Genomic DNA, 115,343 nt, shown 5'->3' with positions numbered 1-115,343 from the left:
GCCTATCCCGCCGCCGCTCGCTGCTTCAGGAGAACAATGACCGATAGAAAGCCCGGAAGTACCGCCAGAAAATCTGCCATCGGTAATCAAGGCGCAGTGTTTACCCAATCCTTTAGACTTAAGATAGGAGGTTGGATAAAGCATCTCTTGCATACCCGGCCCACCTTTAGGTCCTTCATACCGAATAATAACCACGTCACCGGCTTTCACTTGGTCTGCAAGGATACCCGCCACAGCGTCATCCTGACTTTCAAAGATCTTCGCGGTACCGGTAAATTGCCATATTGACTCGTCAACACCCGCCGTTTTCACGATGCAGCCATCGGTAGCCAGGTTACCAAACAACACTGCAAGACCGCCCTCCTGACTGTACGCATGTTCAATAGAGCGAATGCAGCCTGCTTGACGGTCAGTATCGGCGCTCGGATAGCGACAGGCTTGGCTGAACGCCTGGGTAGTGCGGATACCCGCTGGACCAGCCTTATAAAACTCGACAACTTCAGCCTTGGGTTGATTGATGATGGAGTACTCGTCAATAACCTCACCCATTGGCTTACCGAGCACGTGACTAACATCGGTGTGCAACAAACCTGCTAGCTTAAGCTGCTCTAAGATCCCCATAACACCGCCAGCGCGATGCACATCCTCCATATGGTACTGCGGTGTGGCTGGTGCAACCTTGCATAGATGCGGCACTTTACGCGACAAACGATCGATATCATTCATACCAAAGGGGATCTCTCCTTCAATGGCTGCTGCCAATAAATGTAGAATGGTATTGGTCGACCCGCCCATGGCAATATCTAAACTCATGGCATTTTCAAAGGCAGAGAAATTGGCAATATTCCGTGGTAAGGCAGTTACATCTTCTTCTTGATACCAACGCTGGCATAACTCCACAACCAGACTACCGGCGCGTTTAAATAATTGCTCTCTATCCGCATGAGTTGCCAATGTTGACCCATTGCCCGGTAGCGACAAACCCAAAGCTTCGGTCAAACAGTTCATTGAATTCGCCGTGAACATTCCCGAACAAGAGCCACAGGTGGGACAGGCCGAACGCTCAATTTCATCACTATCAGCATCACTGACGTTGTCATCAGCGGCGGCAACCATTGCATCCACTAAGTCAAGCTTGATCAACTGATCTGATAATTTGGTTTTCCCCGCCTCCATAGGCCCGCCAGAGACAAAAACCACAGGAATGTTTAGTCGCATCGCGGCCATCAACATCCCAGGGGTGATTTTGTCACAGTTAGAGATACACACCAACGCATCTGCACAATGCGCATTGACCATGTATTCAACCGCATCTGCAATAATCTCACGCGACGGCAGGCTGTAAAGCATACCGCTATGGCCCATTGCAATCCCATCATCTACGGCAATAGTATTAAATTCCTTGGCAACACCGCCTGCCGCTTCAACACTGCGCGCAACCAATTGCCCCATATCTTTCAAGTGCACGTGGCCAGGCACAAATTGGGTAAACGAATTGGCGATAGCTATAATCGGTTTGCCAAAATCGGTATCCTTCATACCGGTCGCTCGCCATAGTGCTCGAGCCCCGGCCATATTACGCCCTTGTGTGGTTGTTGCAGATCTAAGCTTAGGCATGTTGCCCTCCTAAATTACTCGTATACGGGTGTCAACCAACCCCATTTATCCTCAGTTTGGCCATTGAATAGGCCGAAGAAAGCATCTTGCACTTTTTCAGTAATAGGTCCACGCCCGCCATTGCCTACTTTGATGCCATCGACACTCCGTACCGGCGTGACTTCTGCCGCTGTTCCGCACATTAGAATTTCATCGGCTAGATACATGGCTTCACGGGCAATGTTTTCTTCACGCACCGTGTAACCCATTTCTCGCAACAAAGTCATAACCGTATCACGCGTGATCCCCGGCAAAATGGCCGCAGTTTTTGGCGTCGTTGAGACCACCCCATTGCGAATAACAAAAATATTCTCGCCTGCACCTTCACTAATGAAGCCGTTTACATCCAAAGCAATACCCTCACCATATCCATGGCGCCTAGCTTCCATAGAGATCAACTGTGACGATAGATAGTTACCACCGGCTTTAGCTCCGGTAGGCATAGTATTGGCAGCCAGACGATTCCAGCTTGAAATGCCAGCGTCGACGCCATTTTTGAGTGCCTCTTCACCCAAATAAGCCCCCCATTCAAACGCCGCAATAGTGAGCTCAGTTTCTTGACCGAACGGTACCTGCAAACCCATACCAATATCACCATAGTAGGCAATTGGGCGAATGTAGGCTGATTGCAAATTATTTTTTTGGATAATATCTAACGTTGCTTGATTCACTTGATCAAGTGTGTAGGGAATGGTCATGCGATAAATTTTCGCAGAGTCAAATAATCGACGATTGTGCTCATTCAATCGAAAAACACAGGTGCCTCTATCGGGTGTATTGTAAGCACGAATGCCTTCGAAAACCGATGAGCCATAATGGATTGCGTGGGTCATGACATGCACAGTGGCTTCTTGCCACGGGATAATATTGCCATTAAACCAAATATATTCTGCAGGTTGCTTCGCCATAGTAATTCCTTAACAAACAGTATTTCGTAGGGTAGTTATTTTCACAGGCATGATGATACATGCATCTGCGCAACTGCCCAACGAGAACAGCAGAAATCAGACCTGAACAAAAGCTTGGAAGTGTAAACTTACACCACCAATGGATCTTGAATGTGAGAATAGCAGCTTCTCATTTGAGGATAAGGGCGCCATGGCAAGCGCAAGGTATATGTATCACGAATTTAAAGATAATAGCAAGGTCGAATGCACCTGCGGTTGAATTGTTTTTAACCTTAAGTAATTTTGTTATATTGTGAACTAAATACCGCTTAACGAAGCTAATGCAGTTGATCCAGTTAGCAGCAAAAACGATCTCAACGAAGTACGCGCAGGCTCTCTCCCTCTGCAAAAGTGCTGTGCTGACTCTGCTGCTTGCGCTCTTAATGCTGCTACCATTGTGCCAAGCCACACAAGCCAAAAATGCCGAGATTCCAGAGGCAAAGTTAAAAACGCCGCGCTTTTTTGCACTCAGTACGCAAACCGGTCTGAGCCAGGACTCTGTGGTAGACATGCTGTTAGACAGTGATGGTTTTTTATATTTGGGTACTGAAGGCGGGTTAGACCGGTGGGACGGATACAACCTTAAACGCATCAATGGCCCCAATGACGAATTAGTTGATATGCCGGTTTACCGAATTGTTGAAGATAGTCGTAAGAACATCTGGCTGGCGACTGCAGGAGACGGCATATACCGACTAACCCCTGCAACCGGTGATCTGGCCCGAGTGGTTACGACTCCTTATCTCGACTATTCAGACTACATACAGATCGGGGTGAATATTTTTGAAGACGCCGATCAGCGCATCGTTATTGTGCTGGAACAAACCATCCTGCGCTATGATTACGCCACCGATGCCACCGAAGTCATCTATGAAATCAACGATGGGTTAATTCAAAGCGAAAACTTTATTCGTTGGGCAATCAATTTAGAGAATTGGCTACTGATTGCCACCAGTAATAGTCTCTACGCAAAGCAAGAAAACCAACCAGCGATCAAATTAAACTTTCTAGGCAAGCAACCAGACGCTAAGGTCAATTTTGATAAATTAAACGTTAAACACTTATTTATCGACTCTCAGGATAACCTTTGGATCTCCACCGTAAGAGGCTTGTATCGAACTTCAACCTTGAGCTTACTCAGTTCCTTGGAAGAAAGCGGCAATATGCAACCTGCCGAGCTCATTATACCAGAGCGCAATGTCTGGCGAGTCATAGAAAAGGCACCTGAGCAATTCTGGGTCGGTACCGACATTGGCTTATTCTCACTGGATATGCATGAACAATCCCCGACGTTTGAGTACTTGTTCGAGCCACTGAAGGGTGTCGATGTGTTATCACGCAAAGACATCAAAGACATTGAAATCGATCGCGACGGTAACTTATGGTTGGCAACCCATTATGGCGGTGCATTGTATTGGTCACCACTTAGCTTAACCTTCGATACGCTCAGTATTACCTTAGAAAACAAGAATAATGCTCCGCTTACGGACAATACTATATGGGCAGTCCATGAAGACCCGGATAACGACTTGTGGATTGGCACTGACAATGGGTTAACGGTCTATTCGCCAGAAACCGGTGAGTCGAAATTGTTATTTCAAAAATCTGAGTATATTCCCTACAGCGATGCCTATGTAGATAGGATTTTCACAGTTGAAAATAACCGCATCATTGTGCAAACCGGTTTTGGTTTATGGGAAGTCGATAAAACTTCTGGCGAACGCAAAATTGTCGAAACCTTATCGGAAGAAGATAAACGTGTTGTATCTTCATATATCTGGGGCAGTGGGCAGGATGCGGATAAGCGTATTTGGTTTGTCCTAGATACGGGTGATCGAACCGGTTACTTCATTTACAACCCATTTAACAAAACCCTAACTGAACTTCCTCTGGGTGACTCGATCCCCGTGAATCGCTTTTATGCCTTTCTTGACCATGCGGAAGAATTCGATAATCAAATGTGGTTAGCAACCACGGGCGAACTATCCCTTGTAGATCCTCAAACTTATGCTCGTACAATCGTCCATAAGATCCCTCCAGCGGCTAACACTGCGAGAATTTATCCAAGCAGCGTAACCATCGATCAACGCGGTATTATTTGGATTGGCTACCCTGGCCATGGTCTTTACGGTGTAGATAAAAACACCTTTGAGCAACGCTATTTTTTCAATGAAGATAACCTCCTGACAACCAATCTTGTTTATTCAGTAATGACCGATGCTGAGGACAACCTATGGTTCAGCAGCCATTCGGGATTGCATCGCTTATCTGAGGATCGGCAAAGTATTGAGGATTTTCGTTATGGGCAAGAACTCAACGTTGCCGAATTTAATGATCATGCACACACCAAACTACGTGATGGTCGCCTTGCGTTCGGGTCGCCGAGCGGGGTGGTCAGTTTTGACCCAGCCAGTCTAATTGAGGCCAGCTCTGCTGAAACCACATATGCAGCTGCTGTACAGCAAGATAAAATGGTGATCAGCGAAGTTTCTCTGGCCACGCGTGATCTTGATATGCCACTCAATAATATTGCTGGGGAGACCGTCAAGCTCGATTATAATGATAATGGCTTAACGATCCGTTTTAGTAGCTTGCAATTTAGTCAGAGTGGGCATGGCCGCTATACCTACACCCTAACTAAAAATGGCACAACGATCAGTACAGCGTCCACAAGCGAACCATTTGTCTCCTTACCTTTACTGGAAGAAGGAGACTATACCTTTACGGTCGCTCCGAGTGACAATAGTCGGCTCAGTGCCATGCAGCCTGCGGCTTTACAAATCAGCGTAGCGCCAGCACCTTGGAATACAATAACAGCCAAGGTGCTTTATGTGATTGCTATTGGCTTAGTGCTGACCATTATTTGGTGGATTAGGAAAGGTCAGAAATATCACTTGGAGCAGGCCCGTAATCAGGTCCGACTATTTGGTGATGCCTTTAAACAAACCCGCGATTGGGTGGTTATTTTCAGTCAGGATTATCAACCCATCGCGGTTAATCCTGCCTTTGAGAACGCTTTTGCCCTAGACCCGGATACTGATGTAGCGCAACAGTTTAGGACGTTGCAAGCCAAATACCCTGAATTAATGGCCTATACCCAGTCAGCGCTTAAACAGTTAAATATTGATGGCTTCTGGCGTAGCGAACAGAAACTGCAGTTAGCGGATGGACGTCAACATGACGTGTTAATCAACCTTAATGCGGTTAAAAACAGTAATGACGCGAATCAAGTCGATCATTATTTGATGGTTTTCTCGGATATTTCTGAACAAAAACAAGCTGAACGAAAATTGCTTAAAATAGCCACTTATGACGGTCTTACGGGATTGGTTAACCGTAACTTGTTGTTAGACCGCCTAGAGCATGCCATTGATAACGCCAAGCGGCACAATTCACTAGTGGCGGTGCTATTCGTCGATTTGGATCGGTTTAAAGGGATCAACGACAGTCTTGGCCACGAGTATGGTGACAATATTTTGCGCGTCGTAGCCAAACGCATGCAAAATATAACCCATCAAAATGATACGGTAGGCCGGATCGGCGGTGATGAGTTTGTTATTGTACTCGAGGATGTTAAAGATTTCGAAGATGTGAGTTCATTCATCTCCAACCTCATTGAACTGATCGAAGAACCTATTCAGGTGCGCAAAGAAACCTTGCGCGTCTCATGCAGTATCGGAGTCTCCATTTATCCCAATGATGGCACCGAACCAACCGATCTATTGCGCTATGCAGATGTTGCTATGTATAGCGCAAAAGGTGATGCGGTCAATAGTTTCCGTTTCTTTACCGAGTCAATGAACGTGCGCGCCAAGTATCGGTTGTCTTTGGAAAACTTAGTCAAACGCGCCTACCAGCAAGAACTCTTTTTTAACGTATACCAACCAATAGTTAACATTAACTCGCACCAAACTGAAGGCATGGAGCTACTCATGCGCTGTGCTATCAGTGAACAGCCCATTTCGCCCGCCGAGTTTATTCCCATACTCGAAGAAATGCGTTTAATTGTTGAGGTTACCCGCATATCGATTATTGCCGGGATTAAAGAACTCGCATCCTGGTATGAAGAGGGCTATCGCGGCTATTTATCAGTTAACCTATCCGCTCTGCACTTCACTGCGACCTTTGATCTAGATATCTTGGCTGAATTGTTGGACCGCTACCAGCTGCCGCGCAGTGCTCTGCGTTTCGAGGTCACGGAAGGTGTATTAATGGGCGATAAGGAAATGGCTTTGGAGCAATTTAAGGCGCTCAACGCTGAAGGCTATTTGTTGGCACTGGATGATTTTGGAACCGGCTATTCATCGCTCAGCTATCTAAAAATATTCCCGCTCGATGTGATCAAAATCGATAAAAGCTTTACCGATGATATTGGCACCGGCAGCAGCGGAGACAGCTTAATAATTACCACTATAGGTATGGCTAAAAACCTCCATATGGACTGTATAGCAGAAGGGATAGAAACCGAAGAGCAAGTCGCCTTCCTGGCTGAACACGGCTGTTTCCGTTTGCAAGGTTACTACTTCTCAAAACCAGTCACTGCGGATATCGCCAAATCAATTGTGATTAAACAATGGCAAGAGTTATACACCACATCAACTAACTAGTCGCAAGGCCAGTCGAATTGTTGGCAGCGTTCGATAAAGTACTAATTTTAATTAGTCGAGGTTGCCGTGGGTTTTGCGACAGTGTATTCACGCTCCAGTATTGGTATTGAAGCAACAATAGTTACAATTGAAGTCCATCTCGCTAATGGCATTCCCAGCTTTTCCTTGGTAGGCCTCGCCGAGACTACCGTGCGCGAATCAAAAGAGCGCGTGCGTAGCGCCATACTGCAAAGCGGCTTTGAGTTTCCCGCAAAACGCATTGTGGTCAATTTAGCCCCCGCTGATCTTCCTAAATATGGTGGGCGTTTTGACCTCGCTATCGCGGTTGCTATTTTAGCAGCCAGTGGACAATTGACTTGCTCTGCATTAAACCAATTTGAATTCTTGGGGGAGCTTTCATTGTCTGGTCAACTACGCCCAATTACTGCAACTTTGCCTGCCGCTATTGCGGTAGGACAAGCTAAGCGCACATTGATTGTTGCAGAGCAAAATCAGTATGAAGTTGGCTGCGTGGCCGCCCACCTGCACTTTGCCGCTACGGATCTAGCGAGCGTTGTTGCGCACCTCTCTGGTGTTGCAAAGCTGCCAGTTATTGGGCCCGTAGCTGAAACACAACATTCAGATGAAACGCTGGACATGGCTGATGTCGTTGGCCACCCGCTAGCCAAACGCGGATTACTTATCGCTGCTGCAGGACTGCATAACGTATTGCTTGTTGGCCCTCCAGGCACAGGAAAAAGCATGCTAGCGCGACGATTAATCACAATATTACCACCTTTACCTCGCTCTCAGGCATTAGAAAGTGCCTGCGTACGCTCTATCGCAGGCGAGTTTGATAGTCACAAACTCAGTTTCTCCCGCCCATTTAGAGCCCCCCATCATTCGAGCTCTAGAGCAGCCCTGCTCGGTGGTGGCGCCATCCCCAAACCAGGTGAAGTATCTCTCGCCCATCATGGGATTCTCTTCCTCGATGAATTGCCCGAGTTTGGTAGAAGTACCTTAGATGCATTGCGCGAGCCGTTAGAAACCGGCGACATTAATCTATCTCGTGCTGCGGCAAAAACCACCTTCCCCGCTCAGTTTCAATTAGTCGCGGCAATGAATCCGAGTCCAACAGGAGACATACAGAATAATCGTTCCTCACCGGAGCAAACCCTACGCTATTTGAATCGCCTATCAGGCCCCTTACTAGACCGAATTGATATCCAACTGCACATTGATAGGCAAGAGCTCAGTGCTTGTAAAGTGTCAGAAACTCGATCGACGGGAGAACCGACAAGTGCCCAATTGCAACATCAAGTCTGCGTCGCACAGCAACTGCAACAGAAGCGCCAAGGGTGTTTAAATAGCGCCTTAAGTGCCTCGCAAATACAGCATGTGTGCGCACTTTCGTCTGCCGTGGAGCAGTTTTTAATTGTTGCGTTAGACAAACTCGGCGCATCTCACCGTGCAATGCATCGGCAGCTAAAAGTTGCTAGAACGATTGCCGACCTTGCCGCTAGCCCAACAATTGAGCGAGAACACATTGCTGAAGCATTAAGTTACCGTGCAATGGATGCTTTGCTACGTAGTTTTTATAATTGAGCAAAAATCGCATGCAACAATTTCTCGTCTTTACGCTGCTGTAAACAACACAAACCCAACTCATAAGGTTCAATATTATCAACCTCTAGAATCTCCACTTGAGCTTGCAGTGCGGAATGCGCCAATACAACACGAGGTACAAAACCGACACCACAATTAAGTGCAACCATGCTGACAATAGCCTCATTGCCTCCTACAGATGCATACACATGCGGCCGAATACCGGCTTCGGCAAACCAATGATGCACCGTTCTGCGGGTCGGTCCACTGTCAGGCATGATAACCGGGGTTTTACGCCAATCGATCTGGGTAATTTCAGCTACACCAAATCGCTTTGGTACAACGAGTACTAAGGGAACTTTCGCGATCGGCTGGAAGAACAGCTCAGTCGGCAGGTCAGGGGCATTGATCGCAATCGCCACATCACATTTGTCATCAATAACTCGCTGTACCGACAACCCTGGATCACCGGTTTCGAGCTTAAAGTCTACCATTGGATGTAACTGGCGAAATCTTTCAAGCAACTTTGGCAAATGACTCTGGCTCGCGGTAACCGAGCAGTAAAACCGTAATTGGCCAGTCAATTGATTCAGGTCTTCGTTTAGGCTTTGCGTCAACTTTCGCCACTCAGCCAACATGGGTTCTGCAAACTCTAGAACTTGCTGCCCCGCATGAGTCAGTGCAACATGTCGATTGTTCCGCACAAATAACTGCGCGCCACAACCTTGCTCAACCCTTTGAATAACCCGCGTTAAGGTTGAAGGCGAGACAAACATTGCAGCAGCCGTTTGACTAAAATTTAAGCTGCCAGCTAGATGGCAAAATAATTGGAGATCTCGGAGTTCCATCAGTGATTTCACTTTTTGCAATACTGTATTGAAAATATATCACTTTTAACAATTAAACGCTTATCGTAATCTTTGTATAGGCATTAAAGGCCTGAACATATTGGACAAGGTAAACATGGCAAATTACTTCAATTCTCTCTCTTTGCGTGAACAGCTAAAGCAGTTAGGTCAGTGTCGCTTTATGCAGCGAGAAGAATTCTCGCAAGGATGCGACTACTTAAAAGGTAAAAAAATAGTTATCGTTGGCTGCGGAGCACAAGGTCTTAATCAGGGCCTAAACATGCGTGACTCCGGACTCGACGTCAGCTATGCGTTACGCCAAGCGGCAATCGATGAAAAGCGAGACTCGTTTGTTCGTGCCAGCAGTAACGGGTTTACTGTAGGTACTTATCAAGAACTGATCCCGACCGCGGATTTGGTTTACAACCTAACCCCTGACAAGCAGCACGCCGCAGTGGTTGAGGCTGTTATGCCTCTGATGCAGCAAGGCGCGACTCTTGGCTATTCGCACGGCTTTAACATAGTTGAAGAAGGCCAGCAGATCCGCTCTGACATCACCGTTGTGATGTGTGCGCCTAAGTGCCCGGGTACTGAAGTACGCGAGGAGTATAAACGTGGCTTCGGTGTACCGACCCTTATTGCTGTGCACCCAGAAAACGATCCAGAAGGGAAAGGCTGGGATATTGCAAAAGCACTAGCCAGCGCGACCGGCGGTGACCGGGCGGGAGTCCTTGCTTCATCATTTGTGGCTGAGGTGAAATCAGACCTAATGGGTGAGCAAACCATTTTGTGTGGTATGCAGCAAACGGCTGCTATCCTAGGTTACGAATTTATGCTGCAAGAGGGTATTGAACCCGCCTATGCAAGTGCACTGGTGCAATACGGTCTTGAAGCGATTACTGAAGCGTTAAAAATAGGCGGTGTAACCAACATGATGGACCGCTTAAGTAATCCAGATAAGATCCGCGCACACGATCTTTCTGAGCGACTTAAAACCATTTTACGACCGCTTTTTGAGAAGCACCAAGATGACATTATTTCAGGTGAGTTCTCATCGACCATGATGCAAGATTGGGCGAATGGTGACGCTAATTTATTAAAGTGGCGTGAGGAAACCGGCCAGTCCAAATTTGAAAACGCGCCGAGTTATGAGCAAAAGATCGATGACCAAACATTTTTTGATAAAGGGGTCGTGATCGTTGCGATGATCAAGGCCGGTGTTGAGCTTGCCTTTGATGTAATGGTAGAGGCTGGGATCCTACCCGAATCAGCATACTATGAGTCATTACATGAGACGCCGCTGATTTCAAACACCATTGCACGTAAACGTTTATACGAAATGAACGTCGTTATTTCTGATACTGCAGAATATGGTAATTATTTATTTGCTAATGCTGCGATCCCATTACTGCAGTCTGAATTGATGCCAACGCTTACTTCTGCGGATTTAGGCAAGGGCAGAGAAAGTAATGACAACAAAGTTGACAATATGCGCTTAGTCGAAGTCAATCATGCGATCCGGAATCACGGCGTTGAGATCATCGGTCAGCAGCTGCGCGCGTACATGCAAGATATGAAGGCAATCGTCACTGGCTAAACAGTTCTGTCGTTAGGTGCTTAAAAAGCCCTCTTGCCCGGCATTTTTGCCGGGCTTTTTTATATAATTTAAGCTTTCGAGACTAGCAGAGCTGTGTATAATAAAACGTGTTGACAATGCAAAGGGTAAGTAAAGTACTTACGCGTCTTATGTGCTTCAATTGCTACACCGCACTGTCGACTGCCAATAGATTTTAAACGACTGATTTATATGGTTTTTTATGTCAAGAGTGTGGAATTCGCGGGCGGTATTTTATGCCGGCGTGAATACCTGTTGCTTAATTGCAACACATCACTCACCGATTTAATCTAACTATATGTTTTATATAATAAAAATAATTGGCAAACCATTTGCAAAATGAGTTTGCAGCAACGTATCTTGCGAGTCCCCCTAACAATAGCCGTGTTGAAAGCGCCGTCGTTTAAAGGAACGTGAAATGAAACAAACAGTATCTCGATTCATGCAAGTCGATGATTGGATTTTTGAGATTAAGATGGTTCGCGCATTAAAAGTCGATAATTATGGTGAGCCCTATAATGCAGTGGCGAATCTAACCAGTAACGGCGATGATATGTACATAGATACCCACATGTCCCGCATTGGCGAAGATTTTAGTCGTAAAGACTTCAAAACGTTTTATAAGTTTTGTCAGGCATTAGAGATGAAAACCATTAGCTATGACAAAATCAAAAATGGCGAGCGTATATCTAGAACGTTAGATATTGTTGAAAATCAACAACCACAGCCTATTGTTCGGCTCGTCAAATGAGTCAGTGACTCTAAACAATAGCTGAAATCTACTTTGACTCATGGAAGAGACACCTTTTCGGCCCAATAAACACTGACCAAGGCCAGCGCACAAAATGCGACAAATCCGATGGCGATTGGCATCACATTTATAGTGATAAAAGCATCGATCAGCATAGCAATCGGAACCGACAACAAACTCGTTAGTGATCCAATAATTGCGGCTCCCAAACCCGCCATATCACCGAGTGGCTGCATTGCCATCGCGTTTAAGTTGCCAAACAAAATGCCAATGAAAAAGAAATTCACAAACAACAGTGAAATGAAGATTATCAGCGGTGGCAATCCATTATAGATAGCAACCGTAAACAGCAACACAACACTGAATACTACAGTACCGATTAATGCGACTCGACATAACCGATGCATCCCCAAACGCATGACTAATGTACCGTTAAAAAACGATGCGAGTCCGATAGAGCCGGCTAATAGCGCAAAAATTAGCGGAAACAACTCACCGGTTTGATAAAAAGTCTGAAAAATAGTCTGTGACGCACTTAAATAGGCTAAAAATGCGCCGAAGATAAAGCCAAGAGCTAGGCTGTATCCCATGACCTCGCGGTGAGTAAAAATGAATTTCAATGAATGCCCAAAAGCAGCCCAAGAAAATGGTTTGCGCATTTGTGCGGGTAACGTTTCTGGCTGTCGACTAAAGAACCAAATGCCTGAAATTAGCGCTACAACTAAGAACAAACCAAATATATGTTGCCAAGAGTACCAATAGAGCACGGTTTGACCTATCAAAGGGGCGATCATCGGTACGCAGATAAACACGACCATGATAAATGACATAACACGTGCCATGGCATTACCACTGAATTGATCGCGAATGACTGCCATGGCTGCAATGCGGGGGCCGGAAACACCGATCGCCTGGATCAGTCGACCGAGCAGCATTTCATCCATGTCCCTCGCATACATACAAATGCAGCTGCCTATGGCAAAAATGATGAGTCCCACCAAAATGCAAAGACGCCGCCCTTTGGCGTCTGCAAATGGACCAAAGAACAATTGGCCTATGGCCATTCCAATGAAAAACAGGGACACAATCAGATGCACTTGTTGCTGGGATGTGCTGCCAAGATCAGACCCAATTTGATTCATCGCTGGCAACATCGCATCAATACTTAATGCCACCAATGATGTCATCAGTGCCATCAAACAGATAAACTCGAAAAGTCCAAGCTGAGGGGGTTTTACCGTTGCCGTAAATTCTTCAGATGTAGGTTGCTGCATTGCAAATGCCATCAATAAACAGGTGGAGAGAATACCAGCAAATCATTGCTGGATATACCGCTGTCTATCAGGCCATTTGTGGTAAACGCTGGAGTAATTGTTCTAAACCAATTTTACTTGTACAAAGACTACCGGGCGATTGTGCTAAATCCGTCAATTCAGTTCGAAACCACCGCTCGAGCGCAGCAGTTTCTGCATTCAGCTTGAACGACATTGCATTGATCAACGCTGTCACACCTTGTAGATGCGTGCTCTTATCAACATCAAACAATTGTGCGTGAGCATGCAAGGAAGAAGGGTGCGACCCAGTAATGCGCAGGATCTCTGAATCGGACATCGAAACCAGCTGCGCTGCAGCAAGAAAATCATCGATAATATCCCGATGCTTAGCTTGCGAAGCCATGGCACCCATCGCACTTGTTGTATCCGAGCGTCCGGCTGCGTTCATCGCTTCGTTAAAGAATTGGATGAGCCGGTGCTCATCTGTAGCGACTTTAATGGGTACTTGAATGGAACCATCATGCGGCAGGGCTACTGCATTAACCAAAATATTGGTATAACTCACACCAATCGCACAACAACCATGCACATGCAGTGATTGATAACGAGCGATGAGCTCCGTTATTCCGTCCGGTGATATTCCCGCTTCAGAGTCCGGCTTTTGGTGCCAACACCAATGCTCTAGTTGACTAGCATGAGCCAGTACATCAGCGATGATCGCTTTAATACCCGTTTGATCGAATGACCCCGTATATTCGCTAACAACAACATGCCCATCAAGGGTATTGCGAAATTTACCATTCACGCTGCCGATCATTAAAACTACCTCTACTTCTGCTAGATAGTAGTTTAGATGACATCGCTTTAGAAGGTTAGTTTTTAATACGCCTTTTATTTAGCGTTTGTGCTCTGGATGCAAACTTTTCCCAAGAATATGCTCATCAGTTGCAATGACCTTAGCCGCTCTACCAACAATTAATGGATCTGGCTTCTTAGCAACACGCGGATCTTTATTCGGATACGGCATGTGATGCAAAAAATGCTGCATACAATTAAGTCGGGCGCGCTTTTTGTCATCTGATTTGATGACTATCCACGGTGCATCAGCGGTATCAGTGTAGAAAAACATGGCTTCTTTAGCTTCGGTGTAGTCATCCCATTTTGCTTGGGCTAATTTATCAATAGGACTCAATTTCCATTGTTTCAGGGGATCAGTCTCACGCTTGAGGAACCGCCTTGTTTGTTCTTCCTGTGACACAGAAAACCAGAACTTGAAGAGCCGGATCCCACTGCGGGTAAGCATCCGTTCGAGCTCAGGTGCCTGACGCATAAATTCAAGGTACTCATTGGGCTCGCAAAATCCCATCACGCGCTCAACACCCGCTCGGTTATACCAACTGCGATCAAATAGCACAATTTCGCCAGCCGTTGGCAAGTGCTTTATATACCGTTGGAAATACCATTGGCCCGCCTCCTCATCACTCGGTTTTTCCAACGCAACAACACGCGCTCCACGAGGATTCATATGCTCCATGAAACGCTTGATTGTACCTCCTTTACCAGCAGCATCTCTGCCTTCGAAGAGCATAACCACACGTTGCCCGGTTTCCTTTACCCACTTTTGCAGTTTTAGCAGCTCAACTTGCAAAACCCGTTTGTGGGACTCGTAAAATTCACGGGTTATTTTTTGCTTATAGGGATAAGTTCCTGAGCGAAAAGACTCTTGGATATATGCTTCATTGTGGCGGCGCTCCGCTAACCCCATAGGTACAGCGCTACCGCTACCATTATGCTGGGCTGAGTCTCCTGCTTTGGCGAGCGTTGCCTCGCAAGCACTAGCCACCGAATTATGATTGTTTATTTTTTGCATGTTGACACCTCCTCTTTAGTGTACGTCAACGGAGAGAGCTTTATTGAACTGATCGTCGATGAATTGATGCAGATCAGGCATGGAACCAAACCTAAATCTTCCGGTCACAAAAATGGTCACCACGGCGATGCTACAACTTGCATATTTTATCCCGTGAATGCATACATTCTTGCCGAACGAGCATGTATACTCACTCCCTAGCCCAGAGCGAAGTAACTAAAGGAATTTTTTTGTTACGCATTACTCCTGTTTTGCTTGCAACAATGCGTGTACTGCTCATTTTGAGCTGCTGCACGGGCGCGGGTTTCGCGCAAACTGCAGACACGCAAATAGTTGTAAACGGTGTCAAACAACAAACTATTCTCGATAATATTCAACTGCACTTAGCCAACGTGGAGATTGATACATCATTAAGACCCGAACGTTTATGGCAAGAACCCATCGAGCAGGCGATTAACCAGGCAGTGAAGCCCTTTGGGTACTACACAACTGAGATGCGTGTTTTCCAAGAAAACGATACCGTAAATGTTAATATCGAACTTGGTGCACCGTTGATAATCGCTAATATTACGTTAGAAGTGATTGGCGAAGGGCGCTCTGACGCTTGGTTTTCCCAACGTTTCAAGCAGTTCCCGCTACAACTGGGCGAGCCTCTGCAGCAGCACTTGTATGATCAATTTAAGGCCGACATGCTGGCCACAGCTATCTCGCGCGGATATTTTGACTTTAAATGGCAGGCAGCAAGGCTAGATTTGGTCCGTGAAACCCATGCAGCGAATATCCTCCTGGTGGCTCAATCGGGTCAGCGTTATCGGTATGGTGAGTTGCGTATAAAAGGAGATGATATTGCACAAAGTATTATCTCACGAATTAATCCTTTAGAGCTTGGTGCCCCCTACCTCGCAGAAGAAATCAGCGAACTTAATCGTGTCATCAATAATACGGGGTATTTTAGCCGTGCCGTCGCACGCCCATTGGTGAGCGAAGCAATCGACAGTCATGTCCCTATCGAAGTAACGCTGGCGCACAAACCGCGCGACCTGTACGACTTAGGTGTTGGTTTTTCTAGTGATATTGGCGCGCAATTTAGCGCCAAATGGCAACGACCTTGGGTAAATTCACGGGGTCACAGTGTACAAGCTGATGTTTTCTTGTCAGCGCCTGAACAGTCATTAACGAGTAGTTATCGCATTCCCATGCGCGACGTCAATAATGATTATCTTTCATTACAAGCGGGATTCGAAAGTACGAATGAAAATGATACTCGCAGCGAGAGTCTAACGTTTGCTGCTCAGCGCTTTTGGAAGCCCAAAGGAACAGATTGGCAACAAAGCGTGTTTATTCGCTATCAGAATGAACGTTTTGCGCAAGCCTCAGATACTAAGCAAACTACACAGCTGGTATTGCCCGGCTATTCTATAAGCTTGTTCCGTTCTCGTGGTGGTTTGGATATCGACTGGGGTAATCGCACTGTACTTACGATAGAGGCTGGAGACGATGCATTGTTATCTGACATCGATGTGGCTCGCATCAGTGCACGTACCAAATGGATCCGATCGTTTGCCCAACACCGCTGGGTCGCACGTGCAGAAATTGGTGCAATTGCTGCATCAGACTTTAATCGAGTCCCAGCCAGTATGCGCTTTTTCGCCGGTGGTGATCAGAGTATTCGCGGATTCAACTATCGAACGCTGTCACCTAAGAATGCCGAAGGGGACCTTTTGGGTGCACGTTATTTGGCGGTAGCCAGTATTGAGTACGCCTACCCGATTGCCGACCAATGGCGACTGGCAACCTTCATCGATGCAGGGACTGCGACCAATGATTTTGAGCAAGATCTTGCATGGGGAACTGGCTTGGGAGTGCATTATTTGTCTGTGATAGGTCCAATAAGACTGTACCTCGCACGCGGTAAATTTAATGATGAAACCAACTATCAACTGCATTTCGCATTGGGGCCAGAATTATGATTTGGCTCCAACGTGTCCTGCTCAGTTTGGTGGTCCTAATTGCTGTTCTGCTAATTACGGCTTGGCTCGCAGTTAGCCGATTAGGCTCCGCCATGCTGCTTGACTATGCTGCGGGATACGTTGATGGGCTTACTATTGGTGAGATCAACGGCGGTCTGAGTTCAACCATAGAATTTACCGACATCCGCTATGCAACCAATGGACTTAGCGTCACTGCGGACACACTCAGCGCCACCTTAACTTGGCAATGCTTTCTGCAGTTTTCAGTCTGTGCCGAACAGGTTTCGACCTCCGGCGTTACGCTTACTCTGGCTAACTCAGACGCCACCAATGAGCGCGCACCTGCCACGGATAACACTATCACCCGCCTTCCCGTTTTAGTCGCAATCGATAAATTTGAGGCCATTGATACCACAATTAATTTAGCCGACAACACCCTGATTACATTAGCTCAATTGGATACTGAGTTACGCTTGTATCGGCGTTTTAGAGCATTATCACCGACCTTACATGCACTCAGCATCACATTGCCGAATAACGCAACGCAGACCGCGCAAGCAAGCTCTGCAGGGCCCTTCACACTTCCCGATATCTGGATACCCATCGATACGACAGTCGATCAGCTAAGCCTGACCGAGGCCTCGCTAAAGCAAGGGGAACAAGCATTCAGCCTTGAACAACTCAACCTCTCAACACGGTTTTCCGGTCACGCCATCGATGTTCAAACCCTGCAGCTTAGCAGTACGATGCTTAATATGAGCGTCAAGGGTAAGCTAAAAACGACGGACGATTACCCTTTGTCATTCGAGGTAAGCGCCGACGGTCGATACGCTGATATGCCATTTGCTGGACAACTTACTTTAGCCAACTCATTGGCCGATTTAGAGTTATCCCTCGTCACACAGCGACCACTTGAAAGCCAGACTCAAGGCACCATTCAGCCATTCACCGAGGCGCGAAATGCGGATATTGCCATTTCGTGGCAGCCTTTTACGCATAAAGAGTTGGCGCTGCCAAATGTGTTTGAAATTAGCCACGGTAAGTTATCCCTGCAAGGTGATAGTGCAAATTACCATCTGCGCGCAGCGACCGATGTTTCACTACCAGAAATACCAACCCCAATCAGTCTCAATCTTGACGCCGCATTAAATGCAACCCGCGTGCAACTGCGTAGCGTTAATGCGGAGCTACTCGATGGCAGCGTTGAGTTAAGTGGCGATTTACAACTTGCGGAGCAGCTGTCTTGGCTGCTATCCGCCGACATCCAGCAACTTGATCTGCAACGATTGCATGCAGATTATCCCCGTGATGTTAGCGGTAGCATAGCAGCCAGTGGCCAATTCAAAGACAAACAGCCGAATGTTAATGTTACCCAGCTAGACCTAACGGGTACACAATTAGATTATCCGCTGGCCGTAAAAGCCAGTGGCGCATACGCGGGTAATGCAGGAGTTGCCGTTAGTAGCTTTACCGTGTCCCATCTCAACAATCACGCGCAAGGTTTTGCAAGATTACTGCTCGACCGACGTATTGATGCTGATGTGATTGTGTCTATCCCAAGGCTTACCGACAGCATTAGCTCTCTCTCTGGTGAGCTCCGCGGGAACGTGATGGTTGCCGGAGACATCAAACGCCCTGAAGTCTCCGCCAATTTAACCGCTGGCAATATTGCAACACTTACGGATGAGCAATGGACCACACTTTTGCAACGGGCAGTATTAGAAGTAAAGGGGCGCAGCGACACCCCAACGGTAGCCTTGCACGCAGACTACCCTGCAGGTTCGCTCTCCAGCACAATAGATTTAAGTTTAACTGACGCTGCAGTCACTGCAACACCAAGAGAGCTTGCTATTAGCTATGCCGATAGTCTGTTCTCGCTACAACAATCGGTGGAGGTTACTTTCGATGTCACCCAGCAAAATATCAACTTAAGTGAAGCGTTATGTCTGCAGAATAGGCAACTCGCCGAGCTTTGTATTGTTAAGTTTGACCTCGCCAGCGAGACGATTGATTTTGTCGCGGAACTCGAGAATCTGACGGTAATAGAAGCATTAAACTGGTCACCAAGTCCCCTACTTGTCACCAACCCTTCCAGCGTCATCTCAGCCCGCGTCAGCGGCAAGTACTCTAACCATCAGGGTCTACAGGCAAATGCCGCAGCCAAAATCAGTGCTGGCCAATGGACGCTAGGCGAAAATAATAATTCAATCACTGTTGCAGCGGACGCTATTTCATTTACTGCACAACTTGCGGAGCAACAATTGCAGTTGGAGGCTTCACTCGCAGGCCCTGACATCGGTGATTTGAGTTTACAAAGCTGGCTCGACCTCAGTGCAGCGCAACCGCGAATTGATATGAACGTTGTGGCCCAACAATTTGATGTGTCACCGTTTGCGTTTGTAAGTCCGGAAATAAATCAGCTCAACGGTATGTTTGACGCTAACCTCTCCTTAAGCGGCGAATTCAAGCAACTTGCGATCAATGGTCAGTTAGTACTTACTGATGGCCTAATAGATATAGATAAAGCACCTGCCATACTTGAAGCGTGGGAGGCAAAGATTAACTTTAGTGGCCAAACTGCCGCTGTTGAAAGTGCATTTATTCTTGGTAGCGGTAATGGTTCACTTACCGGCGAACTGTATTGGCATGACGGGATTGCTTTGCAGGCAACCATTCAGGGCGATAAGTTAAATTTTAAACATCAGGACCTCGCACTCACTCTATCTCCGAATTTAACCGTTGATTATTCGCCTGCAGGACTGCAGCTGGTTGGCGACCTGAGTATTCCAAAAGCAAAGATTAAAGTCGATACAATACCGCAAGGCGCGATAAGCGAGTCTGCAGATGTCCACTTACGCGGAGAGCCCCCCCCAACATCCACTCTAGAAACGGCACTTGTGGATATTCAAATTAATATTGATCCTGACAACAATAAACAAGTCGAGCTCGATGCGTTTGGTTTAGAAGCCTTCTTAACGGGTGATCTACGCGTGACCAATCAACCGTCACTGAGTGCATTTGGCGATTTACAGATTGTCGATGGTGAATATCGCGCGTACGGGCAAGAACTTCTGATCCGCGCAGGAGACTTGCAATTTAATGGTGCGTTCAGTCAGCCACTGCTTTATATCGAGGCTATTCGCGATCCAGACTTAACCGAAGACGGCGTGATTGCAGGCATTCGGATCGATGGGCTAGCAAACCAACCGAGTATTCAGTTATTTTCTGAGCCCATGCTTGATCAAAGCCAAATGCTTGCGTACTTATTATCTGGGCGTGGCAATATAAATAGTGGTGACTCTAGCAATACCAATTACAGTAGCCTGTTATTTGGTTTGGGCGTGTCAAACAGTGAATCGTTAACCAGCAGCCTTGGTAATGCACTTGGCATCGATGATCTAAGGCTACAAAGTAAAGGCAGTGGTAGGAATACTCAGTTTTCTGTGAGCGGCAAACTCAACGAAGATTTAACCGTTGAGTATGGCGTGAATCTGGACTCAGTAAGCGAAGTGACCTTGCGCTATCAACTGTTACCTAAACTCTACTTAGAGGCTGTTAGCAGCTTATATGAATCGATTTTTGTGTACTACCGATTTAGTCGAGGTGAGGTGGTAAGGCGCGCCACCCAGTCTGCTGAGAGTGCTTCGAATGAGCCGGGGAGCTAGCCCAAGTCTTTAATTCGGCCATTGCGCAAACTGTAGATCCAGCTATGGATCTTTAACGATTGTTGGCGCGCTAGCGCATCTTGCACAATCGTAGTTTCACGCACATTTTCAGCTTGTGCAATCACATTCAATTCACACAATCGATTCGCTCGATCTGGCGCATTAAGCGCTGCTAGTTCACTTTCATGTTGACGATAGATATCCTTGATATGCGCCAGCCAATTATCAATTAACCCCAAATTTTGTTGCGTCAAGGCAGCTTCAACACCACCACAGCCATAATGACCACAAACAATAATGTGCTTCACTTTGAGTACATCAACTGCGTATTGCAACACCGACAAACAATTAAAATCCGTATGCACAACCATGTTTGCCACGTTACGGTGCACGAAAATTTCACCGGGTAGTAAATCAACGATTTGATTCGCAGGTACCCGGCTATCTGAACAACCAATCCACAGATAAACCGGCTTTTGTTGCCGTGAGAGTAAATCAAAAAATGTAGGATCAGCGGCCTGCGTGCGGGTTGCCCAAGCTTCATTGTTTTCAAGTAGACGTTTAATCTCTGGCATCTTCTAATCCTTGTTGTTGGGCTTTTAACTGCGCATATAGTTGAGTGAATTTTTGCGCCCGACGGCGGGCCCAAAACCACATGGGTAATAACAGTAAGAATGCCAAACTTATGCTTACCCCAGCCTTTTTCATCCAAACATCGTATGTCATCTCATTCGATAAACCGATTATCCCCCAAATGGCAACCACGGCTAACCCGCTGACCCAACAACTATGCTGGGTCACCCGGGCGATCTTTATATTGCTTTGAGTTTGTCTCAGCAACGAGGTTAAATGGGTTTTAACATCACTCGCGCCAATCGACTGAAATACAACGAAGCGACGTAAATACAGCAAATAACCGGCATATATTCCGCTAAAAATGATGACTGCCAGTAATGCAACAAAGACTAATGTGGAAAATCGTTCACGAAATACCAGCAGCAAGATCAAACTGACCACCACCGAAGCCACATCTAATCCAGCATAGAACCATTGTTTGCGGCGCATTTTTATAAGTGATTGTTTAACAACTTGTGCGTCTACCTCTGGCACCGGTTGTTTTAGCCACAAATCCGCAAGTTGTTTTTCAAAGGGATCATTGTGCATAGAATTTACTCTTTAGCTGCTGCTTTGCCCGATTTAACAGCACACCTACATTCGAGGGCGACAGCCCCAGAATTTCGGCAATATCATTATAATTAACACCTTCCATCGACAAGGTCATTACTTGACGGGCATTAATCGGCAAGTCGCGCACTAAAGTAACCAACTGATTAATTGCTTGCTGCTCAGCAAGAATGGACTCGGCACTGCGATGAGCAGTGTCTGGCAACTCAAACTCACTAATTTCCATCGCATTATTACTCGGCTCCCGCACTTGCTTATTAACATGGGTAACTGCGCGATTATGGGCGATCCGCAGTAAATAGGTTTTCAAACTGCTTTTATGCGAAAAAGCACTCATTGCTTGCCATACAGCAAGACATATCTCCTGGGTGAGTTCACGTTGCAATTCTGGGTCTGATTCATAAGTGGCTGCTACCCGCGACAACATTGAGCCGTACTCAGCTAACAGTGCTTCAAACGACATTGACAATGCCTTGTCCTCACTTCTGCGGCAACATCATTAATCGACTCCGTATAGTCGAGTGCTGCTGCCTAATCGCATGACTGCTGACAAAACTTATCAAATTCAAAAACTTCCCACTCCTGAAAAAATAAACCAATAAAAACAGAATGTTGAAGGAAAAACCATCCGTAAAGAAATTTTTTGCCGAGTTATTGTAATAATTTTCGAACACAACGGACTATACCGATAAACCGACTGATCCACACTGACGCAAGGAGAATATCATGTCAACGGTACTTGTTATTACACTATTTGTAGCGATCTGTAGTTTTAGCCTTTGGCTCTGCTGGCTTGATAAAGTCAATCATTGGCGCTTAGTCGACTGGCTCAACGGGCGTGTTAGCAATCCATTTATTGCCGCTAACAATGCAGGTCAATCAACCTCTTCGGAACACGCTGAAAATGAACTAGCCGCACTGCGTGAAAGAATTGAAGTGCTGGAAAGAATTGTTACTGAACCCAGCTATGAACTGAACCGTAAAATAAATGAGCTCTGATTTTTTATTAAAAAAATCATAACGTTACCCTTTAAGTTTAAAATAATGAAATGGTAAGACGTCTCGACTGGTCAATTATTGAACACTGCATCAACTTGGCCATTTCTATGACTTCATATTCTGCGAATGTTTTACTTCAGGATACCCTAAACAACCTCGACGACGCGGTTGTATTGTTTCCGGGTGAACCAAACAAAGCTATCACAAACACAAAGTTTCATGCGCTGCCTGAAGAGGTTATCCGCGGATTTATGCTGTCTAATGAAAGTACCATCAGTCACCATGCCGAAATGCTGGCGTCATACAATTTGGTGCTTCAGCCAATGCGACTCGCAAAAGGCAATGGCTATATTATTCGAGAAAAGTTACCGCCACAAACGCGGGCGCAGCAAACGCTGAAAGCGATCACTCGAGCATTGAAAGATAATCACGAGATATATACTTCTGCTGCTGCGGCGATTCAGAAAATTTTAGGCTGGCGCTGGGTGTCAATTTCACAGTTTATCACTCCTTCTAAACTGCAAGTAATGGCATTCGTGGATGGTGCACAACCGCACCAATTACCCTCTTATGAAATTGCGGGGACGCCTTGTGAAACAGTGGTTCGTTCCAAAGCTTTCACGCATTACGCTGATTTATCCGAGGCATTTCCTAACTATCTAGCGCTTCATGAAATGGGCGCAAAATCTTATGCAGGCCTTATCTATCGCGGTCATGACAACCAGCCTATTGGTCATATCATGGCGATGCATGATGCTCCCATTATTGATGCAGGTATTGCTGAAGAAGTCGTTACTATCGCGACTATTGCGCTGTCTGCACAATTCCAACTCAAACAAAAAGTATCCCAGCTTGCGGTTGCCGAGCAGCGAGCGAGAACGGATCCTTTAACCAATATTGGCAATCGTAAAGCGTTTGACGATGCCTTATTACAGGCTGAGCGCGACTATCAAACCAACGCTAGTGAATACAACTTAGCGGTCGTTGACCTCGACCGCCTCAAGCCCTTAAACGATCAATTAGGGCATGCCGCGGGTGATAAGTTTATCCAGTTGATGGCCAGTGAACTGAGCACACTTGGGCGTGATTCCGACCAAGCCTTTCGCATTGGTGGGGATGAGTTTGCTTTACTCTTCAGTAATTCTGGAGAAACGTTTCAACAGATCATTCGCCAACGTCTGGCGCGTGCCTTGCAACGAGTACGCAAGCACATGAAGTTTGATGTCGATGCGTCGATTGGATTTGCTTCACTACGTGAAGTAGATGGCAATACCCAGCGCTGCTACAAACTGGCTGATCAACGCATGTATGCTGAGAAAAAAAGCCATCACCGACATATAGAAAAAATCATTCCTATTGCGAGGAAGTTATCATGAGCAATTTCCTTCAAATACCGTTTCATGAGGCAGACCCTGAACTGCAAAAGTTTTATCAAGAAGTAACCGTTAGCATGGGTGAACGGAATTTCCCAAACTGGTTGACGCATATGGGTGCAATGCCAAACGTAGCGAGAGGCTGTTGGGGACTACTGAAATCGATCATTGTCGAAGGGCAACTTTCGCCCTTGCTACAAGACTTAATCCTGTTCACTGTCGCCTACCATCGAACGGTACCCTACTGCATGGCGTTACACGGCAGTAACTTAATCCGTATGACCGGAACGCTGACTTTCACCGAATTGCATGAAATTGCGCAAGGGAAGAGCCACGGATTTATCCCGCCCAAATATCAAACCGCAATCAACGTCGCGAGTACATTAGCGACCACCCAATGTTCACTATCGGAATCTGATTTCAAGTGTTTGCTGCAAGCCGGGTTTAACCACGTAGAAGCGCAAGAGATCACATTACTCGTGTCAGTGGGGCTATTTTTTAATACCTATACCTTTGCTGCTGATTTGCCTGTCGATGAAAAGATAGCCAAGCAAATGGCAACGGCGCACTAGCAGAATATAGCGGAGATATGCTTCCTCTAATTACTACTGTTGATGGTGGGAGACCACAGGTAATGTGAAGCAAACGTTCAATCCGCCGCCACTGTGATTTTCAATAGTAATTTCGCCGCCATGCATATCAATAATGCGTTTAGTGATTGCGAGCCCTAATCCCGAACCGGTACTCCCGTGAGCGGCGCCACGCGCTTTGTCACCGCGGACAAACGGTGAAAACAGGGATTCTATGTCAGCATCTTCGATCCCTGCCCCAAAGTCTCGCACACAGCAAATAATCATGGTTCCTCGAGTGTCCAATGTGGTACTGATGGTGATATCTGCACTGCCGTACTTAAAGGCATTTTCAATCAGGTTATCCAGCACACGTTTAATTGCAATCTTGCGCATAAAGGTTTTGGGTAATTCCGTTAAATGCAGCTCAATGTGATGATCTTCATCCAAATGCCGAACATTGACCAACTCATTAATAATTGCGTTTAGATCTTCTAGTTCCCGCTGTTCACTATGATCCAAGCGGGCGTAATCAATAAATTGATCAATAATATCGTTCATGTCTTCAATATCATGCACGATGCCGTCTTTAACCCAATCTTGGTCTTCGGGTAGCATTTCCGTAGCGAGACGAATACGCGTTAATGGTGTGCGCAAATCATGCGAGATGCCTGCGGTCATCAACGTGCGATCATCCTCCAATTGCTTGATCCCCTTTGACATCCGATTAAAGGCCTTGGTCACAGCCATTAACTCACTGGTACCCTCCTCCGCTAAGGGTTTTGGGAAATGTCCTCGCCCAACATCCATGGCCGCAGCCTCAAGCGCTTGCAAAGGACGATTTAAGCGCCGCACGAAGAGCCAGCCACCTAGTACGCTCAGCACTCCAATCACCATTAACACAATTGTGATAGGTGGCAAATCACCGCTTGATACGCCTTGCATCGGTAAGACAAACCATGTGTTAGCCGCACGCGGGGTATTTACCCATACCACCCAATTTTCCCCCCTTGCATCGTCCTCCAGAACGCCAATCATTACGGTGGCATTGGTTTCCAAGCGTCGCGATACCGCATTTGAAATAAACGAGTAATAGGTTGCTTCTGCTAGTCCTTGTGCATCAGCCTGAGCTCGGGTAAAAAAATGAATGTCGGTGAGCTCCGAAAAGGCTTGTTTATCTGCGTCATCACGCAAATGGATCTCTTCGTGTAAAATCACGTTCACTTGGTCAGCAATCAAACCACTGATTTGTTGGTAGCTGGGGCGCACAAAATAGTAAGCAACGCCCAGATAAGACACAACTTGGTTGATCAGCAATAATGCGCCGATCAAAAAGACGGTTTGCCCAAACGCACTTTTAGGGAATATTCGCATGCAGAGTGTTAATTATTCTCCAGGCACTGAACCGTCCGGCACAAATACATATCCCAATCCCCACACTGTTTGAATGTACCGCGGATTCGCTGGATCAACCTCCAACATGCGGCGCAAACGCGAGACCTGAACATCAATGCTACGTTCCAATGCACTATAATCTCGCCCGCGTGCAAGATTCATCAACTTATCACGTGACAGCGGCTCGCGCGGGTGAGTAACCAAAGACTTAAGCACCGCAAATTCGCCACTGGTTAAACTTAATGGCTTACCATCATCACTCATCTCTCGGGTGGCAAGATTGAGCTTGTAGCTACCGAACTCAACAATCTGCTCCGACTGGCTCGGCGCGCCGGGAGCTTCTGACGCCTTGCGACGTAATACAGCTTTCGCTCGGGCAAGTAATTCTCTCGGATTAAATGGCTTAGGAAGATAATCATCGGCGCCCATTTCGAGCCCAATAATTCGGTCGACTTCATCACCCTTAGCAGTCAGCATGATGATCGGTATGTCGTTTTCTTTTTGCCGTAAACGACGACAAATGGAAAGTCCGTCTTCGCCCGGCAACATCAGATCGAGCACAATAAGATGAAAATTTTCGCGTTCCAGAAGACGGTCCATTTGCTCGGCATTGGCAGCCGTTCTTACTTGATAGCCTTGTTCAACCAAATAACGTTCGAGCAATGCGCGTAAGCGCATATCATCGTCTACGACTAAAATTTTGGAAGTTTCTTGCCCCATAGTGATATCCATCTAAATGCTTAACCAGACTATAAAGGATCACGCTGAAACAAAAAAGTCGGTGCTATCGACAATCTTTAGCTGGAGTGTTACAACCTGTGTCAAACATGAGGTATAAACTGCATGCTGCATTACCTGCGCCTTTTATTGCTAGCTCCCATATTGATATACCAAGGCAAACGCGTACGCAAAATCACACCGGTGTTACCTGAGCCTGAAGGAAAGCGCCAATGGGGCTGTCCGCGAGCAAAACACCAAATTCTCTTATTAGGCGATTCCTCTGCTGCTGGCGTCGGTACCACGGATCAAGCGAACGCATTATTAGGTCAACTGGCACATCAGTTGAGTGCCTATGATGTGGCTATAACTCTACTCGCCCAAACGGGCGCGACCAGCGCAGATGGCCGACGCTGGTTACACCAGATAGCCACACAATCCTACACTGCTGTGATCACTGTATTTGGGGTGAATCACGTTGTTGCCAATCACACTCAACAGCGCTGGATTAAAGAGCAAAATGCCTTATTTACTGACATCCAACACTTGTTTGATGGGGCTAAAATATTTGCCTGTGGATTACCGCCAATGCACTACTTTTTGGCTTTACCGCAACCACTTAGATGGTGCTTAGGAAGGCGAGCCAAGGCATTTGACAATGCACTTAAGCGGCTAACTGGAGCACATCCTCGTGTCCATTATTGTGCGATTGAAGTTTCGCAATCCCCAGCGATACTGGCTCTGGATGGTTTCCATCCGAGTGAACAGGGATACCAGGTATGGAGTCAACAATTAGCTGACCAAATAATTGACACTCTGAGCCTAGAGGGTATTACCCAGTGACATCGATTGCGTCAGTTGGACTCCACGCTATTGCACAGTTTAACGATCTTGTAGCCAGTCGACCTGAAACCCTGCGCGGCGTTTTTTCTCAAGCAATTCTTCTATCAGCGGAGTCAAAATGAGCTCCATTGCGAGTCCCATTTTACCGCCCGGTACAACCAGTGTATTGATACGCGACATAAAAGCACCATCAATCATTTGCAGCAAATAAGGGAAATCAACATTACGCATTTCACGACGAAAACGCACGACAACAAAACTTTCGTCTTGGCTGGGAATTTCACGGGCACTGAAAGGGTTAGACGTATCGACTGTTGGCACGCGCTGGAAATTAACGTGGGTGCGCGAGAATTGTGGCGTTATATAATGAAAATAGTCATCCAGGCTACGCACAATACTACTCATGACCGCCTCGCGAGAGTGGCCACGGTCGGTTGTATCACGCACAATTTTTTGGATCCATTCCAGATTCACAATCGGGACCATGCCTACCAGCAAATCCACATGTTGCGCAACGTCTGCTTCATCGGTTGCTACGCCACCATGCAACCCTTCATAAAACAGTAAATCGGTATTTTCCGGCAAATCCTGCCAAGGGGTAAAAGTTCCAGGCATCTGGTTAAACGGTACCGCTTCATCAAAGGTATGCAAATATTGACGAAATTTACCTCGCCCAGTTTCAGCATATTCTTTAAACAGATTTTCCAACATCACAAAGTCGTTAGCTTTTGGACCGAAATAGCTGATATGCCGCCCCTGCTCTTGCGCCTTGCGAATTTCCACTTCCATTTCCGGACGGGTAAAACGATGAAAGCTGTCGCCGGCAACGGACGCAGAGTTAACCGAAAGGTTGCGAAAGATATGCCGTATTGCATTCGTAGTGGTTGTCGTGCCCGCGCCTGACGAACCGGTGATAGCGATGATCGGATGCTTTACTGACATAGTACTCTAGTGCGTGCTTTGGGGGGATTAGTTATAAGCAACGCTACGACAATAATCAAGCGGTTTACCTGCTTTATTCATTTGGATGTTCATGGCGCTCACCACTCATAATGAGCTTTTTACAATGAGGACAATGAGTTAAACCACGCGCATTAGCAATCTTTGTCTGTGCCCGGATAGAGGCAAACAAGGCCTGTGCTTCCTCTTTATCTAATTGCAGGGACCGGCGCAGATGTTCAAGGCGATCCACATCGGTTAATTGCAAATGCCCGTTGTGCAACATATTGATTACTTGCGCACGGAATTTATCGCGGCGTAGTGACATCTGTTCAGTGAAACTCGAAGCGAGGATACCAGCTGGCAGCGCAAATAAAGCCACCCCTAACAAAATGAAAAGCCCTGCTACAAATTTACCGGGTGGCGTTATTGGCGCGACGTCGCCGTAACCAACCGTACTTAGGGTGACAACCGACCACCACAACGCGTCGGGTATACTACCAAAATGCTCCGGCTGAGCAGCACGCTCCAAGTGATACATTGAGGTAGCCGCGATTACCATGACAATCATAAGCATGCCCAACGCAGCAACAATCACCCGATACTCGCGAGCGATTACCATTTGGAGCGTTTGCATAGCGATTGAATAACGACCTAATTTAATCATACGAACCAAGCGGAAGAGTCTTAAGACACGTAGGTCGATGGCGATGAACATACTGAGGTAAAACGGCAAGATAGCGAGCAAATCAATCAGCGACATGGGCCGGATTAAGTACTTAAGTCGGTAAACAACAGATGATGTCTGTTTGTCGCTGTATTCATCCTCCAGTGTACAGGTCCATATCCGCGCTAAGTATTCCAGAGTGAATACGGCTACCGAAAACGCCTCAAAAGTAACGAAAAATTCACCGTAGTGTTCCCATTCGGGCAAAGTCTCGAGCATAACAGCAACGACGTTAGCAATGATCAAAACGATCAGCAGCCAATCAAACCAGCGGCCTTGCCTATTGTTACTATCGTAGGGTTGCAGGGTATAAAACAAAGTCTGGCGAAAGCGCTGTTTACTCATGGCATCACCTCAGCTTGAGCGGCTGCACCATAAGCATCGAGAAATTGATTGACATAAAAAGCCTCAAATTCAGGGCGTTTACGCTCATCCTCCCACCAGCGAGTCATTGCGACAAGGTATTCGTCAGTTCGTACAAGTTGAGCAAGCGCAGCGTTTACGTGGTCAATCACTTGTTGACCCCATGCGTTTTTAGGGCACGCTACATGTCCGATTGCGTACGGCGGTATTCCCTTGATATCTAATGCAACAATATCGCTACGCTTATTTCCATCACGATTGAAGTAGGCAAGCTCGAATGGGTATGCGATGGTAGCGTCAATTCGTTTACGTGCGATTAAGGTAAATAAAACATCACTTTTTTCGACCGGCATTCTTAAGATCCGTAACGGTTCCACTTGAGTCAGTAATTGATCTGCGAGTGGCCCATATGACCGTGCGGAAACTAAGCCTAAGGTAAGGGTTTTATCATTTAACAGTTGAGTTAAATCGACCGCTGATCTCAACTCATAATGCATCACAGCGTCAGCGCTTACCAGCAAACGATTTGATGGAGTAAAAAGTGAAGGCGTTGAAAAATAAGCATACTTTTCCCGCTCTGGCTTTTTAAACAATGCTGGGTGACAAACCTGTTTGCCTAACTGGATGTCATACATAGCTCTGGCTTGAGTCGTTAATGGTTGTCGGTGCTCATATTGCGGGAGTTTGGCAAACAAATTCGTCAAAATTAGATCAATAAACCCTTCTCCCTGGTCATCACCTAATTTCATGTATAACGGCGGCGCATGGAACGTCTGCCAATTGATAATCGACGCGTCTTCTTCAGCCTCAGACAATCGGCTGAATACGCAAATCAGAAGAAGCAGAGTTAACCCTAAACTGTTTTTCAAAAGCGTGACTTTAGCGGTGATGCATAGGACAACACTAATCAAGGATAGCGATAATGTCTAGCAATCAACGCCCCCCAATTAGCGACTTATCCTGTCTGGGAGGCAACAGCGAGGAATAGAGGACTTTATGCGACTGGCATTAGCGCCCACTCGAGTGAGCGCAGAAAAAACACAAGCTTGACTATGCCTGTTCGCGCTTAATCGCACGATAGGCAATATCACTACGATAAGCCATATCTTGCCAATTGATGTTAGCCACCAGCGTATAGGCATTTTGTTGGGCTTGCGTAACAGTATCACCCAGCGCTGTGGTACATAACACTCGGCCGCCATTGGTCACAACATGCGCACCGTGCATGCTAGTTCCGGCATGAAACACTTTTCCAGCAATGGTACTGGCTTTATCCAGACCTTGAATGACCTCTCCTTTGGCATAACTGCCCGGATACCCACCAGCAGCGAGTACTACACCAACGGCTGCTTGGGGCGTAAACGCTATCGATTGTGAGGCTAACTGTTTATCACAAGCTGCTACACACAACTGCACTAAGTCGGATTGTAAGCGCAACATGATTGGCTGAGTTTCTGGATCACCAAAGCGACAGTTATACTCGATCACTTTCGGTGTCCCATCCGCCATGATCATTAAACCAGCATACAAAAAACCCGTATACTCATTGCCCTCATCACGCATCCCTTTTACTGTAGGCTCGATGACTTCTTGCATAATTCTTTGGTGAATTTCCGACGTCACCACAGGGGCTGGGGAATACGCGCCCATGCCGCCCGTGTTTGGCCCGGTATCACCATCAAAGGCACGTTTATGGTCCTGACTCGTGGCAAAAGGCAACACATTTTCACCATCCACCATAACGATAAATGAAGCTTCTTCACCGTCTAAGAATTCTTCAATAACCACTCGACTGCCAGCTTCTCCAAACGCATTGCCAGAAAGCATATCGCGAATAGCGGCCTCAGCTTCCTCTTCTGTCATGGCAACAATCACACCTTTGCCTGCGGCAAGGCCATCAGCTTTAACCACAATCGGCGCTCCATGCTGCTTAACATAGGCTAAAGCGGGTTCTACCTCAGTAAATACCGCGTAAAAAGCCGTTGGAATGTTGTGCCGCGCGAGGAAGTCTTTGGTAAAAGCTTTTGAACCTTCCAACTGCGCCGCTGCTTGGGTTGGGCCAAAAATTTTCAGGCCCGCAGCACGAAACGCATCAACCACACCTATAACCAGCGGGGCTTCTGGCCCGACAATGGTTAAATCAATAGCGTTGTTTTGCGCAAACGTAAGCAGAGCGTCAATATCTTCTACACCAATATCAACATTCTCAATATTTGCTTCAAGTGCAGTTCCGGCGTTACCTGGCGCAACATATACCTGGGTCACACCTGCTGATTGTGCGGCCTTCCATGCTAACGCATGCTCGCGTCCGCCACTACCAATGATTAACACGTTCATAGTTTGTTCCTATCTAGTCCTGCAATTAGTGACGGAAATGGCGCATACCGGTGAAGACCATCGCAATGCCGTGTTCGTCTGCTGCCGCAATGACCTCTTCATCACGCATTGAACCACCCGGCTGAATAACCGCTTTAACGCCCGCTGCAGCTGCTGCATCTATCCCATCTCGAAACGGGAAAAAAGCATCAGACGCCATCACGCAACCTTCCACTTGTAAGTTTTCATCCGCGGCTTTGATTCCGGCAATTTTAGCAGAATAAACGCGGCTCATTTGGCCTGCACCAACGCCAATAGTCATACCATCCTTGCAATACACAATCGCGTTGGACTTAACGTACTTAGCCACTTTCCAAGTAAACATAAGGTCTTTCAGCTGTTCGGCCGTTGGCTGTACTTTGGTAACTACCTGCAATTCGTCCTGCTCGACCATCCCAAAATCACGCTCCTGCACAAGTAGGCCGCCATTTACACGTTTAAAATCATAGCCTTCGGTCAGCTGCCCTTGCCAATCACCACAGGCCAACACTCGAACATTTTGCTTTGCCGCACACACGGCAAGGGCATCATCAGAAACTTCAGGCGCAATAATAACCTCAACAAACTGGCGCGAAATAATCGCTTCAGCCGTTGCCGCATCTAGCGTGCGGTTAAACGCAATAATGCCACCAAATGCCGATGTAGGGTCAGTTTGATAGGCTCGCTCATAGGCAGACAAAATTGAGTCACCCAAAGCAACGCCGCAGGGATTGGCGTGCTTGACGATAACGCACGCGGGCTCGTCAAATTCCTTAACACATTCCAGTGCAGCATCAGTGTCTGCGATGTTATTAAATGAGAGTGCTTTTCCTTGCAATTGACGCGCGGTGGCTACCGAATTCTCCTGGACCTGATTCTCAACATAAAAAGCGGCTTGCTGGTGCGAATTTTCACCGTAGCGTAAATCTTGTTTCTTACTTAATTGTATGTTGAATGTGCGCGGGAACTCGCTGTGGTGACAGTCCTCAGTGTGCTCGTGTTGCTCATCCTGGTCCAAGCGTGCACCAAAGTAATTGGCAATCATACCGTCATACTCAGCGGTATGTTCAAAAGCTTTAACGGCTAAATCAAAGCGCAAAGCAGGACTAACGGCGCCCTCGTTCTGTTGCATATCCGCGAGCACGGCAGCGTAGTCTGCAGCATTAACCACAATGGTGACATCCCGGTGATTCTTTGCGGCGGCACGAACCATTGTCGGCCCACCAATATCGATGTTCTCAATCGCGTCTTCCAATGGACAGTTTGGATCTGCCACAGTCTGGGCAAACGGGTATAAATTAACTACCACCAAATCAATAGGTAAGATTCCATTCTCGGTCATCACAGCTTCATCCTGACCGCGACGCGCTAAAATGCCGCCATGGATCTTCGGGTGTAAGGTTTTAACGCGACCGTCCATAATTTCGGGGTGACCGGTATGCTCCGACACCTCAATAACAGGGAGGTTATTATCGGCAAGAAGTTTAGCCGTTCCACCGGTGGATAAAAGCTGAACGCCGGCTTGATGCAATTGCTGAGCAAATTCAAGAATACCGGTTTTGTCGGAAACACTGAGTAAAGCACGTTGGATTGGGTTTGCCATGGTGAATATCTTCTACACTAGAAATTGAACGAGGAAAGATTCAAAACAAAAAAAGCACCCGAGGGTGCTTTTTCGACGCATACGACTTAGTTCATGCCGTACTGCTTTAGCTTCTTGCGCAAGGTACCGCGGTTGATACCCATCAATACTGAAGCTCGAGTTTGGTTGCCACGAGTATACTTCATAACTTCCTCTAACAACGGTGCTTCTAATTCAGCCAGCACTAACTCGTACAAGTTATCAATATCGTTGTTGTTTAACTCCTTCAAATACTTGGCAACGGCCTGCTTCACAGAATCACGTAATGGCTTCTCAGCTAACGTTTGTGAAGGCGTCGTTACTGTTGTGGTAAATGGTGAAGTTATATTTTGATCGAACATATACTACCTGCTCAGTTATAAAATTTTAAATTATGCAGCACTTGAAACGTCTAATTCGCATAGCTGCTGGAAAAAATTATCTATTGCTTCCAATTGTTCGACATCCGTTTCGACCGCATTGAAAAAACTGCGAAACTGGCGATCAGTGTCACGCTCTGCGAGATACCATCCCACATGCTTGCGTGCAATACGTACACCACTGATCCCTGAATAAAACCGCTGCACATTGATAACGTGCTCGCGCAGTACTTGATGTTGCTCATCAAGCGATGGCAACTGAGCCTTTCTTCCGGTTTGAAAATGCTCAATAATTTGCTTAAAAATCCAAGGATTTCCTTGCGCTCCGCGCCCAATCATTACGCCATCAGCGTCCGTTTTACGCATCACTTCTGCCGCTTTTTCTGGGCTGGTAATATCTCCGTTGGCAATCACTGGGATCTTGACCGCGGCCTTAATCGCAGCAATGGTGTCGTACTCAGCTTGACCTTTATACATACACTCGCGTGTACGACCATGCACTGCCAAGGAACAAATTCCTTTGTCTTCGGCAATACGGGCTATTTCAACGCCATTACGATTATCGCGATTCCAACCGGTGCGGATTTTCAACGTGACTGGAACATCAACCGCTTGTACCACTGCATCAACAATTCGCTCTACCAACTCTGGATCTTGTAGCAAGGCAGAGCCCGCAAGCTTCTTGTTCACCTTCTTAGCTGGACAGCCCATGTTGATGTCGATAATTTGCGCACCGTTTTCAACATTGAATTGTGCAGCTTGTGCCATCAAGGCAGGTTCTGAGCCAGCGATCTGAACTGAGCGAACACCCACTTCACCCGCGTGATCCATGCGCTTTAAGGATTTGGTGGTGCGCCAAACATCAGGGTTACTCGACAACATTTCCGAAACCACCAAGCCAGCGCCCATTTTTTTGCACATTTGCCGAAACGGTCTATCAGTAACTCCCGCCATAGGCGCCAACAAGACATTATTGTCGAGTTGATAGTGACCAATAGTGAGTTGCTTTAGCAATGAACTGTTCAAAAAACGACCTACCTTGCAAAGAGGGACGCATTTTACGGATTTTCACGCAAATGAAAAGGCTATTTTTTGCACAATATTTTGTCTTAGGGGCTTGACATTTAAATGGTGGTCTGACCAAGTTTTTTATACTTAAACGCGGCGCGTACCACTCACCCGCGCCCACTCGCCACTGACTTTAGATGGTGCCAAATCGAAATTCTCAGCATAATGCTTTTCAATGTCGGCAACTTGTTCGGCTAGGATACCCGAGAGCACGAGCTGACCGCCGATGCGGCAATAATCAGTGATGATTGGACGTAATTCTAATAGTGGGCCTGAGAGAATATTCGCTACCACGACATCGGCAGCCAGTTGCGGCTGCTCTTCCGGCATGTAAACATCAAATCGATCATCAACGTGATTGCGCTTCGCATTTTCTTTGGTTGCGAGCAATGCCTGCGGATCGATATCAATACCAATACAATGGGCAGCCCCTAACTTTAACGCTGCGACGCCTAATATGCCTGAGCCACAACCAAAATCCACCACCTGGCAATCAGTCACATCAATACCATCCAACCATTCTAAACACAGTGCTGTGGTAGGGTGAGTGCCCGTGCCAAATGCCAGCCCCGGATCAAGCAACACATTGACCGCACTTGGATCAGGGGTTTCACGCCAACTTGGGCAAATCCATAAGCGCTCACCAAACTGCATAGGATGAAAACTGTCCATCCACTCACGCACCCAATCTTTATCTTCGAGCTGATCGGTTTTCAGCTTGTCGCTGGCATCAAGCAAATCGGAGTTTTGTAGTTTTGCGGCCAACGCCTGAATGTCGACGTCACTGGCAAACAATCCAATCACACGGGTATCTGGCCATAAGAGCACTTCACCCGGTTTAGGCTCGTACATTGGGGTATCCTTGCCATCCACCATGGTCACGGCCTGCGCCTCATGAAAATTCAACCACTCACTGATTGCCTCAGCGCGCGTGGGATGGGTGTCAATGATCAGTTGCAACCAGGCCATAAAGATTCTCTTTTTTGTCGTTTTGCGTATAGTAGCAAACTAATTGTAATTTTTATTCATTCGCGACAAGGCTTGATGTTTTTGTTAACCCGTTTTTGCCGCTCAGTTTTAACAGCTATCTGCATGCTATGCATAGCTGTCATGCCTGCAGCACTCAATGCGAAGGAAGTTACAGTTGCGATCGGATGGAATAAGCCCCCCTACGTAATTCGTGATACAGACAGTGGCTTTGAACTTGAGTTAACTCGCCACATTTTAGCGCAGCTTGGGCACACCATGACGGTGATCTATATCCCTTTTGGCCGTACACCAAGCATGTTAAAAAGCGGTCAGGTCGATATTGGCTTAACCATGAACACATTTCATGATGTTGATCCTGATTGGTTAACCGATCCCTACATTGCCTACCAAAACGTGGCTATCTCGCTAGTCTCAAATGATATTATCTTAACCACGATTGAGGCGTTGAATTATCATTCTGTCGTCGCCTTCCAGACTGCACGAACCGTTTTAGGTGAACGTTACGCAAATGCTGTTGCCAACCGTCCAGACTATCTTGAACTACCTGATCAACAAAACCAGGTCGCACTCCTGCTCCGCGGGAGCGTCGATGTGGGTATCATGGATGAAAATATATTCCGTCACTTCCGGCAAAAATTGAGTCCAGATCTACGTGATAAAGCCGTTCGTATTCACCGCTTATTTCCTACCAGCAAATATGCTGCTGGAATCGTTGATGATGACCTCAGGTATAACTTCAACCGAGAGTTAGCGCTTACTTTAGTAGACGGAACATACACTCAAATTCTAGCGCAATTTAATTTAGTGGATTTACTCAACAATCCAGACTCATGAGGTAGGTTCATGAAATATTTACTCCTGATATGTTTAACATTTAGCATGGGCAGTTGTGCATTCAATCCGCGTGAGCACACTAGTGATCGGCAGTGGTGGCAGTTAGATGCTGTTGAATTAGCCAAACAATTGGAGCTTGGAAATGTTACTAGCGTTGAGCTGGTCAAACACTACACGCAGCGAATAGAGCAGCTTGATTGGGCAGGTCCGCGGATCCAGAGTGTATTAACGCTCAACCCAAACGTAATTGAAGAAGCTCAAAAACTGGATCAGCAGCGCGCACAAGGGCAAGTACTGAGCCCCTTGCATGGCATCCCAATCCTAGTCAAAGACAATATCGACACCCTAGGTATGCCTACCACAGCAGGGTCGCTGGCACTGGTAAACAACTACACTCAGCGCGACGCGCCGATTATTCAGCGACTTCGAGCCGCTGGACTGATTATTCTGGGCAAAACCAATTTATCGGAATGGGCTAACTTTCGCTCGGAAGACTCTATTAGCGGCTGGAGTGGCGTGGGTGGACAGACAAAAAATCCACACGATCTTGCCCGCTCTCCTTGCGGCTCGTCTTCAGGCTCAGGCGCTGCCGTCGCCGCCGGCTTTGCACCACTTGCGATTGGCACTGAAACCAATGGTTCTATCATTTGTCCTGCCAGTATGAATGGGATCGTTGGCTATAAACCAACGGTAGGGCTGTTACCCCGCACTCACATCGTGCCGATATCCCCCAGTCAAGATACTGCAGGACCAATGACTAAAACTGTGCAGGATGCTAAGTTGCTTGCAGCAATAATGGCAGGTCCAGATAAATTAGATGCGTTGAGCAAAGGAACAGAAACACAGGTAGCTGCTCTCCAGCACCCCCTGACACCTTCGTTAAATGGCTTGCGGATTGGCGTTTTGCGCGCAGAACAAGGCCAAAATCAAATAATCATTGAAACTTTTAATGCAGCCTTAGCAGCCATGACTGAAGCAGGAGCTCACTTAGTCGAAATCAATGACTTTGACACCCCAGACGGTTTTTGGGACGCTTCCTATCAAGTGCTTCTTAGTGAGTTTGAGCCAAGTTTAAACACTTATCTGGCCTCGACTTCTCAGCAAGAGCAACCACACTCATTAAATGATCTGATGCGTTTCAATTCAACCTCTGCACGCGAGTTGAGCTTGTTTGACCAGTCTATTTTTGAGAAGGCAAGCAACGCACCATCGTTGAATAGCCAAGAATACCTTAACGCCCTTGAATTGGTTCAAGAAGCAACTCGAGCTGGTGGCATTGACCGCTTACTTGCTGAACATAATGTGTCGCTACTCGTCGCGCCCAGTAACAACCCCGCATTTATGATTGACGGCATTTATGGTGATCATGGTCCTTGGGGCTGGCTGGGTTTTGGCTGGGCTGCAGCCATCGCAGGCTATCCACACGTCACTCTCCCTATGGGCAATTACAAACACTTACCTTTGGGTATTAGCATGATCGGTAGTCAGTGGAACGATCAGGCTGTATTGAATGCTGCAGCTGCATTACAAGATAAAGTCACGGTTGAATTGATGCCGGCAGCGCTTACCAATAACGCTTGGCAAAAGGATGACGCGATTTGGCGCCCAATACAATCGGTAAAAAATTCTAATTAAGTGATGAAGGTGCACGATAGGTAGCTCGATACACCTTCGAAAAAACTTAACCCGGTTTTTTAACCCATGCAGAGCACCAACCTTTGGCATTTACTTGTTTGCCCGGGAATATTGCACATGGGCGCCACTCGGCACCGGCATCTCCTTGCACATACATGCAGTTGGCACAATTTGCTCCTTCAACCGTTGACTCATGCGTATATTGCAGGGCCTTGGCAGTAGGATCATCAACACTCAACTGCTCTTGCGCATTCGCACGCAAGGAAACTCCCCCTAACGTCAAACCGATCAAACCAGTGCCAGAGAGTTTTAAAAAATCGCGACGATTAACATTACTCATTGAGCGCTCCTTAAGCGTTTCAATTAAAAAATTACCATTCTTAAATGATTGAAAACACGAATCATTCTTAATTACAAAACCCAAAAACGGCAAAGGCCCACCGGTGGGTGAGCCTTTGTTATTTTGATACGAGAATACGTGTAAACCGGTTCAATGCCAACGAAAACATTGTGGGACTTTGATCCATATCATCCACGGATCAATTCGTTTAATCTTCATCCAACTCTGACTGTTGACTGGAGCCTAGTATATTGACCATAACGTACACAACACCAAAAACCACTACCGTGACGATACCGCATACAACCAATAATTGATCTAAGTTGGGGATCATTTTAACTCTCTCTTAATTAAATCCAACACTTGCACTGGTTCATCAGGTTTTGCATACGCAAAGGCGCTCAATCGTTGGGTTTTATGATAACTTACCAGTCCACTAACCGTGATACTACCTAATTGCTCAATGTCTAAATATCCAGTTTTATCGATGCAATCATCAGCTAAAACCACTTCAACGATTTGCCCAATGACTAACTCCGTCTGATTAATCGCGAGGTACTGAATATCCTGCACTTCAAGGCTCATTTTCAGCGGAGATTCAGCAACATAGCTTGCCGCGATAACCGATGTTTGCTGGCGTTCAAATCCGACTGCATCAAACTCACTCGTTGCATAGGAGTAGCGCGCAGATGTCTGATGAGCCCGTTCAATCATGCTTTCAGTCACGGCATTGAGCGTATAAACACCGGTTTCCTTGATGTTCTGTAACGTATCACGTTGCACCGTATGGGGGCGCATGATCATTCCCAACAAAGGTGGGTTAGCGCCGATATGCACTACGCTGCTAACAATCGCTAGATTATCGACACCCTGCTTACTCCGAGTCGCAACCAAATTGGCACTTTTAAAGCCCGATAAACTGTTGATGAATTCGGCGCGATACCTTTGCGGCATTTGCGCTATATCACTGGCATTAATGAGGCACTCACTCATCGTCACGCTTCGCTATAATTTCCAAGCCAAATTCAGTTGTATGAACGCTTAGCTCAATCGGCTGACAACAGATTTGACAATCGACCACTTGTTGTTGGCCAATGTCGTTCTGTTGGTCAATGTCTAAATCGTTGTAAGCCATACAATAAGGACACTCAAATTGCGCTGCTTCAGTTAAACTCATAAAGAATGGCGATCCTGTTATCTAGTCATAAAGTAAAAACCACTGTCGCCAGCACTGAACCGCAGTGCTATTAACATAAAGATTCACAGTGTTTACGGGTGTTAACAGTAAATGGATTGCATTGCTACGCAAAACAGTCGAGCCAAGAACTATGGCCAATGCCCTTTGTGTTTGCGTGTCATGCACTTAACATTTCATCACTTGATCCCGCGTAAAATGCATCGCCGTAGCTTTTTTAAAAAGCACTACTCCAAGCAAGAATTGAACAGTGGGATCATGATTTGCGCTCCATGTCACAAAGCATTACACCGTTTTTATTCAGAAATGGAACTTGCCAAGCGGTTCAATTCACTGGCAGATATAAAAGCTGATGAGCAACTAGCCACACATTTTGCTTGGCTCGGCAAGCAGCGCGTGCAGACTCGAGAGCCCAAACAGTAGATTTACTTTCACGATAAAACTGTATATAAATACAGTTTTATCGTGCATGGTTTGGTGTGAAGCAACTTCCTACCTATTACTATTTAGACAACTTTAAGGAGTGTTTGGCCTATATTGCAGGGCCTTGCCAGCATTTGCTTGCTCCTGAACACAAACATTGGTTATCCCGTTTTCAAGAACTCCCCATGAATAGCCAATGTGTAGTGGCGCGCCTGGCCAACCGAAAGCACCCCCTGATCACGCGTGCAAGTTTGTATTATCCGGAGATTTCTGCCAATGATGACGCCATAAAGGATGTGCTTGAACTGGGATGGTTACGCAATATAGAAGCGCGAGACATTGCCAGAGTGTTACCGCAACTGACCAAATCAGACTTAGTATCCGCGCTTCGCGAGCAAGGTATTCGGTGTCCGTCGGCTTATTCCAAAAGCCAACTCCTTGAACTGGCAAAACAACAGCTATTGCCGCAGCAAGCACTGCCATCGGGAGTAGCAGAACGTTTTTGGCTGCGTGATTTCGATGCCACTTTTACCTACTTCATGTTTCTTTTCTTTGGCCATACACGCGGCACATTAACCCAATTCTCTATGCGCGACCTTGGCATAATGCGCACACGCAAAGATAGCCGCAATGCGCAATCACACTTTAGTGAGATTGCAGAAGCACAGTCTGCATTTAGCTATGCTCAATTGCGTGACGAGATGAAGGACAGCCTTACGACCCACCCCTTACATATCAGGTTAGCAGCACTTCCTACAGCCGTTGGACACCTTGCTCAACGTTATCGCGACGAAGTACTTTGGCTATGCGGCAAAGCTTTCCTTGAAATTGATAGGCCTTATGCGTTGAGCTTATTAGCCACATCGCAACTAGACGCAGCACAAGAGAAATGGATCCGCGAAATCTATAAAGACGGTGATAAAGATCGAGTACAACAACAGCTAGAAAAAATAATTTTTGATCCGCCCAGTGAAGAACTATTAGTGTTTGCCAAAGACTTCCTAGCACTTAAGTTTAAACAAAAGCGCACGAGTCGGTTAACTGATTTATTACAGCAAACCAGTTCGATATTACCCATTGACGAAGTCTATATGGGTCATGTAGAGCGGGGGGTGGTTGATTATTATCAGCGCCAAGAGACATTGGCTCTGCGCACAGAAAATCGCTTATGGTTAACGCTTTTTGGTTTGAGTTTTTGGGACATCATCTATGCCGATGACGCTCATTCACTGAGCAATGAATTTGATATCCGCCCCAAAGTACTGCTCGAAAACAGGCTTTATCAGGACCATGCAGACAAAATCGAACAACGCCTACTGGACTGGCAAGATCCGGTTAAATTTCATCAGCATCTCGTTGCCTCCAGCGCGCGCCATTACGGCAAAGTGAATTCATTGTTTCAATGGCATGCACGCTTACTTGAACCTATCAAATACTTACTTGATTACGCTGAGCCAACACACTATTTAGCATTGCTGCGAGCCATGAGTCAGGACTATTCAAGTCTCAAGGATGGTTTTCCAGACCTCATGGTAATTGCCGATAAACAGCTGCGCTTTGAAGAGATAAAAGCCCCTGGTGATAGTTTGCGGCGCAACCAACTCGTTTCGATCAATCGTTTGAATGAGTGTGGTTTTGAGGTTCGGATCACCAAAGTTGAATGGTGCCGAGACCCGCTACAACCCTATGTCGTGGTCGATATTGAAACGACGGGCGGGCAGTCTCGCTTTCACCGTATCACCGAGATTGGCGCGGTCAAACGTATTAACGGTGAAACCGTCGCGACATGGCAATCCTTAATTAATCCGCAACGTCGGATACCTGCAAACATAACCGCATTAACTGGGATTAATGATGATATGGTCGCAGATGCTCCAGTATTTGCAGAGATCGCTGAAGACTTTGCGGCATTTACTGAAGGCTGCATTTTTGTGGCGCACAATGTAAATTTTGATTATGGTTTTATTCGCCAAGAATTTGAGCGCATCGGAGCCACTTTTCGACGACCGAAGTTTTGTACCTGTGCCGAAATGCGTAAAGCTAACCCTGGACTAAAATCTTACTCTTTAGCCAATTTAACTCAGCACTTCGACATCCAAATGCAGCGTCATCACCGCGCTATGTCAGATGCACAAGCCGCAGCAGAATTACTTAGCATTATTCACGAGTTACGTGACCAAGCGAACCGGAATTAGCGCCCCCGCCCCAGCTTGTATTGCGTAGGACAGTACCCGCGCTCGATCCCTGCCGGTCTTAGTTTTAGATGCTTAGTATTGCGCCCACTAACGCGTGCACGCCAGTTTTTAAAAGTTTTTGGTTTCAGTTCACGACGCATCAGGTTAATAACGCAGGGTTCAGATAAACCATAGAGTTGCTCAATCGCTTCAAACGGTGTGCGATCTTCCCAAGCCATCTCGATGATCCTGGATTTATCAGCTTCAGCGACCATCGTCACTGGCCTCTATGGCTTGGATACTCTGCCATAGGGTTTCCGCTTCTTCGGTGAGTCTTGAATAGGTCCGAATATCACCGTTGCGTTGCGCTAACATGGCTTGTTCTAGCTTTCTATCGTACTGCTTGCGTAGTTTTTTCGTGGGATTTGTTTTTAAGAAACCAAACATAAACGTTTACCGATTGATACTGCCTGTAGATTTTACGTGAAATGTCAAAGAGCCGATCAAATTCCTGTGGTAAATGCCAGTTAACGCAAAAACGCGGTGTTGATTTGCAAGACCTCATGAATTGACTACGTTTATCTAAGAATAGCTACGAGGTATGATTTCAATGGATGAGATTAAGACAAAGCATTACCACCTTTGGCGCGAGAACGATGTTTTAGTTGCAGTCGTCAAAGGCCAGTATGACGTGATCACCACCCAGGCCTACTGCAAGGATTTTAAAACTGTCGCCAAACCTATTGCGGATGCACCATGGGGACATATCACTTACCTAGATGGGTGGGATCTTGCCACACCCGATTGCATAAAACTAATAAGTGAACTTGAACGATGGTGCAAAACCCATCGTTTAGCTTGTGATGCGTTGGTCTATGCCAACAGTGGGATCAAAGATTTTATTTTGTCTGCCGCCATGGAAACCAGTAAAAACTCGGAGGTATATCAACATTTTGAATGTCCCGCAGACGCGCTAAACTGGCTTCATGAAAAAGGCTTTAATCCAAAGAGCAAGACGATAGAGCCGCTGAAATGTGCATGACACTAACCTTTATTCACAGGCGCGCATTTTCCTCATAATTGACTGATAAATTTTAGATCCAAAGCCAAGTATCGTGCGTAAATGATTTTGCACTGTTGAAGTGTGTACGCGTTCTTGCTGTTTGGCCCACCTAGTGTGGGCCTTTTTTATGAGCGGAACGACCAACTAAATCCCGCTAACAGGCGGGAACGCCCCTCAACTAAATCTATTCGCGTAAACCAAGAAAAGTCCGTTGTTCCGATGTCTGCACTGAGTTCTGCTGACATGCCATGACCATCACCGAGAAAATCCTCAGTGAGTTCAGCTCGTAATCCAAATCCAGAGCTGACATAAGAGTAATGAGCAAAGTACTCTACTGGCTGTTGTCCCAAAACCAGATTTCCTTCTAATCCAAGCACAACCTTAGACTGACTGTTGTCAGCACGTTTGACCCATTCGGCGAACAAGGTGTGTTCCGGCAACAACTTATAACGAAATTCACTGCGCACAAAGTTCGCTGCTGTCATTCTCTCAAGACTAAATTCGTAACTGCTGCGTTTGTCCATGCGCGCCGAGTACTCTAATTCAATATAATCGAGTTTATCTGGAGCATCCAGCGCGCGCGCTGGATCCAGTTCATTGAGTTGCCCAACGACGAGTTCAAATTGACTACTATCATCCAGTTGCCGAACATGACGTAATCCTGAAATCCAGCCATCTTTGGATAGTCCTGATGACGAAACTCGCCCCTTGTATGTCGGTATAACGCCTAATTCAGTCTTACCATAGGTATCTTGATGACGCAGGTACAAGCGACGCATATAGAAGTAGTCTGCAGCGCCGTCGTCTACAGTATTATGACTCGAACCAAAATCGTCGCCAGTTACAGCAAATGCATGTGCACTCCATTTATCATCAAAGGTAAATTGAGGGTAATAACGTGCACGATACTGATACCTTACGGAACGGTCAGAGCGTTTATCGAGACGACTCTGTATGTCGAGCTTTTGGCTGAAGTTAGCGTCTGCTGGCATAGCCCAGCTCCCCAAGCAAACCGCTAATCCAAGTGAGAGAACACCAATGCGAGTCAAAAAATAAATACTCCTGTAAAAAACTAATGCCAGCATCATACAACATTGCTGTTCAATATTAGCTAAGTTGAAGTGAGTTTGCTTAGTTCCTGTTAATCCACTGAAGGGCAATAGTCTTACGATGCTTTCGAGCGCCCTTCTCTATCACATTAATGTAGGTCATTCCGAACATATTCAACAGGATGCATCTTAGCAAGGTCGGTAGTGGTATTTCTGCTGTTAGAAGCTAGAAGCAAAAACCGGTTTATCCCACGTCTGAGCAGTCAACCTTTTAGCAATAAAAAGCCCCTCATTTAAAGGGGCTGTAATTACGTGTCGAGACTCAAAACATCGCCTGCATAAGCGAGTTGAGCAGCCTTAAGCTAGGCCATACCGAGTTTCTTTTCTAGATAGTGGATGTTAGTACCACCGGCAGAAAAGTTTTCATCAGCCATGATCTTGCGTTGTAACGGAATGTTGGTCTTTATTCCTTCAATCACCAGTTCATCCAGCGCGTGACGCATACGCGCGATGGCTTCATCACGACTTTCACCGTAGGTGATCAATTTGCCAATCATTGAGTCATAGTATGGCGGAACGCTATACCCAGCATAGATATGCGAATCCCAGCGCACACCCAAACCGCCGGGCGAATGGAACATATTGATGGTGCCCGGACTAGGAATAAAAGTCTCTGGATCTTCGGCGTTAATGCGACATTCGATCGCGTGACCACGCACTTTGATTTGCGACTGATCAATCGATAAGGGCTGACCGGCGGCGATGCGTAATTGCTCTTTGATTAAGTCTACACCGGTGATCATTTCTGACACTGGGTGTTCAACCTGAATACGCGTGTTCATCTCAATGAAATAGAATTCGCCGTTTTCGTACAAAAACTCAAACGTTCCCGCACCTCGATACCCAATTTCAATACACGCGCGGCGACACCGCTCACCTATTTTGTTACGCATCTGCTCAGAGATTCCAGGAGCTGGTGCTTCCTCAACGACCTTTTGGTGGCGTCGCTGCATCGAACAATCCCGTTCCGCTAAGTGAATGGCATTACCCTGACCGTCTGCCAATACTTGGATCTCAACATGCCGTGGATTCTCAAGAAACTTCTCCATGTACACCATGCTGTTACCAAACGCGGCACCCGCTTCTGCTTGGGTCGTGCTGATGGCGTTGATTAGCTCAGCTTCACTGCGCACCACACGCATACCACGACCACCACCACCACCCGCGGCTTTAACAATAATCGGGTAGCCAATGCGCTTCGCGATACTCTTGTTCTTTTCAGTATCGTTAGTCAATGGTCCGTCTGAACCAGGAACGCAGGGGACTCCCGCTTTCTTCATTGCGCTAATCGCTGAAACTTTATCCCCCATCAGATTGATGGTATCTGCGGTAGGACCGACAAATATAAAGCCCGAGCGTTCAACCGCTTCGGCAAAATCAGCATTTTCAGCTAAGAACCCATAACCCGGATGGATAGCAATGGAATTAGTGACCTCTGCAGCCGCAATGATCCGCGGGATATTCAAATAACTTTCGGTTGCTGATGGCTTGCCAATACAAATGGATTCGTCGGCCAAGAGCACATGCTTGAGATTTTGATCGGCAGTAGAATGTACCGCGACCGTCTTTATCCCAAGTTCTTTGCAAGCCCGTAAGATCCGCAACGCGATCTCACCACGGTTTGCTATCAATACTTTATCAAGCATAGTGAGATACTCGCTTATTCAATAATGAACATCGGTTGATCAAATTCAACGGCGTCTTGGTTCTCGACCAATATCTCACGAACAACCCCGGCCTTATCAGCTTCGATTTGATTCATCATTTTCATCGCCTCAACGATACACAGGGTGTCGCCGACATTCACCGATTGTCCTACCTCAACAAAAGGTTTTGCGTCTGGTGATGATGCTCGGTAGAAGGTACCAACCATCGGTGACTTAACCACGTGACCAGTAATTTCGGCCGCTGGTGCTGCGGCGGGCGCAGCCGGTGCCGCAGGAGCCGCTGGCGCTGGTGCAGCTAGGGGCGCTGTGTACTGCATAGGTTGCTGCATAACCGCTTGACTAGAACCACGGTGGATACGTACTGATTCTTCACCTTCGGTAATTTCCAGTTCTGCAATTCCCGACTCTTCCACTAACTCAATGAGTTTTTTGATTTTTCTAATGTCCATAATCTGTCTCTGTCTTTTAAGATTGTTGTTTTAAGTAAGTTACTAGTGCATTTAGTCCCAGGCTGTAACTGTTTGCACCAAAGCCACAGATCACACCTATGGCTATATCAGATAAATACGAATGCTGACGAAATGGCTCACGCGCATGCACGTTCGATAAGTGCACTTCAACAAAAGGCACTGCAACACTCAACAAAGCATCGCGCAATGCCACACTGGTATGCGTGAATGCCGCAGGATTAATTAAAATCCCAGCATACTCACCAGCTGCAACATGGATAGCATCGATCAACTCATGCTCAGCATTGGATTGCACGTGCGCTAGCTGAACACCCAATGAGTCCGCCTCTTCTGTTAGGCGCGTAACGATGCTATTTAAGCTTTCCGAACCGTATTTTTCTGGTTCGCGGGTTCCCAACATATTCAAATTGGGCCCATTCAGTAACAGTAACTTCAAAATTTCGTAGCCATTTGCGATGAACGTGCAGCTAAACTAACACATAAATTTAGTTATGTGGCAGATTGATGGATATTTAACCTGCACAATAACTCAATACACTCTAGAACCAGAATTATAGACAAAACCGACAAGATCTCAGCAAAATACTGGTCTAATGAGGTTTATACTGCCCGTTTGTCGACACTTTGTTGTGATTAATCGATGTTATTTGACGTCTGTGGAATGCCTTTCATCCAAAACACCAACAAATACATAGAAAATGGGGATTTCTGCGCGAATGAGCGACTATTATGAATCACTAAAGCGGAATGGTAGGGACTCATAATTACCCTGGGATAACGGCCGATACACCGCGAAATGCAAATGCGGTAGTGACGAGAAGCCAGTATTACCAGAGTATCCAATCAGTTGACCTGTAGCTATCTGATCGCCGCGCTTAACGGTAACACCGCGATAGCGCAAATGATGATATTCGCCGGTGGTACCATCGCTATGCAATATAACAATATAGTTGGCGTACGGTGCATAGCGGCGCGAACTGCCGCCGCGGGTATGCGATTCTTCAATATCAATAACTGTTCCTGCTCGCGCGGCATGAATAGGCGTACCGACGGGTACGGCAAAGTCCACTGCATAGCGCGACGCGCCAGTATGACTGAAGGCGCCGCCAAAGCCCTGAACTTTGGTGAACGTTTGATCGGGAGCGAATGGATAACGATAAGTGACTTTAGGATCATGTTCAGCATCTAAGCGCCCACCCGCCCATTGCACAGTGTATTGCATGCGAGCCAACACCGATTCTTCACCCTCACCTAACTGCACCAAGGTAATCGGGTCAGTCGTCAGTAAATTTACCGTTTTTTCGTGCTTTTGAATCACACCATCGTTAGCTCGCCAAGAGGCGTTGACGGTAACGACAACAGGAAATAGCGTTTGATTATAGAGCAACAGCCGCTGAGTACGACTATCACGCTCAACACAAAACCAATCATCGAAACAGTCGGCAGCATAGCTAACGCTAGAAGACAGTACGCAGGTCAGAATGAGTAGCAGCTTAAGCCGCTGCGCTAATTTCGCAGCGACCGGCCACTGTTTGCTATTTCGGTAAATTCCGCCGGACATGTGCAGCAAAAGGTTCAGCCCGCATAAAGCCAGTGACGCGCGCTTTACTCAGCTCACGCCCATCTTTATCAAAAAATAAAATGGTTGGTAAGCCGAGTACCGCAAAGGTTTCTTGAAACTCAAGATTGGAAGGCGTGTTATCCGTCAGATCAATTTGCATCCAAACGGTTTCACTCAAAGCATCAACGACTGCTGGATCAGGAAAGGTATACTTTTCAAACTCTTTACACGCAACACACCAGTCCGCATACAAATCGAGCATGACGCTTTTCCCCTCGCCTACCGCGCGACCTAATTTAGCTTCAAAATCAGCTAAGTCTCTGACCACGATAAACTCGGGGTGGGCCAACGCTGTAGTTTGCGCTGCATCGGTTGAGGATTTACCTCCCGAATTGAGCTGCAACGCATTGTATCCGTACAAAGCAGACGCGATTAAGCCTGCGAAAATAATAAAAGTGCGTGCGCCTTTGGCGAAGTTAAGCGAGGTTTCTTGGTTCATCACGAAGAAATAGCTAAACGTTGCGAAACCCAATGCTGCATACATTATGTCAGTCCACACACTGATCCATAGACGTTCAATAAACAGTACAGCCACCGCTAACATCATAAAGCCGAAAGTGACTTTAACCACATTCATCCAATTGCCCGCTTTAGGCAGTAACTTACCCCCCGTCATGCCGAACAAAATTAATGGTATGCCCATGCCGATACTCAAGGCATATAGCGAAATAAAGCCCAACGTTAAATCACCGGATTGGGCAATAAACAACAATATCCCGGTTAATGGTGCTGTAGTGCAAGGTGATGCAACCAAACCCGAAATCATGCCCATAATAAATACGCCAAACCAGCTGCCGCCTTTTTGCTGGTTGCTAAGATTGTTGAGCTTTTCTTGCCAGCGGCTGGGTAACTGTAATTCATAGGCACCGAACATCACCAGCGCTAACAGCACAAAAAGCACTATTAGTACAATGAGTATTGCCGGGTGCTGCAGTGCTGCCTGAAACTTCACGCCAGCAGAGGCAACAACCAAGCCAAGTAATGAGTAAGTAATGGCCATACCCTGCACGTACACAAATGACAGAGTAAAGGCCCGAGAGGTTTTGATTTGTTTACCCTGACCAATCACGATACCCGACAAAATCGGATACATAGGAAATACGCAGGGAGTAAACGCTAAACCAATCCCTAACGCTAAAAATAGCAACAGGGTAATCAACAAGCCTTCGTCAGACGCGAGGCGTTCTGCCAAATCGAATTGTTGCGAAACACCAGATCCATTTGCGGCACTGCTAGCATCTGCAGTTACGGAGGTTACGTTTTCAATCGCATTATTACTTCCCACTGCATCCAAATAAATCACTCTCGTGGTCGGCGGATAGCAAAGTCCAGCTTCTGCACAACCTTGGTAGCGCAGTTTGACCGAGCCATCTTGTTTGGCTTGCTCAATCGGGAAAGTAAGGGATAGTTGGTTAAAAAACACTTCGGATACACCGAAGAATTCATCTTCAATTTCAGTCCCTAAAGGGAATGCAGGCTCTCCAAGCGCGACGTCTTTTGTGACGGTTTTAAACTGCTTCTTATATAAGTAATAGCCGTCAGCGATATCAAAGGTTACGAGTAATTCATTACCTCGCTGACTAAAATCAAACTGGAAGGCTTGTTCTTCTTTTAGAAATTGTGGCTCTTCAGCAAAAATGTCCGCAAGTGGATCGCCACTATTTAGTGCCTGTGCTTGGCAAGCCCATGGGAAGGCCAACGCCAAGGTGATAATCAATAAAATGATATTTCTGTACTTCATGACAACGTTTGTTCTATCCAATTCAAATAATCTTTGCTCGCTTGAGCATCCAGTAAAACCCATTCCGGTAAATCATAAGGGTGTAAACTTAACACCAACTTAAATGCGGCCTCGATTTGATCCGGCCGAGTTTTTATCAGTAATTGACACTCTGGTTCTTCAACCACTTCACCTTGCCACTGATAAACCGATGTAACGCTCTCAATAATATTCACACAAGCTGCTAGCTTCGCCGTCACCAGCGCGCGCGCAATTTGCGTTGCCGTTGGCTTACTCGACACTGTACAAAGCGCCAGCACCAACCTGTTCGATGAGTTCATAGCATTGACCTGAGAATTGCGCAAAGCATTTCAAATTTGTCGGCATAGTAGCAAGTACCTATGCCAACGACTATGGTAAGTTACATACGTAAGTGTCGGAAATGTTGATCGACCGTACGTAATTTAAATACGATAACTGTAGCTGACATCGCGTTTTCTCTCACATTTACTTACACTTGACCATGCAGTTAGGGTCTTGATTTCAACCCGATGACCCCAATTGCATAACAATAGACACACCAGAGGACATGTTTTTGGGGATCTTATTCTTACTGTTTGCGGTTATGCCGATTGTGGAAATCGCCTTGCTGATCCAAGTCGGTGACGTGATTGGCGGCTGGAATACAGTCGCAATTGTAATAGTCACGGCTTTTATCGGTGCCTTTTTGGTTAAACGTGAAGGCATATCAACACTGCAACAAGCACAAGCTAAAATGCAACAAGGCACGCTACCTGGTGAAGAACTCGCACAAGGGTTATTATTGGTCATCGCCGGTGTTTTGCTTGTCACTCCCGGTTTTGTCACCGACATAATTGGATTGCTTTTTACCTTACCCCCAACGCGAAAGTTGTTTGCCAAGGGCTTACTACAAAGAATGGCGAACAGTCAGCGGGTGCAAACTCATGTGTTCACCCAAACTGAGTTTCATTCATCCGCTCAGCGCGGTTTTACCAGCCGAGCTAATACCGACCACAGCGATATCATCGAAGGCGAATATCAAGAGCGTAAAACCGAGCCAAGTCAGCAAATCGACCACAATGAAAAGCCCTAGTGCACCGCGTATCCTTGTCTCACGATAAAAATTTTAAAAAATTTTTATTGAAAGCCCTTGAGTTTATCAGGGGCATACCCATTTATCCCCGCAGTAAAAACTTTTAGTCAGTCCGTAACTACGGACAATTGATAAAAACCCAGTAAATTTGGAATTTTCAGGAGATTTGAAAATGGCAATTCGTCCTTTACACGACCGCGTTATCGTTCAGCGCGAAGACCAAGAAAGCAAGTCTGCGGGCGGCATCGTATTAACCGGTTCAGCGGCAGAAAAATCAACTCGTGGCAAAATCATTGCTGTGGGTAATGGTCGCGTACTTGAAAATGGCGATGTTAAAGCGCTCGACGTTAAAGTCGGCGACACCGTTATTTTCAATGACGGTTACGGTGTGAAAACCGAGAAGTTAGATGGTGAGGAAGTACTCATCATGAGCGAAAGCGACATTCTAGCTATCGTTGAGTAAGACTTTTAACCCACACAGAATTTAGAGGAAAATAAAAATGGCAGCTAAAGAAGTCCGTTTTGGTAACGATGCCCGCACTAAGATGCTGGCAGGTGTAAATGTTCTAGCCAACGCTGTAAAAGTAACTTTAGGTCCTAAAGGCCGTAACGTTGTTTTAGACAAATCATTCGGTGCGCCAACAATCACTAAAGATGGTGTATCTGTGGCAAAGGAAATCGAGCTAGAAGATAAGTTCGAGAATATGGGCGCCCAGATGGTTAAAGAAGTTGCGTCTAAAGCAAATGATGAAGCGGGTGACGGAACAACTACTGCAACAGTTCTAGCGCAAGCTATCGTAACTGAAGGTTTGAAATCAGTTGCTGCGGGTATGAACCCAATGGATCTTAAACGCGGTATCGACAAAGCGGTTACTGCCGCTGTTGAACAATTGAAAGCAAACTCTGTCCCTTGTGCCGACAGTAAAGCAATTGCTCAGGTGGGTACTATTTCAGCAAACTCTGACTCTGAAGTCGGTGAAATCATTGCTGAAGCCATGGATAAAGTAGGCAAAGAAGGTGTTATCACTGTTGAAGAAGGCCAAGCGCTACAAAACGAACTTGATGTTGTTGAAGGCATGCAGTTTGACCGTGGTTACTTGTCACCTTACTTCATCAACAACCAGGAAAATGGTGTTGTTGAACTAGACAGCCCTTACATTCTTTTGGTTGACAAGAAAATCTCTAACATCCGTGAATTGCTTCCTACTCTCGAAGCCGTCGCTAAGTCATCTAAGCCATTGATGATCATCGCTGAAGATGTAGAAGGTGAGGCACTTGCTACGCTAGTGGTTAACAACATGCGCGGTATCGTTAAAGTTGCAGCGGTTAAAGCACCAGGTTTTGGTGACCGTCGTAAAGCGATGCTGCAAGACATTGCCACCTTGACTGGCGGTACGGTTATCTCTGAAGAAATTGGTCTAGAGCTTGAAAAAGTTCAACTTGAAGATCTGGGTACAGCGAAGCGTGTAGTGATCAGCAAAGACAACACAACGGTTGTTGATGGTGCGGGTGAAGAAGACGCAATCCAAGGCCGTTGTGCGCAGATCCGTGCTCAAATCGAAGAGTCAACGTCAGACTACGACAAAGAAAAGCTTCAAGAGCGTCTAGCTAAACTCGCTGGCGGTGTTGCGGTAATCAAAGTCGGCGCAGCAACTGAAGTTGAAATGAAAGAGAAGAAAGCGCGTGTCGAAGATGCCTTACATGCAACGCGTGCCGCGGTTGAAGAAGGCGTGGTTGCAGGTGGTGGTGTTGCATTAGTGCGCGCAGCGTCAGCAATTACTGACTTGCAAGGCGATAATGAAGACCAAACTCACGGTATCAAACTAGCGCTTCGCGCGATGGAAGCACCGCTTCGCCAAATCGCGTCAAACGCCGGTGCAGAAGCATCAGTTGTGACTAACAGCGTTAAAAACGGTGAAGGTAACTACGGTTACAATGCAGGTAACGATACTTACGGTGACATGATCGAAATGGGAATTTTGGACCCAACTAAAGTCACTCGCTCTGCGCTTCAGTTCGCAGCGTCAATCGCGAGCTTGATGATCACCACTGAAGCAATGGTTACTGAAGTACCAAAAGAAGAAGCACCAATGCCTGATATGGGCGGCATGGGTGGCATGGGCGGCATGGGCGGCATGATGTAAGCCAGTCTCGCTCAATAGCCTTAAACAAACCCACGCATTGCAAAATGCGTGGGTTTTTTATTGATAATAAATAGGGCTATTGCTCTGCGTCAACTACACTGATGGGAGGCGAGTTAACCTGAGAAATCAGATGGAAGAAAATTTACTCGAAAAAACCGGTAAAACGCTAGCCCAATGGAAAACATCATTAGCACCTAAAAACTTTAGTAAGCATGGCGAGATCATGGCTTATTTAAAAGGCGATTGCGGGATAAGTCATGGCTACGCTAACTTCATTGCACTGAAATTTCGCGAAAGTGATGCGGCCAGCAAAGATCCAGAGGAATTGGTCAATTCACAATATGAAGGTAAAGAAAACCTCAAACCGATTTACGCCGCATTGATAACACAAATACAAGCCTTGGGCGGTGACGTTGAAATCATCCCTAAAAACAAAGCCGTTTCCTGTAAACGTAAACGCCAATTCGCCCTTATTCAACCCAGTACCAAAACGCGTATTGATCTAGGTTTGAAGTTTAATGACCGAACGTGTGAGGGACGGCTTGAATCGTCAGGACCATTTGGCACTATGTGCAGTCATCGCGTACAACTTACTGATATATCGCAGGTTGATAAAGAATTACTATTCTTTTTACAACAAGCTTACCGAGAAGCTGGTTAGTCGCCCCGCATTGAGCGTCAAAAAAATGACAAAAATGTCATATTATCGTCATATTTGATGTATATTCTCGCGCGTTCATTTTTTAACCTAGCGAGGAGAAGTACGTGGCGCATCGTATATTATTTGCCCTAGCCGCGATAGCTGGAAGCACACAACTGGCTAATGCCAGTGATTTGCTAATCACTGAAGTGGTTGAAGGCAGTAGCAATAACAAGGCGGTTGAGATTTCTAATATCTCTAACGCAAGTATCGACCTAAGCCAATATTCACTGGCCTTTTACTTTAACGGCAACACATCAGCATCAACCACTATTAACTTGAGTGGAAGTTTAGCTCCTGGTGCGTCGTATGTTGTCGCCGATAATGATGCGGATCCAACAATCCTCGCTGCAGCTGATCAAATCAGCAACTCTGGCTTCTTCAATGGCGACGATGCGATTGTGTTATTAAACGGTGCAAACTTCGTCGATATCGTTGGTCAAATCGGTGTCGACCCAGGTTCAGAATGGGGCACAGGTGTTGTTAGCACTAAAGACAACACCATTGCCCGTTTAGCATCGATCACTAGCGGTGATGTAAACGGTAATGATGCCTTTGACCCTGCTGCAGAATGGGAAGGTTTTGCCAACAATACGTTTACTGGCTTAGGTAGCTTTGTCAGTAATGCTGATAACGGAGGCAACGATGGCGGCTCAAGCAGCTTAGAAGGGGTTTGCTTAAACTGCCCTGACCTGCAGAAAATAGCTGATGCCACACTATTCGACCCGACTAGCTATTACGCGGTCGTCCAAACCGAAATCGACGCAAATTCTGATCGCTCTATCATTAAACAATTGCTCTCAGAAACTATTGCCACTAATCATAAAGTACTCACTTACAGTGAAGTGTGGACAGCACTGACTGAGACTGATGAAGATCCAGCAAATAGCGATAATGTTATTTTGTTCTATTCTGGTTGGTCCTTACCGAAGCTTTCCAACGGCAGTGGTTCGGTTGCCAGCAGCAACCCTGACAACTGGAACCGTGAACACAGCTGGCCAAAGAGTCATGGTTTCTCTGGCACTGAATTTGAAGCGCATAACGATATTCATCACTTACGCCCAACTGATATCTCTATCAATAGTTCACGTGGCAATCTTGATTTTGACAACAGTGATTCCCCACTTGCTGAATCACCCAATAACCGCATCGATGGCGATTCATTTGAGCCACGAGATACGGTTAAAGGTGATGTTGCGCGAATGATGTTCTATATGGACACACGCTATGAAGGGGTTAGTGATTTAACGCCGGATCTGGTCTTAGTGGACCGGATTACTACAACCTCTGAAGATGCCTTGGGTAAACTCTGTACACTGCTGGAGTGGCATGCAGCCGACCCGGTTGATGCGCAAGAGCAACAACGTAATAACACGGTATATGAGTACCAAGGAAACCGTAATCCATTTATCGATAATCCTGCTTGGGTCAATATTTTGTATCCGGCAGACAGCTGTTCAACCGACGGTGGCACTGGCGGCAATGATGGCGACAATGGCGATACTGGTGGGAACGGTGGTGATACCGGTGGCAATGATGGCACTGATAGCACTGCAGCGGCATTAATGCTTAGCGGTGTGGTAGATGGCTCGTTATCGGGCGGCTTACCCAAAGCAGTTGAAATTTTTGTTACCGCTGATACAGACTTGGCCGGTTGTGGCATTGGTAGTGCAAATAATGGCGGTGGCAGTGATGGTGAAGAGTTTAGCTTCCCTGCTCAAGCAGTGAGCGCTGGTAGCTATATTTATCTAGCCAGTGAAGCAACACAATTTACCAACTTCTTTGGTTTCGCACCGGATTTCGTTACCAGTGCAGTCAATGTGAATGGTGACGATGCGCTTGAGCTGTTTTGCCAACAGCAAGTCATTGATACCTTTGGTGACATCAACACCGATGGAACCGGACAACCATGGGAATACATGGATGGCTGGGCATACCGTGTCCCAGGTACTGGGGCAAATCCGAGTTTTGCCATTGCTGATTGGACGTTCAGTGGCACCAACGAACTTGATGGTGTAAGTGTAAATGCAGACGCTGACAAGCCATTCCCGTTAGGTACACACTATTATCAACCACCTGAACTATTTATCTCTGAATATGTAGAAGGTAGTGGCAACAATAAGGCCTTAGAAATTTATAATCCTGCTGCGACTCCAGTGGATTTAAGTGGCTATGACGTTCAAATCTTCTTCAACGGCAATGCCAGTGCGGGGCAAACTATCAGCTTAACTGGTACCCTTGCCGCAAAGGATGTATTTGTCATCCGCAACAGCAGTGCTGACGATGCAAATCTACTTGCAGAAGCTGATCTAGCAAGCGGACAGCTGGCCTTTAATGGTGACGATGCGATTACCTTGCGCAATGGCCAAATCGTGATTGATAGCATTGGCCAAATTGGCGTTGACCCAGGCAGTGAATGGGGTAGCGGCGACCAAAGTACGCAAAATAATACATTACGTCGTAAAGCAGCGATTACTGCTGGCGACACAAATGCGGCCGATGTCTTTGACCCAAGCATTGAATGGGACGGCTTTGCAATCAATGAAACCAGCAATATAGGTGTCTACGGAAATTCTGACGGCAATGGTGGTGGCAATAATGGTGGCGCGCTGGAGCTTGGTGTATGTAGCGATCCTGCGACCGCTGTTTCTGCCATCCAGGGCACTACTGATACGTCACCCGTCGTCAATGAAAGTCACGTGGTTGAAGGCGTTGTAACGGGCGTTTTTGCCGAGCTAGGCGGCTTCTACTTGCAGCAGCAAAATCCTGACGCTGATCCATTAACATCGGAAGGATTGTTTGTTGCCTATGATGCTCAATTCACACTTCCGCAGATGGGCGATAACGTGCGCGCATTGGGTAAAGTCGAGGAAGTTTTCGGGCGCACTCAACTAACGGTTAATGAAGCAGTTTTAGCCTGTGGTACTGGAACAGTGGCGGCAACCAGCATTGACTTGCCGTTGCCTGAAGGGTTTGATTTGGAAAGCCTGGAAAACATGCTCATTACCAACGCGCAGTTGTTAACGGTGAGTGATAACAGCGGTTATGCACGCTTTGGTGAAGTTGTGGTATCTTCACAGCGTTTATTCACTCCTACCCATTTGGCAATTCCGGGTTCTGCACAAGCAGAAGCGATTGCTGCAGATAATCAACGTAATCAGTTGATCTTAGACGACGATCGTAACGGCAGCGCAGTAAACTTCCCGTTTGGCCCGTTCAATCCAAATCAATCGTTACGCACAGGTGCTCAAGTGAATGGATTCACCGGCGTACTTGACTATGGCTTTAATGCTTATCGTGTACGTCAGGTACAGCCAACAGTATTATTAGATAGCAATCCGCGTCAGAATGTACCGGTGATCACACGTGGTAACGTGACTGTGGCTAGTTTCAATGTATTGAATTTATTTAATGGTGACGGACAACAAGGTGGTTTCCCAACCAGTCGCGGTGCTGATACTTACGCAGAATACCAGCGTCAGCTAAGCAAAATTGCCAGCGCAATTGTCGCAATGGATGCCGACATCGTGGGTTTAATGGAAATCGAGAACGATGGATTTGCTGCGACTAGCGCAATCGCTCAGTTGGTCGCCACTGTTAACCAAACCATTGGCAGCAACGCCTATACCTTTGTTAATCTAGGCGCTCCATTAGGCACTGACCAAATTACTGTTGGTATGCTCTACAAGCCTGCCATGGTAACTCCAGTAGGTAATCCACAGGTATTGACATCAGCTAATTCGATTAGCGACAGTGACGGCCCACTATTTGTCGATACTCGCAACCGTCCGTCATTAGCACAACAATTCACAGTCAATGCCAGCGGTGCAGACCTCGTTGTCAATGTTAACCACTTAAAATCGAAAGGTAGTTCGTGTGGCACTGGCGATGACAGTACGAATGGACAGGGCAACTGTAATGGCACGCGCACGCGCGCCGCACAAGCGGTAGCGGCATGGTTAGCAACGACTTATTCGGACTTACCTGTGGTGATCGTTGGTGATTTAAATGCGTATGCTAAAGAAGATCCTATCGATGCGTTGCAAGTAGCCGGATATATTGATGTTGCCCGCGAGCTTGAAGGCCCTGAAGCCTATAGCTATGTGTTTAACGGTCAATTTGGTTCGTTGGATTATGTATTAACCAATGCATCAGCATTTGATGCAGTTGTTGATATCACTGAATGGCACATCAATGCCGATGAACCCTCAGCGTTTGATTACGATTCTAACTATGCCAATAGCAGCGCGGTTAAACCTGCAGAATTGCTTAACACGCTTGTTTATCGTGCCTCAGATCATGACCCAGTTCTTGTCTCTTTTGACCTACAACCGCAGTTCGTGCGTGGGGATTGGGACGGTGATGGTGACGTCGATCTTAACGACTATCGCGGACTATTGCGTGCCATCCAAACCCGTCAACCCGTAGATATGCGGTTTGACTTAAATGAAGATGGTCGTATTACCACCTTCGACGCTCGTGTTTTATTAAGTTTATGTACGCGCCTTAATTGCGCAGTTTAAGGAGTTACTTTATGAAAAAGTTGTTTTTAGTGATTGCTCTATTTTGGAGCGCCGTGGCAAACGCCAATATTATTCAAATTAGCACCGACAGTGTAGATGTTAATCCTGGCGATGTGGTGAACTATAAGATTGAGTTAATTGATTTTGAAGCCTTTGACTTCTTAACCTTTAGCCTAAATTACGATGATTTGTTGCTAACCTATGACGCTAGTTCGCAATTGGATGGCGCCTCGATTGGTGTAGACTTTTTTGGCTTTAGCGACCTATTCATCGACGATTTCTTCAGTGGTTCACTGTTGATATCATTGAACGGGTTCTTCAGCGGTACGGTGTATCAAGGAAGTTTTGTATTAGCAACGTTTAACTTTATTGCCAACGATAGCGGTACGGCGTTCATTAATGCTGACTTTGGTTCTTTTGACAGTTTGGGACTCGGCCAATCGCTGTCTGATTCAACCCCAAGCATCAGAACTGCAAAAGCAACTCAAGTTAGTGAGCCATGGGCGCTAGGTTTAATGCTAATTGGCTTTGCTGGATTAGCGCTTAATCGCAAACGTTAAGTCCTAACCTAGATTATTGATGTTGTAACACGCTCTTGTTACCCAATAAACGCCCGCGGTTTATCCGCGGGCGTTTTTGTTAGTGCTGATGTACATGCTCCGTTTTAGTCTTCGGGCGTAATTGCTTGATAATTTGCCAGACCATTAATGCGGCTAACATGACAGCTGAAATCTGATACAGCATTGATTGCATCGCTGAGTGACCGCCATGACTGAGATCCAAAGGTAAATGATACAACGCGATAATATAATCAAGGGCCAAACCAGCTACAAATGCACTACCGATTAAGGCGATGAGATAAATCCATAATTCGCGCGATCCCAGTTCATTTTTAATGACCATTAGAGTAGCAATATTCGTCGCCGGTCCGGTGAGCATAAATACTAAAGCCGCACCTGGTGAAACTCCCGCCATCATCAAACCAACTGCAATGGGTGTTGAAGCGGTTGCACATATATACATTGGGATCGATACCGCAACCATCAAAAGCATCGCTAATGGGCCTGACCCATAAGCAGCCATCCAATTCGCGGGAACGTAGGTAACAATAAGCGCCGCAAAAAATAGTCCAATCAGTAGCCACTTCATAAAGTCTGCAAGTAATTTATCAAAACCGTAATGCAAAATAGCCTTGCCTTTGCTCCACATTGACGATGGTGCTGCGCTGGCGGCAGCCGATTTATGACAACAGGATTTTGTTGCGGGCGTCTCGCTGACTATAACGCTCTCTCTCCCCCAGATGGCTATAGCTATACCGGTTACAACTGCTGACATGATAGCTGCGATAGGTCGTGCAATTGCCATGACAGGCCCCATCAAAGCATAAGTGATACCTATTGAGTCGACACCCGTTTCGGGTGTCGCGACTAAAAAGCTCGCAGTACTTGCTTTGCTGGCACCACTCCGGCGGATCCCCATGGCGACAGGGATCACCGAGCACGAACATAGCGGCAGAGGTGCGCCTATAACGGCCGCAGTTAATACTGAACTGCGTTTGCCCAGCGTTTTGTCAATCCATTGGCGCGGTATTAAGTGATGAATAACCCCAGCGAGCAACATGCCTAAAAGTAAATAAGGCGCAGTTTCGATAAATAATCCAACAAAGTTCTCAACGACTAGCATGTGCATCTCCAGATTCAGGGGTTGCCTCTAATTGGCGGATAATAGAACAAAATTCCGCGCTTTCCGCGCCTCCACAGCACTTGTTTGCTAAGGTAGTAAGTGTATTGGCCATTCTTTGTAATTGGGTAATCTTCTCTTCAAGCTCTGCCAATTTCGCCAAGGTAATTGCTTTCGCTTCTGCACACACATGGCTATCTTTAGCATCCTTAATTGAGAGCAGGTCAGCAGTATCTTCCAAGCTAAATCCACTTTCCTTACAGCGACGAATAAAGAGTGCCGTTGCCAAATCGTCTTGGGTGTAATCGCGGTAGTTATTGTCGCTGGATTTTCGCGGTTGCAACAACGCGCGTTTCTCATAATACCGTAATGTATGAGCGGTTAGTCCACTCTTTGCTGCCAATTCACTGATCTTCATAATCTGCTCAATATCAACCACTGTTTATTCCAAACCAGCAGCCCGTTTAAAAGTGTTGTAGCACTGCTAGTTTGCTAGTTTGCTAGTTTGCTAGTTTGCTAGTTTGCTAGTTTGCTAGTTTGCTAGTTTGCTAGTTTGCTAGTTTGCTAGTTTGCTAGTTTGCTAGTTTGCTAGTTTGCTAGTTTGCTAGTTTGCTAGTTTGCTAGTTTGCTAGTTTGCTAGTTTGCTAGTTTGCTAGTTTGCTAGTTTGCTAGTTTGCTAGTTTGCTAGTTTGCTAGTTTGCTAGTTTGCTAGTTTGCTAGTTTGCTAGTTGATTATAGACCTTAGAGCATACTCTAAGGTCAAATAAAAACATTGCAAAATAAACTGTTTATTTATACAGTTTTTTTACTAATCTGAAACCGGTATAGAAAATGCGGCGTTCTCTAGCGAAATGTTTGGCGACCCTATTTATTATTGGACTATTTGGCTTAACGCAAAGTATCGACGCCGCCACTCACAAAAAGGGCTCACCTATGCAAACAGCAAAAGGGCAATTCGACGTACAACTGCAACCACAGAAAGATTTAACCAATAATGCAGGTCGCTTGCTTATCGATAAGAATTATACCGGCGACTTGTCTGCCAGCGGCACGGGCCAAATGTTAAGCCACCGCACACAAGTTGAAGGCTCTGCAGGATATGTAGCAATAGAAACCATTGAGGGCGAGCTTGATGGGAAAAAGGGCAGTTTTGTTGTTCAACACTCAGGCTCCATGGCGGCGGGCGAACAGCATTTGTCGATCACCATTATTGCTGATTCAGGTAAGGGTGATTTAACTGGTATTTCGGGTTACATGGAAATCGACATACGCGAGGGCCAGCATTACTATTCTCTGCACTATAAGATTTAACCAGTCGGTAAACATAAGTAAAAAGCCCGCATATAGCGGGCTTTTTTACCTAACATGTTGCGACTATCAGCTTAGATACGCTCGTTTAGCACACTTGCGATAGGTGAATCCATTAAACCATTCTCTGAAACCCAAGCGCGTAGCGTTAAACCATCGGCTTCTGGTGCATTTAGCTGACTCTTAGGCATTTTTTTCACAAGTAATGAACCTGACTCTACGGCACCAGATAAAAATGCGGTACGGATCAAGCTGTTACCACCACAAGAAATACCGTTATAGTAGTCTTGTAGCTTCAAGCTGAAGTTCTTTTCAACACTCGACATTTTCTTACGCAGTTGGCCTTTATCATCTGCCTGAACGATATTGCAGATGTTCTGCAATTCATTTTCAACACTTGCAGAAGCGGTGTTAGTGAAACCCAAAGATGCTGCTACTACGGCTACAGAAATTACATTTTTCAACATGATATTTTCCTCTAAATTGTTTGGTAATGTTTAAAAACGAGCGCATTAAACACCAAGCCAACTGTTCACAAAATAAACGGGCTTATACATACGTATACTTTTTAATACCGGTTAAAATTTAACCAACTCATCTTAGGGCAAAGAAACGGCCGAAAAGTAAACTTAACTCTATGTAAAATATAACTTTTATTAAACACACCCACTAATCAGCATGTCTCAATTAGGCCTTCTTAGTTGCGGTAGTTATTTTTCAACAATGATTAAAATTAATGTTTTTCCATAAAAAAAGGGCCATTCTCAGGCCCTAAATTTGAACAAAAAACATATGAAAATAGCCATTTAATCTAATTTCATAAGATGTCGCTTAAAATTAAACGTTATAATTCAACATATGGGCTTGTCCCAAATCCTGGTCCAAATACGATAGCATTCAATAAGATACGATTTACGCCGCGCGTTGCACCACGGAAATTAGGTTGCCCAGAAAATAAAATAACCTGGCCTTTCCCGGCTTTTTCCCGCGTAACATATGCTGAATGCGCGATCCTTTGTGCCGCCTCTGGCCACAGTAAACCACTCATACGCACAACCGGCGTTTGGCCAGCTGGATGGGAATACCAAGTTGTTAGTGAATCGTCATCGGCTGTCTTATTTGCAACGTAAACGCCAACCCGAACGACACTCTCTACGCCATCGGCGGCCATCAAAACAGGTTGCCTGCCGTATAACAAAGGCAAAACCGGATTGACGCCAAAGGTCAACCAATGCTGCTGATCGGTGCGCCCAGCCACCATCGCCCCTCTCGGCATAAAGAGTTTTTGCCAGTCATCATGTTGTTTGAGCAGGTCTTTACTGGGGGATTTCTCTGCTCCTGTCCAGGGATAGGTTACATCCGTAGGTAATAGGTGTGATTGAGTGCCTGCTAGATCGATATCGCCATGGCTGGCTAACCATTCTCGCTGTAATGCAATATTGTAGTCACTGGCTTTGTCGAAGGTATCGTGGATCTGACGGACCCTGCTTGCCCCTTCATTCTTAGCCAAACTCGCTGCACTCGTACCATGAGCAATCAATGTTCCGCCTTGTTTAATCCATTCATTCAATGCACTGATGTGGCTATCATCCAGCTTGCCAAATGTAACAGGGAGGATTAAAACGTTATAACGACGCAAATCTATCCGTGAAAGCATATTGATGTTGACTTGGCTATGACTCACTCCCAAATAACTATCTATCCCCCACCATGTCGCGCCCACATCATAACTACTCACATTGCCATGACTTAAAAGGCCAATTTTAGGCTGCTGCAAGAGTTTAAAGTGTCGTCCACCCCAGTCGGGTAAGTCCCCCTCGCCAAAACCACTGTTGTGTGCGTTTAGCCCCAAAGTAAACTTATCTGCCATTACCATTAACCTAGTTTCCAAATCATTGTAAGCTAGGTTATCCATACGCGTAACAAACACCGAGCCGCGCGCGATGCTGTGCTGGTTAAATGTCGTTTGTTTGTCAGCAACACGCACCTGTATGCCTTGCTCCATCAACTGGGCGGCAAAACCAAGGGCGTTGTCATCCGCGCCATTAACTGACCAAGCAATAGCGTTTGGCGCCAGATTATGGATGATGTCTGGTGAGGTATATTGCACAATATTACTATCAATATGCTCAGGCACTTCATACGCCTCTAAGCCATACATCATGCTTAAATTCCATGCTGTCGTGTCATACATGATCGACTGGCCATTACGCAGTAATTTTTGTCGCTCTTCGCGCAGCACATCGGCACTTACCTGTGCGTCAAACTCCATAATCGCAGCCAACAGCCGGGCTTCAGGCTGCCGATTGCGAATGATCAGACTCCCCTTTTGGATCTCTACATCACCCACTTGACCCAGCTGATCCACTGCATCTTCTGCAGTAAATGACTTTGCCGCCACATAAACTTCAATATCTTGGGCCTGTAACTTCTCAACAAAGGCGGTTAAACGGCTCTGATTTTCTGTTGCTTGGACAATATACGTTTTATTCGCATAGGGTCCTTTTTTGGCGACGTTTTCTTTACGTGCCTGCCAATAGTCTGCATACATGGCGTCAGAGTGTTGCGCCAAGGTCTGTAGATTGGCCATAGTACTGACAAATTGATGGTGTACCGACTCCATGTAAGTTTGCACTGTACCCTCGGGTCGTTTCACACCATCTTCGGCCATCCGCGATTGTTCATATAGGATATGCATGCTGCCGCGGTACTCTGCATAATTTGAATAGCCCGGGTACCAATTCTCAAACCATTCACCGGTATAATAACGCCAATTACGCTGATCAAATGCCGCACCTTGGTCACGCGCAAATACCTTTGCCCATTCCTGCAAACTGGCACTGATATTCGTATTCAACGGTTGACGAGGCGGCCCCATGAGATAGGTATCCTGAGCGCCCATTTCATGACCATCGATCATCAATTGTGGGCGCCAACGATTGATTAACTTCACCCGCCCCTGCGTTTCTGGTTGGGTCAAATAAAAGAAGTCGCGGTTTAAATCAAAAAAATAGTGATTGGTTCTACCGTATGGCCAATCGCCCTGATGCAATAATGACTGATCATCCACATTTGGAGCGGTCCCACGATATTGCTCGAGTGACTTAGCAAATCGCGCGCGGCCATCGGGATTCATGATGGGATCAATCACCACAACCATATCCTCAAGCATACCTGTGACAGCTGGATCTTGCGTGGCAATAAGGTGATAAATAGCCGCTAACGCAGCATCTGCACCCGAAGTTTCGTTGCCGTGAATTGAATATGCCATCCATGCAATTGCAGGGAGTTCACGAATCAGCCTTTCAGCCTCGGCATCAGAGGTTTTACGCGGATCTGCCAAAGCCGCAACATTTTTTAAGATATCAGACTCTTGTGCCAACAACTGTGGCGTTGAGATAAGTACTGCATACAGCGGACGCCCCTCGTGGCTGCGCGCGTATTCAACAACCCGTAATCGGTCTGATTGTTTGGCCCATATATCGATTGCGCGCATGATCTGATCGGGTGTAGCAACCCTCTGCCCGACAGCAAAACCTAAGATTTCATCGGGGTGGGTGATGCCCTCACGATAGTCCCCATCGAGAATGCGCCCAGCATATTGCAGATCGGGGTTGGGTGCTGGCTTCATCAATAAAGACGCGTTTGCCTTGGCTACACCAAAACTAAATGCGATCGAAAGAATAATTAAATTGACTAATACTCGCTGCATACTAACTCGCTGAATTAAAGAAAGTTATCCAACCATAGCGGCAGTATGACAAGGGTGCAATGGCGTTTGTAGCAAATGCGTGCACGTAGTCGCTTGACGGCAGCGGGTAGTGGACTATGTGACTGCTATTTGTAACACAATGTTAAACATTATTGACACGACGTTAACCCTGCATAACAATAACTACGGAATGTTAAAGTAGGAATCATTATGAATATGTCATTTTCGGAGAAAAGCGCGTGGATATCACTCGCTGTTGTTGTTTATATATGGGGCGACTATGCCATTGGCTTGTTTGGTCTGCACGCCAGCACTGCACCATTAGCAGAAAAGCAAGCGTCAGTTTTACAGATGATTTCTACAGCAGTTATCGCAGTGATCATTGTCGAGTCCGCCTTTCATGCACTGTTAGCCATGGCGCACCCAAAGAAAACAGAGCAGCAAGGTGATGAACGCGATAAAGCTATAGCGTTAAAGGCGACCAATGCCGCCTACGTTATTCTGTTTGCTGGCGTCATAATGACAATTGGTCATTTGCTGTGGGTTCAGCATTTTGGGGGGCCTGCATACACCAGCAGTCTTAACATCCCGTTTATTGAAGTGAATATTCTCTTATTCAGCGCTCTGTTGGCGGAAATTTCACGCTTTGCTCTTATGCTTAAAGAATATCGTTTTGGGGTGTAATGATGCCCTTACACAATAAAGTTCGCGAATGCCGGTTCTTTGCTGATGAGATGACTCAGTCGCAATTGGCCGAGGCTGTAGGGGTCACCCGTCAGACGATTATGGCGATTGAGAAGGGGCGTTACTCTCCCTCTCTTGAGGTCGCATTTAAGATCGCTTTAGTTTTTGCCAAACCTATCGACGAAGTGTTTTGGTATACACCCGATTCCTCGTTATAATTACGGTTTTTATGTGCGGCAAAAATCAGCTGCATTAATTAATAAAGGAACACTAGTGTCGAACGCGAAAAGCAAATGGTCTATTGAAGACGCCGAGCGCATTTACGGCGTATCCCGCTGGGGTGGCGGCTATTTTCATATTGGTGAAAATGGCAATGTTCAAGTAACGCCAGATCCTGAAAACCCAGACATGCGCATTGACTTTCAAGCGGTTATTGACGAAATAAAACAAGAAGGCGTGCAGTTTCCTGTCGTTGTGCGTTTTCACGACGTGTTACGAACCCAAGTCGAGTCGTTAAATAAGGCCTTTAACAGCACGATTAAAGAGGCTAATTATAAAGGCCAGTACAATGGTGTTTACCCAGTCAAAGTTAATCAGATGCGCGAAGTCGTTGAGGAGATTGTCGATGCCGGTGAACCGTTTAACTATGGCTTAGAAGCTGGCTCAAAAGCAGAATTGATTACCGTTCTTGCTTACAATACAAACCAGGACTCGCTGACTATTCTAAATGGCTACAAAGACGAAGAATTTATGCGTCTTGCCTTGCTGGGCACTAAACTCGGCCGCAAAGTCATGGTCGTGGTCGAAAAGTACAGTGAGCTTTTACTACTCGTTAAAATCGCCAAAGAGCTCAATATCGAACCGAACATTGGGGTACGCTCCAAAATGACGGTGAAGGGCCGGGGTAAATGGGAGGGCTCTGGCGGTGACCGAGCAAAATTTGGTCTTACCATTACTGAGATCATCAAAACCGCACGCTATTTGGAAGAACAAGGCTTAGGCCATTGCCTTAAACTGTTGCACTTCCATATCGGCAGCCAATTAACCGATATTCGTGCGGTTAAAGAAGCGATTAGCGAAGGCGCACGTATTTATGCTGAGCTGCATAAAATGGGGTTTGCCCTGGAATATGTTGATGTTGGCGGTGGTCTAGGCATTGACTATGATGGCAGTAAATCAACCAATGACTCTTCACGCAACTATACCATGCATGAGTATGTAGCCGACGTAGTATACGGCATGAAGGAAGTCTGTGATCTTGAAGGTGTGCCACACCCGACGTTAGTCAGTGAAAGTGGTCGCGCAATAACCGCCCACCATAGTTGCGTGATCACCGAGATAGTAGGAGAGATCCGCTCCAACAGTGCTCAAATGGATACTACTCGTGTCGATGGCGAGCATATTTTGGTTAGTAATATCCGTGATTTATATGAGTCTTTGGATAACCACCCTAATTTACAAGAAGTGTTCAATGATGCCTCTGAGTACAAAGAGAAGGCGGTTGATGCGTTTAAGCTGCGCGTTGTTTCACTCGAAGAGTTAGGCAAGATTGAAACCCTGTATTGGCTGATCATGGAAGAGTTACAACACCGCTTCCGCTCCGTTGATTTTGTGCCCGAAGAATTGCAAGAGCTGGATTATAACTTGTCCTCGCAATACTTATGTAACTTCTCCGTTTTCCAATCCGCTGCTGATACCTGGGCCATCGATCAATTACTCCCTGTGGTACCGTTAACCCGCATGGATGAAGAGCCCACGGTTAACTGCTCATTGGTCGATATTACCTGTGACAGTGACGGCAAACTGGATCAGTTTACTATTGAACGTGGCATTGCCGATGTATTACCTGTCCATCCATTGAAAAAAGGTGAGCCTTATCACGTCGGATTATTCCTGACCGGGGCATATCAGGATGTTATGGGTGATATGCATAATTTGTTCGGGCGCCTTAATGAAGTGCATATTTTTAGTTACGATGATGACCCGCAAGACTTTTATATTGAAGAGGTTGTCAAAGGTTCATCCGTGAATGATGTACTCAGTGTGATGCAATATAACCCTCAAGCCATGGCCACGGACGTAAAACGGCTGATCGATAAACACGTCGCTAGCGGTGGCATGAAACCGCGTGAGGGTGTGCGTTGGACAGACTTTTATGAGAACTGTCTGGCTGGTTACACTTACCTAAAAACCAGCAAGTAATTAGGGCGAGGTTGTCGCCGCAACTTTGGGCTGCTCTTGGTGTTTAAAGTAGGCAGCCCAAAACTCTGCCGTGGTGTAGTTAATCAGGTTACTTTCGGCATTCATTAGCATGGCATAAGCTGCGCCAGTATCAGGTGAGAAGCTAATGTCAGCGCGATAACCTTTGACCCAGCCACCGTGGTAAACCAACCGGTGCCCAGCAAAATCGTAGATCCGCCAGCCAAGGCCATAATGCGCATCTTTAAGGTGTTCACGCCAGCCACGGCGATACAGTTCACGGGTCGTGCGCACTCGCGGCTTAGCCACTTCGGTAATCATGCTATCAGTCACCACAGCTGGATATTCCGCTAGCATGGCTTGCAAATAAATTAACAAGTCTTGAATACTCGCGTTCACGCCTGCTGCTGGGGCAAAGCGATAGTAATTATTCTCGACCACTCCCTCACGCCAACGATTCTTTGCGATCGCTATGTGCGGTCGCGCCCAGCTTGTTGCCCCCATCAGTGCGCCTTTACCTGCACTGGCATTTTGCATTGCCAACGGGGTAAAAAGGTGCGTTTGCAGTTGCCGGTGATAGGACGTGTTTTGACTCGAGAAGTAATGCTCTAAGGTACCAAATAGCGCATTTTGATAGGTGTAACAATCACCGGGGGCGCACAATGGCTCTAAATCAGCCAACTGACCTAAGACACGCTTAACGGGATAGTCTGCTTCAATTAAGTTGTCATAGGCATTCGGCATAAAGCCGCTGGATTGGCCAAGCAAGTGTTCCAGCTGAATAGTCGCCGTGTTCGGGGTGTTGAAGTTAGGCTGATTGACTAATTGGGTTAGCTGAGTGTTCCAGTTAAGCTGTTTTTGCTCGACCAGTTTTGCCATCAGTACACCCGTGAACGTTTTAGAAACGGATGCCAATCTAAATACAGTATCTTTATCAATCGCTTGCCCGCGCCGATGCGTTTTACCCTGAGTGACAATGACAGGTTGTTCACCTTGCTGATAATAAACCAGTGCATAGCCGGGAATATTGAGTGTATTGGCCCGCGCTTGGACATCAGCGGTATAAGCAGAAAACCATTTAGGTGCCGACTGAGCATATGCGGCATTGAGACACAACAAAGCCACGCCACCCAAAACTAACGCCCTTAATTGGCGAGGGAAAAGCGATGTAAGCACATTGTATCGCGGCCAAAATGGCAAAACCTTTTTCAACATGGTTTTTCAACTACAACCTTATGCGGAAATCTGCGGAGGTAGATTATGTTGTCGCGAGGTAATGAAAGCAAATTTTCACGGCGGAAATTTGTATCAAGACGCGTCAGCATTGATTTCCGATTTCTTCGCATTAACAGTTCGATTATACGTTAAACTCACAGCATTAGAGTTGAAATAAGTCGTCTTATGGCACCGCATCCACAGCATTCGCAATTCCAATCGGCTCGGCTCTCTCGTGACCCGCGGTTTGACGGGTTGTTTTATATTGCGGTTAAATCAACGGGGATATTTTGTCGGCCGATATGTCCTGCCAATCTGCCTTTAGAAAAAAACGTTGAATATTACCCGACTCAACAACAAGCCATCCAAGCGGGCTATCGCCCTTGTTTACGTTGCCGCCCTGACAGTGCGCCAGGATCGAGTGCTTGGAAAGGCACTAATACAACCGTCGAGCGCGGCTTAAACTTACTCCAGCAACAACCGGAACTAAGTGTCAGCGCAATAGCCGAGAAACTCGGGATCACTGAACGGTATTTCCACCAGCTGCTGCATCGCCATATGCAACTCAGCCCCAAACAATTTAAATTGCACTCACAGCTACTAAATGCCAAGCAGCTGTTACACCAAACGCAGTTGTCCGTAGAAGACGTTGCTCAGGCAGTCGGCTTTAATAGTAGTCGTAGCTTACAAGCCCATATGCGCAACAAGTTAGCCATCAGTCCTACGCAAATACGCCGTAATCGCACGGCGCAGAGCAGTGAGGAAATTTGCATCGAATTGAGCTATCGCCCTCCTTATGACTGGGACGGAGTACGAAATTTCTTAGCTCTACGCGCAATTGCGCCATTTGAGCAAGTCACTACACACAGCTATTCGCGCTATTTTCAAATCACTGACGACAGTGACGTTGCGCACATTTGCGCCACCCATCAACCACACAAAAATAGCTTTCAGGTCACCATACGTCTAACCAATTTGACTCATTTAATTGGCGTTATTAACAATATTCGTCGCGTCCTCGATCTGGATGCTAATCCTCTGGTCATTCATGCAAGTCTACTCGCAAGTGGACTTAGTGAAGGTGAAATTACGCCCGGGCTTCGCTTGCCAGGGGTGTGGAGTCCGTTTGAAGCCGCTTGTCGTGCGGTTGTTGGACAGCAAATCAGTGTTAACGCGGCAATCAAGCAACTGCATTACATTGTCAACGCACTGCATAGCTGCGACAACTCAATTTCTCACCCCGTGTTTCCGTCACCAATAGAGGTTCGTGATCTTGACGAGAGTGTCCTGCGCATGCCAGCGGCGCGTAAACACACATTGAAACAGCTAGCTGCACTATATACTGCCGAAATATCCCCTTCATCTGAGGCGATTCTAGCCGTTAAAGGTGTCGGTCCATGGACGCACAATTACGTTCGTATGCGCGGTTTTTCCGATCCCGACGTTTTTCTCGCTACAGATTTGATTGTTGCTCGTCAGCTAAAGGCTAGGGCTCTTGAGCCCGAGCGCTGTGCGCCTTGGCGTAGTTATCTCACTCTGCAGCTGTGGCAACACGCCAATCACCCAACAACGGAATAAACCCATGCTAGCTCACGAACACCTTTCTACTCCAATCGGTTTGCTTGAAATCAGTGCAACGGCTGAGGCCATTACATCGGTACTGTTTGTCGAGCAAGCGCGTGTGGCACAACCTAATGCAATTACCACGCTCGGCCTAACTCAATTACAGGAATACTTTGCCGGTCAACGCCGGCAGTTCGAGCTCCCTCTGGCACCTACAGGCACAATGTTTCAGCAGCAAGTTTGGCAAGCTTTACAACAAATCCCTTATGGTGAATCAGTCAGCTATAGTAATATCGCGCAAGCCATTGGGAATCCAAAAGCCTGTCGGGCAGTAGGTGCCGCGAATGGCAAAAACCCCATTAGTATTATTGTTCCTTGCCATCGCGTTATCGGTCAGAATAAGCGCTTGGTGGGTTACGCGGGCGGTCTCGAGCGTAAAGCATGGTTATTGCAATTAGAAGCACAGCAACAACCTGGTTAGTACCTTTGCAAAAGTCATCTTTGTTGCTGTATTTCTTAATCAAACTAGGCGAATGTAGCAAATCATCCTAGCATGATTGCTCAATATGGCATCGCCAACAACAAGCAGGCTAAACTCAGTGCAATCAATCAGTACATGTAAACTCTTTCTACTTGGCGCTATCTGGGGTTCCTCGTTTCTTTTTATGCGCACCGCGACCCCTGAGTTTGGCGTTTATGCATTAGTCGAGGTGAGAACGGTTTTAGCGACGTTGTTTCTTATTCCTTTTGTGGTTTTGGCCAAGCAGTGGCGTGATGCCATTCAACATTGGCGTGATATTGCCTTTGTTGGCTTAGTAAATACAGCAATCCCTTTTTGTTTGTTTAATTACAGCTCTCTGCATTTAGAAGCTGGGTACAATTCAATTTTGAATGCCACAGCGCCGATGTTCGGAGCGCTTATTGCGTTTACATGGTTATCCGAACGACTGCCTCGTTCTGCCTTTATTGGTCTTTGCATCGGTTTTGCCGGTGTCATTCAGATCAGCTGGACAAAATTAACCTTTGGTAACGTCGGTATTTTGCCCATCGCGACGGCACTGGCAGCGACTTTTTGTTATGGACTGTCGGCGAGCTATATGAAGCGCCGTATGCAGGGTGTTAAACCTTTAGCTGTCGCGGCAGGTAGTCAGTTGTTTGCCTCGCTATTCTTACTTCCAATTGCGATTTACACCTGGCCAGAAGCAACGATCAGTATTAACGCATGGTCACAGGCGTTAGCCTTGGCGCTGCTATGCACCGGCGTGGCATACATTTTATATTTTGACTTAATTGCGTCTATTGGACCATCAAAGGCGATTACTGTGGCCTATCTTGTACCATTATTTGGGGTTATTTGGGGCGCCGTGTTTTTGGCCGAACGCCTGTCACTATCGGTGTACATTGGTGGATTTTGCATCGTGATTGGCGTCGCCCTCACTAACGGCATCTGGGAACGTTTAAAAAAAGGTTATCAATAAAGCGTCTAACTGTTGCCTAGCCTGTTAATCGGCAAGTTGCATACGTACCACGTTATTGCCGTCACGTTTAGCTTGATAGAGAGCATCATCAGCGTTGGCCGTAACCTCATTCATCGGTCGCGGCACTGCAGTATAAGAAACGCCAAAGGAAGCCGACAGCACTAAACCCTTATGGTTATTGGGCGGTTGAATGTCGCCGATCCCCTGCCGCAGCGATTGAGCGATATCAAATGCCTCGTGAGGGCCAGTATTTGGCAGTAAAATAATGAACTCTTCACTACTCCAACGCCCAACAATATCGCTTTCACGAACTCGACTGATAATAAACCCCGTAAAGCTTTCGAGAATTTCGTCGCCGACATTGCGCCCAAAGGTATCATTGATACTAGTGAAATTATCGATATCGATGATAATCACTGCGACCGTATGTTTGTTATCTATCAATTCGTTGTATTTTTCTTCAATCGCTAAACGGTCAGGTAAGCGAGCTGGAGTAATCTGTAAACGGTTACCGTGCATGTCTTTACGGAAATAGTACAAAATGTTGTAGATAACCAAGAACAACGCAAAAATGACGACTAACAAGGTGACCACGCTGGCGATAAAGCCTCGCGATATCTCGGTTTGTCTTGCGCTCAGAGGGCTTAATAGATAGAGGGTCCAATCAAACTGTCCAAGCTCAATTTCTGCGATCAAATGGTCTTGTTCTGCCACTGTGACTAATAAATTGTTGAGCTGTTTATTGGCTTTCACTTCTTCATCTAAACTTACATACCAGGGTAACTGGGTTAAGTTTTTAAATTGTGAATTCTCTGCGAGTAAGGCGGGATCTGATGACAGCATGATGTCGTCACTCGTGTCGACAAAAATAAAATCATAGCCATGTTCGCGCTTGTAGGTATCAAACACACTGATAAAACTATCGAGTGCTTTACCAACCCCAAAAAAGCCGAGAAATTTACCTTCATCATTGTAAATTTTCAGGTCAATATAGAAATGAGTGTCTTCCCACTTACCAATATCTGCCACCGCATCGCGCGGCCCATCTTTATATTTGAAATACCAACTCACCTCACCTTCGATAAGGTCTAATTCAGAGCCATCGGAGTTGATCTGTTTACGTTGCGGCTCACTGGCAATAAAAAATATCATGTCAAATTCGGATTCTAAGCGCTGCAGCATCGCTAAAGCTTTAGTCTTATCGATAGACTCACCTTCTGTGATATCCATTAATTCGATAAGTTCTCGGGACTTGCTGAGGGTTTCAGCAATGTGTAGAGGCTTAATCAATTGGTCGACAACCAAGTCAATTGCTGGCGACATGGAGGCTTGTTGTGCACGGCTTTGTTCAGCAACAATTTTGCTGATGCTAAAATGCACTAAGGTAACTATGGCCAGAATAACAACGGCAAATAGCACTAAAATACTGCGATGTAGTGTTCTAAAAATACTCACTTACCAACTGCTCCCCAAATGACGTTGACAACGTAGCCACCACTTAGAACTCTTTTCGATAATAGCACGCTTAGGGTTCCGCGCAATTGAGCGCTGACAATTTAGTCAATGTTCGCTAAACTTCGCGGCAATGAATTAAAGGAAGTTAATTATGGCATTATCAGTAGTTATTCTTGCAGCGGGCAAAGGCACACGGATGAAGTCAGCACTGCCAAAAGTGCTCCACCCCATTGCGGGCGTACCTATGGTGCAACGGATTATTAATACGGTAGAGCAAATCGGCGCTGATAGCATCAATTTGGTTTATGGTCATGGCGCCGATAGGTTAAAACAAACCATAACCGGTAAGAACATCAACTGGTGTTTGCAAGCCGAACAATTGGGTACCGGTCACGCCGTGCAGCAAGCCGCTGATCAGCTGCAAGAGGGCGATGATGTGTTGATCTTGGTTGGCGATGCGCCGCTCATCAAACCCACAACATTACAACGCCTACTCGCGGCGAAAGCAGAAGCTGATCTTGCCTTATTAACGGTTGAATTAGATGATGCCACTGGGATGGGTCGGATCATACGTGATGGCGACAACGTAACCGCCATCGTTGAGCATAAAGATGCCACTACAGAGCAACGCCAAATCAAAGAAATCAATACCGGCATGATGGTTATCCCAGCGACGGATTTAAAACGCTGGTTGGGACAACTGAGCAATAACAATGCACAAGGCGAGTACTACCTGACCGATGTCATTGCCATGGCCGCCAATGAAGGCAAACAAATCCGTGCTGCGCACCCGGAAAAAGTGTTTGAGGTCGAGGGCGTAAATAACCGCGTGCAATTAGCGGCGTTAGAACGTGCTTTTCAATTAGAGCAGGCCGAGAACGCAATGCTCTGCGGTGCATCATTGGCTGATCCAACACGCTTTGATGTGCGGGGTGAGCTGATTGTAGGTAATGATGTACAAATTGATATCAACTTTATCGCTCAAGGTCGCGTTGTCCTTGGTAATAACGTTAAAGTTGGCCCCAACTGTGTGTTAATCGACTGTGAAGTGGGTGACAACACCGTCATTGAAGCCAACTCCATTATCGAAGATGCTAAAGTCGGAGAATCATGTGCCATTGGGCCATTTGCGCGCTTGCGGCCAGGCGCAGTGATGCACGAAGGTGCCAAGGTTGGTAACTTTGTTGAAATGAAAAAGACCACCTTAGGCAAGGGTTCGAAGGCCAATCACCTGACCTACCTCGGCGATACCGTCGTTGGAGAAAACGCTAATATTGGTGCTGGTACCATCACCTGCAATTATGATGGCGTTAACAAATCCAAGACCACCATTGGCGACAACGCGTTTATCGGATCCAATTCGTCGCTCGTCGCCCCTGTCAATATCGGTGCGACAGCCACAGTAGGCGCCGGCTCAGTAGTGACTAAAGATGTCACGGATAACCAATTGAGCATCGCTCGCGCCAAGCAGCGCAATATTGATGGGTGGCAGCGACCAACCAAAAAGTAAATTCGTTTCACTTATTACCTTAAAGGCGCTGCGGCGCCTTTTTTAATACCTCCAAAAAGTTATAAAAAAAAATACCATAAGTTTCGGTTTAATACTTGTTTATTTCATTTTGAAAGGTATATTGCTTTCACTTCGTAACTAACGGTGTTTATTTTGGCTCGAGTGAGTACCCAACAGCGACAACAATCGATCCTCGATCAACTTGATCGCGACGGCAGGGTGTCGGTTGATGATCTGTCGAAGGCCTTTGCTACATCTGAAGTTACGATTCGAAAGGATCTACGCACACTAGAAGCCGCCAATAAACTTGTGCGCCAGTTTGGTGGCGCGGTAAAACTCAAAAACGAAATTAAACCTAGTGATAATGTTTCGAGTCGAAAGAAAAGCATTGCACAACAGGCAGCCACACTTATCCAACCGGGCGACCGCATCGTTTTAGATTCCGGCTCGACGGTAATGGCCCTGCTACCCTATTTAATTGACCGCAGCGATTTAGTAGTAATGACTAACTCGCTAGTCGTTGCCAATACCCTATCGCAATCAGAGACGCCACCGAAACTATTGTGCTGTGGGGGCTCTTGGGATGTTCAATCACAGTCTTTCCAAGGTCAAATGGCAGAAAAGATGCTCTCGGCCTATGATTTTGATGTGGCATTTATTGGTGCTGCTGGCGTTGATGGCAAACGCGGTACGACAACATTCAACGAATTGACCAATTTAAGTCAGGTGATGGCAGCCAATTCTGCACGCGTCGTCATTATGGCAGAAGCCAGTAAATTGCATCGGCGGATCCCGAATGTCGAATTGCCCTGGTCGAGTATTACAACATTTATCACCGATGACACCATTGATGCGGCATCGGTTTCACAAATTAACGAACACGGCGTAGAAGTCATCTGCGCAACAAACGAGGACTATTAATATGTGTGGGATTGTAGGAGCAGTTGCGGAACGTAATGTCGTTGAAATCCTCCTGGAGGGTCTGAAACGACTGGAGTACCGAGGTTATGACTCTGCCGGTGTCGCATTGCTCAATGCAGCAGGTGACCTTAGTCGTATTCGACGCGTTGGTAAAGTACAAGAGCTTGCCGATGCGGTCACGCCAGATAACAGTATTGGCAGTACCGGAATAGCCCACACGCGCTGGGCCACACATGGTGGTGTTACCGAAGACAACGCTCACCCGCATACCTCAACGGAACGTATTGCGGTTGTGCACAACGGGATCATTGAGAACTACCTTGAGTTACGCCAAGAATTAACCAATCTGGGCTATACCTTTTCCAGCGATACGGATACAGAGACTATCGCACACACGGTAAACGAAGTGCTCAAATCATCGTCAAGTCTTCTTGAAGCGGTACAGCAGTCAGTCAAGAAGTTTCATGGCGCTTACGGCACCGTGATCATGGATACTAAAGATCCAAGCCGCGTAGTGGTTGCTCGTTCAGGCAGTCCGTTAGTTATAGGTCTTGGTTTGGGTGAGAATTTCATTGCCTCTGACCAGCTGGCATTGTTGCCAGTTACGCGTCGCTTCATTTTCCTTGAAGAAGGTGATGTCGCTGAAGTCACCCGCCGTGATGTGAAAATTTATGATGTAAATGGCGAGCCTGTTGAGCGTGAAATCATTGAATCTAATGTTGAGCATGACGCAGGCGACAAAGGTGGCTATCGCCACTACATGTTAAAAGAGATCCACGAGCAACCGACCGTCGTGCGTAACGCGCTACAAGGCCGGTTGACCGAAACTGGGATCGCTGACAACTTGTTTGGTCATAATGCTGACGAGATCCTGAAAGATGTGAAGCACGTCCAAATAATCGCCTGTGGAACCAGCTACCATGCTGGCATGACCGCGCGCTATTGGTTAGAGCAATACGCCAATGTCTCGTGTAATGTGGAAATCGCGTCGGAATTTAGGTATCGCAAATCAGTTGTCCATCCTAACAGCCTCCTTGTGACAATTTCGCAATCAGGTGAGACCGCCGACACTCTTGCGGCCCTGCGTTTGGCCAAAGAACTTGGTTATATGTCTACCTTAACGATCTGTAATGTGCCGGGTTCGTCGTTAGTACGTGAATCGGATTTGGCCTACATGACCAAGGCTGGTGCTGAGATTGGTGTGGCTTCAACCAAAGCCTTTACCACACAATTAACCGCCTTCTTACTCCTGACCCTCGCGCTTGGTCAACACAATGGGCTCGATGAGGCTGCGCAACAGTCAATCATTAAGGGTTTGCATAGTTTGCCTAGTAAGTTAGAAGAAACGCTGGCGCTAACGGGTGGTATTGAGAACCTGGCCGAAGAGTTTGCAGACAAGCATCACAGCTTATTCCTCGGCCGTGGCGACCAATACCCAATCGCAATGGAAGGTGCGCTTAAGCTGAAGGAAATTTCCTATATCCATGCAGAGGCCTATGCATCTGGCGAACTAAAACACGGCCCGCTTGCGCTGATTGATGATGAAATGCCGGTGATTGTTGTTGCACCAAACAACGAGCTACTAGAAAAGCTGAAATCGAATGTTGAAGAGGTGCGTGCTCGCGGCGGTATCATGTATGTATTTGCCGACAAAGACGCACGCTTCCAAGGTGACGACACCATGCGCGTAATCAATGTGCCGCATTGTGAAGCACCCATTGCACCGATTATCTACACTGTACCCCTACAATTACTGTCCTACTATGTGGCATTAATCAAAGGTACTGACGTTGACCAGCCACGGAATCTGGCGAAGTCTGTCACCGTAGAATAACAAGGGCCGAAAGGCCCTTTTTTTTTGTAGATTGACAAAAAACTATCATATGTACAAAAAAGTATCATACTAAGCAAAAAACTATCATACTTAACATAATCCGAGCTATGCTTTGACTTAATAGCCTTGCTCGGATTATCAATATGAGTATGAAACCCGCTTTCTTAAGCGCCTACCCGAAAGAAATTCAGAGTCTTCTTCAGCCCGCAATTCTGAGACGCTTACAAAAAGAAAAACGTGGCCAAGGTTACGGAAAGGATTATAAGCCCTTTTTAACTGTACGAGATGTTCCAAGCAAGGGAAGGGTACATCGCCGTCCAGCTCTTACTCATAACCGTATCGTCCATCTACTTTCAGACCTTGAGCTTGCAGCATTTTTACTTTTTGATTGGAATGACGCTGTGGTCGACATACGTGAGCAGTTCCCTCTTAACCCTGAAGCCACAATTGATATTGCAAAAAGGTTAGGAATCAAACATCCCGTATACAAAGGGATATATCAGGTTATGACTACTGATTTTTTAATTGATATGGAAATTGATGGAGTTCTAGTTAGCCATGCTGTTTCAGTCAAGTATGCTGAAGATCTAGAGGATGAGCGCACACTAGAAAAGCAGGAGATTGAGCGTCGCTTTTGGGAAAATGAAAAAGTAGCTTGGTACGCATTTACAGAACACGATGTGCCAGTTACGTCGGTAAAAAATATCCGCTGGTTAGCGCCTCACATGCACAGTTATGATCTTGAGGTCTCCGAGAGAATGAGCATTTTTAAACGAATCGCCAAAGCGCTTGATGGCAATTCGGCGGAAAAATTGCCAGTACCGTTGCGAGAGCTGGATGACAAGTATACTCAAGAGCCCGGCGCTCACCTCCAATATTTCAGACACTTAGCGGCACAACACGCTTTTCTTTGGGACATTCACGGAACACTGCACACCAAGCTAAAAGCAAGGGATATAGAACTGTCAGAGTACTGGTTAAATCAGGAGGCAAATTATGTTCATGCCAAATGATGTTTATCAATGGGATACCCAAAGAATCAGGATACTCTTGAGCAATCCGCAAGTAATTTATTGGATAAATATAGATGACGAAAGAGCCTTGCCACAAATAACACGGAAATCAGAATTTGAACACTTGTTGGCTAGAGCCGATCTTAAAGTAATCAATGATCCTTACGTAAATATTAGCATGAGCGCACCTAAGGCTGGTTCGAAATCCGATGAAGTACAACAAAAAGCATGGAGAGCTATCAAGGATATAGTCAAATCGGAGCCCGGTATTTATGAGAGGAAAGCCCGTGGATTGCTGATGAGTAAGATCATGGAAGAGAACAAAGTTACAAAGCAAACGTTGTATCGCTGGCTGCGAAAATATTGGCAATTCGGTATGTGTGCGAATTCATTGAGTGGCCGGTATGATTTGTGTGGGGGGAGAGGAAAACCGAAAACATTTAAAGAGAAAAGAAACGGACCAATTCGTAAACGTAATCTGGGCGAAGGTGTCCCGATCACAGAGCAAGTCAAATCTCTTTTCAGGCTTGTTATTCAAAAAAGCTACCTTAACGAAAATAAATATGACTTTGATTATGCGTACAACCAATTATTGATCGCTTATGGGGTTAAAATTCCAGCATCGCCGGAAGACTTGATCAATGTGCCAACAGAGCGTCAATTTAAATATTTTTTTCAGAAAGAATATACATCGATCGAAGTGACCAAGAAGCGTGAAGGTGAAATTAACTATCTGAAAGATTTCAGTCCCAGTATTGGTACCTCGACAGCCGAAGTGCCAGGCCCTGGCTACCTTTACCAAATTGATGCCACCATAGCTGATGTATACCTTGTGTCAGAGCAGGACCGCGCAGAAATAGTTGGCCGACCTACTATGTATTTTGTTGTAGACGTATTCAGTCGAGCGATTGTTGGTATGTACATAGGCTTGGAAAATGCTTCCTGGGTCAGTGCAATGGAGGCGCTTGGAAATGCTATGGCAAATAAAGTCGATTATTGTGCAGAGCATGGCATTGATATCACGCCTGACTTATGGCCAATGCAGGGTTTGCCAGAACATATAATTGGAGATAAAGGTGAAATGCTTGGTCGACATGTCGAAGTACTCAGTAAAGCTTTTCACGTCGAGATTCAAAATACGCCTGCCTACCGAGCTGACTGGAAAGGAATTGTAGAACGCTATTTTCGAACTGTTCAGACTAAAATGAAGCCATTTGTTGAAGGTTATGTAACCAAAAATCCAATTGGCAAGAAGCGCCATGGTAAAGATTATCGGCAAGATGGAATACTAACTCTAAAAGAGTTCACTAAAATGATGATTAAGATAGTGCTTCACTATAATAATGATCATGTTATTAGAACTTACGATATTGACTCTGATATTCCGAAAAAGCTCCCAGCGAATCCACTGTCCCTTTGGAACTGGGGTATCGAATATCGTACAGGCATGTTAAGAAGACCTGCTCATCAACTGGTAAAGGTAAACCTGCTGCCTCACACAAATGCGACTGTGACTGAACATGGTCTAAAGCTCTTTGGCTGTTATTACAGCTGTAAACAAGCGCTAGAATGGGGTTGGTTTGAAGAAAATTACAGAGGAGCCCGAACGGTTACCGTTGCTTATGACTTATACAGTACGAATACAATTTACCTTCGCCCCTCTGACTCGTATGCTGAATTTATACCTGCAAACTTAACGTCCCGAAGTCGTGCTTACGCCAATATAACGATATGGGAACTATGGGTTATTCAGGACATTCGATTGGATGTAGCGGCCACGTCAAAACTTAAGAAGCGATCAGGCTCGGTTAATTTGGTTAGTGAACTTCAGCAAATCAAAGACGAATCCAAGCAGCATCAACCAAATTATACGAAAACTGAGAAAGCGCAAAGAGCGAAAGGGATTGCAGACAATAAACGTAAAGAAAGGCAGTATGAACGAAGCAATAAGACAGCAGAACGGAATAAGGCTTTTGTAAGTACTTCGGCGACTGTAACACCGATTCATGGTGCAAATGCTGAGCAAAAGAGCTTTAAACTTCCGACTCGGTTGAAGGATCTATTGAAAGACGGGGAATCAGATGACTAATACAAAAGCAACTAGGTTTCCTGAAGCAGAATACAAAAAAACAGGATTACCTGAGTACGATGAAAACCCGCTGATCGCGGCGCTTCCGGTAATAATGAGCCCCATAGAAGTGGAAAAGTCCTTGAGAAAGAGACCCCACTTTCAACCTTAAGAAATCAATTTACCATGCCACATTCGAACTCATGCAATAAACCGCTTAACGCGAGATTTTTTTGTTCCACAAACCAACCACATCATTATCGAGCATAAGCTGTCTAAACTGATCAGATGCAGCTACCTTAATAGGAACCCAAATACCGCAACATTCAAGCGAAAGCTAAATTCAATTCGTGGCTTGATTCAGAACGAAAATCTAACCACCTATATGCATGATGATGTGGACTCTCCTGCTTCATCTATGACGATTGCAGGAATATCCGGTGCGGGGAAATCAACCACGACAAACCTTGTACTGAACACTTATCCGCGTGTGATATATCATCCAGACCTTCATATGCTCCAGGTGCCCTGGCTTAAAGTTGATTGCCCATATGATGGTTCACTTTCCGACTTCTGCTTAAGCTTTTTTATCGCACTAGACCGTCGTCTTAATCTCGATTATCGAAGCACTTACGGATCCGGCCGACCAACAATAGCAAAAATGATGGCAGATGTTGCTGATCTTTGCCTGATACACGCCATTGGTTTAATTGTCATCGATGAGTTCCAGCATATGAGTCTCGCGAAAAGCGGTGGCGAGAAGAAAATGATCAACTTTTTGGTAACGCTGGTAAATGTCGTAGAAGTCTCTGTTGTACTTATTGGTACGCCCAAAGCTTTGCGGCTATTTGCGAGCGAGTTCCGGCAGGCTAGACGCGCAAGTGGAGATGGAAGTCTGGTGTGGGATAGATTGCCTAAGGATGAAAGCTGGGAAGATTTTCTTGAAGAACTATGGCCTTACCAGTGGCTTGGCAATAAGGTTGAGAGAAATGAGCCACTGACAAATAAATTGTATGAGTTGACGCAAGGCGTGCCTGACATTGTTGTTAAACTCTTTTGTCTTGCCCAAGCTCGCGCCGTCTTATTAGCATCCACTCCAGAAGACGAAGTTTTATCTCCAGAACTCTTCGAGCAAGTTTTCGAAGATGAGTTTTCAATTGTTAAACCTTTGCTTGATGCATTGCGGACGGGCAACAGGAAGGAGCTTGAAGATTGCAATGATCTCATTTTCCCAAAACTTGAATGTAGCATGATGAACGCAATAGATAAGCTCGTATCACAACCTCTAGAAAAACCTAAAAGGATTGAACTGGGAGAATCTGATGAGACGAACATCGCTAATTCTGCGATTCAGACGATCGTTTCAATGGGCATTTCCGAGGACATTACGACGCCTCTCGTTACAGATGCATTGGCGAGAAAACCAGACCTTACCTTGATTCAGATAATACAAATGGCGACAACGGCGCTTACACAAACGGGCAAAGAAGAGGCAAGAAGTTCAAAGGATGACTCAAAGCCAGTCTATACAAAACGAGACAGCTGGGGCCAACTTTCTGACCAGGACCTCAGGAAGATTTATGCGGATAAATCAGGACCTATGTATGAGGTGATGAAGGAGGAAGGTCTTATTTACCCTGTCCATAAATTACTGGCTGGATAGCATGCTTGGCTACTTCCCTGTTCCTTATCAGGACGAATTACTGTACAGCATGGTTGCTCGGTATGCGCAACATACTGGCTTAGCTGGTAATCAAAAAGCTATTGTCCGGGAAGTATTTTCCTCTTCAACAGCTGTCGCTGTCCCAGATTTACCAAGCCACTTGAATTCTCTGGTTAATAACATTCAACTTGTGTGGCCGACAACTGTGATGGAGCTTATTAACTCATTCACTTTGGCGCCAATTTATTTACCTTTTCTCTCTCAGCAACAAGCTATGAAAACGATTCGTTCCATGTGCTCAGATTCAGGAGGTGACATTCATACTCGATCTGGTATTGCCGCCAGTGCAGTCAAACAACAGGAATATTTTCGATATTGCCCTCAATGCTTGAGAGAGCAGCGAAGGATTTTCGGTGAGTGCTATTGGCAGCGAATCCAGCAGTTGCCAGCCTTGGTGTTTTGCGGGAGGCATTCATGCTTTCTGGAATACTCAACGATATCCTTCCATCCGAAAGAGAAACATCTTTTTAATGTGGCGAACGAGAGTAAATTGAATGCGGATATCAGACATGTAGAGTTGAAAGATATCGAAAGGGCACTGCATGCCCGGTACGAGCAATTACTTAAGGCTTCTCAATCTAAAGGCCTTGGCTTTAATCGCTGGACATTGTTTTACAGAAATTTAGCAGCTGAACTTGGTCTAGTGAACAAGAGCCGGATCCGCCATCAGGAAATACATAGACTACTCCAGAGGACATGGGCTGGAACAACATTTGAAAATCAATTTAACTATTCAGAAAACAACTACTGGCTGACTAACTTATTTCGAAAACATCGTAAGTCATTTCACCCTTTGCGCCATTTACTTGTTGTCACTGCACTGGTCCCCGAATTGTCTGTCACTAAGTTATTGGAAAAAGTGCGCAGTCTACCTGACAGAATTTTGGTGCCCAACCATTCTAGAAAAAAAGTCACAGTACGGGACGACTTTGCAGAATACAGAGCGAGTTGGGAAGGTATGCTAAAGCAGCACCCGAACGCAGGCGTTAAAGAGCTTAGAAGTACCGAGCGTAGTGGTGCTATCTATGCTTGGTTGTATCGCAACGACAAGAGCTGGCTGATGTCTAATCGGCCAAAACGAAAAGTAAATTCGCAAAGCCACTACGCCGTTAACTACCGTGATTGGGATTCAAAAAACGTTGCGCATCTTGAATCAGTATATGAGGTCATGGCTAACGTGCGTAATAGACCACGTTTTACAAGAACTCGAATCATTAAGGAACTGCCCCGGTCAAATTCAGTTGAGAAACATTTGCCTGATCTACCAGCGACGAGCCAATGGCTCACTGACCATGAAGAATCGGTAGAAGACTTTCACCTCCACAGATTGAGGATTGCTTACGAACAAATGAAATCGAACGATCTTGAGGTGAAACGTTGGCGTTTACTCAGAACAGCTGCAATTCGAATAGAATTAGTAACCCCCAAGATTGAAGCCGAAATACGACGTTTAGAACAAAGTTAAGGATAGCCCGATTTATGTCTAATATTGATGAGATTGGAATTCGCGGAATACCTAAAGAATCAAAGCTAATATTGTTGGGAGATTGGTATCAGAATCCAGGGCAAGAGTGGAAAGTCATTTGTTATTTTTACCGGGATGATCTCGGTTATTTTAGGAAGGGTTTGCCTATCGATCTATTACCAGCCTTAGTGCCCGGAACTGTCTTTCCAAGAACATCAACAGAAAACAAGGTTCAGGGATGGACAGAAACGGTTATGTTGCCTCAGCAGGACAGCTGGAAAAAAGTAGATTTTCGACAACTACCTCGCACCTTAAAACGTGTCGATGATTTTTCAGAACAATTCGACAATTGCGTTCTGTACAGAATCGAAACTGACGAAAAAGTATATTGGTTACCAATAGCAGAAGTCGCACGCATGCTTTTCTTTCATTCTTCAGAAGTGGTGCGCGCTGCTGTTTATCAGGGGAATACCTGGCAACTTGGTAAGTCCTGGTCTGAAGATTGGGTTGGTAACGTTGAGTTGTCTACGAATATCCCTGTTAGGTATATGAATAGCCTACAGTACAGAAAATTCTTCACTTGGTTGCTCTTTGACTCTGACGCGCAAGATAGCTTCGGCTCGATTTTCCAATCAATTAATCAGAATTCAATTATTGAAAACGGCGCAGATCGTTGGACATTTGATTTTACACCACCAAACTTGAGCCATTGCGAAATTTCACTTGCGGGCTATACGGGCAGAGAGCCTGAAGAAAACCAGGTGTTTATTCGTGAAATCAGGTCTGTTTCTGGTCTTAAGGCACCTGACCTTGATGTCGTTTTTTTCTCACACCCAGATGACCACCTTTTACTTAACAAAGACCCTGAAAATAGTGACGAGAAACCTAAACCACCAAATAGACCACCCGTAAATACTAGAGAGCTGGATCCAGACACAAAACCGAACTCAAATAGAAAAAGACACTTGCTGAAGTTAGGCAGAAGCGGCTTGCACTTTGATGTAGAACTCGACACGAGAAGAAGCACAAGGCAGGTAAAAGTGCTACCACCACAAACTGAACCAGATTTGGATGATTTACAGGAGCAACCCCCTGAAGAATTAGCCAACTTGAAGAAAGGGAGTGACAATGGAAAGGGACCAAAGGCGGATGTTGACAATCTTGATCCTCCAGACTTAATCGATGCACCTGAAAAAATTGTGTTCTTTCAATCTATGCTGCAAAAACTGCAGGAAGAGCACGGGTGGCAAATTCAGAGCAGTATAGGAGACGTCCCGAGGAAAAGATGTCGCAGCCAGCATTTGGTTGGAGGTAGGCCTCGTCGATATTGCCATGCTGTAGTTAAGCGAGACAAATCGACGACGATTCAAATATTAGAAATTGAATTAACGTGTAAGCCGAAGAAGGACGGGACATTGGATACTGAAAGCTTATCCACATTATTTTTCCGCGCAGGTGATACCTCCATCACATTTCAAAGAATTCTCGATGAGTTAATGACTGCATATAAGGACGAAGGATTGAATGCAATGAGCTGGAAACGTCAGTTTATTTCGCAGAACACTTCAGTTAAGGAGTACTTGGGGCACCCTGATAACAAGATCACAAACGAGCGAGATGCTCTTGACTCATGGGTAGCTAGAGCAGCAGAAAAAGTGATCGGGATGTAGTAAAGATATATCTACGTAGCTTTCGTGCGAATGGATAGAAGTGCGTTAAGCGCTCAATTACCAGACATTTTTTGCAACCAAGCGTTTTGTGAGAAGATGGAAAAATGATGATCCGCTGTATGCTTTGATCTGGATCAATACTACATATAGTGCATTTAGTGGTTAAATAGCACTATATATAGTTAGCGGGCTATTCAATGCAACCCCTTTTTAACTCACTGGAACCTCAAGTACTGTTTCAAGAAGTACCTGATGAGGTATCACTTGGATTCACGATAACAGGCTGTAAGTTGCGGTGTGAGGGCTGCCACAGCAACGATATTTGGGACTGCACTCTTGGCGAATCACTGACCAATGAACGGTTTGCTGCATATCTAAAGAAATACGAGGGATTTATAACGTGCGTGCTCTTTTTTGGCGGTGAATGGCATGCAGACGCGCTTATTGAAAAGCTCCGTATTGCCAGACAATCACAACTCAAGACCTGTCTTTATACTGGACTACCCAGAGTATCCTCAAAAATCCAAAAACAACTGTCATTCCTGAAAACCGGCAAGTGGATTTTTTCACTTGGCGGACTCGACTCCCCGTCGACCAATCAAAAACTAATAAACGTCAATACAGGCGAATTACTAAACCATAAATTTTGGGAGAATAAGTGTGCTAACACTCGATGATAAACATATAAAACAAAAACTGCAGTTTATCGATAGTTACTTAAATGCTGAAACCGCTGCTGATGGCGCGAAGTTAGACGCCAACGCAAATGTGACAAACAAAAACATTGCCACACTTGAAGCCGAGCTGATGAAAGACTACTTTATTCAGGTAAACCGCGCATTGGTGAGCAATAAGATTAAGGAGCTATTTGGTCATGAACTTGCACTAGAGTATCAGCGACAGATAGAAGCACATGAAATCTATGTGCATGATGAAACCAGTCTAAAGCCTTACTGCACTTCAATTACCATGTACCCATTTCTCTTAAATGGGTTGACTGAACTTGGCGGTGAATCTAAAGCACCACAACATATAGAATCTTTCTGCGGCAGCTTCGTAAACTTGGTATTTGCAATTAGTGCGCAATTTGCGGGTGCTATTGCCACGGTTGAATTCTTGATTTACTTCGACCATTTTGCGCGTCGAGATTATGGAGAAAATTATCTGAATACGCATGCAAAAGAGGTAGCTAACCATCTACAGCATGTCGTTTATGCCCTAAACCAACCTGCGGCTGCGCGGGGTTATCAAAGTGTATTTTGGAACATATCGCTCTATGACGAGTACTACTTTGATTCAATGTTTGGCGAGTTTGTGTTTCCTGACATGAGTAAACCCAAATGGGAGAACATTGAATCACTGCAAGCATTCTTTCTCGAGTGGTTTAACGATGAACGTAAACGGGCCGTGCTCACATTTCCAGTGGTCACTGCAGCGATGTTGACAAAAGATGGGAAAGTCAAAGACATCAATTTTGCAGCGACCTGTGCTAAAGCGATGAGTGAAGGTAACTCATTTTTTGTTTACCAATCCGAAAGTGCCGATTCATTGGCCTCTTGTTGCCGATTACGCAATGAGATAACAGACAATACGTTTTCTTACAGCTTGGGTGCTGGGGGTGTATCGACAGGTTCTATTAACGTGATCACGATTAATATGAACCGATTAATTCAGGATGGCAGAGATTTAAGCACTGAAGTTCAGAAGATACACAAGTATCAAGTCGCTTATCGTAGACTCATCGAGGAGTATAAAGCAGCGGGAGCACTTCCTGTTTATGACGCGGGCTTCATTAGTTTGGATAAGCAATTTTTAACGCTGGGAGTCAACGGACTGGCAGAAGCCGCAGAGTTTGTAGGTATCGAAGTTGGCAATAATCAAAGATACAAAGACTTTGTCAGGACTCAACTGCAAGTCATTTACGAACAAAATCGCGCTGCATCTAAGCACTATAATTGTCAGTTCAACACTGAATTTGTGCCTGCGGAAAATTTGGGAGTCAAAAATGCCAAATGGGATAGACAAGATGGCTATGTGGTTAACAGAGACTGTTACAACAGTTATCACTATCTTGTTGAAAACACAAATACCACACATATTGACAAGTTTATCCTGCATGGAAGAGAGTTAAACCAATACCTTGATGGTGGTTCAGCACTTCACCTCAATCTTGAGGAAACGTTAACCTATAATAACGCCTTAAATCTTCTTAATATTGCTGCGAAAGCAGGATGTAACTATTTTTGTGTGAACGTAAAGATTACGATCTGCAATGTTTGCGAAACTATCGACAAGCGCACTTTACACGTGTGCCCATCATGCGGCTCAGAAGACATAGACCACGGAACTCGGGTGATTGGTTATTTAAAACGCGTGTCTGCTTTTTCTAAAGGGCGGAGGAATGAGCATGCCCTTCGTCATTACCATACTCGCACGCGGCTTCACACATAGACTGACGCATATATCGTGTTTTTACCTATTAAGGGGTAGTTCATTACCCCTTGTGCGCAATGGCATAAAGTTCGATCGATGTGTACGCTTTAGTCAGAAACTTTCAAGGGGCCCATTGTTATGTCTGGTATGTTTTCCGACCTTTTATTAAAAGCGCAAGAGCAAAGCGAAAAGCAGCGCTTGTTGTTTTTGTTCGCAAAAACAGACGAGACCAACAAAAGCAGAAAGCGAGAAGATAAAAAAGGTTCCATTGAACCCAAAATGGTAGTGGATAAACTGCCTGATGAGCTGTCTGAATTTGCCGCTTTAGTGAGGGAGGCAGATAGCATTAACAAAGACTGGGATTTTGTATTTATAGCCAGTCTTGGGGGCGATTCAAATAAGCCTCCTACTACAGATGCTGCGGAACCCTATCTAAACAAAATGACTAACGATGTGATGACCGGTAACAATATTTTTCGCTATGTCGTGTTTGATAGAGACGAAAATCCGATAGAAATCACTGCTAATTAGTAAAGTTATGGATTTGGGTTTCTTTTTGAGTCAGAAGCACATGCTTAACCATGTAACAACAGCGCCAGTTTAAGTTCCAAAGCTATCTCTTGGTTTGCTGCGGTCTGAAAATGGCAAGTTTCTTCTACAACAGGCTATACTTTAAACTAATCTGACGGTTAAATGTCATGGTCGATAACGTTCGAGAAATTAAAGACGGCTTGTTTCCTTTTAATGGTGACGAACTGCATCAACTCACGTTTTTATTGAATTATGCGATCCTGGCACCGTCTCATTATAATGCCCAACCTTGGCGCTTTAGGCTATCCAAATACGGATTGGATATCATTCTCGACAAACAACGAGTGTCCAGGTTTGTTGATCCTCACTCTCGTGAAGCAATAATCAGCTGTGGTGCAGCCATAGGCATGATCGAAGTTGCCGCTCATTATTTTGGCTCTGCGGTCAAAATAAAGTATGAAAACACGACTGAAAGAGACTTGTTGGCGCATATCAATATAGCAGGACACTTCGACCCGTCTGATGATGACATTGCGTGGTTTCATGCTATCAAATACAGGCAAACTAACCGAAGGTATTTTGATAATACTGAACCACCCAATCAAGTATTCGATAGTGTAGAGGGCTACGCCAATTCGCTTGCAGTTCAACTGTCGCATTCAACAGATATTGCCGCGATTGCAAAGTTTTCAGACATGATTGAAAGAGCGGTCAAACGCCAGTTTGCACAGCCCTAGTTTCGATTCGAATTTACTTCGTGGCAGCGGTCTATGTTGAGCTTAAAACCAGATGGCCTAACGGGGCATGGTTTTTACCAAACCACACTTCCAAACCTATTATCTAAGCCGATGTTGAATTGGTTCAATTGGGGCAGCAGCATTGGCAAGTATAATGTCGACAAGTGCCGCCATGGGAGCCCGACATTTGCTGTGATTGCCACCGCTAATGATGATAAAACAGACTGGCTGAATACTGGTCGACTATTAACGTTTTTCTTACTTGGGCTTGCACATCATCGTCTGTCGGTTTCATACATGAATCAAGCTATTCAGGAGCCCGATCTTCGAAAGCAATTACCGGCGGTTTTGCAGTCTCTGAAATATCCACAGCTGATATTAAGGATAGGTAAAGCATCGCCTGTTCATTGGACGTCTCGGCGTTCTGTAGCGCAAGCTATGGCCTATTCTTGAGTGCATTAGTAACTCGACTTTCGAATGATTGCTCCCGCGTAGGGTTTCAGTATTTCTGGTAACGTTGGGTTGTATGCTTGTCGGTATGAAAATACGTGCTCATCTTCACTCCAAATGTTTACATGTTTTCCGCCAACAAAACGAATCAGGCTCATGCTTCCCCCGATAGAGCCAAATGGGCCATGGGGGATTTCTGGAGGGCGCCAAAAATAGGCGCCTTGTACCATTGTGCCCGCTTGACCAGTGAGGTCGCCAGAGATTAAATACGCCTCTTCTGGTGTCGGGTGTGATTCCAATGGGCCACGCCAATTTGACGGATGCGTCTGTGGAGCTGTCATAAACAAGAAAGTCCGTTGGCCAGTTACTGGATCTATTCGTAGATTTTTTCTGGCTAATCCAAGATGAGCAAGTTTGATATCATGAAGCTTGGTGTCCCACTGCATCCTGTAGGTATCTAGATAACTCACGGCCGGGCAGTCACGAGCATGTTTTGCAATACTGTCTATTGGTGCTTTACTTACATCTGCACCAAACATTCTCAAGATGACAGTTTCTTCCATAACGAGTAAGCCACTTCTTGGGTGTCCAGCCGGGAAATAACCATAGCACCCTGGTGTGTACTCAAGTCCGTTAAGATGAAATACACCAGCGAGTACGTAAAACTCTTCACTAGCCATAATTGGAGTGTCTTCTGCTTGATGAAAATCTTCTGGGAGTCTTTGAAGAGCAGTGTATGATCGGTTGTCGTTGTCGAAACTCAGGATTTTAGTTTCACAACCTGGAAATCGCTTGGCTACAGTCCAGGGTAACTTTTGCACCTGAATAAACTCTATGTGAGGTCTACCCATCTTTACCTCTCTAAACAACTTATGATAACCAGATACTCTGGGGAAATGGCTCGTGAATTAAGTCGCTTCCGCTCAACTATTCATAATTTTTTTATCTTCAGACACTGTCAATTCACATATCCAAAAAGAGCGCCAGCAACTGTTCCTCTGCCAGAGCTCGATCACACTGAACATAAAGCACTTGCTCTTCTTTTTCGTTGTGTAGCAGAAGCAGTTCTGACAGGGCTTTTTCGAGTGCTTCTGAATGATCGTCGTTTTTTAAGCTTTCACTAATTTCGTCAAGCATAGCCTTAATCTGATCATGCTCATGTCGCATCACCACCGTTGGGCCCGTATCATTTATACCTGTTGCTTTTTCAAACATGGGAAACAGCAATTCTTCTTCCCACCGAATGTGTCGTTTCAATCCTTCACTAAATTTGTCGAAGAGTAAAACAGCCTTGTAGCGTTGGTTCTGTTTATTTTCCCGGTACATGCGAAATAGCAAATCAAGTCGTTCGTGATCAACACTGAAAAATTGGGTTACCAGATTTTGCATTACTGTCGACTCCATAGTGGTTACCCTGTGGTCGAAAACAAAATGACAACCAATATCAGCATGGCAACCCAAAAGGCCGACATCATTTGCCAGAAAAGCAAACCTTTACTGTTATCGATTGCGGGATCATCTTTTAAGAACTCGGGGTTAGGCCGAGTTACATCATTGACAAAGTCTTGTAGTCGTTTGTATCGTTTTGGCGTGTCGAGCGTCACACCTTTTTCCAACGCACGATCAAACCATAGAGGAATAATGGGGTTGTGGTCTGTGGCGCTTATATACCGCAGCTTATCAAAGTCATGGCTGTTGACGTATTGCTCAATCTTTTCCCCATAGGGTAGTTCGCCGGTAAATAATTCGTAAGTAATGGTGGCCAATGCATAGATGTCGCCTTGGATCCCGGTGTTTCTGCCTTGTAAGTAATAGGGATCTGAGTATGTAGCCGTGCCAAGCGCACCAAGATGCTCTATAGGTATAAAAATCTCAGCAATACCTGCAACAAAGACAGATCCAAAATCAATCACTTTAATCTTCATTGCATCATCAACAATGATGTTTGCAGGTTTCAGATCCTGATGAATCGTTTCTGTATTGTGAAAAGCCTTTAACGCAGCAGCGATTTGTTTTACCAGTGTGATAGCCATCTTGGGAGACGGTAGCGGATGGTCAACCATCCATTTATCAAGTGAAATACCCGGCACATACTCCATTAGGTAGTACAAACAGGTTCGTGGGCGATTCTGGGTTATGATCTTGACCACGTACTCACTATTGATACGTTTACCTATCCACTCTTCCTGAATAAAGCGGTCAATGTAATGCACGTCATCCTGAAAGTTGAGCGATGGTGTTTTCATCACCATTTGCTCATCAGTTTCCAAGTCAGTAACGAGATAAACCTGGCTGCGACTGCTGGCAAACAATGCCTGATCAATTCGGTAACCATCCAGCTTCATGCCGGGTTCAAGATCCGGCGGAAAAGGCAATCGGGTTAATTTGGTATTGAAATCATCACGGCTTTCAGCAGGCAGTTTTTCGACTTTGGCAATCGCACAGCTGATATTGTCGTCGCTGTTTGCCATTTTAGCCTCAGCAATTATGCGCTCGCATTGCTGTTGAGGTTCACGTTCATCACTCAGGAAATCGCTCAGTTTCTCTGAATCAATGAAATCGTGAACCCCGTCTGTTGTCAGAAGAAATATATCACCTTCTTCCAAAACTGATTTTCCGTAATCGACTTGTAGGACGTTATCCATCCCTACGGCTCGGGCGAGAATGCTTTTGCCCCCGCCAATGTTGATTGAATGATCTCGTGTCAACTGTGTAATAGTGCCTGCTCGATAACGGTAGATCCTTGAATCGCCAGCGTGGAAAAAGTGAGCCGTCCTCGATTTGAGTACAAGACCACTAAACGTGCATAGATAGCCTTTTTCCTGGTGGGTGAATTCGTGACTTTGCTTGAACAAGTTTAAATTGATAGTAGTTAGTGTTTTTTGTCCGGCTTGTTTTGCTGACCACGTATCAGGCGTGCGGAAATATTCTTCGATAAAGTGTTTTACTGCATAATCACTAGCCTCTTTGCCCGCTTCGGCACTACTGACACCGTCAGCTATTACGACGGCTGTGCCCTTCGACGACATGGCATGTTGATCAGTCGGCGTATGCACAGCAACTGCATCTTCATTGACTGGCTTAACACCTGCAATAGAAGCACAACCTGCAGCAACAACAAGCGTTGCATCGTTTGTGATGTCGTGTTTTTGAGTGTGCTCTGATTGCATTGATATAGTCTAGGTTGGGGAAAAGGCATCCCTGTTGTAGAGATGCCTTTTACTGACGAGTTACTATTAACTTACATCGATCATGTGAACAGTGCCATCCTCGGCAATCTCAGCGATTTGACCACGTGGTTCATCCATAAATATTAGCGTGAATAAGCCAACTAACGCGGTCGCTGCAATGACGTAGAAAAACGTACTGTAGTCGACAAATGAAAGGACGGTTAAGAATGTGACTGCACCAACATTACCATACGCACCGGTCATACCCGCAATTTGGCCTGTCATTCTGCGCTTGATTAATGGGACGACAGCAAACACCGCACCCTCGCCAGATTGCACAAAGAATGAACAGCCCATAGCAATAACGACTGCTAACCATAATGGCCATGTACCATCAACCAAGCCCATTAACGCATACCCTGCTGCCAATCCTGCGGTTAGAATCATGAGTGTGGATTTACGGCCAAATTTGTCAGAGATCCAACCGCCTGCTGGGCGTGACATCAAATTCATAAATGCATAGGCACCCGCGACTAAACCCGCTAACACTGGATCAAGGCTGAATGTTTCAGCAAAGAAAAGTGGCAACATTGAAACCACAGCTAATTCTGAACCGAAGTTAGTGAAGTACAAAATATCCAGTACAGCGACTTGTTTGAAATTATAGCGGTGTAACTCTGGTACTTCTTTGGTAAAGATTTCTTTGTTGACTTGCCAGACTTTATAAACTTCAAGTAAATACAAGCCAAACAACCCAACGTAAATCGAATTCACAATGGTTTGGCTGAGAATGTCCACACCACTTGGAGATAGTTTCCAGGCTAGCAGAGCAATTGCCGCATACATTGGCACTTTCATCAGCAGAAGTAAGAAGAAGTCACCCTTGGATGTCACTTCCATAGCGCCTAAGTTTTTGGGTTTGAAGTATGTTGAACCTTTTGGCGTATTAGTCACATTGGCATAATAAACAAAAGCAAAAATTAAGCTTATTACACCCGTTAAGCCAATCGCATATCGCCACCCGTCTTCACCGCCAAACAAAACCGCAATTGTTGGCAAGGTAAATGCGGCGGCGGCAGATCCAAAGTTACCCCAACCACCATAGATACCTTCCGCTGTGCCAAGTTCGTTGTGGGGGAACCACTCCGACACCATTCTTATGCCAATAACGAAACCAGCGCCGATGAAACCGAGCAAGAAGCGGGCAATCGCTGCTTGCACGAAGCTATCTGCAAAAGCAAACATGAAACAGGGAATGGAACAGATAGCCAGTAGAGCTGAATAGACCAGCCTCGGCCCGTATTTATCTGTCAACATGCCGATAATAACCCGGGCCGGAATGGTGAGCGCAACGTTCAAAATGAGCAGAGTTTTAACCTGGTCGGTTGTCAGTCCTAAAGTTTCTTTTACTGCTTGAAGTAACGGAGCAAAGTTGAACCAAACCAGAAAGCTAATAAAGAACGCCATCCAAGACAGATGGAGTATTTTCATCTTGCCAGTAAATTTAAAGATATTGAATTTTTCAGTTGTCATGGGAATCTCCGCATGGATTTGTTATCTGTTACTAATTATTAGCTCTTTGGGCTCGTGGTCTTTGACTTGAATCAATAAAAAATAACCAGTAATTACAATGCCTTACGAGTACCCAAAAGGTGGTAATCAGCTGTATTTAAAGTGGCAAAAATTGGCACTTTTGTAGATTCATTGATCGCCGAATAGTTGTTTCCCCTCTTACAAGCGTAAACGAAGGCGGGTTGATTCCTATTGCATCTAGGCGGTAAGTTTCAGTTTTTTGTGGGTAGGTAAATATCCAACAGTAGCCGATATAAGCCTTGTCGTAGTGCTGAATTAATTTATTAAAAACAGTGGCTTAATATTTTCAGCGACTACCTATTTAGGGGTAATTAGTAACTTAAACCTTAGTCAAGCATCCCCCCTGGTTTATAGAGTTGCCGCGTTGTGAACGCTATAGTGAATACTGGTTTTTGTTTATTATCGGGTAGGTTTTTGACAGCTTCACACTCCGGGCAGGCAACGCGAGCTTTAATATTGGCAACGCTCGTGTTTGCTATTAACTTCTCAGTTTGGACGCTTTATGCAGTAATGAGTGTTGAACTGAAGCAAGTGCTTGAATTGTCCAGCACTCAGGTTGGTATTCTGCTTTCTGCACCAATTATCACTGGCGCATTATTGAGGTTGCCAGCAGGTTTATTGTGTGAGCGATACTCGCCAAAGATGATACTGATCCTGCAGATGCTTATCACTGTTCCACCACTAGTTTTATTACCCAGTATTGATAGTTTTTCAGGCTACGTGATTGTTGGGTTACTAATTGGAATATCGGGGGTCTCTTTTAGCATTGGTATTCGCTACCTCACGGACTGGTTTGACAGTAAAGAGCAAGGCACGGCAATGGGAGTCTTCGGCGCGGGCAACGCTGGTGCGGCTCTCAGTTTAATAATTGTGCCTTATATACGAGATGTTTGGAGTTGGAACACTATTGGGCCCACCTACAGCGCAATGGTTTTAATTACCTGTTTTGCGTTTTGGTTAGCCGCGCCGTCACCACCTAAATTCAAACAGCAAAACAAACAGAAACCGCTGGCGTTTTTTATTAAGCCATTAGCGCATGCGCGCGTCTGGCGATTTGGACTGTACTACTACTTTGTTTTCGGCAGTTTTTTAGCGCTATTGCTTTGGCTTCCCCAGTACTATGTGAATGCCTACGCTTTGCCGTTCAATCAAGCCATGGCTCTAACTTTATTATTTGTTATCAGCTCCAGCATGGCACGTGCTGCCGGAGGTTGGTTTGCTGATCGTTTTGGCGCGCGGAATGTCAACTGGGGGGTGTTCTGGATTTGCTTAGTTTGTCTTTTCTTTTTGAGTTATCCGCCAACGACAATGACCATTCATGGTGTGGATAAAGATGTCGAACTTTACATTGAACTGAATGTTTGGGTGTTTACTGTCTTGCTCTTACTGATTGGTTTAGCGCAAGGTTTTGGGCGCGCCAGCGTATATAAAATCATCAACGACTATTATCCCGAACAGATGGGAAGCGTCGGTGGTATGGTCGCCATGCTTGGCGCATTAGGTGGTTGCACGCTCCCTATTCTTTTTGGATTGGCAGTCGACATTGCCGGCGTCTACAGTGCGTGTTTTATGCTGCTTTACGGCGTGTTAGCAGTCTGTATGCTGTTAATGCATTTGGCAATAAAACGCGAGCGATATAAAAGCCGAGTGTTAGCAGCGCAACAACATAATTTTCTCGAACAGGATTAATTGGCATGTTAGACATCGTGGATAATCAACAAGAGCAAAAAATTACTCCATTGCTACGTTTAGGGTTTCGGCCGTTTTTCTTGTTCGGTAGTCTGTTTGCAGCCTTATCCATAGCGTTGTGGCTGCTGACTTTAAAGGGCGCTGTTTCTGTTGAGCCACTTAACGGTATGCTTTGGTGGCATAGTCATGAAATGTTGTTTGGTTTCACGGCAGCGATAATCGCTGGATTTTTACTCACCGCTGTTCAAACCTGGACGAATATCCCAAGTATCAAGGGAGGGCAACTACTGCTGTTAGTCTCCCTGTGGGGTTTTGCACGGCTGTTGATTTTGTCTGGCTCGACGCCGACGCTGCCATTGACAATGATTGTCGATTTGATGTTCTTACCGTTAACAGCATTTTTTGTCGGTCAACGGGTGGTCAAAATACACCAGTATCGAAATCTGATTTTTATTCCTGTACTAGTACTCATGTCAGTGATGAACCTTTTCACCTATCTACCCAGCCTAGGTTTTGATGCAGCTTGGCAGTCACGCGGTATGCAGGGTATGACGTTGCTAGTCACATTTCTGGTGGCTTTTTTAGGTGGCAGAGTCATTCCGATGTTTACAGCAAATGGCACAAAAACGACCAAAGTACTACCTATAAAGTGGTTGGAAATGGCAGCCTTAGCCAGCCTTGTGGTTGTGTTGGTTTTATTGCTACTCAAAGATGTTGCGGATATTACGATGTTGACGGGCATTGTATGCCTGACAGCAGCCATGATTCATGCATTACGTCAGTGGAGGTGGCGCATCTGGGTCACTTTAAATGTGCCACTCGTATGGTCTTTGCATTTTAATATGCTGTTCATTCCGATAGGGCTAGGCTTGCTAAGCCTGCATTTCTTTGGTGTAAGTATTACTTTAAGTACTGCAATCCACAGTTTAACCGTTGGCGTCATAGGGGGCATGATTTTAGCTATGATGTCTCGCGTTTCACTTGGGCATACCGGCAGGATGTTACAAGTTGGAAAGCTAATGAGCGTCGCTTTTTTTGCTGTTGTGATCAGTGCGATAGTGCGGTCTATTGCAATAGCGATATGGCCACAGTGGACGATTCAATTTTGGCTATTTGCAGGTTGTCTATGGTGTGTAGCATTCGGTTTGTTTTTCTTTAAATACTTGCCTGTACTGTCAGCACCCAGAGTGGACGGAAGACCAGGATAAATATACTTAAAGCATAAATTTGCTGAATGCAGATTTAAATATCAGACCGATGCATAAGAGCGCGGCAATAAACGCGACTATGCGCTGTGTTTTTGTTTTGCCACGCTTCAATGCTACGGTTCCAAACACAATGTACAACAGGAGCAACAGTATTTTTGCGGCTACCCAGTCGAAAATCCATGGATAGAAGCCTGCCATTACCATCAGAGTAACAGCGGTACTGAGTAAAAGTGTATCAATAACGTGGGGAATAGTTTTCACCCATTTGTGATGCAGCAAGCTTGAATCAGTTATCATCCAGTAGCCACGGATTACAAAGCTTACAAGTGTAGTTACTGCCAACACGATGTGTATTTGTTTTAATAGCAGGTAATCCATTGGTTGCGAGCCTTATCGAATATGTCCACTGGAACCTAGAGGCGTTAATCCGGCAATCTGATGCCAGTAGCCATTGGTTTCATCACCAGAAAGAGATATCGAATTGGCTTGCACAAAATCTGTCAAAGCTTCAAATGTACTGTCAGCCTCAGGACTGATTCGAACAATATCCACTAACCCTTCCATTGTCTTGAGATCATTGATTAGATTATAACGATACCCTGACATCGTCTGAATACCGTTCAGTACGAAAAGTGTTTGCCCTTCCTGACTCGATGCAACGCGACCACGCGGGTAATTAAGGCAGCACAGCTCACAATTGTCTTTTGCACGATTTTCCGAGCGAGCAGTAAAACAACGAGCAGAATATGCCAGTGGTAAATGACCATAGCTGAATACTTCAACTTCAAATCTATCTTTAATACCTATGGCATCACATTTTGAAAGGATTTCGGAAAGCTTATCCTTCGAGAGTTCGACGGGCATGCACCAGCGTTTCATTCCCTGCTTTGACAATATATCCAGTGTTTTGTGGTTATATATGTTGAGCGCTGGGCCTGCGACAAACGGCACCTTTAATTTTCGTAAATAATTCACGGCGGCCATATCGTTGGCTTCAACGAGGAATTCACCGTTTTCACAATATTTACGCACCTGAGCCAATTCCGAAGGTGCTTCCAACAAGGTCATAGTTGAGAGTATGACCTCCTTACCTTTATCGGCAAGCGCTGTTGCAATAGCGATATAATCAGCCATCTTTAATTGACGCCGCTTCGAACAAACGGTCTCTCCCAAATAGATAATTTGGGCTTCACTCTGGGCGGCTTTGTCGTAAAACTGCTCAACCTGTGCTTTAGGCCAGAAGTAGAGAATTGGGCCGAGAGAATATTGCATATGGTTTTCCTACAAAATCAAATAACCAAAAAGATTGGCTTGTTTGCTATTGCCACGACTTGTGGTAGGCACCCAAAGTCGTGCAGCTTCCCTCCGATAAGGATTCCAGACGTTTTTCCCAATCATGCAGAGCGTTTACATTCATATTGCTACTGCAGTAGTCAATAGCATCGCGCCAAACTCTAGTTACCTGTTTTACGTAGGCACTACTTCGTTGCCTACCTTCTATTTTTAATGCGGTGACGCCAATTTTAAATAATTCCGGTAGCAGACTCAGTGTATTCAAACTAGTAGGCTCTTCCAGTGCATGAAACGCCTTAGTGTTACTATCTACCTGAAAACGCCCCTTGCAGAGAGTTGGGTAACCGGCTTGCTCGTGTGGTTGGTAGGAATCAATTAAGACATTGTTCAATCTGGATGTTAAACGACCATCCGACTCCTGCCATTGAACATGACTTGCTGGTGAACACACACCATTCATATTGGGTGACTCACCGGTTAGATACGAAGAAAGGTGGCATCGTCCTTCGGCCATGATGCATAGACTACCAAATGCAAAGACCTCCAGTTCAATATTGGTACTTCTCGCTAACTGCTTTACCTGATGAATTGATAGCACGCGCGGAAGGACGATTCGCTTCACGTTGAAGCACTCTTGGTAGTATTCGATAGCACCTGCATTGGTTGCAGATGCCTGTACAGATAAATGTAACTCTAAATCTGGGTAACGCTCTGCAGCATAACCAAGTACTGACATGTCGGCAACTATCAGGGCATCAATATTGAGCGCTGCGGCGGCATCGACAGCGAATTTCCACTTATTCCATTGTTCAGCATGCGCATAGGTGTTAATAGCGATATGTATCTTTTTTGCTCTGTCGTGCGCATAAGCGACGGCTTCTTCCAGTCTTTCTTGGGTAAAATTAAGGCCGGCAAAATGTCTGGCATTCGTATCATTCTTTAAACCCACGTAGACCGCATCTGCGCCATTGTCGATCGCCATTTTAAAAGAAGAGAGGTTACCCGCAGGGCATAGTAATTCCATAGCGCCTTCAACTTACAAAACCAAAACCAACTCTATTTTTGTAAAACCAGTGCCATTTGCCAATTGATACAAATAGGTAGCTGTTGTTCTTTGTGGGTACCAACAAAGAGCTTTTGTTAAACGCCACACATAGGCACATAATCAACCGGTTGATTTGAATAGGCCGAATGGTCAGGAGCAAGTTATGGTGGGCGCGAATATGCGTGCGCACTGCGCGCAAAATCTGGGTACTGAATACGCTAAAAGTCTTCCTCTACTTGGTGACATGATGGCTGACATCCTGACGCTGTTTGGATGTAAGACAGTGTTTGGGGTAGGTGGTGATTTTGCGGATAATATTATCAGCGCTTTTGAAGGAAAACTCGACACTGCGCCTTCTAGTAACGAAATGCACGCAGGCTATGCTGCTTGTGCGCAAGCTCAAATTTCAGGGTTAGGTGCAACGCTGACAACTTTCACCGTGGGTAGTTTGCCTTGCTCCAGTCCAGCGGCACTTGCAATGGCCGAGAAGCTGCCAGTGGTATTTATTTCCGGAGCTCCTGGTGAGCAAGAAATTTCTGACACGCTGCTGCACCATAGTGTGGCCTCCAGCTCTGAATGGATGATGAAATATGACTGTGCCTTGGAGTCATTTCGTGCATTAGGTATGAGAGCTGAAAGATTGCAAGGCGCAAGATCGAAAAGTCAGCCTAATATGGCAGCTGAACGGTTTTTTCAATTGGTTGCTCAGGCCTATGCCAATAAACAGCCTGTTTACATTGAGATACCCCGTGATTTAGTCTTTGAGCCCACTCAGGCATTGAAGCTGCCACAAACACCTGGCGACGTAAATCGCGAGACCTATGTGTTAGATGGTGCACAGCATATCGCTGTGCACATTGTTGAAAAATTGAATCAATCCAGCCATCCACTTCTGTTCGTTGGCGAGAACGTCAAGTTGAACACAAGATTATGTGAACAACTGCGGAACTTTGTGAACAAGTTCAATATTCCTTATGCAACTAGCTGGTTGGCAAAAGGTGTATTAGATGAGTCTGATCCGCTATCCGTAGGAAGCTATAACGGTGTCTTTAGTCCTGACCACGTGCGACACTACATTGAACAGAAAGTTGATTACATCTTGGAAGTCGATACCAGTATCCAGAGTCAAGATACGAATAATGCTTTTGGCTCAGGCACGCATGTTATTCAATCATTTGAAAATAAAACCATGGTAAAAGGGACCGTTCAAAATCAACAAGGTTTGCTACATGTCTTTGAAAACTTAATGGCGAGCGACATCCCTGTTTTTCAAACTCTGCTAGAAGAAAAGCGTCGTCCGGTTATAGACGATAATGACAGCGTCGACTTCCATAATCTTGCAGATGTCCTCAATGATGTGCAAAGTCAGCTATCTGCTTCGTTAATTTATCTGCCAGAAATCGGTAATTCGTATTTTGCTTCTTATAGTTTAGAGACTAAGCGGTCAAGTCATTGTCGGTCTTGGCTCACCAATCCCTGGTATGGTGCTATGGGTAGTAGTCTGCCCTATGCGAGAGCTGTGGCTAAGACCCTTAAATCTTCAAACTCGTCCGACATTGCGGTTGTTATTACCGGTGATGGCGGCTTTCATTTTCAATTAAATGAGTTAATTCATTTTCAACGAGAGCATCTTCCGGTTGTTATCCTTTATATGCGAAACAACATCTTCCACCTTGGCAAAAGTGGTGAAAGCGCAATGTATCATTGTTCGAGCCCCGGATTTGATGTGCTCACGCTGGTTAAAGCCTATGGCGGGAGAGGGTTCCAGTGCAAAAGAATAGGAGAATTAAGGACTCAATTACAAAGCGCGGTTGAATCAAATTGTGGGATAACACTATTGGAAATACCGGTAGATCCTAATTCAGACAAACTCAGTCGAGAGATAAGTATGCTGAATTTATTCATACAAATGAAAAATGGCAAGCAAGGTGCGAAAGAAGCCTGGGATCGAGCTGTTGCTGGATAGTTAACGAATGAAGCTCAAATACCGCGACTCAATCTTATGGGGTATTGCCTATGAATAAGACCACACCTTTCGATACGTTGTGGCACAAGTTAAACTCACAGACATGCAGTAATCCTTTAATTCGCATTGTGAAAAAAAGACTGCAACATCAATTGATAGTATTACCGAAAGACATAACAAAGGCATTTAGTAGATTGCCATCTTCGTTTCAGTCATGGGTGGCACAGGCAACATTGTCAAATTTGTTAGCGGAGCAAGTAGCTGATGAATCACTTCATTTTCTTGAAGGGCATTGGTTAGCAATAATTATTAGCAACATTCCATACCAGTTTTTTATTACTGTCCGAGAAGTCCAACATTCTGGACTCAGAAAGCAGTCAATTGTAGTAAAAACACAGATCGAACAAGAACCTGACGTTACTTTTAGTTGCGATATCGATAGTTTAGTCAGTATTGCTGTAAGAGAACAGGATCCCGACACCCTTTTTTTTCAACGCAAACTGCTGGTAACTGGCAACACTGAGTTAGGTTTACAGATTAAGAATTTTCTTGATGAATTGGATACAAGTGCATTTCCGAGCGTATTGGTCAGTGCCCTCACAAAGTACTATGAAATTGTGCAGGCCGCACTATAGTTAGAGTTTTTCCCCACAAATTTGACAATCTTGCTGTCTCGGCACCTTAAACTCACTCCAGGTGGCTTGCATAGCGTCATACAGGTGTAGTCGGTTGCAAAGTGGCCTACCATAATGTGTGACTAGCTTTATGGCTTCAAGCGCCTGCATTGAACCGATAATTCCAACAAGTGGTGACATGACACCCGATTCAACGCACGACAGATTTTGTTCACCAAAAAAGTGGCTCACGCACGCATAGCATGCACTTTGTTGGCGTGGGTCAATACACAGTACCTGGCCTTCCATTCGGATAGCAGCCCCCGATACTAAGGGAATAGATCGTCGGTAGCATATTTGGTTTATCCTGTTTCGACTTTCCAGATTGTCCGTACAATCCAGCACAACATCTTGTTTGGCAATGAGCTCCTCCAGTTGCTTTTCCGTTGGGCGTGAACAGTGTGTTGTTATCTTGACTTCACTATTGATTTGCTTAAGTGCCTGTTGTGCTGAGTCAACTTTATTTGCGCCCACAGATTTCTCAGTATGCAATACTTGTCTCTGCAAATTAGTTAACTCAACTGTATCGTCATCGACTAGCGTGAGATGACCAACTCCACTTGCAGTGAGGTATTGGCTTGCAGCACAACCGAGTCCGCCAACGCCAATCACTAACACGCTGCAATTAACCAACGTTTCCTGTTTATCCAGATCGAAATCCGATAGCAGAATGTGGCGGCTGTATCGCATTGCTTGCTTTGTGGTGAGCTCTTTTTTCATCGTGTATCCCACAACTATAGTTGCATTTCTTTTTACCACTCAAGCCATAAACCAGCAATTCCCCAAAATAGGTAGTCGGAGTACCACAATTTTCAAGTAAGGGGTAAGTGTAGGTATCTGAATGATTTTTAATGGTTTTATATTTTTTAAGGCGTAGTATTCATCGTAGCATTTAGTGAGGAGAATACTATGAAAACTCGATTAGCAACGGCTATCGCTACAATATGTACTGCAGGTTTGTTAATGCCAAATGTTTCGGTTGCAACCGGTTTCGCTGATTTCCAACAAGCTATTACTGATGGTGACGCAAACGTTAAACTGCGTTATCGATATGAGCGAGTTGACCAGGATAACGTTGACAAAGAAGCGAATGCATCAACGTTGCTTACCCGCCTTAGTTATAAAAGTGCAGATTTTGGGGGCTTCTATACGCAAATAGAGTTCGATAACGTAACCGCTTTGGGCAACGAAAACTTCAATAGTACAGTCAATGGCAATACCAACTATCCTGTCGTTGCAGATCCGATTGGCTCAGATTTCAACCAAGCTTATGTGGGTTACAAGACCAAGTCACTTCATTTTACGGCAGGTCGACAACGCATCAATCACAATGATCAAAGATTCGTCGGTGGTGTTGGTTGGCGTCAAAATGAACAGACTTATGATGGCTATCGTCTAAGATACGACAATCAGTCAGGCCTGAATGTTGACTACAGCTATGTACATAACGTAAATCGAATTTTTGGTACAGATAGCCCAAATTCGGATTTGGGTGGCAACATACATCTGTTGAACGTCACATATAAAATCAATGCTGATCACAAGGTGGCAGGTTTCGCCTATGAGCTTGACTTCGACACTGCGAATGCCATCGCGACTCGCACATTCGGGGTAAGTTACAATGGTAAGATTTCTGCCGTAAACGTTCACGCGGCTTATGCACGTCAAAATGAAACCGGTGACAATCCAACAGACTTTTCCACTGATTACCTAGCATTAGAGTTAAACACTAAATTATCAGCGGTCAACGTTGGAATAGGTTACGAGTCACTTGGTAGCGATAACGGCAAAGGATTCACAACGCCTCTGGCGACTCTGCATAAGTTTCAGGGGTTCGCTGATAAGTTTCTTGCTACGCCTGGACAGGGGATCAACGATCTCTACATCAAGGCGTCCGGTAGTATTGGTAAGCTGAAACTATTAGGCGTATGGCACCAGTTTGAATCGGACGTAGGTTCAATAGACTACGGCAATGAGTTTAATTTCAACGCCACTTATCCTGTATATAAAAATACAAACTTTTTACTGCGATATGCCAACTACAGTGCCGATGATTTCGCGGTCGACACCAATAAACTGTGGGCAATGATGACTTTCACTTTCTAACGTCATCCACGCGTTAGTTGCCGACTCAACACGGGTCGGCTTTTTTATACCCCCTTGTGAGTATTCCTTCAGCGGAATAACAAAAACAACACTTTTACGCCAAACTTAAGGTAACAAAAACTCCGAGCTCCAATACCTAAGGTTTAAATAACTAAGGTACAGGAGCCGCGACTGAGAAGTTGCCCGGTAGCCAGAGAAATCAACCTGCCGCCCACGAGCTGCAATGCTCGACATTTGGAAAGGTGTTAGATGAATTTACAAGACTCATTCGGAAGACGATTCAATTACCTGAGACTCTCAGTAACTGAACTGTGCAACTTCCGCTGTAACTACTGTCTTCCTGATGGGAATGACTGCAACACTCCCAAACGTGGATTGTCTGTGAAAGAAATTCAAACGCTGGTGCAAGCGTTTGCCGGCTTGGGAACAACCAAAGTGCGCATTACTGGTGGCGAGCCAGCACTGCGCAAAGACTTATGTGAGATCATCGAAACCTGCAAAAAAGTTGATGGTATTAAAAAAGTCGCTCTTACAACAAACGGTTTCAAGCTCAATCAGGACATCGAAAGGTACAAGCATGCTGGCCTAGATGCCATTAATGTGAGTGCAGATAGTCTAGACCCACGTATGTTTGCGGCGATCACCGGTAAACAGAAACTGGAAGAAATACTGTTAGGAATAGAACGAGCAGTTCAGTTAGGCATCAGTAACATTAAGCTGAACACGGTGATGCTCAAGCAATTCAACTACAAAGAATTAGGGGCATTTTTTGACTACCTGCGCGACCACAAGGTTACCTGGCGATTCATTGAACTTATGCAGACTGGCGACAACAAGAGCTTTTTTGATAAAAACCACGTCGCCGGGCAAACGATTAAAGATCGACTTATCGAGCAAGGGTGGCAGCGCATTATTAGAGAAACCGATGCCGGGCCTGCACAGGAATTCATGCACCCAGAGTTTACAGGGAATATCGGCCTAATCATGCCTTATAGCAAAGACTTCTGTGAATCATGCAATCGATTGCGGGTTTCCGCACAAGGTAAACTGCATCTGTGCTTGTTTGCAGAACAAGGCGTCAGTATCCGTTCATTTCTGTCAGCTGGTGATGTTTCGGGTGCTCAGCAAGCTATTGTTTCTCATCTTCAACAAAAAAACAGTCAGCATTTTCTGCATCAAGGATTTACAGGTGCAACGAAGCAGCTGGCTATGCTAGGAGGGTAACATGAACACAATTGGCGTCATTTTAGCCGGCGGAGCTTCTAGCCGTATGGGCCAAGACAAAGCTTTACTTACGATTTCGCAATCAACCATGTTGACCAGAACTTACCAGATGTTACTTGAAACATCGGTGAGTAAAGTTGTTATCAGTCGTAATGACGGCGAAGCTGGACATTTCCCAGATCTGTACCCAGGTAAAGGGCCTTTGTCTGGTATCCACAGTGCTGCTATGCGCTTTCCTAACAAAAATCTATTGATACTGCCGATCGACCTTCCGCTCATGGATGTTTCCACACTACAACGCTTGTTAGATAGCGGCGAAAAGTTTTCGAGCAATGTCAGATTTGGTGAACATAGTTTGCCGCTTTACTTGCGTAACACCGAGACGACCCGCCAAACCCTGGATTACACACTGCGGTGTACAAACAGTTTTTCTGTTGATCGCTTTTGCACGCATTTCCCTTTAATGAAGCTGCAACTGCGCCAGCAGTCACCCCTTTTCAATTCAAACACACCAGAACAATGGCGTTTTGCAATGCAACACTTCGAAACATCCGAATGTTCTGTACCAACTGAGGTTCGCCATGGGACATGCTAACAAACAATTTGAATCACTTGGTGTCGCCGTTCTGACAGTGTCAGACACGCGTGATAGAAGCACAGATACCTCTGGCGAGTATCTGGCCGTGAATGCGACTGAATCGGGTCATCAGGTGATTAAGCGAGAGATTGTTATCGATGACATTTATCTGATCCGAGCGTGCGTCTCTGCTTATATCGCAGATCCAGCCATACAAGCCGTAATCGTGACTGGAGGTACCGGATTTACTTCAAGAGATTCCACACCTGAAGCGGTAAAACCCTTGTTTGACAAAGAAGTTGAGGGATTCGGTGAATTATTTCGATATTTGTCATTTAAGGAAATAGGTACTTCAACAATCCAATCAAGGGCTATATCTGGATTAGCAAACAACACGGTTATATTTTGTCTACCTGGGTCTACCAATGCTTGCAAAACCGCTTGGGCGGGTATCATTGAAGCGCAACTAAATGGCGCCCATGGCCCGTGTAACTTCGTACCGCATTTACAAACCAATGAAGCGCTTCAATGCGCGAGTAGACCGATATGACTGGGCTAACTAATTCTGAGCTTAGCCATATTGATAATCATGGCAAAGCGAACATGGTCGATGTGAGCGAAAAAGCCACATCGACTCGCATAGCAAAAGCGGAAGCCTATGTCAGTGTTTCAGATATTGCGCTTGAGCAAATAATACAAAACCAGTTGGCGAAAGGTGATGTCTTTAGTGTTGCAAGAGTGGCAGGCATTCAAGCGGCAAAACAATGTGCCAATCTGGTGCCGCTATGTCATCCATTGTTACTCAGCAAAGTAGACGTGGATTTTGAAACTGACGAGTTATCCAAACAAATAAAGATAACCTGTCAATGTAAGTTAAACGGTAACACTGGCGTTGAAATGGAGGCGCTTACTGGCGCTTCTGTGGCTGCGCTGACGCTTTTTGATATGTGTAAAGCTGTTGACCCAGAAATGGTTATTCATGGCTTAAAAGTCATTGAAAAAAGCGGTGGTAAAACTGGACTGTGGAGGCGCTCTGCATGATACAGATAAAATTTTTCGCAAGTCTTCGTGAAAGCATAGGTACATCGTCTTTGAATCTTGAGTATACGGGTGAAGACACTGTCGCCGATGTCGCACAAGAGCTCGCCAAGCGTGGAGAGGAGTGGCGCTTCCTCGAAGAAAGAGATGTGTTATGTGCGATCAATCAAACGCTTTGTGGAAAGGACACAAAAATAAATGATGGCGACGAAATTGCGTTTTTCCCGCCGGTGACAGGAGGCTAACAATGATCAGTGTTCAGCGTGCCGATTTTGATCACTGTGAACAATACCTTGCCCTGAAGGAAGAGGCGGATGGGGACGGCGCTGTAGTCACTTTTACCGGTTTGGTACGAGATTTCAATGTTCAGGGGGCCGTGTCGGGCATTCACATAGAGCATTACCCAGGTATGACCGAAAAATCTCTGATGCGTATCTGCAGCGAAGCGCGAAAACGTTGGCAGTTGGGGCAAATAAGAGTTATCCACCGAGTGGGGAGAATTGGGCCTCAGGAGCAGATTGTGTTCGTTGGCGTAACATCCAAACATCGCAAAAACGCATTTGACGCGTGTGAGTTTATTATTGATTACCTTAAAACCAGCGCGCCTTTGTGGAAACAAGAGGCTACCTCAGAAGGTATGAAGTGGGTTGCCAGCAGGTTGTCGGACAAGGAAGCAATGGATCGCTGGCTTAATACAACCAACCTGTCTTGAACGATACGCCGACGATTACGAAAAGTATCGAAAGCAGGGTTACGGCAATAATATGCAGGGCCATATCCCATAAATTCTGCTGCGATAATTTAGGTAAAACTCTTAGTTTAGCGTCAACAGCTAATAAAATAGTTAACGTAAGTAGTATAAACTTAAGGGCAATCACCCTTGAGATAGGGTTACTCCAATCCAGCCATAGTGAAATGTCGGGCAACAATCGATGTGCTAACAGCAAACCGGTGACTATTTGGAGTAGCATTGCCGGTTTACCAATACGCTCAAATGCTGATTCAAACTCCAGCAAACGTTGGGGTGACTTCTCTTTCAATACTCTGGGTAATACAGCAAGCGCCAACACGATATGGCCGCCTGTCCATACTGTTGCTCCTAAAATGTGAGCGAGTATCAAATAACCATACATAGTATAACGTCAAACCTGACTGGGTCTGCTCCATATAAAGCTTAAAACGAGGATGGATACAGTGGTTACCGAAGCAATTGTCCAATGAGCGTAATCGCCAATTAACAACGCAGCGGCTACCATCGCAATCAAGCTCGTACAAGCAATGACTTTAGTCTTAAGTGCAATTACGCCTGATTGTTCCCAGTCGTTAATCACGCCCCCGAGCAATGGCTGCGATAATAGCCATTGATGTAGCGTATTCGAGCTTTTAGAAAAGCAAAAGGCAGACACGAGTAGAAAGGGGGTAGTTGGAACCAAAGGTAATACGACGCCAACAATGCCGCAAAGACAGGCCACTAAGCCAGTAAGCAGATAAATCGAACGACGAAGTTGATTACTCATTGCTTTTTTATCTTAAAACCGAATCAAACCATTGCACATCCACCGTTTCTCCCGGCTCTACCATTCCGCGACTGTTTTCAAGCACTGCGTAACAATTGCTTGTGGTAAAACAAGAAAGCACGCCTGAGCTTTGAGAACCGCCAGAGTCGACTATCAGTTGACCGTTGTCATCGCGGTAACAGACTGCGCGTTGATAGTCAGTTCTTCCTGGTTTCTTTCTAAATCTGTTCTTTGCGATGGCTCTAATGGCGACTCTTCCCTCAGGTGTGCAGCCCGCTAATAGTGATAAAGACGGTGCGGCAATTTGGTCAAAGGTGACTGCCGCTGATACTGGATTACCGGGGAGACCAAAAAACAAACTGTTGTTTAATCTGCCGAATGCGAGTGGTTTGCCAGGTTTGATTGCCAGCTTCCAAAAGTCTACTTGACCAATCTCCTCGAGGATTTCACGTGTATAGTCAGCTTCACCCACCGACACGCCGCCAGAAGTGATTACGCAATCTGAATTTGCATCTGCTTGGGTAAAGGCATCACGAATTTTTTCCGGATCATCTTCTATCACACCCAAGTCCAGAACCTCAGCGCCAAGACGCTTTAACATCGCGCGAAGCATGGGCCGATTACTGTCAAAGATTTTGCCTTGTTGAGGAGTATCTCCAGGCTGTAAAAGCTCATCACCGGTTGAAAACAATGCCACTTTAAGCTTGCGGAAAACTGATACCTCATCGATACCGATAGACGCGAGGAGCCCAATATCAATTGCAGTCAGCCTCTTTCCTTTAGGCAGCACGACGGATTTTTTTGCGATATCACTACCTGCGATTCGTATCGCTTCACCTAGCTTAACAGTGTGAGTGACTGTGATTTCCTTACCATTTGCAACGGTGTTTTCTTGCATAACCACCGCATCCGCACCTGATGGGATTTGTGCGCCGGTCATAATACGCACGCACTGATGCTTGCCGATCTCGCCGCTGAAAGGATTGCCAGCAAAGCTCTTACCAACCAGATTAAAAGTAGTACCAGAAGACAGATCCTGATGGCGAATAGCATAGCCGTCCATTGCGGAGTTATCAAAACCCGGGACGTTGATGGGAGAAATCACATCTTCGGCCAATACTCTATCCAGTACCGAATCAAGACTGCAATACTCAACTTCAACAATCGGAGAGATAGTGTCCCAGATGATTTGTTTTGCTTCCTCTATCGGCATAAGGCCTTTTGCATCGCAACCACATCCCATGGTTAAGCTCCTTTTTGGTGGTTCACCATCCATACCGCTGCTTCCACACGAGAGCGTAGATTCAGTTTTTTAAGAAAGTGCTTCACATGGACTTTGACCGTGCCATCCGAAATATCCAATTCTCGTGCAATAAGCTTATTGCTCATACCTTTGGCGATGAGTTTGAGGATCTCCAATTCACGACTGGTCAGGCTGGCCAATGCTCGACTTCCAGCCCTTTCGGGTTTTCGTAACGCTGTTGCCAGTACTTCAGTTAGTTTTGCACTCATCACCATTTTACCAAGTGCGGCTTCACGGAGTTTGTCGACAATATCTTCTGGATCCATGTCCTTTAGAAGATAACCATCTGCACCTGAACGCACGGCTTCAACAACATCTTCATCGTTGTCAGATACCGTCAACATGATGATGCGCGAATCAACACCTCTATCCCGCAGATGCTTAAGCGTTTCCAGTCCATCCATACCTTGCATGTTCAAATCCAGCGTGATCAGGTCAGGTTCCAATTGAACCGCCATTTCGATGGCTTCTTTTCCTGAACTCGCCTCTCCAATAACTTTTAGATCATCTTCAAATTCGATGAGTTGGTTTAATCCTTTACGCAATAAAGGATGGTCGTCGACCATCATGATAGTAGCGGGTTTGTCTTCGAACATGTATGCCTCCTTACAAACGCTGAGTCATTCGTTTAGTTTAACTATACACTAACTGGTGAACTTCTCTTAAATTACTGGAGGTAAGCCAGCTACCACTTATGAGGTAGCAAAACACATTTTTTGAAACCCTTTAAATATTGGGAATACAACAAGATAGCTATACCTCTTTCAGCACTCAATGTGTCAAAAATCGTTAGTTTTGTTACCACAATGCTTCGCCTAGCTACCTACTGAAGCAGATTGTTAGCTCTGCCTGCGTGGACCATAGTGTGACCAAATAAATGTCATTCTATGTTGGAGTAAGCGTTATGTCTGATCTGCACAAGTGGGATCCAGAAGACCCTGATTTCTGGGAAAAAGAGGGAAAGAAAATAGCGAATCGCAATCTTTGGATATCCATTCCTAGCTTGCTAGCAGGCTTCGCTGTATGGCTCTATTGGGGAATCATAACCGTTCAAATGTTAAACCTGGGTTTCCCATTTGCAAAGGCTGAACTCTTTACCTTGATGGCGATTGCTGGATTGACCGGCGCAACACTGAGAATTCCAAGCAGCTTCTTTATTCGATTATGCGGCGGTAGGAACACCATTTTTTTTACGACTGCACTACTAATGATACCAGCGGTAGGAGCAGGATTTGCGCTGCAAAATCCTGATACGCCATTATGGCAATTTCAACTGTTAGCACTGCTATCCGGTTTCGGCGGCGGAAACTTTGCTTCATCAATGTCTAATATCAGCTTCTTCTTCCCAAAGAAGCAGCAAGGTTTGGCACTGGGTATGAACGCAGGTCTAGGTAACTTTGGTGTTACCACGATGCAAATTGTTGTGCCACTGTTCATGACATTCGCTGCCTTTGGTGCTTTTAGTGGCGACCCGATGACGCTGATCAACGCATCAGGCACGCTCATCGGTAAAATTCCTGCAGGCACAGAAAGCTATATTTCAAACGCCGGTTTTGTCTGGTTGTTATTACTTGTCCCTCTATTCTTCCTATCATGGTTTGGTATGAATAATATTCGTACGCCTGATGTTTCTCCAAACATTGGTAACCCTCTAACATCTTTTGCTCTGATCACGGTTATGCTCAGTATCGGTTTGGTGGTGGCTGCTTTTGGCTTATGGTTGATGCTACCAGAGACTGCAAATGGTTCTGGATTCGGGGTACCCAAGGAAGTTGTTTTAGTGCTGGTTGTGACTGCCACCGTCGTTATCTTAAAAATGTTACCAGGTCCAATTGGTGAGAGTCTGACTCGTCAATATCAAATCTTTAATAACAAACACACTTGGGTGATGAGTGTGATTTATACGATGACCTTCGGTTCGTTTATTGGTTTTGCGGCCTCATTCCCGCTCGCGATCAAAGTTATTTTTGGCTACAGCCACGTTATGGTCGATGGAGTGATGACGCACAATACCATCAATCCTAATGGGCCAAGTGCTTTAATGTACGCTTGGATGGGGCCTTTCATCGGTGCACTTATTCGTCCGTTAGGTGGTTGGATTTCGGACAAAGTCGGAGGTGCACTGGTAACACAAATCTGTTCAATTGTGATGATTGGTAGTGCGCTCGGTGCGGCATACTACATGAGAGAAGCTTATCAGTCTGCCACACCAGAAGAGTTCTTTATCCCTTTCTTTGTGTTATTCATGCTGCTATTTGCAGCGACTGGTATCGGCAATGGTTCAACCTTCAGAACCATCGCACAAGTATTCCCTAAAGAACAAGCTGGCCCTGTTCTTGGTTGGACGTCTGCGGTGGCGGCATATGGTGCCTTTTACATACCCAAAGTTATTGGTGAACAAATCCAGGCAACTACTCCTGAAGTCGCGTTGATCGGGTTTGCAGTGTTCTATGGAGTCTGCGTCTTGATTAACTACTGGTTCTATTTACGTAAGGACGGCGAATTCTACAACCCTTAGGCAGTCCCAAACGTCGATATTAAGGTGCGAACGATCGCACCTTTTATCGGTTTACCATGGTTGAGACTCTCATGCGTTTAAAGCTAATTTTCTCATTAATAACCCTGTTTTTTCATTTGAATGTAAATGCTGATGAGCTGTTAATAGCAGCTGCGTCTGACCTCAAATTCGCAATGAAAGATATTGTTAGTTTGTTTCAGACATCCAATCCAGATGTGGCCGTTAAAACGTCGTTTGGTTCGTCAGGGAAGTTTCGTACGCAGATCCGCAACGGTGCACCATATGATCTGTATTTCTCAGCAGACATAAACTTTCCACAGCAGCTTAAAGCAATGGGGTATTCTTCGTCGGCAGTTGTCCCATACGCAAAGGGCCGATTAGTTCTATTGAGCCATAAAAACGATTTGTCTAACGGCCAACTCGCTTCTTTGCTTAACGCTGACTTTGAGAGAATCGCTATTGCCAATCCACGACACGCTCCCTATGGAATGAAAGCCAAAGAGGTACTGGAGCAAACTGGATTGTGGACTCAGCTGACTTCAAAAATCATCTATGGTGATAGCGTTTCCCATACTGCTCAATTTATCGTTAATCAGCATGTCGATGCGGGTATCGTTGCCTTGTCGTTGGTAAAATCTGCATGGAGCTCCTCAAGAGCCTCCTACATATTAATACCGGAGACTCTCCATTCTCCGCTACTCCAAGGTTTTATTGTCACCCAACACGGTGGAGACAACCCTACCGCGTGGCGATTTCATTCATTTATGCAAAGTGGAGCCGTCTCAAAAATACTGACAGAATATGGGTTTGAAGTACCTGATCAAGAGGCCGCAAATGCTATCCACGAGTGATATGCAAGCCTTGCTTCTGACCTTAAAGCTGGCGAGCACGGTAACCATTCTCCTGTTATGTTTTGGAATTCCGTTTTCCTGGTGGTTGGCTAGGTCTCGCTCCAAGCTCACAAGTCTCTTAACTGCATTGGTAGCGATGCCACTCATATTGCCGCCTACGGTACTCGGATTTTATATACTATTGCTTTTAGGTCCTGAGGGTCCGGTGGGTAAAGTAACAACGCAATTAGGTTTTGGTGTATTCCCTTTTACGTTTTCAGGCTTGGTCATAGCCTCGATTGTTTATTCTTTACCCTTTACAGTACAACCACTTGTGTCTGCCTTTGAAGCCATCCCTACTCGAACGCTAGAAGTCGCATCTACGTTAAGAGCCTCTCCCATGGATACTTTTTTTTCTGTGGTGTTGCCTCTATCAAAGAATGGCATTCTTACGGCTATCGTTTTGACTTTCGCGCATACGATTGGTGAGTTTGGTGTTATTTTGATGATTGGAGGCAATATTCCGGGTGAAACGCAAGTTGTATCAATTCAAATTTATGACCATGTAGAGAGTATGGATTACGGCGCCGCACATAAGCTGTCATTAATCATGCTAATCTTTTCATTTATAACATTAACATTTCTGCAATGGATCCGGCGTCGACGGTTTGCATTCGTTCCCGTGAAGAGGCGGTAATTGTGGAACTCGCTTATAGGCTTTCTAAAGGGCGTTTTAATCTGAATGTTGCTCTTAAACTTCCCGAAACTGGCATTACTGTGCTTTATGGGCATTCTGGGTGCGGCAAGACAACATTGCTGCGGTGTGTCGCTGGCCTGGAGAAGGAGGCAGCTGGATACTTTTCTATCGGTGATGAAGTTTGGGATAGCCCAAAAACTAAG

General features: G+C 45.6%; 106 protein-coding genes and 1 riboswitch (2 of these 107 only partly in view). Of the genes, 56 read left to right on the top strand and 50 right to left on the bottom strand.

The window, feature by feature from the left end; translation table 11 throughout:
• Both ilvD and AC121Z_RS01550 read right to left on the bottom strand, forming a co-directional pair.
• Positions 1 to 1,617: the 5' portion of a dihydroxy-acid dehydratase gene (gene ilvD, locus AC121Z_RS01555; RefSeq protein ID WP_498126085.1), read on the bottom strand. Its footprint begins 246 nt before the window's first position; only the first 1,617 of its 1,863 coding nucleotides appear in the window; it begins with the start codon at positions 1,615 to 1,617; its stop codon lies beyond the left edge, outside the window.
• A 14-nt stretch (positions 1,618 to 1,631) separates the two neighbouring features.
• Positions 1,632 to 2,564, bottom strand: a complete 933-nt coding sequence (locus tag AC121Z_RS01550; RefSeq protein WP_498126083.1) for a branched-chain amino acid transaminase — start codon at positions 2,562 to 2,564, stop codon at positions 1,632 to 1,634.
• Between the two features lie 320 nt (positions 2,565 to 2,884).
• Here AC121Z_RS01550 and AC121Z_RS01545 point away from each other — a divergent pair, with 320 nt between their 5' ends.
• Positions 2,885 to 7,210, top strand: coding sequence for an EAL domain-containing protein (locus AC121Z_RS01545; protein ID WP_498126081.1), 4,326 nt, complete (start codon positions 2,885 to 2,887; stop codon positions 7,208 to 7,210).
• Positions 7,211 to 7,276: 66 nt separating this feature from the next.
• A complete protein-coding gene (locus AC121Z_RS01540; RefSeq protein WP_498126079.1) occupies positions 7,277 to 8,794 on the top strand; it encodes a YifB family Mg chelatase-like AAA ATPase in 1,518 nt (505 codons plus the stop codon).
• Here AC121Z_RS01540 and ilvY read toward each other — a convergent pair.
• Positions 8,785 to 9,642 (bottom strand): HTH-type transcriptional activator IlvY, encoded by an 858-nt coding sequence (gene ilvY / locus AC121Z_RS01535; RefSeq protein WP_498126078.1) that lies wholly within the window; start codon positions 9,640 to 9,642, stop codon positions 8,785 to 8,787. The two genes, AC121Z_RS01540 and ilvY, sit on opposite strands and share 10 nt — an antisense overlap.
• 115 nt (positions 9,643 to 9,757) lie before the next feature.
• Between ilvY and ilvC the strand changes: the two genes are divergently transcribed.
• Positions 9,758 to 11,239 carry a ketol-acid reductoisomerase gene (gene ilvC / locus AC121Z_RS01530; protein WP_498126076.1) on the top strand — a complete coding sequence of 494 codons (1,482 nt, stop codon included), beginning with the start codon at positions 9,758 to 9,760 and terminating at the stop codon, positions 11,237 to 11,239.
• 436 nt (positions 11,240 to 11,675) lie between these two features.
• On the top strand, positions 11,676 to 12,008 hold the full coding sequence (locus AC121Z_RS01525; protein WP_100657935.1) for a hypothetical protein: 333 nt from the start codon (positions 11,676 to 11,678) through the stop codon (positions 12,006 to 12,008).
• A gap of 38 nt (positions 12,009 to 12,046) precedes the next feature.
• Here the strand turns inward: AC121Z_RS01525 and AC121Z_RS01520 are convergent, their stop codons facing one another.
• The 3 genes from AC121Z_RS01520 to ppk2 all read right to left on the bottom strand — a co-directional run bounded on the left by AC121Z_RS01520 (position 12,047) and on the right by ppk2 (position 15,152).
• Positions 12,047 to 13,282 carry a multidrug effflux MFS transporter gene (locus AC121Z_RS01520; protein WP_498126074.1) on the bottom strand — a complete coding sequence of 412 codons (1,236 nt, stop codon included), beginning with the start codon at positions 13,280 to 13,282 and terminating at the stop codon, positions 12,047 to 12,049.
• Between the two features lie 67 nt (positions 13,283 to 13,349).
• Complete coding sequence (locus AC121Z_RS01515) at positions 13,350 to 14,099, bottom strand: hypothetical protein (RefSeq protein ID WP_498126073.1); 750 nt, start codon at positions 14,097 to 14,099, stop codon at positions 13,350 to 13,352.
• Positions 14,100 to 14,177: 78 nt separating this feature from the next.
• Entirely contained in the window at positions 14,178 to 15,152 is a 975-nt protein-coding gene (gene ppk2, locus AC121Z_RS01510) for a polyphosphate kinase 2 (protein WP_498126071.1), read from the bottom strand.
• Positions 15,153 to 15,382: 230 nt separating this feature from the next.
• On the opposite strand from ppk2, the gene AC121Z_RS01505 reads away from it, so the two are divergent.
• Together AC121Z_RS01505 and AC121Z_RS01500 are read left to right on the top strand one after the other, a co-directional pair.
• The gene (locus AC121Z_RS01505; RefSeq protein WP_498126069.1) at positions 15,383 to 17,122 is read left to right on the top strand and encodes an autotransporter assembly complex protein TamA; all 1,740 of its coding nucleotides are present in this window, start codon (positions 15,383 to 15,385) and stop codon (positions 17,120 to 17,122) included.
• A complete protein-coding gene (locus tag AC121Z_RS01500) occupies positions 17,119 to 20,787 on the top strand; it encodes a translocation/assembly module TamB domain-containing protein (RefSeq protein ID WP_498126067.1) in 3,669 nt (1,222 codons plus the stop codon). Before AC121Z_RS01505 ends, AC121Z_RS01500 begins: the two co-directional genes overlap by 4 nt.
• Here AC121Z_RS01500 and can read toward each other — a convergent pair.
• Genes can through AC121Z_RS01485 form a run of 3 tightly spaced genes read right to left on the bottom strand, consistent with a single transcriptional unit; the run spans position 20,784 to position 22,435 of the window.
• Complete coding sequence (gene can, locus AC121Z_RS01495) at positions 20,784 to 21,362, bottom strand: carbonate dehydratase (protein ID WP_498126065.1); 579 nt, start codon at positions 21,360 to 21,362, stop codon at positions 20,784 to 20,786. The genes AC121Z_RS01500 and can overlap by 4 nt on opposite strands.
• Complete coding sequence (locus AC121Z_RS01490; RefSeq protein ID WP_498126064.1) at positions 21,349 to 21,951, bottom strand: hypothetical protein; 603 nt, start codon at positions 21,949 to 21,951, stop codon at positions 21,349 to 21,351. The genes can and AC121Z_RS01490 overlap by 14 nt, the downstream gene beginning before the upstream one ends.
• Entirely contained in the window at positions 21,941 to 22,435 is a 495-nt protein-coding gene (locus tag AC121Z_RS01485) for an RNA polymerase sigma factor (RefSeq protein WP_498126062.1), read from the bottom strand. Before AC121Z_RS01485 ends, AC121Z_RS01490 begins: the two co-directional genes overlap by 11 nt.
• 263 nt (positions 22,436 to 22,698) lie before the next feature.
• Here AC121Z_RS01485 and AC121Z_RS01480 point away from each other — a divergent pair, with 263 nt between their 5' ends.
• The 3 genes from AC121Z_RS01480 (at position 22,699) to AC121Z_RS01470 (ending at position 24,916) form a co-directional block, all read left to right on the top strand.
• Entirely contained in the window at positions 22,699 to 22,971 is a 273-nt protein-coding gene (locus tag AC121Z_RS01480; RefSeq protein WP_498126061.1) for a hypothetical protein, read from the top strand.
• Between the two features lie 107 nt (positions 22,972 to 23,078).
• Positions 23,079 to 24,347: a GGDEF domain-containing protein gene (locus tag AC121Z_RS01475; protein ID WP_498126060.1), complete on the top strand. Its 1,269-nt coding sequence runs from the start codon at positions 23,079 to 23,081 to the stop codon at positions 24,345 to 24,347.
• Positions 24,344 to 24,916 (top strand): carboxymuconolactone decarboxylase family protein, encoded by a 573-nt coding sequence (locus AC121Z_RS01470; protein ID WP_498126058.1) that lies wholly within the window; start codon positions 24,344 to 24,346, stop codon positions 24,914 to 24,916. The genes AC121Z_RS01475 and AC121Z_RS01470 overlap by 4 nt, the downstream gene beginning before the upstream one ends.
• Positions 24,917 to 24,949: 33 nt before the next feature.
• On the opposite strand, the gene envZ is transcribed toward AC121Z_RS01470, so the two are convergent.
• Both envZ and ompR read right to left on the bottom strand, forming a co-directional pair.
• Positions 24,950 to 26,287 carry a two-component system sensor histidine kinase EnvZ gene (gene envZ, locus AC121Z_RS01465; protein WP_498126056.1) on the bottom strand — a complete coding sequence of 446 codons (1,338 nt, stop codon included), beginning with the start codon at positions 26,285 to 26,287 and terminating at the stop codon, positions 24,950 to 24,952.
• A gap of 12 nt (positions 26,288 to 26,299) precedes the next feature.
• A complete protein-coding gene (ompR, locus tag AC121Z_RS01460; protein WP_498126054.1) occupies positions 26,300 to 27,028 on the bottom strand; it encodes an osmolarity response regulator transcription factor OmpR in 729 nt (242 codons plus the stop codon).
• 123 nt (positions 27,029 to 27,151) lie between these two features.
• Here ompR and AC121Z_RS01455 point away from each other — a divergent pair, with 123 nt between their 5' ends.
• Positions 27,152 to 27,868 carry an SGNH/GDSL hydrolase family protein gene (locus tag AC121Z_RS01455; RefSeq protein WP_498126052.1) on the top strand — a complete coding sequence of 239 codons (717 nt, stop codon included), beginning with the start codon at positions 27,152 to 27,154 and terminating at the stop codon, positions 27,866 to 27,868.
• A gap of 39 nt (positions 27,869 to 27,907) precedes the next feature.
• Here the strand turns inward: AC121Z_RS01455 and AC121Z_RS01450 are convergent, their stop codons facing one another.
• From AC121Z_RS01450 to prmA, 8 genes are all read right to left on the bottom strand, one after another.
• Positions 27,908 to 28,810 carry a phosphoribulokinase gene (locus AC121Z_RS01450; protein WP_100657922.1) on the bottom strand — a complete coding sequence of 301 codons (903 nt, stop codon included), beginning with the start codon at positions 28,808 to 28,810 and terminating at the stop codon, positions 27,908 to 27,910.
• Positions 28,811 to 28,883: 73 nt separating this feature from the next.
• The gene (locus AC121Z_RS01445; RefSeq protein WP_498126050.1) at positions 28,884 to 29,879 is read right to left on the bottom strand and encodes an ion transporter; all 996 of its coding nucleotides are present in this window, start codon (positions 29,877 to 29,879) and stop codon (positions 28,884 to 28,886) included.
• Complete coding sequence (locus AC121Z_RS01440; RefSeq protein WP_498126048.1) at positions 29,876 to 30,766, bottom strand: TIGR02285 family protein; 891 nt, start codon at positions 30,764 to 30,766, stop codon at positions 29,876 to 29,878. The genes AC121Z_RS01445 and AC121Z_RS01440 overlap by 4 nt, the downstream gene beginning before the upstream one ends.
• Positions 30,767 to 30,947: 181 nt before the next feature.
• Positions 30,948 to 32,234 carry a phosphoribosylamine--glycine ligase gene (purD, locus tag AC121Z_RS01435; protein ID WP_498126046.1) on the bottom strand — a complete coding sequence of 429 codons (1,287 nt, stop codon included), beginning with the start codon at positions 32,232 to 32,234 and terminating at the stop codon, positions 30,948 to 30,950.
• A gap of 25 nt (positions 32,235 to 32,259) precedes the next feature.
• Positions 32,260 to 33,855, bottom strand: coding sequence for a bifunctional phosphoribosylaminoimidazolecarboxamide formyltransferase/IMP cyclohydrolase (purH, locus tag AC121Z_RS01430; protein ID WP_498126044.1), 1,596 nt, complete (start codon positions 33,853 to 33,855; stop codon positions 32,260 to 32,262).
• Positions 33,856 to 33,941: 86 nt separating this feature from the next.
• A complete protein-coding gene (fis, locus tag AC121Z_RS01425; RefSeq protein ID WP_100642583.1) occupies positions 33,942 to 34,235 on the bottom strand; it encodes a DNA-binding transcriptional regulator Fis in 294 nt (97 codons plus the stop codon).
• A gap of 30 nt (positions 34,236 to 34,265) precedes the next feature.
• Positions 34,266 to 35,207, bottom strand: coding sequence for a tRNA dihydrouridine synthase DusB (dusB, locus tag AC121Z_RS01420; protein ID WP_498128116.1), 942 nt, complete (start codon positions 35,205 to 35,207; stop codon positions 34,266 to 34,268).
• Positions 35,208 to 35,408: 201 nt separating this feature from the next.
• Positions 35,409 to 36,290, bottom strand: a complete 882-nt coding sequence (gene prmA, locus AC121Z_RS01415) for a 50S ribosomal protein L11 methyltransferase (protein ID WP_498126042.1) — start codon at positions 36,288 to 36,290, stop codon at positions 35,409 to 35,411.
• Between the two features lie 141 nt (positions 36,291 to 36,431).
• Here prmA and AC121Z_RS01410 point away from each other — a divergent pair, with 141 nt between their 5' ends.
• Both AC121Z_RS01410 and AC121Z_RS01405 read left to right on the top strand, forming a co-directional pair.
• A complete protein-coding gene (locus tag AC121Z_RS01410; RefSeq protein WP_498126041.1) occupies positions 36,432 to 37,145 on the top strand; it encodes a substrate-binding periplasmic protein in 714 nt (237 codons plus the stop codon).
• A gap of 9 nt (positions 37,146 to 37,154) precedes the next feature.
• Positions 37,155 to 38,780 (top strand): amidase, encoded by a 1,626-nt coding sequence (locus tag AC121Z_RS01405; protein WP_498126039.1) that lies wholly within the window; start codon positions 37,155 to 37,157, stop codon positions 38,778 to 38,780.
• A gap of 46 nt (positions 38,781 to 38,826) precedes the next feature.
• Here AC121Z_RS01405 and AC121Z_RS01400 read toward each other — a convergent pair whose 3' ends face one another.
• The 4 genes from AC121Z_RS01400 to AC121Z_RS01385 form a co-directional block, all read right to left on the bottom strand.
• Positions 38,827 to 39,120, bottom strand: a complete 294-nt coding sequence (locus AC121Z_RS01400) for a high-potential iron-sulfur protein (protein WP_498126037.1) — start codon at positions 39,118 to 39,120, stop codon at positions 38,827 to 38,829.
• Positions 39,121 to 39,328: 208 nt separating this feature from the next.
• Entirely contained in the window at positions 39,329 to 39,454 is a 126-nt protein-coding gene (locus AC121Z_RS01395; RefSeq protein ID WP_498126036.1) for a hypothetical protein, read from the bottom strand.
• Positions 39,451 to 40,113 carry a flavin reductase family protein gene (locus AC121Z_RS01390; protein WP_498126034.1) on the bottom strand — a complete coding sequence of 221 codons (663 nt, stop codon included), beginning with the start codon at positions 40,111 to 40,113 and terminating at the stop codon, positions 39,451 to 39,453. The genes AC121Z_RS01395 and AC121Z_RS01390 overlap by 4 nt, the downstream gene beginning before the upstream one ends.
• Entirely contained in the window at positions 40,106 to 40,297 is a 192-nt protein-coding gene (locus AC121Z_RS01385; RefSeq protein ID WP_498126032.1) for a zinc ribbon domain-containing protein, read from the bottom strand. Before AC121Z_RS01385 ends, AC121Z_RS01390 begins: the two co-directional genes overlap by 8 nt.
• Before the next feature lie 111 nt (positions 40,298 to 40,408).
• Here AC121Z_RS01385 and AC121Z_RS01380 point away from each other — a divergent pair, with 111 nt between their 5' ends.
• Positions 40,409 to 40,738: a hypothetical protein gene (locus tag AC121Z_RS01380; RefSeq protein ID WP_498126030.1), complete on the top strand. Its 330-nt coding sequence runs from the start codon at positions 40,409 to 40,411 to the stop codon at positions 40,736 to 40,738.
• Positions 40,739 to 40,794: 56 nt separating this feature from the next.
• Positions 40,795 to 42,933 carry an exonuclease domain-containing protein gene (locus AC121Z_RS01375; RefSeq protein WP_498126028.1) on the top strand — a complete coding sequence of 713 codons (2,139 nt, stop codon included), beginning with the start codon at positions 40,795 to 40,797 and terminating at the stop codon, positions 42,931 to 42,933.
• Here AC121Z_RS01375 and AC121Z_RS01370 read toward each other — a convergent pair.
• Together AC121Z_RS01370 and AC121Z_RS01365 are read right to left on the bottom strand one after the other, a co-directional pair.
• Positions 42,930 to 43,187, bottom strand: a complete 258-nt coding sequence (locus tag AC121Z_RS01370) for a TIGR03643 family protein (protein ID WP_498126026.1) — start codon at positions 43,185 to 43,187, stop codon at positions 42,930 to 42,932. The genes AC121Z_RS01375 and AC121Z_RS01370 overlap by 4 nt on opposite strands.
• Positions 43,177 to 43,359 (bottom strand): DUF6435 family protein, encoded by a 183-nt coding sequence (locus AC121Z_RS01365; RefSeq protein WP_498126024.1) that lies wholly within the window; start codon positions 43,357 to 43,359, stop codon positions 43,177 to 43,179. Before AC121Z_RS01365 ends, AC121Z_RS01370 begins: the two co-directional genes overlap by 11 nt.
• Positions 43,360 to 43,522: 163 nt before the next feature.
• Here AC121Z_RS01365 and AC121Z_RS01360 point away from each other — a divergent pair, with 163 nt between their 5' ends.
• A complete protein-coding gene (locus AC121Z_RS01360; protein WP_498126022.1) occupies positions 43,523 to 43,954 on the top strand; it encodes a hypothetical protein in 432 nt (143 codons plus the stop codon).
• 146 nt (positions 43,955 to 44,100) lie between these two features.
• Here AC121Z_RS01360 and AC121Z_RS01355 read toward each other — a convergent pair whose 3' ends face one another.
• The 7 genes from AC121Z_RS01355 to cutA all read right to left on the bottom strand — a co-directional run bounded on the left by AC121Z_RS01355 (position 44,101) and on the right by cutA (position 50,903).
• Positions 44,101 to 44,967 (bottom strand): hypothetical protein, encoded by an 867-nt coding sequence (locus AC121Z_RS01355; RefSeq protein WP_498126021.1) that lies wholly within the window; start codon positions 44,965 to 44,967, stop codon positions 44,101 to 44,103.
• A gap of 419 nt (positions 44,968 to 45,386) precedes the next feature.
• Entirely contained in the window at positions 45,387 to 46,730 is a 1,344-nt protein-coding gene (gene accC, locus AC121Z_RS01350) for an acetyl-CoA carboxylase biotin carboxylase subunit (RefSeq protein WP_498126019.1), read from the bottom strand.
• A 14-nt stretch (positions 46,731 to 46,744) separates the two neighbouring features.
• Positions 46,745 to 47,200, bottom strand: a complete 456-nt coding sequence (gene accB / locus AC121Z_RS01345; protein WP_498126018.1) for an acetyl-CoA carboxylase biotin carboxyl carrier protein — start codon at positions 47,198 to 47,200, stop codon at positions 46,745 to 46,747.
• Positions 47,201 to 47,216: 16 nt separating this feature from the next.
• Positions 47,217 to 47,657, bottom strand: coding sequence for a type II 3-dehydroquinate dehydratase (aroQ, locus tag AC121Z_RS01340; RefSeq protein WP_498126016.1), 441 nt, complete (start codon positions 47,655 to 47,657; stop codon positions 47,217 to 47,219).
• Between the two features lie 291 nt (positions 47,658 to 47,948).
• Positions 47,949 to 48,782 carry a M23 family metallopeptidase gene (locus AC121Z_RS01335; RefSeq protein WP_498126014.1) on the bottom strand — a complete coding sequence of 278 codons (834 nt, stop codon included), beginning with the start codon at positions 48,780 to 48,782 and terminating at the stop codon, positions 47,949 to 47,951.
• Positions 48,757 to 50,583, bottom strand: a complete 1,827-nt coding sequence (locus AC121Z_RS01330; RefSeq protein WP_498126012.1) for a protein-disulfide reductase DsbD — start codon at positions 50,581 to 50,583, stop codon at positions 48,757 to 48,759. Before AC121Z_RS01330 ends, AC121Z_RS01335 begins: the two co-directional genes overlap by 26 nt.
• Positions 50,580 to 50,903 (bottom strand): divalent-cation tolerance protein CutA, encoded by a 324-nt coding sequence (gene cutA, locus AC121Z_RS01325; RefSeq protein WP_498126010.1) that lies wholly within the window; start codon positions 50,901 to 50,903, stop codon positions 50,580 to 50,582. The genes AC121Z_RS01330 and cutA overlap by 4 nt, the downstream gene beginning before the upstream one ends.
• 254 nt (positions 50,904 to 51,157) lie before the next feature.
• Here cutA and AC121Z_RS01320 point away from each other — a divergent pair, with 254 nt between their 5' ends.
• From AC121Z_RS01320 to AC121Z_RS01295, 6 genes are all read left to right on the top strand, one after another.
• Positions 51,158 to 51,676 carry an FxsA family protein gene (locus tag AC121Z_RS01320; RefSeq protein WP_498126009.1) on the top strand — a complete coding sequence of 173 codons (519 nt, stop codon included), beginning with the start codon at positions 51,158 to 51,160 and terminating at the stop codon, positions 51,674 to 51,676.
• Between the two features lie 172 nt (positions 51,677 to 51,848).
• Positions 51,849 to 52,139, top strand: a complete 291-nt coding sequence (locus AC121Z_RS01315) for a co-chaperone GroES (RefSeq protein ID WP_100657898.1) — start codon at positions 51,849 to 51,851, stop codon at positions 52,137 to 52,139.
• 37 nt (positions 52,140 to 52,176) lie between these two features.
• Positions 52,177 to 53,820 carry a chaperonin GroEL gene (groL, locus tag AC121Z_RS01310; protein ID WP_498126007.1) on the top strand — a complete coding sequence of 548 codons (1,644 nt, stop codon included), beginning with the start codon at positions 52,177 to 52,179 and terminating at the stop codon, positions 53,818 to 53,820.
• 130 nt (positions 53,821 to 53,950) lie between these two features.
• On the top strand, positions 53,951 to 54,481 hold the full coding sequence (locus AC121Z_RS01305) for a DUF5655 domain-containing protein (RefSeq protein ID WP_498126005.1): 531 nt from the start codon (positions 53,951 to 53,953) through the stop codon (positions 54,479 to 54,481).
• 104 nt (positions 54,482 to 54,585) lie between these two features.
• Positions 54,586 to 59,043 (top strand): ExeM/NucH family extracellular endonuclease, encoded by a 4,458-nt coding sequence (locus AC121Z_RS01300; protein WP_498126003.1) that lies wholly within the window; start codon positions 54,586 to 54,588, stop codon positions 59,041 to 59,043.
• Positions 59,044 to 59,054: 11 nt separating this feature from the next.
• Positions 59,055 to 59,603: a hypothetical protein gene (locus tag AC121Z_RS01295; protein ID WP_498126001.1), complete on the top strand. Its 549-nt coding sequence runs from the start codon at positions 59,055 to 59,057 to the stop codon at positions 59,601 to 59,603.
• Between the two features lie 79 nt (positions 59,604 to 59,682).
• Here the strand turns inward: AC121Z_RS01295 and AC121Z_RS01290 are convergent, their stop codons facing one another.
• Positions 59,683 to 60,726: an SO_0444 family Cu/Zn efflux transporter gene (locus AC121Z_RS01290; protein ID WP_498125999.1), complete on the bottom strand. Its 1,044-nt coding sequence runs from the start codon at positions 60,724 to 60,726 to the stop codon at positions 59,683 to 59,685.
• Complete coding sequence (locus AC121Z_RS01285) at positions 60,713 to 61,141, bottom strand: MerR family transcriptional regulator (RefSeq protein ID WP_498125997.1); 429 nt, start codon at positions 61,139 to 61,141, stop codon at positions 60,713 to 60,715. Before AC121Z_RS01285 ends, AC121Z_RS01290 begins: the two co-directional genes overlap by 14 nt.
• 413 nt (positions 61,142 to 61,554) lie before the next feature.
• On the opposite strand from AC121Z_RS01285, the gene AC121Z_RS01280 reads away from it, so the two are divergent.
• Positions 61,555 to 62,034 (top strand): DUF3224 domain-containing protein, encoded by a 480-nt coding sequence (locus tag AC121Z_RS01280; protein WP_498125995.1) that lies wholly within the window; start codon positions 61,555 to 61,557, stop codon positions 62,032 to 62,034.
• 71 nt (positions 62,035 to 62,105) lie between these two features.
• Here the strand turns inward: AC121Z_RS01280 and AC121Z_RS01275 are convergent, their stop codons facing one another.
• Entirely contained in the window at positions 62,106 to 62,498 is a 393-nt protein-coding gene (locus AC121Z_RS01275; protein ID WP_498125994.1) for a DUF3718 domain-containing protein, read from the bottom strand.
• A gap of 377 nt (positions 62,499 to 62,875) precedes the next feature.
• Complete coding sequence (locus AC121Z_RS01270; RefSeq protein ID WP_498125992.1) at positions 62,876 to 65,743, bottom strand: M14 family zinc carboxypeptidase; 2,868 nt, start codon at positions 65,741 to 65,743, stop codon at positions 62,876 to 62,878.
• Positions 65,744 to 65,953: 210 nt separating this feature from the next.
• Here AC121Z_RS01270 and AC121Z_RS01265 point away from each other — a divergent pair, with 210 nt between their 5' ends.
• The 3 genes from AC121Z_RS01265 to speA are packed head-to-tail and all read left to right on the top strand — an operon-like array spanning position 65,954 to position 68,629.
• The gene (locus AC121Z_RS01265) at positions 65,954 to 66,427 is read left to right on the top strand and encodes a hypothetical protein (RefSeq protein ID WP_498125990.1); all 474 of its coding nucleotides are present in this window, start codon (positions 65,954 to 65,956) and stop codon (positions 66,425 to 66,427) included.
• A complete protein-coding gene (locus AC121Z_RS01260) occupies positions 66,427 to 66,645 on the top strand; it encodes a helix-turn-helix transcriptional regulator (RefSeq protein ID WP_498125988.1) in 219 nt (72 codons plus the stop codon). Before AC121Z_RS01265 ends, AC121Z_RS01260 begins: the two co-directional genes overlap by 1 nt.
• A gap of 55 nt (positions 66,646 to 66,700) precedes the next feature.
• Positions 66,701 to 68,629 carry a biosynthetic arginine decarboxylase gene (gene speA / locus AC121Z_RS01255; protein ID WP_498125987.1) on the top strand — a complete coding sequence of 643 codons (1,929 nt, stop codon included), beginning with the start codon at positions 66,701 to 66,703 and terminating at the stop codon, positions 68,627 to 68,629.
• Here the strand turns inward: speA and AC121Z_RS01250 are convergent, their stop codons facing one another.
• Complete coding sequence (locus tag AC121Z_RS01250) at positions 68,630 to 69,841, bottom strand: serine hydrolase domain-containing protein (RefSeq protein WP_498125985.1); 1,212 nt, start codon at positions 69,839 to 69,841, stop codon at positions 68,630 to 68,632. It lies immediately after the preceding gene.
• A 186-nt stretch (positions 69,842 to 70,027) separates the two neighbouring features.
• Here AC121Z_RS01250 and AC121Z_RS01245 point away from each other — a divergent pair, with 186 nt between their 5' ends.
• From AC121Z_RS01245 to AC121Z_RS01235, 3 genes are all read left to right on the top strand, one after another.
• Positions 70,028 to 71,419, top strand: a complete 1,392-nt coding sequence (locus AC121Z_RS01245) for a DNA-3-methyladenine glycosylase 2 family protein (RefSeq protein WP_498125983.1) — start codon at positions 70,028 to 70,030, stop codon at positions 71,417 to 71,419.
• Positions 71,420 to 71,423: 4 nt separating this feature from the next.
• The gene (locus tag AC121Z_RS01240; protein WP_498125982.1) at positions 71,424 to 71,885 is read left to right on the top strand and encodes a methylated-DNA--[protein]-cysteine S-methyltransferase; all 462 of its coding nucleotides are present in this window, start codon (positions 71,424 to 71,426) and stop codon (positions 71,883 to 71,885) included.
• A gap of 184 nt (positions 71,886 to 72,069) precedes the next feature.
• Positions 72,070 to 72,882, top strand: coding sequence for a DMT family transporter (locus tag AC121Z_RS01235; RefSeq protein ID WP_498125980.1), 813 nt, complete (start codon positions 72,070 to 72,072; stop codon positions 72,880 to 72,882).
• A gap of 24 nt (positions 72,883 to 72,906) precedes the next feature.
• On the opposite strand, the gene AC121Z_RS01230 is transcribed toward AC121Z_RS01235, so the two are convergent.
• Complete coding sequence (locus AC121Z_RS01230) at positions 72,907 to 74,337, bottom strand: GGDEF domain-containing protein (protein WP_498125979.1); 1,431 nt, start codon at positions 74,335 to 74,337, stop codon at positions 72,907 to 72,909.
• Positions 74,338 to 74,488: 151 nt separating this feature from the next.
• Between AC121Z_RS01230 and glmU the strand changes: the two genes are divergently transcribed.
• From glmU to AC121Z_RS01165, 13 genes are all read left to right on the top strand, one after another.
• Positions 74,489 to 75,847: a bifunctional UDP-N-acetylglucosamine diphosphorylase/glucosamine-1-phosphate N-acetyltransferase GlmU gene (glmU, locus tag AC121Z_RS01225; RefSeq protein ID WP_498125977.1), complete on the top strand. Its 1,359-nt coding sequence runs from the start codon at positions 74,489 to 74,491 to the stop codon at positions 75,845 to 75,847.
• Between the two features lie 162 nt (positions 75,848 to 76,009).
• Positions 76,010 to 76,768 (top strand): DeoR/GlpR family DNA-binding transcription regulator, encoded by a 759-nt coding sequence (locus AC121Z_RS01220; protein ID WP_498128114.1) that lies wholly within the window; start codon positions 76,010 to 76,012, stop codon positions 76,766 to 76,768.
• 1 nt (position 76,769) lies between these two features.
• Positions 76,770 to 78,602, top strand: a complete 1,833-nt coding sequence (gene glmS / locus AC121Z_RS01215; RefSeq protein WP_498125975.1) for a glutamine--fructose-6-phosphate transaminase (isomerizing) — start codon at positions 76,770 to 76,772, stop codon at positions 78,600 to 78,602.
• 143 nt (positions 78,603 to 78,745) lie between these two features.
• Positions 78,746 to 79,615 carry a TnsA endonuclease N-terminal domain-containing protein gene (locus AC121Z_RS01210; RefSeq protein WP_498125973.1) on the top strand — a complete coding sequence of 290 codons (870 nt, stop codon included), beginning with the start codon at positions 78,746 to 78,748 and terminating at the stop codon, positions 79,613 to 79,615.
• Positions 79,599 to 81,704: a TnsB C-terminal domain-containing protein gene (locus tag AC121Z_RS01205; protein ID WP_498125971.1), complete on the top strand. Its 2,106-nt coding sequence runs from the start codon at positions 79,599 to 79,601 to the stop codon at positions 81,702 to 81,704. The genes AC121Z_RS01210 and AC121Z_RS01205 overlap by 17 nt, the downstream gene beginning before the upstream one ends.
• A 364-nt stretch (positions 81,705 to 82,068) precedes the next feature.
• Complete coding sequence (locus tag AC121Z_RS01200; RefSeq protein WP_498125969.1) at positions 82,069 to 83,346, top strand: ATP-binding protein; 1,278 nt, start codon at positions 82,069 to 82,071, stop codon at positions 83,344 to 83,346.
• A gap of 1 nt (position 83,347) precedes the next feature.
• Positions 83,348 to 84,871 (top strand): TnsD family Tn7-like transposition protein, encoded by a 1,524-nt coding sequence (locus tag AC121Z_RS01195; protein ID WP_498125967.1) that lies wholly within the window; start codon positions 83,348 to 83,350, stop codon positions 84,869 to 84,871.
• 14 nt (positions 84,872 to 84,885) lie between these two features.
• Positions 84,886 to 86,541: a Tn7-like element transposition protein TnsE gene (locus AC121Z_RS01190; RefSeq protein ID WP_498125965.1), complete on the top strand. Its 1,656-nt coding sequence runs from the start codon at positions 84,886 to 84,888 to the stop codon at positions 86,539 to 86,541.
• Between the two features lie 197 nt (positions 86,542 to 86,738).
• Positions 86,739 to 87,218 (top strand): anaerobic ribonucleoside-triphosphate reductase activating protein, encoded by a 480-nt coding sequence (gene nrdG, locus AC121Z_RS01185; RefSeq protein ID WP_498125963.1) that lies wholly within the window; start codon positions 86,739 to 86,741, stop codon positions 87,216 to 87,218.
• Entirely contained in the window at positions 87,202 to 88,992 is a 1,791-nt protein-coding gene (nrdD, locus tag AC121Z_RS01180; RefSeq protein ID WP_498125961.1) for an anaerobic ribonucleoside-triphosphate reductase, read from the top strand. The genes nrdG and nrdD overlap by 17 nt, the downstream gene beginning before the upstream one ends.
• A gap of 120 nt (positions 88,993 to 89,112) precedes the next feature.
• Positions 89,113 to 89,505, top strand: coding sequence for a ribonucleotide reductase subunit alpha (locus tag AC121Z_RS01175; protein WP_498125959.1), 393 nt, complete (start codon positions 89,113 to 89,115; stop codon positions 89,503 to 89,505).
• Positions 89,506 to 89,672: 167 nt separating this feature from the next.
• Positions 89,673 to 90,242, top strand: a complete 570-nt coding sequence (locus AC121Z_RS01170) for a hypothetical protein (RefSeq protein WP_498125957.1) — start codon at positions 89,673 to 89,675, stop codon at positions 90,240 to 90,242.
• 33 nt (positions 90,243 to 90,275) lie between these two features.
• The gene (locus tag AC121Z_RS01165; RefSeq protein WP_498125955.1) at positions 90,276 to 90,695 is read left to right on the top strand and encodes a hypothetical protein; all 420 of its coding nucleotides are present in this window, start codon (positions 90,276 to 90,278) and stop codon (positions 90,693 to 90,695) included.
• A gap of 5 nt (positions 90,696 to 90,700) precedes the next feature.
• Here AC121Z_RS01165 and AC121Z_RS01160 read toward each other — a convergent pair whose 3' ends face one another.
• The 4 genes from AC121Z_RS01160 to AC121Z_RS01145 form a co-directional block, all read right to left on the bottom strand.
• On the bottom strand, positions 90,701 to 91,543 hold the full coding sequence (locus AC121Z_RS01160; protein ID WP_498125953.1) for a cupin domain-containing protein: 843 nt from the start codon (positions 91,541 to 91,543) through the stop codon (positions 90,701 to 90,703).
• 112 nt (positions 91,544 to 91,655) lie between these two features.
• On the bottom strand, positions 91,656 to 92,081 hold the full coding sequence (locus tag AC121Z_RS01155) for a hemerythrin domain-containing protein (RefSeq protein WP_498125952.1): 426 nt from the start codon (positions 92,079 to 92,081) through the stop codon (positions 91,656 to 91,658).
• Positions 92,082 to 92,101: 20 nt separating this feature from the next.
• The gene (locus AC121Z_RS01150; RefSeq protein ID WP_498125950.1) at positions 92,102 to 93,862 is read right to left on the bottom strand and encodes a bifunctional protein-serine/threonine kinase/phosphatase; all 1,761 of its coding nucleotides are present in this window, start codon (positions 93,860 to 93,862) and stop codon (positions 92,102 to 92,104) included.
• Between the two features lie 66 nt (positions 93,863 to 93,928).
• Entirely contained in the window at positions 93,929 to 95,395 is a 1,467-nt protein-coding gene (locus AC121Z_RS01145; protein ID WP_498125948.1) for a NarK family nitrate/nitrite MFS transporter, read from the bottom strand.
• A 474-nt stretch (positions 95,396 to 95,869) separates the two neighbouring features.
• Between AC121Z_RS01145 and AC121Z_RS01140 the strand changes: the two genes are divergently transcribed.
• On the top strand, positions 95,870 to 97,144 hold the full coding sequence (locus AC121Z_RS01140; protein WP_498125946.1) for an MFS transporter: 1,275 nt from the start codon (positions 95,870 to 95,872) through the stop codon (positions 97,142 to 97,144).
• 5 nt (positions 97,145 to 97,149) lie between these two features.
• Positions 97,150 to 98,352 carry an NnrS family protein gene (locus AC121Z_RS01135; protein WP_498125944.1) on the top strand — a complete coding sequence of 401 codons (1,203 nt, stop codon included), beginning with the start codon at positions 97,150 to 97,152 and terminating at the stop codon, positions 98,350 to 98,352.
• Positions 98,353 to 98,358: 6 nt separating this feature from the next.
• Here the strand turns inward: AC121Z_RS01135 and AC121Z_RS01130 are convergent, their stop codons facing one another.
• The 3 genes from AC121Z_RS01130 to ubiU are packed head-to-tail and all read right to left on the bottom strand — an operon-like array spanning position 98,359 to position 100,669.
• Positions 98,359 to 98,730, bottom strand: coding sequence for a SirB2 family protein (locus tag AC121Z_RS01130; protein ID WP_498125942.1), 372 nt, complete (start codon positions 98,728 to 98,730; stop codon positions 98,359 to 98,361).
• 12 nt (positions 98,731 to 98,742) lie between these two features.
• Positions 98,743 to 99,624, bottom strand: a complete 882-nt coding sequence (locus AC121Z_RS01125; protein WP_498125941.1) for a U32 family peptidase — start codon at positions 99,622 to 99,624, stop codon at positions 98,743 to 98,745.
• A gap of 46 nt (positions 99,625 to 99,670) precedes the next feature.
• Positions 99,671 to 100,669 carry a ubiquinone anaerobic biosynthesis protein UbiU gene (gene ubiU, locus AC121Z_RS01120; protein WP_498125939.1) on the bottom strand — a complete coding sequence of 333 codons (999 nt, stop codon included), beginning with the start codon at positions 100,667 to 100,669 and terminating at the stop codon, positions 99,671 to 99,673.
• Between the two features lie 184 nt (positions 100,670 to 100,853).
• Here ubiU and AC121Z_RS01115 point away from each other — a divergent pair, with 184 nt between their 5' ends.
• On the top strand, positions 100,854 to 102,656 hold the full coding sequence (locus tag AC121Z_RS01115) for a thiamine pyrophosphate-dependent enzyme (protein WP_498125938.1): 1,803 nt from the start codon (positions 100,854 to 100,856) through the stop codon (positions 102,654 to 102,656).
• 50 nt (positions 102,657 to 102,706) lie between these two features.
• Positions 102,707 to 103,291 (top strand): ubiquinone anaerobic biosynthesis accessory factor UbiT, encoded by a 585-nt coding sequence (ubiT, locus tag AC121Z_RS01110; RefSeq protein WP_498125937.1) that lies wholly within the window; start codon positions 102,707 to 102,709, stop codon positions 103,289 to 103,291.
• On the opposite strand, the gene AC121Z_RS01105 is transcribed toward ubiT, so the two are convergent.
• Entirely contained in the window at positions 103,292 to 104,050 is a 759-nt protein-coding gene (locus AC121Z_RS01105; RefSeq protein WP_498125935.1) for a molybdopterin-synthase adenylyltransferase MoeB, read from the bottom strand.
• A gap of 189 nt (positions 104,051 to 104,239) precedes the next feature.
• Between AC121Z_RS01105 and AC121Z_RS01100 the strand changes: the two genes are divergently transcribed.
• The 7 genes from AC121Z_RS01100 (at position 104,240) to moaE (ending at position 108,987) form a co-directional block, all read left to right on the top strand.
• Positions 104,240 to 105,436 (top strand): alginate export family protein, encoded by a 1,197-nt coding sequence (locus tag AC121Z_RS01100; protein WP_498125934.1) that lies wholly within the window; start codon positions 104,240 to 104,242, stop codon positions 105,434 to 105,436.
• 108 nt (positions 105,437 to 105,544) lie between these two features.
• Positions 105,545 to 105,697, top strand: a riboswitch (molybdenum cofactor riboswitch).
• On the top strand, positions 105,686 to 106,660 hold the full coding sequence (moaA, locus tag AC121Z_RS01095; protein ID WP_498125933.1) for a GTP 3',8-cyclase MoaA: 975 nt from the start codon (positions 105,686 to 105,688) through the stop codon (positions 106,658 to 106,660). It overlaps the preceding riboswitch by 12 nt.
• Position 106,661: 1 nt before the next feature.
• Positions 106,662 to 107,255 (top strand): NTP transferase domain-containing protein, encoded by a 594-nt coding sequence (gene mobA, locus AC121Z_RS01090; protein ID WP_168476943.1) that lies wholly within the window; start codon positions 106,662 to 106,664, stop codon positions 107,253 to 107,255.
• Positions 107,242 to 107,787: a molybdenum cofactor biosynthesis protein B gene (gene moaB, locus AC121Z_RS01085; protein ID WP_126828220.1), complete on the top strand. Its 546-nt coding sequence runs from the start codon at positions 107,242 to 107,244 to the stop codon at positions 107,785 to 107,787. The genes mobA and moaB overlap by 14 nt, the downstream gene beginning before the upstream one ends.
• Positions 107,784 to 108,278 carry a cyclic pyranopterin monophosphate synthase MoaC gene (moaC, locus tag AC121Z_RS01080; RefSeq protein WP_411272442.1) on the top strand — a complete coding sequence of 165 codons (495 nt, stop codon included), beginning with the start codon at positions 107,784 to 107,786 and terminating at the stop codon, positions 108,276 to 108,278. Before moaB ends, moaC begins: the two co-directional genes overlap by 4 nt.
• On the top strand, positions 108,275 to 108,520 hold the full coding sequence (gene moaD, locus AC121Z_RS01075; RefSeq protein WP_498125932.1) for a molybdopterin converting factor subunit 1: 246 nt from the start codon (positions 108,275 to 108,277) through the stop codon (positions 108,518 to 108,520). Before moaC ends, moaD begins: the two co-directional genes overlap by 4 nt.
• Positions 108,521 to 108,522: 2 nt before the next feature.
• Positions 108,523 to 108,987, top strand: coding sequence for a molybdopterin synthase catalytic subunit MoaE (gene moaE, locus AC121Z_RS01070; RefSeq protein ID WP_498125931.1), 465 nt, complete (start codon positions 108,523 to 108,525; stop codon positions 108,985 to 108,987).
• On the opposite strand, the gene AC121Z_RS01065 is transcribed toward moaE, so the two are convergent.
• From AC121Z_RS01065 to narL, 4 genes are read right to left on the bottom strand one after another with little or no spacing between them, the layout of a single operon-like run.
• On the bottom strand, positions 108,965 to 109,408 hold the full coding sequence (locus AC121Z_RS01065) for a copper resistance protein CopD (RefSeq protein ID WP_498125929.1): 444 nt from the start codon (positions 109,406 to 109,408) through the stop codon (positions 108,965 to 108,967). The genes moaE and AC121Z_RS01065 overlap by 23 nt on opposite strands.
• 9 nt (positions 109,409 to 109,417) lie before the next feature.
• Positions 109,418 to 109,792, bottom strand: coding sequence for a YbaN family protein (locus AC121Z_RS01060; RefSeq protein ID WP_498125927.1), 375 nt, complete (start codon positions 109,790 to 109,792; stop codon positions 109,418 to 109,420).
• A gap of 7 nt (positions 109,793 to 109,799) precedes the next feature.
• Positions 109,800 to 111,035 carry a molybdopterin molybdotransferase MoeA gene (moeA, locus tag AC121Z_RS01055; RefSeq protein WP_498125925.1) on the bottom strand — a complete coding sequence of 412 codons (1,236 nt, stop codon included), beginning with the start codon at positions 111,033 to 111,035 and terminating at the stop codon, positions 109,800 to 109,802.
• Positions 111,036 to 111,037: 2 nt separating this feature from the next.
• Positions 111,038 to 111,691 (bottom strand): two-component system response regulator NarL, encoded by a 654-nt coding sequence (gene narL / locus AC121Z_RS01050; protein WP_498125923.1) that lies wholly within the window; start codon positions 111,689 to 111,691, stop codon positions 111,038 to 111,040.
• A gap of 308 nt (positions 111,692 to 111,999) precedes the next feature.
• Between narL and AC121Z_RS01045 the strand changes: the two genes are divergently transcribed.
• The 4 genes from AC121Z_RS01045 to modC all read left to right on the top strand — a co-directional run.
• Positions 112,000 to 113,613 (top strand): MFS transporter, encoded by a 1,614-nt coding sequence (locus tag AC121Z_RS01045; protein ID WP_498125921.1) that lies wholly within the window; start codon positions 112,000 to 112,002, stop codon positions 113,611 to 113,613.
• Positions 113,614 to 113,684: 71 nt separating this feature from the next.
• The gene (gene modA / locus AC121Z_RS01040; RefSeq protein WP_498125920.1) at positions 113,685 to 114,464 is read left to right on the top strand and encodes a molybdate ABC transporter substrate-binding protein; all 780 of its coding nucleotides are present in this window, start codon (positions 113,685 to 113,687) and stop codon (positions 114,462 to 114,464) included.
• A complete protein-coding gene (gene modB, locus AC121Z_RS01035) occupies positions 114,448 to 115,140 on the top strand; it encodes a molybdate ABC transporter permease subunit (protein ID WP_498125918.1) in 693 nt (230 codons plus the stop codon). Before modA ends, modB begins: the two co-directional genes overlap by 17 nt.
• 2 nt (positions 115,141 to 115,142) lie before the next feature.
• Positions 115,143 to 115,343 carry the 5' end (the start) of a molybdenum ABC transporter ATP-binding protein gene (gene modC / locus AC121Z_RS01030; RefSeq protein ID WP_498125916.1) on the top strand. 858 nt of this gene lie beyond the right edge of the window, so 201 of the gene's 1,059 nt are visible here — the first part of the coding sequence; it begins with the start codon at positions 115,143 to 115,145; its stop codon lies beyond the right edge, outside the window.

The sequence above is a fragment of the Alteromonas sp. DYW1 genome (genome assembly GCF_059752595.1).
Note: the sequence above shows the minus strand (reverse complement) of the source record. Positions and strands in the feature narration are given on the sequence as shown.

Bases quoted from the DNA above. Each gene is read 5' to 3' on its own strand.
- AC121Z_RS01550 (WP_498126083.1), bottom strand. From the start codon at position 2,564: ATGGCGAAGCAACCTGCAGAATATATTTGGTTTAATGGCAATATTATC.
- AC121Z_RS01545 (WP_498126081.1), top strand. From the start codon at position 2,885: ATGCAGTTGATCCAGTTAGCAGCAAAAACGATCTCAACGAAGTACGCG.
- ilvY (WP_498126078.1), bottom strand. From the start codon at position 9,642: ATGGAACTCCGAGATCTCCAATTATTTTGCCATCTAGCTGGCAGCTTA.
- ilvC (WP_498126076.1), top strand. From the start codon at position 9,758: ATGGCAAATTACTTCAATTCTCTCTCTTTGCGTGAACAGCTAAAGCAG.
- AC121Z_RS01525 (WP_100657935.1), top strand. From the start codon at position 11,676: ATGAAACAAACAGTATCTCGATTCATGCAAGTCGATGATTGGATTTTT.
- AC121Z_RS01520 (WP_498126074.1), bottom strand. From the start codon at position 13,282: ATGCAGCAACCTACATCTGAAGAATTTACGGCAACGGTAAAACCCCCT.
- AC121Z_RS01515 (WP_498126073.1), bottom strand. From the start codon at position 14,099: ATGATCGGCAGCGTGAATGGTAAATTTCGCAATACCCTTGATGGGCAT.
- ppk2 (WP_498126071.1), bottom strand. From the start codon at position 15,152: ATGCAAAAAATAAACAATCATAATTCGGTGGCTAGTGCTTGCGAGGCA.
- AC121Z_RS01500 (WP_498126067.1), top strand. From the start codon at position 17,119: ATGATTTGGCTCCAACGTGTCCTGCTCAGTTTGGTGGTCCTAATTGCT.
- can (WP_498126065.1), bottom strand. From the start codon at position 21,362: ATGCCAGAGATTAAACGTCTACTTGAAAACAATGAAGCTTGGGCAACC.
- AC121Z_RS01490 (WP_498126064.1), bottom strand. From the start codon at position 21,951: ATGCACAATGATCCCTTTGAAAAACAACTTGCGGATTTGTGGCTAAAA.
- AC121Z_RS01485 (WP_498126062.1), bottom strand. From the start codon at position 22,435: ATGTCGTTTGAAGCACTGTTAGCTGAGTACGGCTCAATGTTGTCGCGG.
- AC121Z_RS01480 (WP_498126061.1), top strand. From the start codon at position 22,699: ATGTCAACGGTACTTGTTATTACACTATTTGTAGCGATCTGTAGTTTT.
- AC121Z_RS01475 (WP_498126060.1), top strand. From the start codon at position 23,079: ATGACTTCATATTCTGCGAATGTTTTACTTCAGGATACCCTAAACAAC.
- AC121Z_RS01470 (WP_498126058.1), top strand. From the start codon at position 24,344: ATGAGCAATTTCCTTCAAATACCGTTTCATGAGGCAGACCCTGAACTG.
- envZ (WP_498126056.1), bottom strand. From the start codon at position 26,287: ATGCGAATATTCCCTAAAAGTGCGTTTGGGCAAACCGTCTTTTTGATC.
- ompR (WP_498126054.1), bottom strand. From the start codon at position 27,028: ATGGGGCAAGAAACTTCCAAAATTTTAGTCGTAGACGATGATATGCGC.
- AC121Z_RS01455 (WP_498126052.1), top strand. From the start codon at position 27,152: ATGCTGCATTACCTGCGCCTTTTATTGCTAGCTCCCATATTGATATAC.
- AC121Z_RS01450 (WP_100657922.1), bottom strand. From the start codon at position 28,810: ATGTCAGTAAAGCATCCGATCATCGCTATCACCGGTTCGTCAGGCGCG.
- AC121Z_RS01445 (WP_498126050.1), bottom strand. From the start codon at position 29,879: ATGAGTAAACAGCGCTTTCGCCAGACTTTGTTTTATACCCTGCAACCC.
- purD (WP_498126046.1), bottom strand. From the start codon at position 32,234: ATGAACGTGTTAATCATTGGTAGTGGCGGACGCGAGCATGCGTTAGCA.
- purH (WP_498126044.1), bottom strand. From the start codon at position 33,855: ATGGCAAACCCAATCCAACGTGCTTTACTCAGTGTTTCCGACAAAACC.
- fis (WP_100642583.1), bottom strand. From the start codon at position 34,235: ATGTTCGATCAAAATATAACTTCACCATTTACCACAACAGTAACGACG.
- dusB (WP_498128116.1), bottom strand. From the start codon at position 35,207: ATGGCGGGAGTTACTGATAGACCGTTTCGGCAAATGTGCAAAAAAATG.
- prmA (WP_498126042.1), bottom strand. From the start codon at position 36,290: ATGGCCTGGTTGCAACTGATCATTGACACCCATCCCACGCGCGCTGAG.
- AC121Z_RS01410 (WP_498126041.1), top strand. From the start codon at position 36,432: ATGCCTGCAGCACTCAATGCGAAGGAAGTTACAGTTGCGATCGGATGG.
- AC121Z_RS01405 (WP_498126039.1), top strand. From the start codon at position 37,155: ATGAAATATTTACTCCTGATATGTTTAACATTTAGCATGGGCAGTTGT.
- AC121Z_RS01400 (WP_498126037.1), bottom strand. From the start codon at position 39,120: ATGAGTAATGTTAATCGTCGCGATTTTTTAAAACTCTCTGGCACTGGT.
- AC121Z_RS01395 (WP_498126036.1), bottom strand. From the start codon at position 39,454: ATGATCCCCAACTTAGATCAATTATTGGTTGTATGCGGTATCGTCACG.
- AC121Z_RS01390 (WP_498126034.1), bottom strand. From the start codon at position 40,113: ATGAGTGAGTGCCTCATTAATGCCAGTGATATAGCGCAAATGCCGCAA.
- AC121Z_RS01385 (WP_498126032.1), bottom strand. From the start codon at position 40,297: ATGAGTTTAACTGAAGCAGCGCAATTTGAGTGTCCTTATTGTATGGCT.
- AC121Z_RS01380 (WP_498126030.1), top strand. From the start codon at position 40,409: ATGGATTGCATTGCTACGCAAAACAGTCGAGCCAAGAACTATGGCCAA.
- AC121Z_RS01370 (WP_498126026.1), bottom strand. From the start codon at position 43,187: ATGGTCGCTGAAGCTGATAAATCCAGGATCATCGAGATGGCTTGGGAA.
- AC121Z_RS01365 (WP_498126024.1), bottom strand. From the start codon at position 43,359: ATGTTTGGTTTCTTAAAAACAAATCCCACGAAAAAACTACGCAAGCAG.
- AC121Z_RS01360 (WP_498126022.1), top strand. From the start codon at position 43,523: ATGGATGAGATTAAGACAAAGCATTACCACCTTTGGCGCGAGAACGAT.
- AC121Z_RS01355 (WP_498126021.1), bottom strand. From the start codon at position 44,967: ATGCCAGCAGACGCTAACTTCAGCCAAAAGCTCGACATACAGAGTCGT.
- accC (WP_498126019.1), bottom strand. From the start codon at position 46,730: ATGCTTGATAAAGTATTGATAGCAAACCGTGGTGAGATCGCGTTGCGG.
- accB (WP_498126018.1), bottom strand. From the start codon at position 47,200: ATGGACATTAGAAAAATCAAAAAACTCATTGAGTTAGTGGAAGAGTCG.
- AC121Z_RS01335 (WP_498126014.1), bottom strand. From the start codon at position 48,782: ATGTCCGGCGGAATTTACCGAAATAGCAAACAGTGGCCGGTCGCTGCG.
- AC121Z_RS01330 (WP_498126012.1), bottom strand. From the start codon at position 50,583: ATGAAGTACAGAAATATCATTTTATTGATTATCACCTTGGCGTTGGCC.
- cutA (WP_498126010.1), bottom strand. From the start codon at position 50,903: ATGAACTCATCGAACAGGTTGGTGCTGGCGCTTTGTACAGTGTCGAGT.
- AC121Z_RS01315 (WP_100657898.1), top strand. From the start codon at position 51,849: ATGGCAATTCGTCCTTTACACGACCGCGTTATCGTTCAGCGCGAAGAC.
- groL (WP_498126007.1), top strand. From the start codon at position 52,177: ATGGCAGCTAAAGAAGTCCGTTTTGGTAACGATGCCCGCACTAAGATG.
- AC121Z_RS01305 (WP_498126005.1), top strand. From the start codon at position 53,951: ATGGAAGAAAATTTACTCGAAAAAACCGGTAAAACGCTAGCCCAATGG.
- AC121Z_RS01295 (WP_498126001.1), top strand. From the start codon at position 59,055: ATGAAAAAGTTGTTTTTAGTGATTGCTCTATTTTGGAGCGCCGTGGCA.
- AC121Z_RS01290 (WP_498125999.1), bottom strand. From the start codon at position 60,726: ATGCTAGTCGTTGAGAACTTTGTTGGATTATTTATCGAAACTGCGCCT.
- AC121Z_RS01285 (WP_498125997.1), bottom strand. From the start codon at position 61,141: ATGAAGATCAGTGAATTGGCAGCAAAGAGTGGACTAACCGCTCATACA.
- AC121Z_RS01280 (WP_498125995.1), top strand. From the start codon at position 61,555: ATGCGGCGTTCTCTAGCGAAATGTTTGGCGACCCTATTTATTATTGGA.
- AC121Z_RS01275 (WP_498125994.1), bottom strand. From the start codon at position 62,498: ATGTTGAAAAATGTAATTTCTGTAGCCGTAGTAGCAGCATCTTTGGGT.
- AC121Z_RS01270 (WP_498125992.1), bottom strand. From the start codon at position 65,743: ATGCAGCGAGTATTAGTCAATTTAATTATTCTTTCGATCGCATTTAGT.
- AC121Z_RS01265 (WP_498125990.1), top strand. From the start codon at position 65,954: ATGAATATGTCATTTTCGGAGAAAAGCGCGTGGATATCACTCGCTGTT.
- AC121Z_RS01260 (WP_498125988.1), top strand. From the start codon at position 66,427: ATGATGCCCTTACACAATAAAGTTCGCGAATGCCGGTTCTTTGCTGAT.
- AC121Z_RS01250 (WP_498125985.1), bottom strand. From the start codon at position 69,841: ATGTTGAAAAAGGTTTTGCCATTTTGGCCGCGATACAATGTGCTTACA.
- AC121Z_RS01245 (WP_498125983.1), top strand. From the start codon at position 70,028: ATGGCACCGCATCCACAGCATTCGCAATTCCAATCGGCTCGGCTCTCT.
- AC121Z_RS01240 (WP_498125982.1), top strand. From the start codon at position 71,424: ATGCTAGCTCACGAACACCTTTCTACTCCAATCGGTTTGCTTGAAATC.
- AC121Z_RS01235 (WP_498125980.1), top strand. From the start codon at position 72,070: ATGCGCACCGCGACCCCTGAGTTTGGCGTTTATGCATTAGTCGAGGTG.
- glmU (WP_498125977.1), top strand. From the start codon at position 74,489: ATGGCATTATCAGTAGTTATTCTTGCAGCGGGCAAAGGCACACGGATG.
- glmS (WP_498125975.1), top strand. From the start codon at position 76,770: ATGTGTGGGATTGTAGGAGCAGTTGCGGAACGTAATGTCGTTGAAATC.
- AC121Z_RS01210 (WP_498125973.1), top strand. From the start codon at position 78,746: ATGAGTATGAAACCCGCTTTCTTAAGCGCCTACCCGAAAGAAATTCAG.
- AC121Z_RS01205 (WP_498125971.1), top strand. From the start codon at position 79,599: ATGTTCATGCCAAATGATGTTTATCAATGGGATACCCAAAGAATCAGG.
- AC121Z_RS01200 (WP_498125969.1), top strand. From the start codon at position 82,069: ATGCATGATGATGTGGACTCTCCTGCTTCATCTATGACGATTGCAGGA.
- AC121Z_RS01195 (WP_498125967.1), top strand. From the start codon at position 83,348: ATGCTTGGCTACTTCCCTGTTCCTTATCAGGACGAATTACTGTACAGC.
- AC121Z_RS01190 (WP_498125965.1), top strand. From the start codon at position 84,886: ATGTCTAATATTGATGAGATTGGAATTCGCGGAATACCTAAAGAATCA.
- nrdG (WP_498125963.1), top strand. From the start codon at position 86,739: ATGCAACCCCTTTTTAACTCACTGGAACCTCAAGTACTGTTTCAAGAA.
- AC121Z_RS01175 (WP_498125959.1), top strand. From the start codon at position 89,113: ATGTCTGGTATGTTTTCCGACCTTTTATTAAAAGCGCAAGAGCAAAGC.
- AC121Z_RS01170 (WP_498125957.1), top strand. From the start codon at position 89,673: ATGGTCGATAACGTTCGAGAAATTAAAGACGGCTTGTTTCCTTTTAAT.
- AC121Z_RS01165 (WP_498125955.1), top strand. From the start codon at position 90,276: ATGTTGAGCTTAAAACCAGATGGCCTAACGGGGCATGGTTTTTACCAA.
- AC121Z_RS01160 (WP_498125953.1), bottom strand. From the start codon at position 91,543: ATGGGTAGACCTCACATAGAGTTTATTCAGGTGCAAAAGTTACCCTGG.
- AC121Z_RS01155 (WP_498125952.1), bottom strand. From the start codon at position 92,081: ATGCAAAATCTGGTAACCCAATTTTTCAGTGTTGATCACGAACGACTT.
- AC121Z_RS01150 (WP_498125950.1), bottom strand. From the start codon at position 93,862: ATGCAATCAGAGCACACTCAAAAACACGACATCACAAACGATGCAACG.
- AC121Z_RS01145 (WP_498125948.1), bottom strand. From the start codon at position 95,395: ATGACAACTGAAAAATTCAATATCTTTAAATTTACTGGCAAGATGAAA.
- AC121Z_RS01135 (WP_498125944.1), top strand. From the start codon at position 97,150: ATGTTAGACATCGTGGATAATCAACAAGAGCAAAAAATTACTCCATTG.
- AC121Z_RS01130 (WP_498125942.1), bottom strand. From the start codon at position 98,730: ATGGATTACCTGCTATTAAAACAAATACACATCGTGTTGGCAGTAACT.
- AC121Z_RS01125 (WP_498125941.1), bottom strand. From the start codon at position 99,624: ATGCAATATTCTCTCGGCCCAATTCTCTACTTCTGGCCTAAAGCACAG.
- ubiU (WP_498125939.1), bottom strand. From the start codon at position 100,669: ATGGAATTACTATGCCCTGCGGGTAACCTCTCTTCTTTTAAAATGGCG.
- AC121Z_RS01115 (WP_498125938.1), top strand. From the start codon at position 100,854: ATGGTGGGCGCGAATATGCGTGCGCACTGCGCGCAAAATCTGGGTACT.
- ubiT (WP_498125937.1), top strand. From the start codon at position 102,707: ATGAATAAGACCACACCTTTCGATACGTTGTGGCACAAGTTAAACTCA.
- AC121Z_RS01105 (WP_498125935.1), bottom strand. From the start codon at position 104,050: ATGAAAAAAGAGCTCACCACAAAGCAAGCAATGCGATACAGCCGCCAC.
- AC121Z_RS01100 (WP_498125934.1), top strand. From the start codon at position 104,240: ATGAAAACTCGATTAGCAACGGCTATCGCTACAATATGTACTGCAGGT.
- moaA (WP_498125933.1), top strand. From the start codon at position 105,686: ATGAATTTACAAGACTCATTCGGAAGACGATTCAATTACCTGAGACTC.
- mobA (WP_168476943.1), top strand. From the start codon at position 106,662: ATGAACACAATTGGCGTCATTTTAGCCGGCGGAGCTTCTAGCCGTATG.
- moaB (WP_126828220.1), top strand. From the start codon at position 107,242: ATGGGACATGCTAACAAACAATTTGAATCACTTGGTGTCGCCGTTCTG.
- moaC (WP_411272442.1), top strand. From the start codon at position 107,784: ATGACTGGGCTAACTAATTCTGAGCTTAGCCATATTGATAATCATGGC.
- moaD (WP_498125932.1), top strand. From the start codon at position 108,275: ATGATACAGATAAAATTTTTCGCAAGTCTTCGTGAAAGCATAGGTACA.
- moaE (WP_498125931.1), top strand. From the start codon at position 108,523: ATGATCAGTGTTCAGCGTGCCGATTTTGATCACTGTGAACAATACCTT.
- AC121Z_RS01065 (WP_498125929.1), bottom strand. From the start codon at position 109,408: ATGTATGGTTATTTGATACTCGCTCACATTTTAGGAGCAACAGTATGG.
- AC121Z_RS01060 (WP_498125927.1), bottom strand. From the start codon at position 109,792: ATGAGTAATCAACTTCGTCGTTCGATTTATCTGCTTACTGGCTTAGTG.
- moeA (WP_498125925.1), bottom strand. From the start codon at position 111,035: ATGGGATGTGGTTGCGATGCAAAAGGCCTTATGCCGATAGAGGAAGCA.
- narL (WP_498125923.1), bottom strand. From the start codon at position 111,691: ATGTTCGAAGACAAACCCGCTACTATCATGATGGTCGACGACCATCCT.
- AC121Z_RS01045 (WP_498125921.1), top strand. From the start codon at position 112,000: ATGTCTGATCTGCACAAGTGGGATCCAGAAGACCCTGATTTCTGGGAA.
- modA (WP_498125920.1), top strand. From the start codon at position 113,685: ATGCGTTTAAAGCTAATTTTCTCATTAATAACCCTGTTTTTTCATTTG.
- modB (WP_498125918.1), top strand. From the start codon at position 114,448: ATGCTATCCACGAGTGATATGCAAGCCTTGCTTCTGACCTTAAAGCTG.